General features: G+C 49.4%; 99 protein-coding genes and 3 pseudogenes (2 of these 102 cut by a window edge). 84 read left to right on the top strand and 18 right to left on the bottom strand.

The features are described 5' to 3' along the window. A protein-coding gene (locus ACQSGY_RS18120; protein WP_427179612.1) for a fibronectin type III domain-containing protein crosses the window boundary here: on the top strand, positions 1–2,119 show its end. 3,080 nt of this gene lie to the left of the window's left edge; 2,119 of the gene's 5,199 nt are visible here — the last part of the coding sequence; the start codon falls outside the window, past its left edge; it ends in the stop codon at positions 2,117–2,119. A 363-nt stretch (positions 2,120–2,482) separates the two neighbouring features. Then, entirely contained in the window at positions 2,483–2,659 is a 177-nt protein-coding gene (locus ACQSGY_RS18125) for an aspartyl-phosphate phosphatase Spo0E family protein (protein WP_184180850.1), read from the top strand. Positions 2,660–2,893: 234 nt separating this feature from the next. Here the strand turns inward: ACQSGY_RS18125 and ACQSGY_RS18130 are convergent, their stop codons facing one another. Beyond that, a complete protein-coding gene (locus ACQSGY_RS18130; protein WP_427179804.1) occupies positions 2,894–3,823 on the bottom strand; it encodes a response regulator in 930 nt (309 codons plus the stop codon). A 398-nt stretch (positions 3,824–4,221) separates the two neighbouring features. Between ACQSGY_RS18130 and ACQSGY_RS18135 the strand changes: the two genes are divergently transcribed. Then, complete coding sequence (locus ACQSGY_RS18135; protein WP_427179614.1) at positions 4,222–5,658, top strand: alanine/glycine:cation symporter family protein; 1,437 nt, start codon at positions 4,222–4,224, stop codon at positions 5,656–5,658. Between the two features lie 143 nt (positions 5,659–5,801). On the opposite strand, the gene ACQSGY_RS18140 is transcribed toward ACQSGY_RS18135, so the two are convergent. Next, positions 5,802–6,641, bottom strand: a complete 840-nt coding sequence (locus ACQSGY_RS18140) for a methyl-accepting chemotaxis protein (RefSeq protein ID WP_427179806.1) — start codon at positions 6,639–6,641, stop codon at positions 5,802–5,804. 290 nt (positions 6,642–6,931) lie between these two features. Here ACQSGY_RS18140 and ACQSGY_RS18145 point away from each other — a divergent pair, with 290 nt between their 5' ends. Together ACQSGY_RS18145 and ACQSGY_RS18150 are read left to right on the top strand one after the other, a co-directional pair. Beyond that, entirely contained in the window at positions 6,932–7,624 is a 693-nt protein-coding gene (locus ACQSGY_RS18145) for a Crp/Fnr family transcriptional regulator (protein WP_427179615.1), read from the top strand. 35 nt (positions 7,625–7,659) lie between these two features. Continuing rightward, the gene (locus ACQSGY_RS18150) at positions 7,660–7,821 is read left to right on the top strand and encodes a hypothetical protein (protein WP_427179617.1); all 162 of its coding nucleotides are present in this window, start codon (positions 7,660–7,662) and stop codon (positions 7,819–7,821) included. 275 nt (positions 7,822–8,096) lie between these two features. On the opposite strand, the gene pepT is transcribed toward ACQSGY_RS18150, so the two are convergent. Beyond that, positions 8,097–9,335, bottom strand: a complete 1,239-nt coding sequence (gene pepT, locus ACQSGY_RS18155) for a peptidase T (RefSeq protein ID WP_427179619.1) — start codon at positions 9,333–9,335, stop codon at positions 8,097–8,099. A gap of 282 nt (positions 9,336–9,617) precedes the next feature. Between pepT and ACQSGY_RS18160 the strand changes: the two genes are divergently transcribed. Both ACQSGY_RS18160 and ACQSGY_RS18165 read left to right on the top strand, forming a co-directional pair. Continuing rightward, complete coding sequence (locus ACQSGY_RS18160) at positions 9,618–9,812, top strand: 2-hydroxymuconate tautomerase (RefSeq protein ID WP_110899102.1); 195 nt, start codon at positions 9,618–9,620, stop codon at positions 9,810–9,812. Positions 9,813–10,253: 441 nt separating this feature from the next. After that, the gene (locus tag ACQSGY_RS18165) at positions 10,254–11,288 is read left to right on the top strand and encodes an NADH:flavin oxidoreductase/NADH oxidase (protein ID WP_427179621.1); all 1,035 of its coding nucleotides are present in this window, start codon (positions 10,254–10,256) and stop codon (positions 11,286–11,288) included. 1,255 nt (positions 11,289–12,543) lie between these two features. Here ACQSGY_RS18165 and ACQSGY_RS18170 read toward each other — a convergent pair. Further along, positions 12,544–13,311 (bottom strand): class I SAM-dependent methyltransferase, encoded by a 768-nt coding sequence (locus ACQSGY_RS18170; RefSeq protein ID WP_427179622.1) that lies wholly within the window; start codon positions 13,309–13,311, stop codon positions 12,544–12,546. 348 nt (positions 13,312–13,659) lie between these two features. Here ACQSGY_RS18170 and ACQSGY_RS18175 point away from each other — a divergent pair, with 348 nt between their 5' ends. From ACQSGY_RS18175 to ACQSGY_RS18225, 11 genes are all read left to right on the top strand, one after another. Beyond that, on the top strand, positions 13,660–14,076 hold the full coding sequence (locus tag ACQSGY_RS18175) for an SRPBCC family protein (RefSeq protein ID WP_111268476.1): 417 nt from the start codon (positions 13,660–13,662) through the stop codon (positions 14,074–14,076). A 575-nt stretch (positions 14,077–14,651) separates the two neighbouring features. Continuing rightward, complete coding sequence (locus ACQSGY_RS18180) at positions 14,652–17,768, top strand: ATP-binding protein (protein WP_427179624.1); 3,117 nt, start codon at positions 14,652–14,654, stop codon at positions 17,766–17,768. A 111-nt stretch (positions 17,769–17,879) separates the two neighbouring features. Next, positions 17,880–19,043, top strand: a complete 1,164-nt coding sequence (locus ACQSGY_RS18185; protein WP_216515220.1) for a response regulator — start codon at positions 17,880–17,882, stop codon at positions 19,041–19,043. A 25-nt stretch (positions 19,044–19,068) separates the two neighbouring features. After that, entirely contained in the window at positions 19,069–20,421 is a 1,353-nt protein-coding gene (locus tag ACQSGY_RS18190; protein ID WP_427179626.1) for a cryptochrome/photolyase family protein, read from the top strand. 270 nt (positions 20,422–20,691) lie between these two features. Then, positions 20,692–21,186, top strand: a complete 495-nt coding sequence (locus tag ACQSGY_RS18195; RefSeq protein WP_427179628.1) for a GyrI-like domain-containing protein — start codon at positions 20,692–20,694, stop codon at positions 21,184–21,186. Positions 21,187–21,401: 215 nt separating this feature from the next. Beyond that, on the top strand, positions 21,402–22,577 hold the full coding sequence (locus tag ACQSGY_RS18200; RefSeq protein WP_427179630.1) for an acyltransferase: 1,176 nt from the start codon (positions 21,402–21,404) through the stop codon (positions 22,575–22,577). A gap of 8 nt (positions 22,578–22,585) precedes the next feature. Beyond that, positions 22,586–22,762 carry a hypothetical protein gene (locus tag ACQSGY_RS18205; protein WP_427179632.1) on the top strand — a complete coding sequence of 59 codons (177 nt, stop codon included), beginning with the start codon at positions 22,586–22,588 and terminating at the stop codon, positions 22,760–22,762. A gap of 23 nt (positions 22,763–22,785) precedes the next feature. Next, the gene (locus ACQSGY_RS18210) at positions 22,786–22,935 is read left to right on the top strand and encodes a hypothetical protein (protein WP_216515215.1); all 150 of its coding nucleotides are present in this window, start codon (positions 22,786–22,788) and stop codon (positions 22,933–22,935) included. Positions 22,936–22,979: 44 nt separating this feature from the next. Beyond that, positions 22,980–24,140 carry an HNH endonuclease gene (locus ACQSGY_RS18215; RefSeq protein WP_427179634.1) on the top strand — a complete coding sequence of 387 codons (1,161 nt, stop codon included), beginning with the start codon at positions 22,980–22,982 and terminating at the stop codon, positions 24,138–24,140. A 357-nt stretch (positions 24,141–24,497) separates the two neighbouring features. Continuing rightward, positions 24,498–25,133, top strand: a complete 636-nt coding sequence (locus tag ACQSGY_RS18220; RefSeq protein WP_427179636.1) for a TVP38/TMEM64 family protein — start codon at positions 24,498–24,500, stop codon at positions 25,131–25,133. 62 nt (positions 25,134–25,195) lie between these two features. Next, entirely contained in the window at positions 25,196–26,269 is a 1,074-nt protein-coding gene (locus ACQSGY_RS18225) for a DUF1835 domain-containing protein (protein WP_427179638.1), read from the top strand. Between the two features lie 42 nt (positions 26,270–26,311). On the opposite strand, the gene ACQSGY_RS18230 is transcribed toward ACQSGY_RS18225, so the two are convergent. Further along, a complete protein-coding gene (locus tag ACQSGY_RS18230) occupies positions 26,312–26,845 on the bottom strand; it encodes a cupin domain-containing protein (RefSeq protein WP_427179639.1) in 534 nt (177 codons plus the stop codon). Between the two features lie 153 nt (positions 26,846–26,998). Between ACQSGY_RS18230 and ACQSGY_RS18235 the strand changes: the two genes are divergently transcribed. Next, positions 26,999–28,000: an NAD-dependent epimerase/dehydratase family protein gene (locus ACQSGY_RS18235; RefSeq protein ID WP_427179641.1), complete on the top strand. Its 1,002-nt coding sequence runs from the start codon at positions 26,999–27,001 to the stop codon at positions 27,998–28,000. A 193-nt stretch (positions 28,001–28,193) separates the two neighbouring features. Here ACQSGY_RS18235 and ACQSGY_RS18240 read toward each other — a convergent pair whose 3' ends face one another. Next, positions 28,194–28,370: a CsbD family protein gene (locus ACQSGY_RS18240; RefSeq protein WP_184180880.1), complete on the bottom strand. Its 177-nt coding sequence runs from the start codon at positions 28,368–28,370 to the stop codon at positions 28,194–28,196. Between the two features lie 207 nt (positions 28,371–28,577). On the opposite strand from ACQSGY_RS18240, the gene ACQSGY_RS18245 reads away from it, so the two are divergent. The 12 genes from ACQSGY_RS18245 (at position 28,578) to ACQSGY_RS18300 (ending at position 43,322) form a co-directional block, all read left to right on the top strand. Further along, complete coding sequence (locus ACQSGY_RS18245; RefSeq protein ID WP_427179643.1) at positions 28,578–29,519, top strand: hypothetical protein; 942 nt, start codon at positions 28,578–28,580, stop codon at positions 29,517–29,519. 52 nt (positions 29,520–29,571) lie between these two features. Next, positions 29,572–31,434 (top strand): RNA polymerase sigma factor, encoded by a 1,863-nt coding sequence (locus ACQSGY_RS18250; RefSeq protein ID WP_427179645.1) that lies wholly within the window; start codon positions 29,572–29,574, stop codon positions 31,432–31,434. Between the two features lie 655 nt (positions 31,435–32,089). Continuing rightward, complete coding sequence (locus ACQSGY_RS18255) at positions 32,090–32,536, top strand: DUF1641 domain-containing protein (RefSeq protein ID WP_216515210.1); 447 nt, start codon at positions 32,090–32,092, stop codon at positions 32,534–32,536. A gap of 23 nt (positions 32,537–32,559) precedes the next feature. Next, positions 32,560–33,741, top strand: a complete 1,182-nt coding sequence (locus ACQSGY_RS18260) for an NAD(P)/FAD-dependent oxidoreductase (RefSeq protein ID WP_111268467.1) — start codon at positions 32,560–32,562, stop codon at positions 33,739–33,741. Between the two features lie 257 nt (positions 33,742–33,998). Continuing rightward, positions 33,999–34,643, top strand: coding sequence for an SDR family oxidoreductase (locus tag ACQSGY_RS18265; RefSeq protein ID WP_427179647.1), 645 nt, complete (start codon positions 33,999–34,001; stop codon positions 34,641–34,643). A gap of 54 nt (positions 34,644–34,697) precedes the next feature. After that, the gene (locus ACQSGY_RS18270; protein ID WP_289377019.1) at positions 34,698–35,450 is read left to right on the top strand and encodes a response regulator transcription factor; all 753 of its coding nucleotides are present in this window, start codon (positions 34,698–34,700) and stop codon (positions 35,448–35,450) included. After that, complete coding sequence (locus ACQSGY_RS18275) at positions 35,447–36,838, top strand: sensor histidine kinase (protein ID WP_427179649.1); 1,392 nt, start codon at positions 35,447–35,449, stop codon at positions 36,836–36,838. Before ACQSGY_RS18270 ends, ACQSGY_RS18275 begins: the two co-directional genes overlap by 4 nt. An 81-nt stretch (positions 36,839–36,919) precedes the next feature. Continuing rightward, positions 36,920–37,756 (top strand): PepSY domain-containing protein, encoded by an 837-nt coding sequence (locus ACQSGY_RS18280; protein ID WP_427179650.1) that lies wholly within the window; start codon positions 36,920–36,922, stop codon positions 37,754–37,756. A 127-nt stretch (positions 37,757–37,883) separates the two neighbouring features. Next, positions 37,884–38,528 (top strand): PepSY domain-containing protein, encoded by a 645-nt coding sequence (locus ACQSGY_RS18285; protein WP_427179652.1) that lies wholly within the window; start codon positions 37,884–37,886, stop codon positions 38,526–38,528. A 463-nt stretch (positions 38,529–38,991) separates the two neighbouring features. Next, positions 38,992–40,497 (top strand): RICIN domain-containing protein, encoded by a 1,506-nt coding sequence (locus ACQSGY_RS18290; protein WP_427179654.1) that lies wholly within the window; start codon positions 38,992–38,994, stop codon positions 40,495–40,497. A 385-nt stretch (positions 40,498–40,882) separates the two neighbouring features. After that, the gene (locus ACQSGY_RS18295; protein ID WP_111268478.1) at positions 40,883–41,668 is read left to right on the top strand and encodes an ABC transporter ATP-binding protein; all 786 of its coding nucleotides are present in this window, start codon (positions 40,883–40,885) and stop codon (positions 41,666–41,668) included. 1 nt (position 41,669) lies between these two features. Further along, positions 41,670–43,322, top strand: coding sequence for a hypothetical protein (locus ACQSGY_RS18300; protein ID WP_427179657.1), 1,653 nt, complete (start codon positions 41,670–41,672; stop codon positions 43,320–43,322). A 1,250-nt stretch (positions 43,323–44,572) separates the two neighbouring features. Here ACQSGY_RS18300 and ACQSGY_RS18305 read toward each other — a convergent pair. Together ACQSGY_RS18305 and ACQSGY_RS18310 are read right to left on the bottom strand one after the other, a co-directional pair. Further along, complete coding sequence (locus ACQSGY_RS18305) at positions 44,573–45,781, bottom strand: Glu/Leu/Phe/Val dehydrogenase family protein (RefSeq protein ID WP_427179808.1); 1,209 nt, start codon at positions 45,779–45,781, stop codon at positions 44,573–44,575. Positions 45,782–45,808: 27 nt separating this feature from the next. Next, a pseudogene (locus ACQSGY_RS18310) lies at positions 45,809–46,039 on the bottom strand (Glu/Leu/Phe/Val dehydrogenase dimerization domain-containing protein); the annotation flags it as partial. A 487-nt stretch (positions 46,040–46,526) separates the two neighbouring features. Here ACQSGY_RS18310 and ACQSGY_RS18315 point away from each other — a divergent pair. Together ACQSGY_RS18315 and ACQSGY_RS18320 are read left to right on the top strand one after the other, a co-directional pair. Then, on the top strand, positions 46,527–47,042 hold the full coding sequence (locus ACQSGY_RS18315; protein ID WP_145404728.1) for a DUF2179 domain-containing protein: 516 nt from the start codon (positions 46,527–46,529) through the stop codon (positions 47,040–47,042). A gap of 306 nt (positions 47,043–47,348) precedes the next feature. Continuing rightward, positions 47,349–48,776: a hypothetical protein gene (locus ACQSGY_RS18320; RefSeq protein ID WP_427179659.1), complete on the top strand. Its 1,428-nt coding sequence runs from the start codon at positions 47,349–47,351 to the stop codon at positions 48,774–48,776. A 179-nt stretch (positions 48,777–48,955) separates the two neighbouring features. On the opposite strand, the gene ACQSGY_RS18325 is transcribed toward ACQSGY_RS18320, so the two are convergent. The 3 genes and pseudogenes from ACQSGY_RS18325 to ACQSGY_RS18335 all read right to left on the bottom strand — a co-directional run bounded on the left by ACQSGY_RS18325 (position 48,956) and on the right by ACQSGY_RS18335 (position 51,590). Then, complete coding sequence (locus tag ACQSGY_RS18325) at positions 48,956–49,969, bottom strand: LacI family DNA-binding transcriptional regulator (RefSeq protein ID WP_427179660.1); 1,014 nt, start codon at positions 49,967–49,969, stop codon at positions 48,956–48,958. Between the two features lie 206 nt (positions 49,970–50,175). Beyond that, positions 50,176–50,415: pseudogene (locus tag ACQSGY_RS18330) on the bottom strand (glycosidase); the annotation flags it as partial. 2 nt (positions 50,416–50,417) lie between these two features. Continuing rightward, positions 50,418–51,590 (bottom strand): AGE family epimerase/isomerase, encoded by a 1,173-nt coding sequence (locus ACQSGY_RS18335; protein ID WP_427179810.1) that lies wholly within the window; start codon positions 51,588–51,590, stop codon positions 50,418–50,420. Positions 51,591–51,837: 247 nt separating this feature from the next. Here ACQSGY_RS18335 and ACQSGY_RS18340 point away from each other — a divergent pair, with 247 nt between their 5' ends. From ACQSGY_RS18340 to nikE, 9 genes are all read left to right on the top strand, one after another. After that, the gene (locus ACQSGY_RS18340; protein ID WP_427179662.1) at positions 51,838–53,151 is read left to right on the top strand and encodes an ABC transporter substrate-binding protein; all 1,314 of its coding nucleotides are present in this window, start codon (positions 51,838–51,840) and stop codon (positions 53,149–53,151) included. Between the two features lie 258 nt (positions 53,152–53,409). After that, on the top strand, positions 53,410–54,297 hold the full coding sequence (locus ACQSGY_RS18345) for a carbohydrate ABC transporter permease (protein WP_248063295.1): 888 nt from the start codon (positions 53,410–53,412) through the stop codon (positions 54,295–54,297). Continuing rightward, entirely contained in the window at positions 54,294–55,133 is an 840-nt protein-coding gene (locus ACQSGY_RS18350; RefSeq protein WP_427179663.1) for a carbohydrate ABC transporter permease, read from the top strand. Before ACQSGY_RS18345 ends, ACQSGY_RS18350 begins: the two co-directional genes overlap by 4 nt. Before the next feature lie 65 nt (positions 55,134–55,198). Next, on the top strand, positions 55,199–56,236 hold the full coding sequence (locus ACQSGY_RS18355; protein WP_427179665.1) for a glycoside hydrolase family 130 protein: 1,038 nt from the start codon (positions 55,199–55,201) through the stop codon (positions 56,234–56,236). Positions 56,237–56,500: 264 nt separating this feature from the next. Continuing rightward, positions 56,501–58,138: a nickel ABC transporter substrate-binding protein gene (nikA, locus tag ACQSGY_RS18360; protein WP_427179667.1), complete on the top strand. Its 1,638-nt coding sequence runs from the start codon at positions 56,501–56,503 to the stop codon at positions 58,136–58,138. A gap of 84 nt (positions 58,139–58,222) precedes the next feature. Next, positions 58,223–59,167 carry a nickel ABC transporter permease subunit NikB gene (gene nikB, locus ACQSGY_RS18365; RefSeq protein ID WP_427179668.1) on the top strand — a complete coding sequence of 315 codons (945 nt, stop codon included), beginning with the start codon at positions 58,223–58,225 and terminating at the stop codon, positions 59,165–59,167. Then, a complete protein-coding gene (gene nikC / locus ACQSGY_RS18370) occupies positions 59,167–59,994 on the top strand; it encodes a nickel ABC transporter permease subunit NikC (RefSeq protein ID WP_427179812.1) in 828 nt (275 codons plus the stop codon). Before nikB ends, nikC begins: the two co-directional genes overlap by 1 nt. Before the next feature lie 100 nt (positions 59,995–60,094). After that, positions 60,095–60,901: an ABC transporter ATP-binding protein gene (locus ACQSGY_RS18375; RefSeq protein WP_427179670.1), complete on the top strand. Its 807-nt coding sequence runs from the start codon at positions 60,095–60,097 to the stop codon at positions 60,899–60,901. A 93-nt stretch (positions 60,902–60,994) separates the two neighbouring features. Further along, a complete protein-coding gene (gene nikE / locus ACQSGY_RS18380; protein WP_427179672.1) occupies positions 60,995–61,798 on the top strand; it encodes a nickel import ATP-binding protein NikE in 804 nt (267 codons plus the stop codon). Between the two features lie 165 nt (positions 61,799–61,963). Here nikE and ACQSGY_RS18385 read toward each other — a convergent pair whose 3' ends face one another. Continuing rightward, positions 61,964–62,446 carry a hypothetical protein gene (locus tag ACQSGY_RS18385; RefSeq protein WP_427179674.1) on the bottom strand — a complete coding sequence of 161 codons (483 nt, stop codon included), beginning with the start codon at positions 62,444–62,446 and terminating at the stop codon, positions 61,964–61,966. Between the two features lie 266 nt (positions 62,447–62,712). Here ACQSGY_RS18385 and ACQSGY_RS18390 point away from each other — a divergent pair, with 266 nt between their 5' ends. The 34 genes and pseudogenes from ACQSGY_RS18390 (at position 62,713) to ACQSGY_RS18555 (ending at position 97,141) form a co-directional block, all read left to right on the top strand. Beyond that, positions 62,713–63,684 carry a phosphotransferase family protein gene (locus ACQSGY_RS18390; RefSeq protein WP_427179675.1) on the top strand — a complete coding sequence of 324 codons (972 nt, stop codon included), beginning with the start codon at positions 62,713–62,715 and terminating at the stop codon, positions 63,682–63,684. Between the two features lie 45 nt (positions 63,685–63,729). Beyond that, positions 63,730–64,728 carry a glycosyltransferase gene (locus ACQSGY_RS18395; protein WP_427179677.1) on the top strand — a complete coding sequence of 333 codons (999 nt, stop codon included), beginning with the start codon at positions 63,730–63,732 and terminating at the stop codon, positions 64,726–64,728. A gap of 36 nt (positions 64,729–64,764) precedes the next feature. Then, the gene (locus tag ACQSGY_RS18400) at positions 64,765–65,049 is read left to right on the top strand and encodes a hypothetical protein (protein ID WP_427179679.1); all 285 of its coding nucleotides are present in this window, start codon (positions 64,765–64,767) and stop codon (positions 65,047–65,049) included. A gap of 92 nt (positions 65,050–65,141) precedes the next feature. Continuing rightward, positions 65,142–65,609 carry a hypothetical protein gene (locus tag ACQSGY_RS18405; RefSeq protein ID WP_427179680.1) on the top strand — a complete coding sequence of 156 codons (468 nt, stop codon included), beginning with the start codon at positions 65,142–65,144 and terminating at the stop codon, positions 65,607–65,609. A 176-nt stretch (positions 65,610–65,785) separates the two neighbouring features. Continuing rightward, positions 65,786–65,947 carry a hypothetical protein gene (locus tag ACQSGY_RS18410; protein ID WP_167433997.1) on the top strand — a complete coding sequence of 54 codons (162 nt, stop codon included), beginning with the start codon at positions 65,786–65,788 and terminating at the stop codon, positions 65,945–65,947. Between the two features lie 101 nt (positions 65,948–66,048). Then, on the top strand, positions 66,049–68,157 hold the full coding sequence (gene abc-f / locus ACQSGY_RS18415; RefSeq protein ID WP_427179682.1) for a ribosomal protection-like ABC-F family protein: 2,109 nt from the start codon (positions 66,049–66,051) through the stop codon (positions 68,155–68,157). 284 nt (positions 68,158–68,441) lie between these two features. Next, entirely contained in the window at positions 68,442–68,990 is a 549-nt protein-coding gene (locus ACQSGY_RS18420; protein ID WP_248085576.1) for a hypothetical protein, read from the top strand. Beyond that, positions 68,990–69,475: a hypothetical protein gene (locus tag ACQSGY_RS18425; RefSeq protein WP_427179684.1), complete on the top strand. Its 486-nt coding sequence runs from the start codon at positions 68,990–68,992 to the stop codon at positions 69,473–69,475. The genes ACQSGY_RS18420 and ACQSGY_RS18425 overlap by 1 nt, the downstream gene beginning before the upstream one ends. A gap of 60 nt (positions 69,476–69,535) precedes the next feature. Continuing rightward, on the top strand, positions 69,536–70,930 hold the full coding sequence (locus ACQSGY_RS18430) for a glutathionylspermidine synthase family protein (RefSeq protein ID WP_427179685.1): 1,395 nt from the start codon (positions 69,536–69,538) through the stop codon (positions 70,928–70,930). Next, entirely contained in the window at positions 70,912–71,316 is a 405-nt protein-coding gene (locus ACQSGY_RS18435) for a DUF350 domain-containing protein (RefSeq protein ID WP_145404677.1), read from the top strand. The genes ACQSGY_RS18430 and ACQSGY_RS18435 overlap by 19 nt, the downstream gene beginning before the upstream one ends. A 111-nt stretch (positions 71,317–71,427) precedes the next feature. Next, positions 71,428–72,375 (top strand): nucleoside hydrolase, encoded by a 948-nt coding sequence (locus ACQSGY_RS18440; protein ID WP_427179687.1) that lies wholly within the window; start codon positions 71,428–71,430, stop codon positions 72,373–72,375. A 225-nt stretch (positions 72,376–72,600) separates the two neighbouring features. Next, complete coding sequence (locus tag ACQSGY_RS18445) at positions 72,601–72,930, top strand: PadR family transcriptional regulator (RefSeq protein ID WP_188594065.1); 330 nt, start codon at positions 72,601–72,603, stop codon at positions 72,928–72,930. Positions 72,931–72,936: 6 nt separating this feature from the next. Then, entirely contained in the window at positions 72,937–73,914 is a 978-nt protein-coding gene (locus ACQSGY_RS18450) for a permease prefix domain 1-containing protein (protein WP_427179690.1), read from the top strand. A 383-nt stretch (positions 73,915–74,297) separates the two neighbouring features. Then, positions 74,298–74,780 (top strand): signal peptidase II, encoded by a 483-nt coding sequence (lspA, locus tag ACQSGY_RS18455; protein ID WP_427179692.1) that lies wholly within the window; start codon positions 74,298–74,300, stop codon positions 74,778–74,780. Between the two features lie 290 nt (positions 74,781–75,070). After that, a complete protein-coding gene (locus tag ACQSGY_RS18460; RefSeq protein ID WP_427179693.1) occupies positions 75,071–76,840 on the top strand; it encodes a cache domain-containing sensor histidine kinase in 1,770 nt (589 codons plus the stop codon). Then, a complete protein-coding gene (locus tag ACQSGY_RS18465) occupies positions 76,830–77,618 on the top strand; it encodes a response regulator (RefSeq protein WP_427179695.1) in 789 nt (262 codons plus the stop codon). Before ACQSGY_RS18460 ends, ACQSGY_RS18465 begins: the two co-directional genes overlap by 11 nt. 147 nt (positions 77,619–77,765) lie before the next feature. Further along, positions 77,766–79,103 carry an extracellular solute-binding protein gene (locus ACQSGY_RS18470; RefSeq protein ID WP_216515166.1) on the top strand — a complete coding sequence of 446 codons (1,338 nt, stop codon included), beginning with the start codon at positions 77,766–77,768 and terminating at the stop codon, positions 79,101–79,103. Positions 79,104–79,188: 85 nt separating this feature from the next. Continuing rightward, positions 79,189–80,070: a carbohydrate ABC transporter permease gene (locus ACQSGY_RS18475; protein ID WP_427179697.1), complete on the top strand. Its 882-nt coding sequence runs from the start codon at positions 79,189–79,191 to the stop codon at positions 80,068–80,070. A 31-nt stretch (positions 80,071–80,101) separates the two neighbouring features. Beyond that, positions 80,102–80,989 carry a carbohydrate ABC transporter permease gene (locus tag ACQSGY_RS18480; protein WP_188594071.1) on the top strand — a complete coding sequence of 296 codons (888 nt, stop codon included), beginning with the start codon at positions 80,102–80,104 and terminating at the stop codon, positions 80,987–80,989. Positions 80,990–81,264: 275 nt separating this feature from the next. Further along, positions 81,265–82,674 carry an MATE family efflux transporter gene (locus ACQSGY_RS18485; RefSeq protein ID WP_427179814.1) on the top strand — a complete coding sequence of 470 codons (1,410 nt, stop codon included), beginning with the start codon at positions 81,265–81,267 and terminating at the stop codon, positions 82,672–82,674. Positions 82,675–82,840: 166 nt separating this feature from the next. After that, a complete protein-coding gene (locus ACQSGY_RS18490) occupies positions 82,841–83,758 on the top strand; it encodes a helix-turn-helix transcriptional regulator (protein ID WP_427179816.1) in 918 nt (305 codons plus the stop codon). Between the two features lie 88 nt (positions 83,759–83,846). Further along, positions 83,847–84,704: an Rpn family recombination-promoting nuclease/putative transposase gene (locus tag ACQSGY_RS18495; protein WP_427179699.1), complete on the top strand. Its 858-nt coding sequence runs from the start codon at positions 83,847–83,849 to the stop codon at positions 84,702–84,704. Positions 84,705–84,714: 10 nt separating this feature from the next. After that, positions 84,715–85,020: pseudogene (locus tag ACQSGY_RS18500) on the top strand (Rpn family recombination-promoting nuclease/putative transposase); the annotation flags it as partial. A 210-nt stretch (positions 85,021–85,230) separates the two neighbouring features. Beyond that, complete coding sequence (locus tag ACQSGY_RS18505) at positions 85,231–85,944, top strand: response regulator transcription factor (protein WP_427179701.1); 714 nt, start codon at positions 85,231–85,233, stop codon at positions 85,942–85,944. Next, a complete protein-coding gene (locus ACQSGY_RS18510) occupies positions 85,941–87,416 on the top strand; it encodes a sensor histidine kinase (RefSeq protein WP_427179703.1) in 1,476 nt (491 codons plus the stop codon). The genes ACQSGY_RS18505 and ACQSGY_RS18510 overlap by 4 nt, the downstream gene beginning before the upstream one ends. A gap of 105 nt (positions 87,417–87,521) precedes the next feature. Then, the gene (locus ACQSGY_RS18515) at positions 87,522–88,631 is read left to right on the top strand and encodes a hypothetical protein (RefSeq protein ID WP_427179705.1); all 1,110 of its coding nucleotides are present in this window, start codon (positions 87,522–87,524) and stop codon (positions 88,629–88,631) included. A 254-nt stretch (positions 88,632–88,885) separates the two neighbouring features. Continuing rightward, positions 88,886–89,773 (top strand): rhodanese-related sulfurtransferase, encoded by an 888-nt coding sequence (locus ACQSGY_RS18520; protein WP_427179818.1) that lies wholly within the window; start codon positions 88,886–88,888, stop codon positions 89,771–89,773. 12 nt (positions 89,774–89,785) lie between these two features. Next, positions 89,786–90,433, top strand: coding sequence for a helix-turn-helix transcriptional regulator (locus tag ACQSGY_RS18525; RefSeq protein WP_427179707.1), 648 nt, complete (start codon positions 89,786–89,788; stop codon positions 90,431–90,433). Between the two features lie 409 nt (positions 90,434–90,842). Then, on the top strand, positions 90,843–91,139 hold the full coding sequence (locus ACQSGY_RS18530) for an Rpn family recombination-promoting nuclease/putative transposase (RefSeq protein WP_427179709.1): 297 nt from the start codon (positions 90,843–90,845) through the stop codon (positions 91,137–91,139). A 359-nt stretch (positions 91,140–91,498) separates the two neighbouring features. Then, positions 91,499–92,548, top strand: coding sequence for an ABC transporter substrate-binding protein (locus ACQSGY_RS18535; protein ID WP_188594077.1), 1,050 nt, complete (start codon positions 91,499–91,501; stop codon positions 92,546–92,548). A gap of 198 nt (positions 92,549–92,746) precedes the next feature. Further along, the gene (locus ACQSGY_RS18540) at positions 92,747–93,607 is read left to right on the top strand and encodes an ABC transporter permease (protein ID WP_229729998.1); all 861 of its coding nucleotides are present in this window, start codon (positions 92,747–92,749) and stop codon (positions 93,605–93,607) included. Between the two features lies 1 nt (position 93,608). Beyond that, complete coding sequence (locus ACQSGY_RS18545) at positions 93,609–94,403, top strand: ABC transporter ATP-binding protein (RefSeq protein WP_111270362.1); 795 nt, start codon at positions 93,609–93,611, stop codon at positions 94,401–94,403. A gap of 173 nt (positions 94,404–94,576) precedes the next feature. Then, positions 94,577–95,755, top strand: a complete 1,179-nt coding sequence (locus ACQSGY_RS18550) for a winged helix-turn-helix domain-containing protein (RefSeq protein ID WP_427179711.1) — start codon at positions 94,577–94,579, stop codon at positions 95,753–95,755. Between the two features lie 69 nt (positions 95,756–95,824). Continuing rightward, complete coding sequence (locus tag ACQSGY_RS18555) at positions 95,825–97,141, top strand: MFS transporter (protein ID WP_427179713.1); 1,317 nt, start codon at positions 95,825–95,827, stop codon at positions 97,139–97,141. A 100-nt stretch (positions 97,142–97,241) separates the two neighbouring features. Here ACQSGY_RS18555 and ACQSGY_RS18560 read toward each other — a convergent pair whose 3' ends face one another. Together ACQSGY_RS18560 and ACQSGY_RS18565 are read right to left on the bottom strand one after the other, a co-directional pair. Next, positions 97,242–97,823, bottom strand: coding sequence for a hypothetical protein (locus tag ACQSGY_RS18560; RefSeq protein WP_427179714.1), 582 nt, complete (start codon positions 97,821–97,823; stop codon positions 97,242–97,244). A 31-nt stretch (positions 97,824–97,854) separates the two neighbouring features. Next, positions 97,855–98,388: a hypothetical protein gene (locus tag ACQSGY_RS18565; protein ID WP_427179716.1), complete on the bottom strand. Its 534-nt coding sequence runs from the start codon at positions 98,386–98,388 to the stop codon at positions 97,855–97,857. 208 nt (positions 98,389–98,596) lie between these two features. On the opposite strand from ACQSGY_RS18565, the gene ACQSGY_RS18570 reads away from it, so the two are divergent. From ACQSGY_RS18570 to ACQSGY_RS18590, 5 genes are all read left to right on the top strand, one after another. Then, positions 98,597–99,094, top strand: coding sequence for a DUF6385 domain-containing protein (locus tag ACQSGY_RS18570; RefSeq protein ID WP_248063243.1), 498 nt, complete (start codon positions 98,597–98,599; stop codon positions 99,092–99,094). A 44-nt stretch (positions 99,095–99,138) separates the two neighbouring features. Further along, positions 99,139–100,491, top strand: a complete 1,353-nt coding sequence (locus tag ACQSGY_RS18575) for a DUF6385 domain-containing protein (protein WP_427179718.1) — start codon at positions 99,139–99,141, stop codon at positions 100,489–100,491. A gap of 79 nt (positions 100,492–100,570) precedes the next feature. Next, the gene (locus ACQSGY_RS18580) at positions 100,571–102,964 is read left to right on the top strand and encodes a glycosyltransferase (RefSeq protein ID WP_427179720.1); all 2,394 of its coding nucleotides are present in this window, start codon (positions 100,571–100,573) and stop codon (positions 102,962–102,964) included. Next, positions 102,891–105,062 (top strand): glycosyltransferase, encoded by a 2,172-nt coding sequence (locus ACQSGY_RS18585; RefSeq protein WP_427179721.1) that lies wholly within the window; start codon positions 102,891–102,893, stop codon positions 105,060–105,062. Before ACQSGY_RS18580 ends, ACQSGY_RS18585 begins: the two co-directional genes overlap by 74 nt. A 196-nt stretch (positions 105,063–105,258) precedes the next feature. Further along, positions 105,259–107,295, top strand: a complete 2,037-nt coding sequence (locus tag ACQSGY_RS18590) for a glycosyltransferase (RefSeq protein WP_427179723.1) — start codon at positions 105,259–105,261, stop codon at positions 107,293–107,295. Positions 107,296–107,463: 168 nt separating this feature from the next. Here the strand turns inward: ACQSGY_RS18590 and ACQSGY_RS18595 are convergent, their stop codons facing one another. The 4 genes from ACQSGY_RS18595 to ACQSGY_RS18610 are packed head-to-tail and all read right to left on the bottom strand — an operon-like array spanning position 107,464 to position 112,022. Beyond that, positions 107,464–108,144 carry a class I SAM-dependent methyltransferase gene (locus ACQSGY_RS18595; protein ID WP_427179725.1) on the bottom strand — a complete coding sequence of 227 codons (681 nt, stop codon included), beginning with the start codon at positions 108,142–108,144 and terminating at the stop codon, positions 107,464–107,466. Then, positions 108,141–109,559, bottom strand: a complete 1,419-nt coding sequence (locus tag ACQSGY_RS18600; RefSeq protein ID WP_427179727.1) for a glycosyltransferase family 4 protein — start codon at positions 109,557–109,559, stop codon at positions 108,141–108,143. The genes ACQSGY_RS18595 and ACQSGY_RS18600 overlap by 4 nt, the downstream gene beginning before the upstream one ends. Before the next feature lies 1 nt (position 109,560). Beyond that, positions 109,561–110,691 carry a glycosyltransferase gene (locus ACQSGY_RS18605; protein ID WP_427179729.1) on the bottom strand — a complete coding sequence of 377 codons (1,131 nt, stop codon included), beginning with the start codon at positions 110,689–110,691 and terminating at the stop codon, positions 109,561–109,563. Beyond that, positions 110,691–112,022: a hypothetical protein gene (locus tag ACQSGY_RS18610; protein ID WP_427179731.1), complete on the bottom strand. Its 1,332-nt coding sequence runs from the start codon at positions 112,020–112,022 to the stop codon at positions 110,691–110,693. Before ACQSGY_RS18610 ends, ACQSGY_RS18605 begins: the two co-directional genes overlap by 1 nt. A gap of 529 nt (positions 112,023–112,551) precedes the next feature. On the opposite strand from ACQSGY_RS18610, the gene ACQSGY_RS18615 reads away from it, so the two are divergent. The 3 genes in view from ACQSGY_RS18615 to ACQSGY_RS18625 are tightly spaced (at most 1 nt apart) and all read left to right on the top strand, a layout consistent with a single transcriptional unit that may run on beyond the window. Further along, positions 112,552–113,967: a cytochrome ubiquinol oxidase subunit I gene (locus ACQSGY_RS18615; protein WP_111270678.1), complete on the top strand. Its 1,416-nt coding sequence runs from the start codon at positions 112,552–112,554 to the stop codon at positions 113,965–113,967. After that, the gene (gene cydB, locus ACQSGY_RS18620; RefSeq protein WP_427179733.1) at positions 113,909–114,967 is read left to right on the top strand and encodes a cytochrome d ubiquinol oxidase subunit II; all 1,059 of its coding nucleotides are present in this window, start codon (positions 113,909–113,911) and stop codon (positions 114,965–114,967) included. Before ACQSGY_RS18615 ends, cydB begins: the two co-directional genes overlap by 59 nt. A gap of 1 nt (position 114,968) precedes the next feature. After that, positions 114,969–115,343, top strand: the beginning of a protein-coding gene (locus tag ACQSGY_RS18625) for an ABC transporter ATP-binding protein/permease (protein WP_427179735.1). It continues 1,686 nt past the right edge of the window; 375 of the gene's 2,061 nt are visible here — the first part of the coding sequence; it begins with the start codon at positions 114,969–114,971; the stop codon falls past the right edge of the window.

Consider the following 115,343-nt stretch of genomic DNA (forward strand, 5'->3'; position numbering starts at 1 on the left):
TTATTCACCATTTTTGGTCTATGATTTTGACGGAGACGGCCGGGCTGAGCTGATGATGCGAACGGCAGACGGCACGATCGACGGCGAAGGCAAGGTGATTGGAGATGCAAATGCAGATCACCGCAACAGCTCGGGGTATGTGCTACTGGGTGATGAATTCCTGACGGTATTTGATGGAGAGACAGGGGCGGCACTGGATACGGTGAACTATGATCCGCCGCGCGGTGACGTTGCTTCCTGGGGTGACGGATATGGCAACCGGGTAGACCGTTTCCTTGCGGCTGTAGCCTATCTGGACGGGGAGCATCCGAGTGCGATGTTCAGCCGTGGATACTATACACGCACCGTGCTTGCATCCTATAATTTCCGGGATGGCAAGCTCAGTCAGGTCTGGCGTTTTGATTCCAATGATGAGGGGTACGGATCATATGCAGGTCAAGGGAATCACAACCTGTCTGTTGGCGATGTAGACGGGGATGGCAAGGATGAAATTACGTTTGGAGCGATGGCCATCGACGATGATGGCAAACCGCTCTACAATACTAGGCTGGGACACGGAGACGCGATGCATCTTAGCAATCTTGACCCGACCCGTCCGGGATTGGAAGTATTCGGAGTTCATGAGGACAAAAGCTCGAAGTATGGCATGGAGATGCGTGATGCAGCTACAGGTGAGGTGCTGTGGGGTGTATTTACAGGGATGGATACTGGACGCGGCATGGCGGCAGATATTGATCCTGATTACCCTGGGGCAGAGGTGTGGGCTGCTACCATTACCAACGAACAGCACATCCCGATTACCGGGCTGTACAGTGCCAAGGGAGAGCTAATCACGACAAAGATTCCTTCCTCCACGAACTTTGGCATCTGGTGGGACGGTGATCTGCTGCGCGAATTGCAGGACGGTATTCGCATCGACAAGTGGGACTACGAGAATCAGACTACGATTAATCTGCTGACGGCAGCGGGTGCTGCTTCCAACAATGGCACCAAGGCCAATCCAAGCTTGCAAGCTGATTTGTTTGGCGATTGGCGCGAGGAAGTGATCTGGCGCAGTCAGGACAGCTCCGAGCTGCGTATCTATACCACAATCGATGAGACAGAGATGCGTCTGCGCACATTGATGCATGATCCGGTCTATCGTTTGGGTGTGGCTTGGCAAAATGTGGCCTACAACCAGCCGCCGCATACAAGCTTCTATCTTGGCGCTGGTATGGAGCAGCCAAAAGCACCGAGCATTCGTTATGTTGGCGGCCCGCAGGAGCCGGAAGACACGACACCTCCGGTCATTACAGGTATGCCTGCGGAGCAGATGAGTGAGGATGAGGTGCTTCAGGTCAAAGTAAAGGCCGAAGATCTGGAATCGGGCATTGCACGTCTGGAGCTGACTTGGGATGGTGAGACGGTGCAGCAAGGTGATGAGATCGCATTGACCGGGCTTGCGGGCAAGCATATGTTCACAGCTCGTGCAGTGAACGGTGTCGGTCTGGTCACCGAAGCTGCTGTAGAGGTGACTGTTACAGCAGGTGACCAGGCAGCGGGAGCACCCGGGACACCTGTTCTGTCCGACAATCACGGTCACGGGAACGGACTCCGTGACGGGAATTATACAATTACGATGAATATGTGGTGGGGCAACAATGCTACGGAGTATAAGCTTTATGAGAACGGAAAATTGCTTGATACTCAGAAGCTGTCCGCATCCACCCCTTCTGCACAGAAGGCCTCCACTTCCATTGAGGGGCGGGCCAATGGTACGTATGTGTATACGTGTGAGCTGACAAACGCTAAAGGCACAACGGCATGTCAGCCGCTCACGGTTATCGTTCGAGATGCTGCACCCTCAAAGCCTGAACTGTCCCATGACAATTGGGATGGAGATGGGAACTATACTATTACAATGAATATGTGGTGGGGTACCAATGCAGCATCGTATCGGTTGTACGAGAATGGTACAGAGGTGGATAGCCAGCCTCTCACGGTGTCTTCACCGAATGCACAGACAGCCCGGTTCGAAATCAAGGACCGTGCAATCGGAGAATACGAATATGTGGTGGAATGGATCAATACAAGTGGGAAAACAACAAGTGAACCGATGCGGGTGAGCGTTACCCGATAACGTTGACCAATTAATATTAGGGTAATGCATGGGCATCTTTCCATATCAAGAGCGTCGGTTTAAGTTATGGCGTCTGAGATTGGAAGGGTGCTTTTTTGTGTATTTCATAAAATACACAATTACGACACAAACTGCTTCGAGGCGATGTGTCTGCGGATTTTTGACGTACAGATGATTAGAGAGATGTGACAAGGCTATGTTACATCTGGTATTTTTCACCAATCTCTATTAAAATGAAATTAGCCCTCTCAAAATATGGAGAAGCATACAAAACATCCATGTCTCCTATGCCATATGTTAATCCAGTTGCAGATTGACAGGAAACACTACAATGTATCACAAATGAAGGAGGTATCAGGGGCCATGGTTATGAGTTTGGATTTGAAAAATAAAATAGAAAAGGCCAGGCATAACCTTCATAAGCTGGTAGAGCGCAATAAGGGCGGGCTTGGACATCCTGATGTCATTCGACAGTCAATGGCGCTGGATGAATTAATTAATGAATATAATCGGATATCCCGGACTCAGACGCGAACGTGAAAGCGAATTGGATGGGAAATAAATATAAATAACAATACAGTACTTATCGAAATGTATGGCTTGGGTCGTACAGGATGATTACACCAACAGAAGGGCATGACGACCACCGAAAGGGTTCACCTCGAAGCAAGCACGAGGTGAATCTTGTCGGCGGATCGATCATGCCCTTTTTGTCTATCAGAGAACCAGTTAACAGCGGCTGCCGCCGCCCTGAGATAAGCTGCTTTTTAATAATTAATGAAGCATGCGCTTGGCCTCCAGATATAACACCTGCACGAACTTTTTCGTATTGATGCGTGTTTGGGACAAGGAAGGCTCTACGTTGTTTTGCAGCTCCAGCATCTTTTTGCGAATCTCGGTAAAGTCAAAAAACTTGGATGCGTAGTTCTCGAATTTTGGATGCGTGTAGTCCGTTAACCCGAGTGATACGACGTGGCTGAGTGTTTGGAATATCGCCCTGCGGACCCGCTGCTCCGCAGCCTTCACTTCTTTTGTCACATCGGCCGCCGTTGCATCCTGCCCCAGCTTGCGCTGAGCCACGTTCTGAAAAATGTCTTTGAGCGACGGGAACGTGTACGGTGACAGCTTATGCTCGTCCGTCTCCAGCAGCTCCAGATATTCCAGCATATCGAGCAGATCGCGGCTCCCAGCTTCGCCGATCATGCCCATCTCGGACAGCAGGAAATGACCTGCGGTAGCAATCGTTTTGTCCGGCTCGTGCGCCTGCTTGCGCTCCCCAGACTGCAATCCCGACAGCCCCTGAAGCGTGCGCTGAATGTCAGCGATGGACTGCTGCATCCGCAAGCGTTCCTCCACCAGCCGCAGCACCGAAAGAATCTCCAGCCGGTTAATCGGCTTCGTAATATAATACTCAATGCCAAGAGAGTAGGCCTCCCCAATCATATGTTTAGACTCAATCTGTGAGATCATCACAATCTTGCCCTTGAATTTCCCTGCGAGCGCACGTACGGTTTCAATCCCGTCCTGCTGCGGCATCAGCAGATCAATAAGCAGCACGTCCACCTTATGCAGTTCCAGTAATTCTGCATGCACATGTGCCCCGTCCTCGGCTTCCCCGGCAATATCACCCAATGCTTCATCCTCGATGATGTCCGTCAGCATCGAACGAATCCCTGCATCATCGTCCACGATAAAATAACGCATAAGTTTCAAGTCCTTTCCTTCCATATGGTCTCGTTGATCCCGAGATAAGATGTTATATGGTCACGCGGTATATCCCGCTGTTTTCATCTCATGTTTGATGTTCCATTATGTCGGTTCACGGTTCATCCGATGTATCTCCAGCACGCACGTGAACGCTACTTCTATCATACTTCCTCCCCGCTTTTCTGCATAGAAGCTGACATGTTAGCTTAAATGACAATGACTGGATAAGAGAGGATCGTTTTTGAAAAAAATGTGCAGTAATCATGTAGGTATTTGTCGTTTTCAGTAGATGCAATTGTAGTATAAGTAACATGCATTAGTCTGTTTCCGAAATTGTGCAAAATGTTGCAAATGTTCGGTTATTTTTATCATACATCATCTAAAGGGGCGTACCGATGGAGCAAACAATACAAGATGTTGTCGTCTTTTTCAATGATTTTCTCTGGTCCAAGCTGTTAATTATTCTGTTGGTCGTCTGTGGTGTGTACTTCACGACCAAAACGAGATTTATGCAATTCCGCATGATTGGTGATATGGTCAAAGTGCTCAAAGAACCAAAGAGCAAGGAGCCGGGCAAAATCTCTCCGTTTCAAGCCTTCTGTATCAGTATGGCCGCACGTGTGGGTACGGGAAACATTACGGGCATTGCACTGGCTATAGCACTGGGCGGACCTGGGGCTGTGTTCTGGATGTGGATTATCGCCATGATCGGGTCGGCATCAAGCTTTGTGGAGAGCACGCTCGCTCAAATCTACAAAATCAAGGATAACGGCGGTTTCCGCGGAGGGCCTGCATATTACATGGAACGTGGGCTTGGTAAACGATGGATGGGGGTCATGTTTGCCATTCTGATCACCCTTTCCTTCGGTTTGGTCTTTAACGCTGTGCAGTCCAACACGATTACAGTAGCGTTCCAGAACTCGTTTGGCACAGATCGTCTAACCGTAGGTATCATTATGGCTGTGGTCTTTGCGGGCATTATTATGGGCGGCGTCAAACGGATCGCGAAGGCGTCGGAATATATCGTCGTTGTGCTTGCCGTATTGTACATTGGTGTGGCTGTGTTTATTGTGCTGGTGAATATTACTGAGGTTCCTGCCATCATTGCGCTTATTGTCAAAAATGCCTTCGGCATGGAACAGATGGCTGGCGGTACGCTGGGCGCCGCGCTGATGAACGGAGTCAAACGCGGACTCTTCTCGAATGAGGCCGGTATGGGTAGTGCACCTAATGCCGCGGCGACAGCCGATACCTCTCATCCAGTCAAGCAAGGATTGATTCAGGCTTTTGGTGTCCTGACAGATACCCTGGTTATTTGCACGAGTACAGCCATGATCATTCTGTTATCCGGGGTATATCAAGGCTCCGATCTGGGCGGAATCGAGTTGACTCAGGCTGCGCTCAGTGTTCATATCGGTTCATGGGCTTCCGGCTTCCTGGCTGTGATGGTCTTCCTGTTTGCCTTCAGCACGTTGATCGGCAATTATTACTATGGCGAGACGAATATTGAATTTATTAAATCGAGCAGAGTGTGGCTGTGGGTGTATCGTATTGCCGTTATCAGTATGGTGCTGTTCGGGGCTATTGCGAAGGTGCAGCTGGTTTGGGATCTCGCCGACCTGTTCATGGGACTGATGGTTGTGGTAAACCTGATTGCCATTCTGATGCTCTCCAAAGTAACCTTCGAGGCGCTCAAGGATTACAAGCGGCAGAAGTCCGAGGGACGTGATCCTGTCTTCACTCGTGATCGCATTCATATTCCGGGCGAGATTGAGTGCTGGGAGTCGGAAGAAGCGGTTATGGGGAATAAAAAGCTTGATACGACTGGGTAATTCAAAAATAGACTAATTGCTTCCCATGAGCAAGAATGAAATCGTTAATCATCATTTATTAATAAAACAGGACTTGGCGTACCATTAAACATGGCATTCCAAGTCCTTTTATTATAATGCGCACTATAACGCTCCGGGCTTGATTACTTTTGTACAGAATAGCTGATCAGCTGCTCGGACAGAGCTTTCATGCGTGCGCCTGTATCATTCAGCTTCTCAATGACATCTGTGAACGATGCAACGAGTGAAGCCTGTTCCTGGGAAGAAGCTGCAATCTGGGATACTTCAACGGACATCTGTTGGATGACCTGCTGCACATCCTTCAGGCTGGCATCGATATCTGTCGTTGCTTGTTTTGCATCAACAGAGAGCTTGCGAACTTCGGCTGCAACGACACCAAATCCGGCACCAGCTTCACCGACACGAGCTGCTTCTATTGCAGCATTCAGACCAAGCAGGTTGGTTTGTTCGGAGATTTCACGAATGAAGCCGGCAACCTTGTTAATCTGGGATGAATTCTGTACAGCGACCCGTGTGTTTTCCAGAATCTGCTCGCTGGTTGCCTGTAATTCCTCTGCGTGAGCAGCGACGTGCTGCACCATATTGACAAGATTGGCGTTAATATGCTGATTCTCTTGTATAATCTCCTCAAGATGATTCTGGTTGGACTGGTCATAGGATGCACAGAATACGGCAACCACGTTCTGCTGCTCATCGAAGATCGGAATGTTCAGTGTATCGAGCTCAAGACCAAACACTTCCTTCGGAATTGTGGAGAGCGTGGCTTCTCTTCCATTTTTCAGCACGGCAAAGTTCTGATACGAGTCAATCAGCTTCATTCCTCTTTCGAAGCCGAGATCGAATCGATCGGTTGCCAGAACGTCTAATACTTTTTCGTGATCGTATACGGAAAGGCTTGCCGGCTCCCGGAGAATTTGGCTAATATAAGGCAGAACTTTTAACAAGGCGTCAACAACGTTTATAGAACTCATGGAACGGAATCATCCTCTCAATATTTAAATTTTAAAATAGGAAAATTAAATAGAATCTCTATTGTTCATCGGACAAAAAACAAATATCCTGAATGCCTGATTACAAAATTTTGATATATTTTCAGAATCATTTTCAAACTATTTTCCAAAAGTATCTTGATATTGGATATTTGTTCTAATTGTAACTGTCTTTGTGTCAATTTAAGGATCGATTATGGTTGAATTTATGGGACATATGTCCATTTTTTCGTATCATTGAGATAATGATGGGGGGAGTCTGAATGAAGGAAGTTCTGGACTTTGAGCTAATGCACAAGCTTGCCAGGCAGTACGGATTGGATCAGGTGCTGGATGAGAGCGCAATGACCGAATTGCGTTTGCTGGAGGCAGATAAGGGTGAAACAATATGTGAAAAAGGGGAGCGTCCCGAGCGCCTGTACTTTCTCGTTCAAGGCAAGCTCAAAATTTTTACAACACTGTCGAATGGCAAATCTCTGCTGCTTCGGTTCAGCACCCCGCTTGCTCTTGTCGGTGATCTGGAGCTCGTTAACGGGAGAGAGGCTAACAATACGGTGCAGTCAGTCAATCGTAGTCTGCTGCTTGCCATCAGCTATCGCGTTATTCAGAACACGTACGTGGAGAACCCGAAATTCCTCTATTTTATGCTCAGTCAGGTGACGCATAAGCTGCACACGTTCTCGAATCTGTCGAGCCTGAACATGCTTTACCCTGTTGAGAGCAGGTTCGCCAGTTATTTGCTGTCGATCACGGAGCAGGATGCGGCAGCCTCTGAAGAGATTCAGACCTCCAAACTGACGGAGCTGGCTGATCTGCTGGGCACCAGCTACAGACATCTCAATCGGGTGATTCAGGACCTGTGCGGACGGGACATCATTCGCAAAGTGAGACGAAAGATTGTTATTGAGAACATTGAGGAGCTGCGCGAGATAGCGGGCGGCAATATTTACGAGTAAATGTCTGAGCACACGAAAGAAGGAAACACGGATGCATGAATAAAAGAAACAGCGGGCAAATGAATGAGAGAAGCAACCGGCGCATGAATGAAAGAAGCAACGTGCAAATGAATGAAATGACTGGACATATGAATGAAGGTAACAATGGTCACATAAATGAAGCGACCAAACACATGAACAAATTAGGGCGTGTCTGAAAACTCTGAAGGCGGCAGATTTTGCTGAATTTTTGTTCCAAGCCAGGAAATTTACCGCAGGCGTGCCGGGGCATGTCAAGGGAAAGTGACGCAGCAGGGGGCGAAACGAAAAGGCGGTAAAAGATGCACTTCAGTAGGTTTCAAGACAAGTCCTAAATAGCGCATGCAACAAAGAGCACCCTTTACTGTAAAGGATGCTCCTGTTCTTGTTTTGAGGTATTCTTCTGTAAAACGCTTGAGGATGCGATCGAATCAAAATTCCTTTGCTGTTCGAATCAAATATTTCCTTGCTGCTCGAATAATTGAGCAATCTCAACGATGACCTGTGTTGCTTTCACCATGTTATCTACCGATACGTACTCGAACTTGCCGTGGTAATTTTCACCGCCGGTGAAAATGTTCGGCGTGGGCATGCCCATGTAGGAAAGCTGGGAGCCATCTGTCCCGCCCCGAATCGGGCGAATCACCGGTTCGATATTCAGACGTGTCATCGCCTCATGAGCAATATCCACGATCTGGCGAACCGGTTCGATTTTCTCACGCATGTTGTAATACTGATCATTCAGCTCAACGGTAATACTTTTCTCTCCGTACTTGGCTTTTAGCTGATCTGCGATGTTTAACAGGTTGGTTTTACGCGCTTCAAACTTCTCTCGGTCAAAATCACGAATGATGTAGTGCATCTTGGTCAGTTCGACATCACCTTCCATGGAAAGCAAGTGGTAGAAGCCGTCATAACCGTCTGTGGATTCAGGAGCTTCCTCTACAGGCAGACATCCGTTCAGCTCCATCGCAATTTTAAGCGAGTTCACCATCTTTCCCTTGGCTGTTCCAGGATGCACGTTGGTACCTCGCACCGTAATTTTCGCTGCCGCGGCGTTGAAACTCTCATATTCCAGTTCTCCGAGCGGCCCGCCGTCCACTGTATAGGCATATTTGGCGCCAAAGGCAGCCACATCGAATTTGTGGGGGCCTCGTCCAATCTCTTCATCCGGGGTAAATGCAACACGAATCTTGCCATGTTTCAATTCCGGGTGCTCAATCAGATAAGCCATGGCGGTCATGATCTCGGCAATGCCTGCTTTGTTGTCTGCACCCAGTAGCGTCGTACCATCAGTGGTCATTAAGGTATGGCCCTTGTACTCCCGGAGCTCAGGAAAGTCTTTAGTGGACAAAATGACATCCAGTTCCCGGTTCAGTACGATATCTTCACCGTCATAGTTTTCGATCACCTGAGGCTTCACGTTTTTACCTGTAAAATCGGTGGCGGTGTCGAGATGGGCCAGAAAACCGATGACAGGTACCTCTTGATCTGTATTGGCTGGAAGTGTAGCCATCACATAACCGTTCTCATCCATCGTCACTTCCTGCAGTCCGATGGAGTTGCATTCCTCTACAAGCAGGCGGCCCAAGGCAAGTTGTCCAGGTGTGGACGGGCAGGTGTCACTATTTTCATCGGATTGGGTATCCATCTGCACGTAAGTGCTAAGTCTTTGAATTAATATGTCTTTCAAGAGTAATCGCTCCTCTATGGGTAATATATCTATTGTAACTACTGTAACCATATCATATCACGTTTGGGTCTGATATTTAGAATGGTGTTACGCCTGCGGAATCAGGTGTGCAAGTTTCCAGTGCATAATTGCCTGGTTAAGAGAGGCTCGGTGTGCAATCCATAATTGTATTGTCATGATGTGGCGAGACAAAGATATGAACGGGAGGGCACAAAAAAGTGCGTACTTGAATTTTCTCATCTCAGGTTCATAATAGCTATGAAGAAAGGATGTGTTGATCTGATGCCATTTATTACAGTGAAGGTGCTGGAAGGCAAAACCAAAGAGCAGAAGCGCCAGCTGATTGAACGAATGACCGAGGTTGCTTGTGAGACGCTGGGTGTGGAAGCGAGCAAGGTTTTTATTTTCATAGAGGATCTGGAGAAGGACAACTACGGCAAGAACGGCAAAATGTTCTCTGATCTGGATACAAACTGAGCCAAGGCAAGGTAAAGTGAAATAAAGAATGCATTAGTGAACGAACAGGATGTGCGCGCGTAAACGTTGTTTATACGGTGTGAATGGGAGAATGCGTGCGAGTGTGAATGATGCGAAGGTTGTGAAAGATACGGATGTTGTGAAAAGTGCGAATGATGCAGCGTGGCGAGCGCTAACGATCTGGAGAAGCCTTATTCAGGCGTTTTGTAGCCTTTCAAATTTCTAACGATTCACAGAGACGTTATATAGCTTATTTTGCTGTAATGAAGGCCGTTTTTTAGGTTTTTTGATGAAATAAGCTTTCTGGGAATCGTTAGAATTCGGACAGCCCTAAATGGGGGCAAGTAAGGCTTGTGGGAATCGTTAGAGCTGGAACCGGGTTGTTTAGTGACAAGATCACAAAGCTGAAAATACAGAACATGAACAGGAGTTGTAACTACGATGACAGAGAAGTTATTTTCACCATATCAATTCAAAAATCTGCAGCTGCATAACCGTGTCGTTATGGCGCCGATGTGCCAATATTCTGTTACGGCAAAGGATGGCATCCCGAATGACTGGCATCAGGTTCACTATGTGAGCCGTGCAGTTGGCGGAACAGGACTGATTATCATCGAGATGACGGATGTTGAACCGGATGGACGGATTACGGATCAGGATCTGGGCATATGGTCAGACGATCATATTCCGGCATTCGCCAAGCTGGTAGATGGAATGCACGCACATGGCTCCAAAGTGGCGATCCAGATTGCTCATGCAGGCCGCAAAGCCCAGGATGCTGCGCAGCCAGTTGCTCCATCTGTTGTTACGTTCCCGGGAGAAGCATATAAGGAACCGCGTGCGCTGACAACTGAGGAAGCGGAGGCAATGGTGCAGAAATTCGCAGCTGGTGTCCGCCGGGCTGTTCAGGCTGGCGTGGATGCTATCGAGCTTCATGGTGCACATGGTTATCTGATTCACCAATTTCATTCTCCGCTGATGAATCACCGTGAGGATGTGTACGGACAGGAGCTGTCGCGATTTGGCGTGGATGTCATTCGTGCTGTGAAAAAAGAAATGCCGGCTGACATGCCGCTGATCATGCGCATCTCTGCTGTAGAATATGCTGATGGCGGATATGACATCGATCATACGCTCCAACTCGCCCGTGCCTATCAAGAAGCAGGCGTGGACATGTTCCACATCAGTTCCGGCGGAGAAGGGCCATCCGGTCAGCGTAAACCTGGAAACTACCCGGGGTATCAGGTTCCGTTTGCCCGCCGTTTCCGTGAAGAGCTGCATGTGCCAGTCATTGCTGTCGGCATGCTGGAGGATGCGGCGTTGGCTCAGGCCGTTATCGGTAATGAAGATGCTGACCTGGTTGCTATCGGCCGTGGTATGCTGCGCGACCCGTACTGGGCGAACCATGCTGCGCTTGAACTGGGTGTCAGCAAGGAGCATGCGGCCATTGCCGAGCAGTATTCCCGCGGTTATTAAGTCTGAAAGTGAAAGATGAGGGAATGAGCTTAAATCGAAAGATGAAGGAATGAGCTTAAACCGAAAGGGCTTGAGTTTGGAAAGAAGTTGAATGTGGACTGATGCTGGAAGGACTGAGGCTGGAGAATGCGTCATTTTTCAATCCAGGTAAGGATCGTGTTTGAAGGTGGGGGCTGTTGAATGGTAGGGGCATGTTGGAAGGTGGCGCTTGTGTTCCAATGCGGAGGTTATCTTCGAGATGGAGATCGTGCTCTATTATGATCTCTATGTGAAGAGCATTGATGCATGAACGGATGTAGCCTGTATGGATGAGATGTATAGATGTATAGATTTCTGGATGGATGCATGTGCGGATGGATGTATGCAGGTATGCATGTATAGATAGATAATTGTATTTTTGGATGATGCCACTGATGGATGTGGTGTGAATGGTACAAAGATATGTATTATGTAAATGATATGAATGTTATGAATGATAAATACGGTTTGAATGGTGCGAATGATGGATACAGTGTGAATGATACGTATGATATGTATTATTGTGATTGATATGAGTGAGGGGGAACAGGTGGAGTTGATGTGGTGAGCGCTAACGATCTGGAGAAGCCTTATTTAGGCGTTTTGTAGCCTTTCACATTTCTAACGATTCACAGAGACGTTATTTAGCTTATTTTGCTGCAATGAGGGTCGTTTTTCAGTTTTTTTGACGAAATAAGCTTTCTGGGAATCGTTAGAATTCGGAAAGTCCGAATTGGTGGCAAATAAGGTTCGTGGGGAGCGTTAGAGCAGCAACTAGGCTAATGACTTCCTGCTAGCCAGCTACCTCACTCATTCGTCCCCCCCATCCAATCACCCGCCTACGCAACCAATCACTCATCCAATCAACCAACAAACCAAAACCCATCCAATCAAGCGACCAACCAACCATCAACTAACTAAGGTCTGCCTAACTCTTTTCAAGCTTCTAAAACTTTTTTGTCCCTGAGCCTTTAATTTGGCTGCAGAAGTGTTTTTCGGAAGCATTAGGTAGACTGAACGTTAGTGGTCGGGAGCTGCGATAAGTAGGGTATATGTATGGATTTTAAACGAATAGTTTAAGGGATTAAGGCAAACATAGCTATCTCTTGATTCAGGGTATTATCTATACTCTGTATCAATATTTCAAGCTGCATCTGCACCCTAACCAAACTATCCAATTTAAACCTCAACCAAGCTATCTGACTCTACATCGTATCCCAGCTGTATATCCCTTCATCTAAGTTTGTCGTGATGCCTCATATACCAGCTTCTGATCGGCTTGTGTGGGCAGCTTGCCGGGATTAAAATCAGCGTAGACCTGAATATCTACGAAACCTATTTTTTCGAGAACGAGACGAAGCTCCTCCAATCCATACCACCTTAATGTAAGCTGCTGCAGCTCGGTGTTGGCAAGATTGCCCTGATGCCACTGCTCGTAACGAATCAGTTTAGTCTGGTATTGATGGAGCAGATTAACTTCGGTTGTTTTCACTTCAACGGTTATCGTGTCACCATCGGTCAAAGGTACAGTTGACGTTTCAATAGAAGTGGACTGAGTTACGTCTGGCACAAACAGATCAAAGACTAGCTTGCCTCCCGGTTCTAGATGATCGTACAAGTTCTGAAGAACTTGTATGGAGGCTTCTCGGTCCTGAATAAGCATCAGTGAGCCGCTGGGAATAATGATCATTTCATAGCGATAAGGAAGTTGTAACGTCACCAGATCGGCTGCGAATAACTCAGGCACAGGCAGTCCGCGTTCAGCGCATCGATTACGGCAGGATTGGAGCATAGCTTCTGAATAATCAACACCGTCTACCTTCATACCTGCTTCCAGCAGCGAGATGAGCATACGTCCTGAACCTGACATCGCTTCAAGGATGCGCCCATGACAAGGCTGCAGCAGATTAAGGTAAAACTCAATGTCTCCTCCCAGGGAGTGTCCGACAGGTTTGGTTATGTCGTAAACTTTGGTGCATAGAGGGCCGTAATAACTGAATGACAATGTATAATTCCTCCTAAGATAAAGGTGTGTCTTGAAACCTGCTGAAGTGCATCTTTTACCGCCTTTTCGCCCATACTGTGTCACTTTTCCTTTGACGTGCTCCCGCACGCCTGCGGGAAATTTCTTGGCTTGGAACGAAAATTCGACAAAATCTTACACCTTCAGCGTTTTTGAACATGCCCGGATTGGTGGAACTGCAAATGGAAACGGAATTTACAATTTATTCCTTCAGAAATGGTAGTTGAAAAAGGATCTTTCGGAGCAGACTACCACAGGGATAAAATCCCTTATATGTAAGATAGATTCAGTATAGATTGGGTTTGAGAATAGTGTCAAGGAGGTTAACAAATGGAATCATCAACGGCATTGCCGGATATTAAGGAAGAGCTGTCACTGACAGCATCTGTGGAAAAGGTATGGCCTAAAGTTTCGACTGCCGAAGGGTTGGGGTCATGGTTCATGCCCAGCAATCTGGAGCCGGTCGAAGGTTATGAATTCACGCTGGAAGCGGGGCCGTTCGGGCAATCTCCTTGCGTGGTTGTTGAAGTGCAGCCGCTGCGGAAGCTGGCCTTTCGCTGGGGGAAGGATTGGACGTTAACGTTCGAGCTTGCCGAAAAAGATGGAGGCACCCATTTTACATTGATCCACAGCGGCTGGGATGCCGACAAACTGACTGAATTCGGACAGGCCCATGCCATCATTCGCGAACGGATGGCACAGGGCTGGGCGGGTCTTGTGCAGAAGCTTGCGCAAGTCGTCAGTTAATACGGAGTAGTTAAAAATAGCGTTTGAGGGGAAAATGGTAAGGCGAATGAAGAAGATTCGTAAACTATGAGTAATGAAGATTGGTAAAGTATGAGTGATGAAGGTTCGCGAAGTGTGGGTGAAGAAGATAGAGTTAGAAAGCGTGTATAAGACTCAGTAGGAAAGAGTGTAGAGATGGAGCAATAAACATTGGCGAAGTGCAGAGCGGTATAGATCAGATCTGTGCAATGCAGAAGTAGAGTGGCTTACCAGTTTGGCTCCTCCAATATAAAGCCAATAGGCATTCTGATTCTACGCTCAGGCTGTCTCATCCTGGCCTCAGGCTTCTCTCCGGTTACATCTGACGGGGAGGAGCCTGGAGCTTTTTTTTGGTTATATTGGCTGGTGGCATGTAATGCAGGGAGCAGATATTCGCTTTATTTTGCTAAAAATGGGCTGAAATGATTGGATGAACTATTTGCGTGGACACCAGAAACGTGTAACATGGATTATAGGAATAAATCGACAAAAAATGACTCTTTGTTTGAAGTCAGTCCTTTTCTCTTTCTTAGGATAAGTATGGAAGGAATACATAGATGAAAAAAAACTGGATCGTGCTGACATTAAGCTTCATATTCGTCGTTCTGCTTCCACTGGCCTGGATCGCCCAGACATGGATTAGTGAGCGAAATAAGCCGCAGGTGACTGATGGGCATATGGATCTGCGTCAATGGAATTTCAGCAAGCAAGGGGCTGCTTCGCTTAACGGGACCTGGGATTTCTACCCGAACCAGCTGCTTGGGCCGGAGGATTTTGAAGCGAGTACAGAGGGGGACAGGCCACTGCCTGCTGCAAGGCATGTTCATGTGCCTGCCAAATGGAATACGGCAATGGGACAAGCCCAAGGATATGCAACGTATCATCTGCAGGTACGGCTTCCACCACATCAGCTGAACAATCGCTATGGAATTCGTACACAGAACATACGGATGTCTCATCGCATTTTTATCAATGGTAATCTGATTGGCGGCATGGGTGCGCCCGGTGAAACCCCAAGCGTGGATATTCAGAAGAACTTGCCTTATACAGGCTTTACATCGATTGAGGGGAATACAGCTGACATTATCATACAGGTATCCAACTACAGCTATGCCTCGGGAGGCATTGTTGCATCCGTTCTGTTCGGGGATGAACGTTGTATTCTTGCCAGCCAGCAGAAGGGCTGGGTGAAGGATATGCTGACACTGCTCGGCTTTATATTGCCAGCCATGTTTTTCTTATTGCTGTTCAGGCTGCGGCGTAACGAGCAGGAACTGAAATTTCTGGGACTGTTCTGCCTCTCGGGAGCCGTGTATATCCTCACGCATGGAGAGAAGCTGCTTGCTATGCTTATTCCGCTGCTTACGCATGATGTGATGCTTCGAATTCAACTTCTTAGCGGGGCATTCTCGTACTACTTTTTGCTTCGGTATCTGGCCGCCTTGGTGCCGGGTGCTGTTCATGGGTGGTTTGTGCGTCTGGGCATGTTTCTGCTGATAGCTCAAACCCTTGTAGGTATCGTACTTCCACCTGCACTGTTCTCCACATTTGAACTGCCCATGCTGCTCATCTCATTCACTGTGATGATCTATGCGATTCGAACGATGATTCTCTGGGCGCGTAAACAGACAAACGACAGCCATTATGCACTGGTAGGTATGATGAGCATTATTATGGTGGTTGTGCTGCATACGATTGGAGCGTTTGTATCGTTGGATACCGCTTTTCTTGCATTGCTTGAGCTTTTGTTATTTGTATTGATTCAACTGGTAGTCACTGTGATTCGATTTGCGCAGTCTTTCCGTGAGGTGGAGGCTTTGTCAGAACGATTGCTTGTGATTGATAGCCTCAAGGATGAATTTATGGCCAACACGTCTCATGAGCTGAGGACACCGCTGCACGGCATCATTAATATTGCCGAGTCTATGCTGGAAGGCTCGACCGGAGCTGTGACACCTAGGCAGGCCAGAAATCTGTCGATGATTACTGCAACGGGCAAACGTTTATCACTGCTGGTGAACGATATTCTTGATTTTTCGAAATTGAAAAACAGTGAGATTGAACTAAAACGTGTGCCTGTCGATCTGGAATCCGTTGCGCGATCGGTAGTTGAGGTTTCCGGGTTTACGTTTGGAGACAAACCCATTGTGCTGCATCAGCACTGGCCCGATGCTTTGCCGCTGGTAGAGGCAGATGAGGATCGGCTTCGGCAGATCCTCTATAATCTGCTGGGCAATGCCTACAAGTTTACCGAGCAAGGCGAGATCAGGCTGTATGCTGCCGTTGAAGGCGACAAGGTGAAGATATCTGTTGCGGATACTGGCGTCGGTATTGCACCGGACAGATTGGAGGATATTTTTCAGTCGTATGAGCAGACCAATGGCACGATGGAACGGACCTATGAAGGAACAGGGCTCGGTCTCAGTATAACGAAAAAGCTGGTTGAGCTAAGTGAAGGGGAAATCTGGGTTGATTCGGAGCCAGGCGTTGGGTCAACCTTTCATTTTACTTTACCTATTGTGAAACTGCCGTTATTGCAGGAAGAGAAGAGCCCGGTGCCAGCACGTTACTTGCCAGCCCGGATGAAGAATGAAGCAAGCCCGACTTCAATAGATGTGATGGACAAGCTGGATGCGAACCTCTCCCAGGAACAGACGCAGGAGGGAGAACATACGATTCTCATTGTGGATGATGACCCTGTGAATCGGCATGTGCTGCTTAGTCTGCTGTCCACGGAACGTTACCGGGTACTTGCAGCAGACAGCGGCTTCAAGGCTCTGCAGTTATATGAACAGCATCCTTCCATAGACCTGGTTATCACGGACTGGATGATGCCCAAAATGTCCGGGCCGGAGCTCTGCCGGAAGCTGCGCGAGCACCGGTCTTTGTCCGAGCTGCCGATCCTGATGCTCACTGCTCGCGGATTGCCTGAAGATATCCGCCATGGTTTTCAGGCGGGAGCCAACGACTTTTTGAGCAAGCCGGTCGATGCGGGTGAACTGCGGGCGCGGGTTCGTACATTGATCGCGATGCGCAGCTCTGTGCAGGATGCCATACGAACGGAGATGGCTTTTCTTCAGGCACAGATCAAACCGCATTTTCTCTACAATGCGCTGAATGTCATTATTGCTACCTGTGCCGTTAACCCGGACAAGGCAACCGATCTTCTCATTGAATTGAGCCATTATCTGCGGGGAAGCTTTGACTTTCAGAACAGGGAGCAGCTGGTTCCGCTATACAAAGAGCTGGAACTGGTTCAGTCTTATGTACATCTGGAGCAGGCAAGATTTGAGGACAGGCTTGTCGTCAAATATGATGTGCAGCCCGACATCCGCTTGTTTCTTCCCCCGCTCACCATTCAACCGCTTGTGGAGAATGCAATCCGCCACGGGGTTATGGAAAGGGCGGCCGGAGGAACGGTAAGGCTGCACATTTTCCAAGAGTCCGATGATGTCATTATTCGGGTACAGGATGACGGTGTGGGCATTCCTCCGGAGCGTATGGCTCAGGTCAAGTCAGGTCGAACGGAAGGCCCGGGAGGGGTTGGGCTGCATAATATTAATCGCCGTCTCATGTCGCTCTATGGAACCGCGCTGGAGATTCAGAGCCATGTCGGAAGCGGAACACAAATCCAGTTCCGCGTGCCGTTGAAGCAGGTTCATCATTTTACATGACAACGAAAATTAGAATTTTGGGTAATTATGGTTAACATACGAATAAGCGGATACCGATATAGTCGGTATCCATATGAATTGAATCTCTCATGGCAGGAGGTTAGAGGAACGGTGAGAGCCATTGTTGTAGATGACGAGAAGCCGGCGCAGCTCCACCTGCAGCGTCTGCTTCAGTCGGACGGAAGGATCGATCCTGTGCAATGCTTTTCAACAGCCCGCGAGGCTTTGGATTTTCTGGCCCATCATCGTGTGGATGTGGTGTTTCTGGATATTGGCATGCCGGAGATGAATGGACTGGAAGCAGCTGAATACATCCAGCAGCTGGATCAGAGCATTCGGGTCATATTTGTAACCGCTTATGCAGATCATGCTGTGGAGGCATTTGAGCTGCAGGCTCTGGATTATATATTAAAGCCGGTCAGTCCAACCAGATTAACCAAGACAATTGACCGCATGGCAGGTGTCATGTCCTTTTACAATCAAGCTGCCGCCACGGCAGAAGTGCAGGAATCGGAGCCTGATGAGGAGGAGCTGGATTTGAAGGCGCCGGGGCTGTTAACCTTTAAACATCTGGATATTTTCAGAAGTCTGGAGCAGAGTGCGGAGAAACACAAGTGGCGTACAACCAAATCACAGGAACTGTTTGCTTTTCTGTTTCATCATCGCGGGGAGTGGGTAAGCAAGGAGATTCTGCTTGATAAGCTCTGGGCAGATTTATCTCAGGATAAAGGGCTCACGCTGCTGCACACGTCTGTATATCAGATTCGCAAATTATTGAAGGAATGGGGCATGACAGGCAAGCTGGAGTACAACATGAACCGTTATCGTCTAATAACAGGCAATCTGGTGAGCGATGTTGAACAGTTTGAGCAGGCGATGTCTTATGCTGCCATCACTTCGGCCAATGTGCAGGAACTGAGACAGATTGTCTTGCTCTATCGTGGTGATTATCTGGAAGAGCATGATTATGATTGGTCCAGGGCCAAGAGCAGGGAGCTCCGGCGAAAATATACGGGACTTGTCATGGATATTGCCCGATGGGATATGATGCAGGGACGTGGCGGGCAGGCGATTGAGCTGCTGATAGAATTGCAGGAACGTGAGCCATATTCGGAAGAAATCTGCAGACTGATGATGGAAGTGTATGCCTCTATGGATGACCAGCAAGGCATACTGCGTCTCTATCATTCATTTACGCTGGTCCTGAAGGAAGACCTGGGTCATCAGCCAGAGCCTGAAACAAGCAAGTTATATCAAAGTCTGACAAAGCGATAGTGTTCAGGCAGGAGGGGCGTGGCGCGTGAAAATATTTATACACCGTAAAGACCTGCGTACAGATGATCTGAGCGCATTTGATTATTTGCGAGAGCAGGAGGAAGAGAGCCTGCATATGTTGATCTATGATCCATTCCTGCTTCGGCAGGGCCGGGAGAAGGACCACAGCGGTGTGAATTTCCTGCGTCATGCAGCAGCATTGGGTAGAACGTATCAGGAGGCAGGGCGGCAGCTACATGCGGCTTATGGCAAGCCAGCCGAGGTGCTTGAATGGGTGCTGCGCCATATGAAAGGCAAGATCAGCGAGGTCGTGGTTCATCGGGATATGACGCCGTATGCGATAGATCGAGACAGAGAGCTGCGTAAAGTATGTGAATCCTGTGAAATTCCTTTTACTCAGCTGACGGATCATCTGTTAATCGATTTGAAAGCTTTCGCTGAATTTACGGGCAAGTCAGAGCCTTATAAAGTATTTGCTGCGTTTCACAGGCGCTGGCTGGAGTTTATGCATGAATATCCGAATCCGCCATCGTCCGTAACCATTCAAGATGTGAACGTCAGTGACTACCCGCTGGAATGGCCGGATGGAATGAAGGTACCCTCTAATTTGCACCAGGCAGCTTCTGGGGAGCAGGAGGTTCAAGGGGAAGACCCACATATGCTGCTGGATCGTTTTTTGTCCGAACGAGTGGCAGATTACGGGGAACATCGGGATGAATTCGAGGCATATGAGCCGAGTCATCTCAGCTCCTATATTGCAGTGGGGGCAGTATCCATCCGCAAGATGTTTGATGCCGCGCAGCGTGCTGGCGAAGCCGAAGAGTGGATCAGGCAGCTGTGCTTCCGCGATTTTTATTTGTACAGGGCGGTGTATGAGGAGCATTATTTTACGTATGAAAAAAAATACGACCTATCCGCTCTTCACGATACTCATTTTGAGCGCTGGTGCAAAGCGGAGACGGGCATCCCGATTATTGATGCGGCTATGACAGAGCTGAATGAAACCGGGCATATGCCTAATCGGCTTCGTATTCTAACGGCGATGTTTCTGACCAAAAATCTTCAATGCCCCTTCACGCTGGGTGAAGCATATTTCAGACGCAAGCTGAAGGATTATGATAACATTCAGAATCGGGGGAACTGGCTGTGGTGCGCCTCGCTGGGCGAGAATGCTGCGCCCTATTTCCGTGTCAATAATCCCGTCACACAGTCCGAGAAGTATGATGCTCAAGGAGATTACATTCGCAAGTGGCTGCCTGATTTAAAGCATGAGCACAGCAAAGATATTCATCAGCCGAGGAAAGATGCGATCGTTGACCTGAAAACCTCCAGACAAGCCGCTATCGATGTTTATAAACAAATTCTAGCGAGCCGGTAGATGATCTCCTGCTCAGATTTCCTTCCTATGAATTCAAACGATTTTAAACTGTGTGTTTCTTATCCCCCCCGTTTGTTTTTGGTGGGGGATTTTTTGCGATCAATCTAGTTCAACTCGGCTGATTAAATTGTGCATATAATACAGATTTTGTAACTGTTTTGGTATAGAATTAAATCAGCATCCAAGAGAAATAGAACCGACACATTCAACGATGGATATGAAATGGCAGGCTGGCTATGAATATCAAGAAGCAAAGGAAGGATGACGTGCATGGAAAACGTTCAGCAGGAGGAATTGGTCTATAAAAAAGCGGCGGTTGTGATTGGTTTGAAATGGGAGGGGACTTTTGCTGAAGCGGGAGCAGGGGGAATAAGAGCAATACAAACTGAATTCAAACGTCGGATTCATGAAATAAAAAATGTGCTTCACCCGGATGAGTTACTGGGTTTGTCTTATCATATGACAGAGAATGGTTTTATCCATTATGCGGCTGTTGAAGTTAGTGATGCATCCCTGCAGTCAATTCCAGATGGCATGGTTGCGATCGATGTTCCTTCCCAGGCTTATGTGAGGTACAACCATCTCAAAGGACAGTCGGTAGAATCTTCTTATCACCGGATATATTCATGGATTAAAGAGCAGGGATATGCTCTTTCCAACGGGGCGCTTACGCATTATGAAATGTATCCGATGGAACAGGACCCCTACGATCTCGAGCCGGAATTTATAATTTTGGTGCCGGTGAACGAAAAAAAATCGAACTGATTGCAGAAGATCACGGAATCAACCCCAGACCGCGTTACTGCGGTCTTTTTGGCATATACAAGCATGCAAATAATGTGAAATTCACTTGAAAATTTAAAAAATATTAAGAAATTGGACTACACATGTTAAGCAATATGGCTTTTAATAGATAGAGAGCTTAATGGACTACGTCATATTTAACATATTGACGAATACATGAAGGAGATCCTCTTAACATGAATCAAACACTGAAAAGAGAACGAATCCCGGAGTTGAATATTGTAAGGGCCATAGCCATTATCGGAGTACTGTCCGTGCATTCTACATCTTATGCGACGGTCGATATGACCAGTTCAAATTACTATTGGTTGTACAACTTTATTAATATTTTTATGAAATATGGTACGCCGACCTTTATTTTTCTGAGCAGCTTTGTGTTGTTTTATAATTATTACACCCGCCCGTTGGACAAAAAGCTTGTCAGCAATTTTTACAAAAAGCGCTTTGTTTATATTTTGCTGCCGTATTTTCTCTTCTCTATTATTTACTTTGTCGTTCTGCATAACATGTATTATCAGGGTCGACCCTTTAATGAATCGCTGATCAGTTTTATTGAGAAACTGTTTACAGGCAAAGCCTACACACATCTGTATTTTGTGTTTATTAACATGCAGTTTTATCTTATTTTTCCGTTGGTGCTCTGGTTTCTAAAGAAATATCCCTCTGTTGTAAAATGGTCCGTGCCGATCGGGCTGCTCATTCAATGGGCCTTCATCGTAAGTAATAAGTACGGGTTTCAAGTTCCCAACAAGGGCAGCTGGGCCTTCTCTTATTTTTCCTACTTTATGTTAGGAGCATTCATGGGGGTGTATTTCCCGCAGATCAAGCAGTGGTTTGTCGTAAGCAGGGCTAATGCAACCAAAGGTCGAGTTGCTTCATGGATTTTACTATGGGCTGTATGGATTACGGCCGGGCTGGCGCACGTCTATATCTATTATCTGCTCCGGCTGAAGATTGCCACATATAATACGTTATGGTACGAGCTATTATGGAATGTTCATACGTTTGCCTGTGCTCTGGTCATTATCCAGATTGCATACTGGCTCTATCATCATGGTCCTTCATTCATTGTTAAACCGTTGAACCGGCTGGGTACGCTGTCCTTCGGCATCTATCTGATTCATCCGTTTTTCCTGTTATTTTATCGTGAGCATCCACCGCAAACCGGGGTCTCCTGGTTGATTCATCTATGGTATGCCAGCGGATTCGGTATTGCCCTGATCGCTTCGTGGATTGTGGTGGGCCTTGCCGCAAGGTTTTTGCCTTATGCCTGGGTTATCTTTGGCAATCTGCCCAAACCGAAACCACGTCTTGTGCCCCAGCAGAATTCTGGACAAGTGGATATGCATTAGAGGTTACAATGATGCGTGAAGAACAGCCGTTTTTGGTCAGCCTGCGGGCGGCCAGGGATGGCTTTTCTTATATTTGCTGCTGCCTGAGATTGCTGGATATTCATGTCATTCTCGTGGGAACGAATGTTTCTTTTGCTGAATACCGGGGTAATCATAATGCGGAACATAATATACGGCAAACTTAAAAGATAGGATCAAGGTGATCAACATGACTAGATGTGAACAATGCGGGAAACCGATGCAGGATATATTGGAATATGTAGAGCACATTCTTCACGAATGCAGTGAGCAGACCCCCGAGTACAGCTTAGAGGAATACAAAGCTTATGGCTATGAGGGTGTTCGCGAGCAGATGTGATACAATAGAAAGAAACCGGATACATTCGGAACCGAGGTGACAACATGGAGACGGGACCAGCCCCTTCCCGCGAAGGTACGACAGCACAAGAAACGCAGCGAACCAAGACATGTATGTATTGCGGAGAGTCGCGGCCTGCTTCTGATTTTCGGCGCAGGACCGGGAAAAAGGCGGGTCCCGGGGCCAGACGCGGGGCCTGCCGCCGCTGTCGACAGCACGGTGTACGGGAACGCCATGCAGAAGATAGTCAAGCGGGACAGGCCATCGATGCTGCCAAGCTTGAGCGTCGTGAGACAGAAGCGACTAAGACTCTGCGTACTGCTGAAGGGAGCGAGCGGGGCGAGGGTCCAGGAGGCGAGTTGAACTCCCCTCCACTAGCAAGTTCGACAACTTCAGAGGTGCAGGCCTCACTCGCTGAGCAGACCTCACAGCAGTTAAAGGATGCGGCGGCGATGTCTTCCGGAGGCAGTCAGCGCAAGAAAAGACGAAGACGGCGGAAACGGAAGCCTGTAGAGGCTGTAAATGCTCATGCTTCTGCCGATGCTCCTGCGCCGGAGCTGGATCGTGTCCGCGGCGGTCGCAGCAGTGCTCGTGGTGGCGCCGGCAAGGGAACTGCACGCTCTGTAGCTGCGGCGAAGGCACAGCCACCAGCTGCACCGGGGCGCGAGACCACCCATCATTCCAGCCGAAATCATGCCGCTGGAATGGATGGCAGGCCGCGGCGTCATCATGTGCCGCCAGCAGCAATCGACCCGGAAGATCCGGCTTCGCTTCGGACTAACCGGCAGGGTATGGTGCGCATGCGCGGCAAAACCGACAAGGGCCGCCGCTGGCATCAGGAAGTGGATATGGAGCTGGCGGTCACCCTGGTGAAGGAAAAAGCCGCTGTTGTTGTCAATCGGTATACCATTCGCCGTCTGTTCAGCAACAAGGATTTCAAGCGTTTTATTCTGGATCGGGACAACTATACCTGTTATTTCTGCGGCTCCTACGGTGATACCATTGACCATCTCCTTCCGCGGGCGAAGGGTGGACATACGACACCGCTTAATTGTGTCTGTGCCTGCAACCTGTGTAATCAGTCCAAGGCGGCGATGGATGCGGATGAGTTCATGCGTTCTGGAATACCTGAATGGAATGCCGCGCATCAGGCAGAGCTGCTGGAGCTTGAGCTGCAGGAGAGTGGGCTAGAGGATACGCATTGAAATTAGGGCGTGTCAACTCTGGAGGAAGCAGATTTCAAGACACGCCCTAGACATGTGCCGCTGAAATGCAGCCATTTCAATGCCGTTTACAAACAAGCAAAGTACACCGAGATCATATGATCATGGTGTGCTTTTTTGGTATTGTCTGATTCTCATCTATTTACATGTAAATGTTTTTGGATCAACGTGCATATCATATTTCTTCAAATTGACAACGGTATGGCAGCCCAATCTACGTTATACTTGTGGGGTAACTATTAAAGGTTCACAAAAAGGATGACTTGAGGTAGTTCAAACAGCTGTAACAGATTGATATAGATTGGATGGATGCGGATGACAACGGTAGCACTTGATATTATGTCATATATCACAGAAGAAAATATTCGGTTCTGGCTGGAGAAGTTCCGTTCTCTTGGTCCATTGCCAGGCATTTTGCTTACGTTTATGAAGTCCTTTGTTCCGCCGCTGCCTACGCTGCTTATCGTGGGGGTCAATGGAGCCGTATACGGCTTATGGGCTGGTTTTTTGTACTCCTGGATTGGCATGGTGCTGGGCTGTACTGTCACATTTCTGATTGTACGGGAGATTGGCAAATCGGCTTTTGTGGAAAAATGGGCCCGCAAACCGCGCGTACAGCGCAGTATGGTATGGATTCGCAGAAACGCATTCAGCTATGTTTTTCTGCTGAGCATATTCCCGGTAGGGCCGTTTGTCATTATTAACACTGCCGCAGGCATTGCGCGAATGCGCTTGTTATCCTTCCTGCTCGCGGTGGGTCTTGGCAAAGCCATCATGATTTTCTCTGTCACTTATATCGGTTCCAACGTGGAGCAGTTCCTTGAACACCCGGTACGCTGGATTGGCGTAATTCTGTTCATTGCCGTTTCCCTTTGGGCAAGCCGCAAGCTCGAGCGTCACTTCACCCGCTTTAACCCCGATCAGGATGAGCTGCAATCCCTGCACCAGAGCTCAGGAAATTCCATCTCTTCATAGCCCAAAGACAGAACAAGGGGTGTACAGCCGGAAAGTGCGCTATCCAGTTAGGAGGCTTATACATGATTCGAAGTGTATTTGATTTTGATAATGAGCTGCATCAGATGAATGAGGAAGAGCTGAGGTCGCTGCTGCGCGAGCTTTATCTACGAACAGATATGGCAATGAGCAACAAAAACGAAGACGCGCAAATCAATTGGTTTGCAGAGAAACAGCAGCAGCTGTTCAGCCGTTTGTCCGAGGATCGAAGGCTTAGGGAAAGGGAGCGTCCACTCCCTGATCTGCGGCATGCAGATGAGCTTCACATTGCTATTGGTGAAGCTCCTTTGGGCAGTATTAAGGTCGCCATGGGAAATTTCCCAGGTCGGTCAGGCAGATGTTTTTTTTCGCTGAATGATTATTATGCCATGGGTCCACTGGGTGATCTGGAGGATGAAATTGTGCTGCAGCGAAGACATTTATGGCTCCTGGATCGGCTTTATCTGACGGAGCACGGAAGTTATCTACTGCAAGGTTTGAAGCAACTGAAGTGTTTAAAACCATTTATGACTTCAATTAGTAACAATACCAAGGTTATCATCTGGTACGCCAATAATGGGCATGAACGAACCGGCATGTTATATGCCCTTTATTTGCTGAGACACTGTAAAAGTCCGATTACACTGATGGATACCACGGTATTGTATCGAGCAATGTTCAATGCTTCTGAACAGCAAGTTCTCCCCTTGGGCGAGATGATGACGGATCAATTGAGCATGATGTGGGAGCAAGGCATGGTTGCAAAATGGCTATCTTTTGAGCAGCGCAGCCTTATGGAGCAGGAATGGCTTGAACTGGCTTCGCAGTCTGGTACGCTGAGGTTGATGAAAAATGATGCAGTCCACAGCGTTCCAGAGAACAGCCTTGATGAATTTATTTTGCAGCAGGTCAAGAGGCTTGCGGCTGAACGTGCTGTGGGTGAATTTATTAATGGAGCCCGCGTAGTCGGAGAGGTGATGGGGAATTTGACTCAGGCTGTCGGTGACTCCTTTATTGAATACCGGGTTCGTCAGCTTGTGCTAATGGGTAAGCTTGATCTGGAGGGCAGCCCTCGCGCCATGCGTTTTTACCGCGTTCGACTAACGGGAGAGGGCTAACTCCAAATCTCCAGATCAACTGTTTCTGTATTTTAGTAAGCATCAAGGCTTTGACCACAGCTTGGTTAAGGGTCCATCCATACCATAAACCGGGTCTGTATCGGGTATAGGAACCTCCTCAATTTCCTGCAGCACTTTTGGACGTTCTCCCCGCACCCCGGTTCGAGTGTTGTAGCTCATGCCACCCGGATAAGCACCCGCGATTCGAAAATCGGAGCTGGCCTCCAGTCGTTTATGGCCTGTTCCCGCAGGAAGTACAACGACATCCCCGCTCTCCAGATACACCTTCTGTCCCTTTTCCCCGCCAAGAGTTAATTTGACAAACCCGCTAATTACGGCAAGCGCTTCATGAGCATTGCTGTGATAATGATGATAATTGAACACACCGTTAACCCAGCTGTTTCCCCACCCATTTTGGTTCAGACGTGCTTCGGCCAGGTGCGAGTCAGCCAGCCAGATCCCTTTGTACAATAGCACGGGATAATGTGGATGGTTTGGAATGATACCGTCGTCTTGAAAATAAAAGCTCTGAATACCGCTGTACTCTTCATTTACATTGTGCATTTCACTCATCATCAATAACCTCCTTCTGTATAAACAAGCAGTTCAATACATATAATAAAACAAAATTGCTGTAAAATGATACAAATTGTATCATTTTAAGGTTATACTCAATACATAGACCTTCTTCCTTGTACTCGCAGCATTTTTTCGATAGGGGGAACATGAGTGAATATTGTAATTACGGGAGCTTCTGGGTTTGTTGGATTTAATCTGTCACACTATTTGATGCAGAAGGGACATCAAGTCACTTTACTGGATCAGGATGACTATTGTCAGAGACTTGTTCACGGTTCTCCGCTGCTTGACATGCCTTATATCAAGTGTAATCTCGCAGAGGATCGCCTTCATCTGCCGCCCGGAACAGATCACATTATTCATCTTGCCGCCATGCCTCACGTCGATTATTCGTATCATCAGCCCTCAGAGGTATTTCGTAACAACACCCTCAGCACGCAGGCTATCCTTCAATATGCTTTGACCCATGGCATCCCTCTTTTACTGGCATCATCCGTTGAGGTGTACGGCGGTGAATGGGGCAGAGTTTACCGTGAATCAGACCCATATAGCCCCGTTTCCCCTTACTCTGCTTCCAAAGTAGCCTGCGAAACACTGGCCATGTCTTATGCTCAATGTTATCAGCTTCCGGTCAACATATTCCGCCTCACCAATCTGTATGGGCCATGGCAGCTGCCTGATCGCATTATTCCGCGGAATTTTGGACGTATGCTGGATGGACTGCCACTGGATATTCAGGGATCGGCCGTACGCGATTTCCTGTATATCGATGATGCACTGCGCGCAATTGAACAGATTATGCTCAGTGGTCAGAATGGACAAACGTACAATATTTCTACCGGGATCGGGACGACGATGCAGGAGATCGGTATGCTGATGGAGCCGCTGGCTCGTTCCGCTGAAGCGATGGAAATTCGGCAGCAGGAGCCAACGCAATCCAGAGGATCTAGTTTGGTAGTTCACTCCGGCAAGCTGCGTGCAGCATTTGGATGGTATCCAGAGATTACCCTGGAACAGGGTCTGGAGAAAACATTCCAGTGGTATCAGGAACATGCCGATTGGGTAAGGCAATTCAGCCGGGAGTATCACACAACACGTGAAAACAGAAGTTTTATCATTGATATGGCGCGTTATGCAGTGCCAGCGGTATAGTACAAAAAAAGCCAGGGAAGGGTGGTTCAATCAACACCTTCCTTGGCTTTTTTGCGCCTCCGTCACCGGGCCCGGCAGTTCAGAACAGTTCCAAACGTATAGAACCGGGACGGTCAGGCCAGTTTAACACGCGGCACCTGTTCATTTACGCTATAGGCGTGAGATTGGACCGAGTGTGCAAAAATCTTGTACCTTATTCGTGATGTTTTTTCACATCGGCAACTTTATCCTGAACGGCCCCTTTGGCCTTATCCATTTTACCCTCAGCCTGAAGGGACTTGTTGTTCGTTGCGTTACCGATCTGATCCTTCACTTCGCCTTTGGCTTTGTTAACGCCTGCTTTGATTTTATCGCTAGTTGAATTACTCATATCGAACATCTCCTTCGTTGTCTGGTGTAGTGTTTATTAACCGGGCTGAAGATCCTTTAAACGCTATAGCTTTAAAAGGCACTCCTAAGACATTGCAAAAGACATTACAAAAAAATATCGTTGGATCTGTCAGAAATCATCCCTTTTCAGAGTCATCTAAGTATAAGCATCGCAAAGTGGTGCACTATCCATCCTAGAGGAGATGTTATGATGAAGAACAACTATATCGGTAATGCGGCTTACTGTTATGCCAATTCAGCTGCGATGCTGCTGGCCTCCATCGGGGAGAAAGTCGAACCAGGCTTGCTTGAAGTGGTTGGTGGATTTTCGTTGGGGGCATTTCTTGCGCCCAATAATATTTTATTTTTTGATAATTGCAGCCTGAGTCCAGATTTTGCTGTGACCAAAGCGCTGAATATTTTGGGGTTTACTGTGAAGGAGGTGGCTTATGACCGGGGCTCACGTATGCCGTTAGATGAACTCAAAGCATCTTTGAGTAAAGGGCCAGTCATGGTGGGACCGCTGAACATGGGCAAGCTCAATTACAATCCGAATTACAAAGCGCTTGAAGGTTCTGATCATTATGTCTTGTTACTGGACCTTGAAGGGGAAGAATTATTGTTGCATGACCCGGCAGGTTTCCCTAATGTGTATTTAGGATTAGAGCAGCTTGAAGAAGCCTGGAGAACCGAGTTCCCCTGGAGTGAAAAGGTATATCGCAGCTGGCATCAGCCTGAACGAGTGGAGCATCCTGACAGAACAGAGATCGATCACCGGGCTTGTGTCTGGTTCCGTTCCAGCTTGATCGAACAGAATAAGGATAAGGTGAATGGCGGGAGGACGGGGGCTGCTGCGATCATGCGGAAGTCTGAACAGATCAGGTTGGGCGAATTGAGTGATAACGAATGGGCGCATTATGTCTATTTTACACTGCCGGTTGGTGCACGCCGGGCGGAGGATTATCGTTTGTTTTTTGAAAAGATAAATCCTGCTCTGTCTGCTTTGAAGCATACCCAATCCCTTCAGATGGGGGCATGCCAGAGCCGCCTTGTGTCCCGAAACTGGGATGAGGCTGGACGATGGATGAGTGAGCTCGCAGAGACAGAAGCGAGATTAGAGGCAGAGATCATGAAGATGAAGTTTGATTGAGCAAGAAGTACAGCGCAGTATTTCATGTTTCAGAGCGAGAGAGGGGCATAGTATGCAAAAAGCGAAGAATGACAGACAGCAGGCAGAACCCTCGGCTGAAGGACATAACCATACCCCACACGCTCCGGGCAATTACTCCGGGATGCCGGACGAGCAGATCGTTCAGCATATCAAGCATGGAGACCAGCAGGCATTTGACGAGTTAGTGCTGCGATATCGTTCCAGACTTCACCGATACGTACGAAGCATCACACAGGATGAAAATCTTGCAGAAGACGTAGTACAAGAGGGATTTATTCGTGCTTATCATCATATGGATCAATTGCAGGATTCCAATCGCTTGCTCGCCTGGCTGCAGCGAATTGTGAGGAATCAGGCTTATTCATATATAGAGCGGCGAATTCGTCTGCAGGAGCAATATTTTTCCTCTTTTCCAGATCGAAGAGATTCCAGTTTCACAGATGAATCCGGGATTCGGCAGCATTCACCCGGGCATCTTCTCAATGACCAGCTTAGTTTGACTTTACTGAAAGCACAGGAAATAAGCGATGACCCCTATCACGCAGCCGCTGCAGCGGAAACAAATCAATACATCCGTCAACTGCTGGCAGGATTAAATGAGAAGGAACGCCTGATCTGTGTAAGTCATTGGATCGAACAACTGTCACCCAAAGATATTGCAGATCAAACCGGGTTGACGATTGCTAATATTTATCAAATTCTATCCCGCTGCCGAAAAAAACTGTCACGGCATCACATTCAGCAAGGTGTGGATGAGATGCTCAGAGACAACGTGTCATTGCTGCCACAGTGTGTGGTGCTGAATGAACCGCAGACATTTCATGCACCGCTGACATGGAGTTCTGCAGCCGCAGCCATATATGAGATGTTAAGTTATATAGAGAACTCACTTTCGCTTCCTATGGTTATGGGCTGTACCGGTCTTGCTTTTCGGATCACTATATTTCCAGCGAATCTGCATATTGCAGGGCCAACAGCTTTTAATTTCAAAGAAGTGCTTGGAAGAGGGCTGCGACATATGGGTTATCTTCCATCAGCTGTTGAGGCAACAGCCAGTGAGGTTGGATTGAATGCTAATCTGGTGGAGCCTGCTTTACTTCAGGATGCTGCCAAAAACAAGCGGATGTTACACCCGAGACTGATTCGGGCACTGTCGATGATCCGTTACTCTGTATCCAGGGGAATTCCAGCAGTCGTGTGGGATTTGAACATTCCTGAATTCGGGCTGGTCTATGGATACGATGATCAGAGTCGTACACTGCACGGTGTCGATTTCATTCAATCGGCTGTCATTCCCTATGACCATCTGGGGAGGGGGGTAAACGAGGAAATCTTCGTTCTGTCCGTAGAACCGGGCCGTATACGTGACGAGATCAACCTTAAAGCCGTGCTGCAGGATGCTCTGGCACACTATGAAGGCCGTGATGCAAATACGCTGCCCGGTACGGTAAGTGGTTTGGCTGCGTATGGTGTGTGGCGAGAGGCTCTGAGAACAGGTGACATTGAGCCCAATGGACATGCATATAATATTGCCGTTCTATGGGATGCGCGAGCTTATGCCAGGTCATTCTTTGCTGAGCTACGTCAATTATGGACCGTTTCAGCAGACAAGTACTCCATTGAACCGACCAGGGATGTTGGTGACAACCTTTCAAGCATCTGCCTGAATACAATGCATTTTATTCAGTTATGCCGGATGGCAGAGGAGAAATACTGTTTGATTGCGGAGAAGCTGCACCTTTTAGTGGAATGTTTTCCTTTCCCTGATGGTGGGGCTTTAGGCAAACAGGATGTGATGGATCAAGCGATCGCTGTGCTGCAGGAGGTGGAACAGCTGGAACGCGCTGTCATGGCCATTTTGCATTCAATGTATGTTCTGTTGGAGGACGTATAGCTGCATAAGTAACATAGGGGGAAAAACACATCGCATATGAGCCTGCTTTGTGTTTTTTTGCATTCTGATCAGAAGAGGTTCATACTTGAATGAGTAAGATGTTCTCACCTGAAGTATAAGGCCGGGACTGACGCCGCATAATAACCAAAGTGACCAAATTCGTTGCACGGACGGTATATTTTCGGAAAATTTTTCTGGAAAAACGTTCAATATGCACCTTTCATATGTGCTTTTCGTACATATGGTTTATTGTGATCATGTCTTAACACCATATGTGGTAGATCTGGACGTTAGAGAACGTTGCCTGACCGCTTGAGACATGTCTACACGCCTTGACAAAAAAATCGATTTTGTTACAATGTTCACAATATCTTCACAAGTGTAAAAAATTTCTTTTTCATGTTCATGTGTAAGAGGTGTAATATAAGGGTATAGAGTTCGGTTTCGGCCTGCTTGTCGTTTAGTGCGTCAACATGTGTTGTGCGCAACAGACCCAACATACCATGCATAGGTGAGGGTGGTCTCTGGCTACGCTTATCCTAATGTGTGAAATTTGGTACATTTAGTGTATTGATGTATTTGTGGTTCGGCTCAGCTTGACAGGCATCATGAAAGTCGCGGACTTCTATCCCAAAGTAAAGGAGGACTTTCTCTTATGTCACAATCGCCTACTCAACAAGAGGTGCCAGTAACAGAAGGCGCCAACGTATCCGAGCGCCAGTCCCTGGACGTGCTGGATCAACTGATGAAGCCCGAGGTACAGGAGTCTTTAACTGTATTGGTGGAGAACCTGCCTAAATTGGCTGAAATGGTTACTGCAATGACGAAAGCTTATGACTTTGCACAAGGCATCGCATCAGACAAAGTGCTGATCAGCGATACGATGAGTGCAATGGGTGAATTCGCTAAGCCAGTTGTAGAAAAAGCCAAAGGGGTAGCTTCTGCTGCCATCGAGGCCAATGACCGTGCGCAAACCGAGCAAGCTTCGGTTGGCTTGTTCGCTATGCTCAAAATGCTTAAAGATCCAAACGTACAACAAACGCTTCGTTTTGCTCAATCTTTCCTGAGCATTCTGAACGAGCGTCAACAACAGCAACGTTAAGATTAGAAGAACGGAGGATGGATATGTCGAAGCAAATTTTGATCTTGGGCGGAGGTTACGGCGGTCTTCTCACAGCGCTGACTGCACGTCAATACCTGACACCGGAAGAAGCAACAATTACAGTTGTGAACCGGTACCCGACGCACCAAATTATTACGGAACTGCACCGTCTTGCAGCAGGAAGCATTGCTGAGAAGGCAGTTGCTCTTCCACTGGAAAAATTGCTGCGCGGTAAAGATGTGAACCTGAAAATCGATACGGTGGATACAATCAAGCCTGACGAGAAAAAAGTTCTCATGACCAGTGGCTCCACATACTCTTATGATGCACTCGTCGTTGCTCTGGGCAGCGAAACAGCATTCTTCGGAATTCCGGGTCTGCAAGAGTACAGCTTCACCCTCAAATCGGTGAACGATGCTAATCGCATTCGTGCACACGTTGAGGCACGTCTTGATGCTTACAAACAATCCGGCAACAAAGCAGACGCAACGTTTGTTATTGGCGGCGGCGGTTTGACAGGCATCGAGCTTGTTGGTGAATTCGCGGACCTTCTGCCAGGCGTATGCCAACAGAAAGGTATCGATTTCAACGATATCTCCCTCTACACCGTAGAAGCAGGTCCTTCCATTCTGGCTGGTTTCCCGCCAGAGCTGGTTGATCGTGCGAAATCCAGTCTCGAAAAACGCGGCGTAAACTTCATCGTTGGCGTGGCGATTACCGAGATGAAAGAAAACGAAGTATTGCTGAAAGACGGCAGCTCGATCCCTACGAATACACTCGTATGGACGGGTGGCGTACAAGGTAATGCGGTTGTTGCAAACAGCGGAATTGAAGTGGATCGCGGCCGTGCGAAAGTAACGGAAGTTCTGCAATCCACATCCCACAAAGACGTGTTTGTTGCTGGTGACAGCGCAGTGGTCTTCCCTAGCGAAGGCGCTCGTCCATACCCTCCAACAGCACAGCTGGCTTGGCAAATGGGTGAAACCATTGGTCACAACCTTGGCGTAATGTTCAAAGGTGGAGCAATGGAATCCTTCACACCGGTATTCTCCGGTACACTGGGAAGCCTGGGTCGCAAGGACGCTGTCGGCATGATCGGTGGCAACCAGACTCGCCTGAAAGGTCTGCCTGCAACCATGATGAAGGAAGCAAGTAACATCCGTTACCTGTCCCACATCCATGGCTTGTTCGCACTGGCTTATTAATCTATAACACAACATCAAGGGGCGCCCGTCGGGCGTCCTTTTTTGGTATGCACATAAGAGTATGAACATGGGCTGTCATACAGATATTAAACAGAACTATAGAAACGTGGAACTAGCTTCTTGCGCTTAGAAGCCCCTGCTTTCGTTTAAAAGATAGAACGGGGCTTTGACGTCGAAGGCCAATCAATGGAAACTTTAAAATAACAGGCAGGGGAGCGATGTATCGTTCTCTTGTACACCCGAGAGGAGAATGAAAGATGAATGTACTGGTGATTGGAGCGAACGGACAGATCGGTAAACATCTCGTTGAACAGCTGGCACAGGAAGGCAAACATCAGGTCACGGCTATGATTCGCAAACCCGAGCAGGCAGACACATTAAAGAAACTGGGCGCCCAGGTAGTTGTGGGTGATCTGGAGGGTACAGTGGATGATCTTACCGAGGTCATGAAAGATCAGAGTGCCATTGTGTTTACAGCAGGCTCCGGGGGTTCGACTGGCCCGGACAAAACATTGCTCATCGACCTGGACGGTGCAGTAAAAACGATGGAGGCCGCAGAGAAACAACGTATTTCCAGATATATTCTGGTCAGTGCCTATGGGGCAGATCAGCGAAGCAAATGGCCGGAAGAGATCAAACCCTATTACGTGGCGAAGCATTTTGCAGACCGGGCGCTGTTTGCCAGTGAACTGAACTACACTATCATTCGTCCCGGGGGCTTGAAAAATGAACCAGGAACCGGCAAGGTGACTGTAGGTACCGATCTGAAGCCGGGTAGTATTGCTCGTGAAGATGTGGCACGTGTGATTGCTGCCTCTTTACAAGAAGAAAAGACTTATCGCATGGCCTTTGATCTGGTAGCAGGTGAGCAATCCATATCGGATGCTTTGGGCAATTTATAGATAGATGTTGTAAGATAACGGGAGAACGATATGACGGGGCAAAGGGGGAGCGGCATGAATGAGGCTGTGCTGATCATTGAGGATGAGCCCAAAATTGCAAGGCTGCTTGAACTGGAATTACAGTATGAAGGATATCAGGTCACAAAGGCAGGAAGTGGAACGGAAGGGCTGGAGAAGTACACAGAAGGACAGTGGGATCTGATTCTGCTCGACATTATGCTGCCCGGACTGAGCGGCATCGAGGTACTGCGACGGATTCGGTCCAGAGATGCAGCAGTCCCGATTATTATGCTGACAGCCAAGGATTCCGTCGAAGATAAAGTGTCCGGTCTGGACCTCGGGGCCAATGACTATATCACCAAGCCGTTTCAGATCGAAGAGCTGCTGGCGAGAGTGCGAGCTGCGCTGCGCCTTGCCGCAACCGTCTCTGCAAGGTTGACGGCTACTGCTTCCGGGCAGGAAGCAGAGCAGGGAATGGCGAGTCAGCTGCATGAAGCACAGGAGGAGTGGCTGACAGCTGCGAACTTGAAGCTGCATGAAGGCACACGCGAGGTATTTCGGGATGGACAAGCCATTGAGCTTACCCCCCGTGAGTTTGATCTGCTGGTCTATCTGCTGCGCAACCAGCGTCAGGTGCTGAGTCGTGAGCAGATTGTGCAGTCTGTGTGGGGATACGATTATTATGGGGACACCAATGTGGTGGACGTGTATATCCGTTATGTGCGCAAAAAGGTAGATAACGGATTCACGCCGCCCTTGATACATACGGTGAGGGGCGTAGGATACGTCCTGAAGGAGCAATCATGAGCCTGCGCAGTAAAATCTACGGATACTCGTCGGTTTTATTTGCCGTGCTGTTAATTGCAGTGAATCTGTCTGTATATCTTGTGTTTGAGCGGATATCCATAAATAACGAGATTCACCGTGTGGAAGCGGAGGCGGAGTCCATCGTGACAGGGGTACGTCAGTCTGCCGACTCGATTCCACCTGATGATCTGCTGCGGGCTTATGCTCCAGTCAACGGCATGCTTCGTATAGTACATGAAGACGGGAGCAGCTCGCCAGCAACGACAACCGGAACATCGGAGCGGCTCAGCAAGCTGCCGTATCAGTATGAAAACAAGACGAAATCGGAGTATGTGCAGGTTGACCAGGTCGGTTATGTACGGGTCTCGATGCCGCTAATCTGGCCGGATGGAGAAGTAGTCAATCTACAGGTGACGCAGAGCGTGGCTGAAACAGAAGATGGGCTTGCTACTTTGCGGACTGTTCTGGTTATCGTTACCATTGTTGCGTTAATTCCCGCTGTAGTGTCCAGTCGAATACTGGCGAACAGGATGGCAAGACCTATTCAGCAGATGACACGTACGATGAGTGATATTCAAGCCAGTGGGCAATTCAAACGGCTTCCGCTGGAGCAAAAGTCAAAGGATGAATTACATACGATGGGTCAGACGTTCAACCGTATGATCGAGCTGCTGGAATCGAACTTTGAACGGCAGGAGCGTTTCGTATCGGATGCTTCGCATGAACTAAAAACACCGCTGACCATTATCGAAAGCTACGCCAGTCTGCTCAAGCGACGGGGCAAGGAGCGGCCTGAAGTATTCGACGAGGCCGTGGAGGCGATTCTGTCTGAATCGGTACGCATGCGGGAGATGACGGAGCAGCTGCTAATGCTGGCAAAGCAGCCGGAGCAAATGAACGTGCAGCTGGAGCCCGTGGATATTGCCGAGCTGGCTACGGCGTCCACCCGTGCATTCCGTGAAGCGTACCATCGTGAAGTGCGGTGTTACTCCGACACTCCGGGTTCAATCTGGGCAATCAGCGATGAGAGCAAGCTGAAGCAGATGCTTTTTATTTTGCTGGACAATGCGCGGAAATATAGTGAGGATGCTATTGAAGTAAAGCTGGAGACTCGGGGTGAAAGCTGCCGGATACGGATCGTGGATAAAGGCATTGGTATCCGTGAGGAAGAACTGGCTAAGGTATTCGATCGTTTCTATCAGGTGGATGTGTCCAGAACACGCAGCCGCGGTGCTCGTGGGTCCGGGCTTGGGTTATCTCTTGCCAAAGAGCTGGCAGGCGCTGTGGGAGCACAGATTGAACTAACCAGTACCGAGGGTGTGGGTACGGAGGCCTGTATTATTTTGCCACGATCCGTATCAAACAGCCCTGACCGTCCGCTCTCATGAAATTCTAATTCTTCTCTTCTATAATCGGGGGAACGATATCATTAACTTGAGAGCAGCGGAAGAATGGGAGGGGGAGTATGGATGGCTGGACATGAACAGCGGCCTGAGATGACACGAAGTGAGCCGAAACAGGAGCAAGGGAAGAGAAATGATGCTCGTCATAGCCGCAACAAGGGAACAGGATTGCGAAGACTGCTGTGGTGGGGAGCCGGGGCATTGACAGTGGTGCTTCTTGTAGCGGTTGTGTGGTGGAAGCCGTGGGAGCCTGGTCGTGAGCAGTTGTCTGCTGAAGCGGCAGCACAAGCAGTATTGGCACAATACCCCGGAGAGATTCTTCATTCTACGTTGCAGGACGGCGCCTATATGATTCAGCTTCGTTCGGAGACGGGATTATATGATGTGCAGGTTGATGCTACGACAGCGGCAGTCCAATCCATCCAACGGCTGGAGACAAGTCCGCAGGTCGAAGAGAAGACGTTGTTGAGCCGCGAGCAGATGAAGTCCGAGCTATCGAAGCAAAGAACAGGTGAGCAGCTAGTATCTCTGGAGCTCATAGAACAGCAGGGCAGTCCTGTTTACTCCGCCGTAGTCAAAGCCAAGGATAACAGCCGTCAGGAGCTGACGATTGATCCATATACAGGTGAGGTTCTGTCCTCCAAAGCGATCAAGGCTGACCCCTCCTCCGAAGCGGGAGGTAAGACAAGTGAGCCGAAGTTTCTAAGTGAGAAGCAGGCCAGGCAGAAGGCGTTGTCGAGAGTGCCTGGCGAAGTAGACGATGTGGAGCTGCGTGGCACAAACAGCGGTAATCCCTATTATCTGGTTGAAATTGATCTGGAGGATGGGCGAGAAGCTACTGTTCAAGTCAATGCCATATCGGGTGCCATCAGATCTGTGACTTGGGACAAAGACGATGACTAACAGAAAAGATAAAGAACACCTGATTTTCTCATCTAATTCTAATCTTTCTCTCGCCAAGCTCTCATCTGGGCAGGGTACGATATACCTGTAGCCAAGAACGAGAACATAACCGAGGAGATGAATGATGATGAACAAACATAAACTATGGATCGGCAGCTTGTCCGCAGCGGTGCTGCTTGGTGGATCGGCCGTGGCAGCCAGCGGCAATATAAATGGACAGCCAGCTCCGAAGGTGCAATCTGTTACTACGCAGTCTGCAGCCTCAACGACACCGTCTGTTACTTCGAACCAGAGCAGCACAGGCAAACTGCTCACTATAGCACAAGCGAAAGAAATCGCTCTGAAAGCGGTGGAGGGCAAGGTTGACGATGTCGATCTGGAGCGCAGAAATGGACAGACCTTCTATGAAGTCGAGATTGATCGGAAAGGCAGTCCTGATGTGAATGTTCGACTGGATGCGTATACAGGCAAAATCCTGGCAATTGTGAATGACGATGATGATGATAAATATGATGACAATCGTGCGGCAGCAGGCAGTTCTTCAAGCACTGCAGTTTCCAATCAGGTTAAACTGACAGCAGCCCAGGCTTCCGATATCGCATTGAAACAGGTGAGCGGCGGCAAAGTGACAAAGGTTGAACTGGACCGTGAGCATGGACGCTATGTGTATGAGATCGAGCTGAGAACGGCTCAGGGTGAGGCAGATGTAGATATCGACGCGAACACGGGCAAAGTGCTCTCGGTAGATCAGGATTTTGATGATGAGGATTGATATCTTTCAGAGGAGAGCGAGCATGACATGTGGTTGACGGTATAATAACTGTATAATTACGTTAGTTGTGAAGCGTCTCCGGGCTGTTGTCCAATATGCCGAATGCACCTGGCAGCAGCTCTTGGGCTGAGAATTGTGAAAGGTATGGAGATAGGGCGAGCCTAGTAAAGGACAACGGGGAAACCATAGCGGGTATAGCAGGAAGCACTTCGATATGAAGTGCTTTTTTTCAGTGCGTCTATATTAAAAGGATGGATTGTACATCAATCGGCGAATTGTTCACTATGCACGCCAAGAGTGGGTGGATACAATTGGAACTATGGAGGTGATATTTGAAGAATACCACAGTACTATTGTGCACAGGCTGAATCGCATCATGATTGGAGGCAAAGGGGGCGTAAGTAGTTATGTGATCATTTTTCTTTTTTTGTAAGCGCTTTATAAATTGGGAGGTGTATCTTATATGGATGTTTACAGCCATCAACCCAAGAATAAAGATATACGTCGTTTGACACGGCTATGGTGTTATATCCTTGCATTGGTACTAGTGCTGCAATCATTAGGCATGTTATTTGCCCAGGTTTCTGATGTATCGGCAGCTCCAGTACAAGTAACCAATGGTGTGCAGTTCAAGGATACGAATGGAAATGTGATTCATGCCCATGGGGGAGGCATGATCAAGGCAAACGGATATTATTACTGGTTCGGTGAGAATCGCAATGGGAATGGTACATTCAAGGCTGTATCCGTCTATCGTTCATCAGACCTGAAAAACTGGGAGTATCGCAACGATGTGCTTACCAGCAGTTCCGCATCCGAGTTGAACCTTTCCAACATTGAACGTCCTAAAGTCATCTATAACAGTACAACAGGGAAGTATGTCCTTTGGATGCACAAAGAGAATGGTGTTGATTACGGGGAAGCTAAAGTGGCGGTCGCCACATCCAGCACGGTAGATGGCAATTATACTTACGTAGGCAGTTTTCGCCCGCTCGGATATGATTCGAGAGATATGACCGTGTATAACGACAATGGCACCGCTTATCTGATTTCGGCGACACGTGTGAATGCCGACCTCAACATCTACAAGCTGACACCAGATTTTCTGGGTGTGGAATCTCTTGTGACCACATTGTGGCCGGGACAGTATCGCGAAGCGCCGGCTCTGTTCAAGCGGAACGGAGTTTATTTCCTAATCACCTCAGGTGCAACCGGATGGAGCCCGAATCAGGCTAAATATGCGACAGCTTCAAGTATAACAGGAACCTGGAGCGGTCTAAGTAATTTTGGAGACAGTACAACGTATGGATCACAATCTGCTTATGTTATTCCAGTGGAGGGTTCGCAGACAACATCCTATCTTTATATGGGAGATCGCTGGGCGGGAGCATGGAGCGGCCCTGTACAAGATTCCAAATATGTGTGGCTTCCTCTCTCCTTCTCAAGTACAACAAGTCTTGCGATGAACTGGTCCAGCAGCATCACCATGGATACGGCAACCGGGGTCGTGACGGGTATGAACGGGCCGGATGTATGGGAGCCGAGCGTATCCTATCAGATGATCAGCCGAAAAAGCAATAAGCTGCTGAGCGTCATTGGAGGTTCCGCAGCCAACGGAGCTGACCTGGAGCAGCGGGCAGACGGCGGATTAACAAGTCAGCAGTGGCAGATTACGGATGCAGGCGGAGGTTACGTCAAAATAATTAACCGCTCCAGCGGCAAGCTGATCGGAGTAGAAAATGGCTCCACCGCGGATGGAGCTGTCATTGAGCAATGGAGCGATGGCGGCTGGGAAAGCCAGCACTGGCAGCTTGTGCATGTTGGCGGCGGTTATTACAAGCTGAAGAACCGAAGCACAGGCAAAGTACTCGACATCTCGGGTCAGTCTCTGGCAGATGGAGCAGCAGCTATTCAGTGGTCGGATAACGGAGGAACCAATCAGCAATTTCAGATCGTGAAGGTGCAGTAAGCGCACTTTATCATCCTCATGTGCATCATGAAACGATTTATGTATTCATTCATCAGTATGAAAAATGAGCTCTCTACTGCCATAAGGTCAGGGAGAGCTTTTTGTTTATTAATAGTATCCGTACATAAAAGGAGCAATCTTTGTTGTTTGAGGAGCAACAGTCGAATGATTTGCATAATTCCCATCCGTTTGACCCGAAAAGTGGTAAAATAGTTTTATTATTGAAATCAATATAAGCTAAGTTGAACTGTTTTTTTTAACATTAACGAAGCAGACAAAAACTGAAAAAGCGGAGCTTTCGTTTGAAAATTTTCTGCAAGAAAGCTACACCGGAAGCTTAGGCTTTACTATAACATGAAGAAAGAGATAGGGGTTGGAGGATAAAGTGACTGAACAGCATGTGTTGTCTATTGAAGGCTTACGTATGAGATATAACGGGCGTTACGTTTTGAATGGCATCGATCTGGAAGTCAAACGTGGAGAAATGATTGGTTATATCGGGCCGAATGGTGCAGGCAAAAGTACCACCGTCAAAATTTTGCTCGGGCTCGTTGAGGGATATATTGGTGACGTCCGTATTTTTGGGAGAAATATCGCAGACGGTGATGTGGAGTACAAGCGGAGAATCGGTTATGTGCCAGAGGTGGCAGAACTGTACGAACAATTAACGCCGGCGGAGTATTTGACGTTTATCGGAGAATTATATGGTTTGTCTTATGAGGATGCGGACTATAAAGCAAAGCGGTTGATGGATTGTTTTGGACTGGAAAAATCATATCATTCCCGCATTGCCAGCTTCTCCAAAGGTATGCGTCAGAAAGTGCTGCTGATCTCGGCGCTACTGCATGATCCTGATCTGCTGTTTCTGGATGAACCGCTAAGTGGACTGGATGCCAATAGTGTGATGGTGGTCAAAGAGATTTTGTCACAGCTGTCCGCCAAGGGTACAACCATCTTCTATTCGTCACACATTATGGATGTTGTGGAGAAGATCAGCAGCCGGATTGTGCTCATTGCCGAGGGGCGTGTGGTGGCGGACGGTACGTTCAAGCAGCTTCAGGAGCAGTCGATGGAAGGCTCGCTTGAGGAAGTGTTCAACCAATTGACAGGTTTTAATGAGCATAGAGCGATTGCGGAGCGCTTTGTGTCCATCGTACAGGAGGTGCAGTGATATGGCGGAACCCTCCGACTTCCGTACGTTGAAAATACTGGATCGCTTCCGGCCAATCATCGCCAGGACAGGAGCAGATTACGATGTACTCCGCCTTATTCTACGGGTGAAATTTCAGATGGATCAGCGCAGGGTTCCTACCATCATGTCGGCAAGGGCCAAGAGCAAGGATAATGCAGATAGCAATCACTATATCCGCTCCCTCTGGCTGTATGCACTGATGGGCATCATTATGGTTCCTTTTGTCATCTGGAACACAGGTCATTTCATGCTGCAGATGGGGCTTGTTTACGGCATCCTGATGTTTATGATTATGAGCTCTATGATTTCGGATTTCTCATCCGTGCTGCTGGATATCCGGGATCGCAATATTGTGATGACCAAACCGGTGAATGCACGGACCGTGGGAATAGCACGGGCTATTCATACAGGGGTGTATCTCCTGCTGCTCAGCGGTTCACTGACAGCTGCACCGCTGGTAGCAGGACTTGTTAAACACGGGTTCGGATTTTTCCTGGTCTTCCTTATTGAACTTATTCTGATCAATATGCTGATTCTGTTCTCCACTTCCCTGATCTACCTGTTAATGATGAAATTCATGGACGGGGAAAAGCTGAAGGATGCCATCAATATGATACAGATTCTGCTATCGGTAAGTATTGCGATCGGATATCAATTTGTTATTCGCTCGTTCGAAATTATTGATTTTAAAGCGGTCTTTACGCCTGAATGGTGGCAGCTGTTTTTACCTCCGATCTGGTACGCAGCTGCATATGAATGGTTATTCGCGGGTGGAGGCAGCGGGTGGATTTATACGTTCACTGTACTGGCTGTTGTTGTTCCGGTGATATGCCTGATCATCTATGTGAAGCTGATGCCATCCTTCGAATTATACTTGGAAAAGATGGCTCACGTCAGCCAGACCTCCAGCCGTCGCCGGGGAGGATGGGATCGCATCATGGCGAAGCTGGTCAGCCGCTCCAGAGAGGAGCAGGCTTGTTTTCGTCTGGCAGCCAGCCTGATGCGTAATGAACGTGAGTTCAAGCTGCAGGTGTATCCTGTGCTGGCTCTGGCCCTTGTGCTTCCTTATCTGTTCTGGTTAACTGCGCTGCAAACATCCACCTGGGCTGAATTTCGTCAAAGTGAGTTTGCATACACCTTGTATATTATGTTGTTTATGGTGGTAACTGCGGTAACCGTGCTGAGGTATTCGGGCCAGTACAAGGCAGCATGGGTGTTCCGCGCGGTGCCGATCGCCAGTGAGAATGTATTATATCAAGGCACTTTGAAGGCATTTTTGTATAACCTGTTTTTGCCGTTGTTTCTGCTCAATGCTGTCGTTTTCACTTGGGTATTCGGTGTTCGAATTCTGCCTGACCTTGCTATCATCCTGCTTGCTTCCTCGGCACTGGTTCCGTTATCCGGCAAGCTGCTGTTACGAACGCCGCCCTTCTCCGAATCCTTCAGTATGGCACAGAAATCAGGCGGCTGGTACGCGCTTATCGTTATACCGGTGTTAATTATGCTCTGGGGAATTCATGTGTGGTTTAAATCGCTGCCCGGGGGCATCTGGATTTACGGTGTCATTTTAATCTTGGCTAATGTGCTGCTATGGAGGTTGCTGTATCAGGTGAAGAAGCTAGGGAACGTCTGAGCGACTGATGGGTAAGAACACGGATAGTACTAACGAATAAAGATTGGGGGCTGAAGGATAAGGATTAATGAATGAAAGGATAAGGACTGAAGTTGCATGTTTGAAAACTATTCTTAGCTACCATGCCTGTTCTGGCAGCTCCTTGCGTGGGGCAGAACGGATAATGACAGAAGGTTGAGGAGGAAAGAGAAGGGCTAGAGACAAGGGAAGACTGAAGGCTATAGATCAAAGATTAAAGACAAAAGACCGGAGACTGATGATTAAAGACTAGAAATTAAAAATTGTAGATTAAAGATTAAGGATAAGGGATCAAGGATTAAAGATTAAAGATTGAAGATTGACGAGGAACCGCTTACTAAAGGTTGAAGATTGAAAACTAACGTCAAATAGCTATGGATAACCTAAATAACAGATTAGCGGTGGAGTAAACTCAGTACGGAAAAGCAGATCAAAGGTGAGACAAAGCAAAACAAAGTAAGAGCAGAGGAAAGCAAATTGGATCAAGGCAGGGTGCGGTAGAGTAAAAGCAGGGCAAAAGCAAAGCAAAAGTAGAGAAAGAGTATAGGAGAGGAGAGCAGAGCAGAAGCAGAGGGAGAGCATGAGAAAGTATATCAGAAGCAGAGAAAAGTGGATCAGAGCAGAGTGCGGTAGAGTAAAAGTGTGGTAAAAGCAGAGAAAAAGTAGAGGGAAAGTATAGCAAAAGAAGAGCGAAAACAGTGCAAAAGGAAAGCGAAATGCAAAGTCGTTAAGTAAGGTGAATAGTTAAGTAAGCGAGCGGATTGTAGTGGAGTGAAGTATATGAAGTCAAGTAATTAGAGTAAAGCGCCGTCGGGTAGGTGCATGATGAGCAGCCTGTCGCCCGTTGCGCTAACGATTCGGAGAGAGCTTATTTGTTTAGTTTTTTGGGTTTTTAAAATCTAACGATTCACAGCGACGCTATTTGACCCAAACTCGCCTGAAACAGGGCGAAAACGGGCTAGTTTACTGAAATAGCGCCTCCTCGAATCGTTAGAATTCCAAAGAGCCTATTTGGGGCGAAATAAGGTTTCTAGGATTCGTTAGAATGCCGATCAGCCTAATAATTCCCCCTGAGATTGTCATAGTGTATGAAGTGATGTAGTAACAAGTTGGGGAGTAAGCATTCCTCTTATTGCATGGCACAATAGCATTTTCACTAAACCTGGTTGATCCGTAGCTGGGGTGCTTCAACTGTGGTGAGATAGGATTTTGAGAATGCTTTGGCTGTGCTTTTACTGGCTGGCCTGGCCTGTGCTCAGAATGGCTTCAGCCAGACGGTCTGCTGCTTCCAGGGTGGAGATGCCAGAACGCGCAGCTTCTGCGTATACTTTGCCGAGCGTGCCTGCAATCCCCGCCACCTTCTGGCGGATCAGGTCAGGCCCGGCGCCCTGCAGTTCGCAGGCGGTGCTAATAATGCCGCCTGCGTTCAGCACATAGTCAGGCGCGTACAGGATGCCGCGCGCCTGCATGCGGCGAGCAACCAGCTGTCCACCATGCAGCTGGTTGTTCGCCGCCCCGGCGACAATGGAGCAGCGAAGCTCCTCCACTGTCGCCGGGGTTATGACGCCCCCCAGGGCACAGGGGGCGAACACCTTGCAGTCAGCGGCGTGAATACGGGCCGGATCGGCCGAAATGGCGCCGCTGAACTGCACAAGGGCAAGTTGTACGCGTTCCGGTACAACGTCTGCCACGATCAGCCGTGCCCCGGCTGCGTGCAGGTAACGGCACAGGGCATACCCGACCTTGCCCAGTCCCTGGACGGCAACGGAAATGCCCTGCAGAGCGGCTACGCCCTGATGGCGCAGTGAAGTGACAATGCCGATGTACACGCCATAGGCGGTCATGTCGGCGGTGAAGTCATCTTTTGCGCCAAGCGAGCCCGTAGTATCCGTCACATATGCCGTCTCCACCCGGATCTGGTCCATGTCTGACGCCGTGGTGCCCAGATCCAGACCTGTCACGAAGCGTCCGTTCAGCCGCTCCAGACAGCGACCCAGTGCGCGGAAGCGCAGCGCCCGCACATCCAACACCTCCCCCGCATGCCCGCCCACTCCCGATAGATTCGCCTCAACGCCCGTTTGAGTCCCCTGATCATGTTGCCCGAGCCTACCCACTCCTGATAGATTCGTCTCAACTTCTGGCTGAGGCACCTGATCATGCATCCCGAGCCCGCCCACTCCCGATAGATTCGCCTCAACGCCCGGCTGAGGCACCTGATCATGCATCCCGAGCCCGCCCACTCCCGATGGATTCGCCTCAACGCCCGGCTGAGCCTCCTGATCATGCATCCCGCGCCTGCCCTCACCCGTTAGATTCGTCCCAACGCCCGGTTGAGCCTCTTGATCATGCAGCCCGTTCCCGCCCTCACCCGGTAGATTCGTCTCAACACCCGCCTGAGTTACCTGATCATTCTGATCACTCGTTCCACTTCCAGCCTGCATCTTTCCCGAAGCTTCTGATGCGTCCCAGATGACTGCTTTGCCGCCGCCGTAGGGCAGACCTGCCATCGCATTTTTGTAGGTCATGCCCTTGGCTAGCTTTATTGCGTCACGAATAGCTTCCTCTTCGGATGTGTAGCTCCAGCAGCGGCATCCTCCCAAAGCCGGGCCAAGGGCTGTGTTGTGAATAGCGATAATTGCTTTGAGTCCACTGGAGGGATCATAGCAAAAGACAAGCTCCTCCATGCCCTCCCGCTCCATTTCCCGCCATATCTGCAAGGTAACCGCCTCCTTTAGGTGATCCTCCGTTCAACAACGCACCACACATACCGATCTTCTGCTTATCTCCTGCAAAGACGAGCATTGGCACGACATGTTCTCCTGAAACAACATAGCTCAACATTTTTTATTCTCATCGTTTTTCGCATATTGGATGTAGTTAAATACAGCATATTCAAGCTGCTTCTTATACGCCCCTGGGACCTGGGCCGGGTTGAACATCCGTACAAACAATTCTATAATGGCAGTTCCGGCTTCCGTCAGTTCGGACAGAGGTCTGAAAATTCAGATCAGACCGTTTAAAAAGACGACATAACGTCCAATGATGGTGATAGAGACCATGGCCTGAGCGATTAGTAACGTTTTCCATTGAACATCGTTCCATAACAGGTCTAAATAAAAGCTCGCCATGCAGCATGTAACAAAGGGCCTGATGTTCCCGTAAAAGGCCAGGAAAGAGGGATGTACCTTGCTTAAAATATTGTTATTTATTTTTCTGATTCAGATTGTATATGTATCGGCCTATACGCTTCGCATGATTCTGACGCTGAAAGGCCAAAAATATATCGCCGCCCTGATTAGCATGGGGGAGATTGTGATCTACGTGCTGGGCCTGAATCTCGTGCTTAACTATTTGAAACAACCGGAGGCGCTCATTGTTTACGCAGTAGGATATGGACTCGGGGTGCTGCTGGGCGCGTGGATTGAGGAGAAGATTGCACTCGGATATGTTACCGTCAAAGTAATCTGCAACCAGATGGATGGCAATGTCGCCAATTCGTTGCGGGACAAAGGATACGGCGTTACGGCATGGGTAGGCAGCGGAAGAGACGGGGATCGGCTGGTGATGGAAATTTTGGCGAAACGCAAAAACCAGAAGCTGCTCTACCAGACCATTCTCGCGCTTGATCCAAAGGCATTTGTCATTACTGTCGAGCCGAAGCAGTTCCATGGCGGCTTCTGGACACGGTCGATTAAAAAGTAAAATGGAGCAGGTCTGCATTATATGCGGTCCTGTTCTTTTCATTTCATTTTTCCGCACACGCCTTGAATCTTGTATTATTCCCTGATTCCTCCCGCAATCCTTGCATTACAAGTTAACTTCGGTCGATACCAGGTTGCTTAGGGCATAAAACCCTGCCTTTCCCGCGTTCATCCACAGATGTGATGTCAGGATTATTGTTGTAATCGCTTCCAACATTTACATTGTGAATATGTCATTTGCGACATGATATGCCGCAGAGGACAGGCAGTGAAATTCAACATTAACCTTTCAGGAGGAATGCATTCGATGAAAAGAACAGTACGAAGCTTATGCAGCACGGCTCTGGCCCTTACACTGGGATTCACCTTATTATCCGCACCTGCAGGTGTGCAGGCAGCGGGCAATGCAGATTACAATCTGACCGGCTTCTCTCAAGGCAATACGGGTGGAGGCGTAATCAGTGAGTCTAACACGGCTGTGTACAAAAAAGTGTATAATGCCACCGACCTGGCGCTGGCTTTAAAAAAGAACTCCGGTGTCAAAGTCGTCGAAATTATGAATGACCTCAACCTGGGATGGAACGAGATTCCAAGTGCGGCGCAGACCTCACCTTTTGCCAAGCATAACGATGCGCTGACACATCCTGTATTGAAGCAAACGGGTGTCAGCAAAATTACGGTGGACGGCTTCAATGGCCTGACCATTTTTTCCGCGAACGGGTCCAAAATCAAACACGCTGCCATTTCCGTAAAACGCAGCTCCAACGTCATCATTCGCAATCTGGAGTTCGATGAGCTGTGGGAGTGGGATGAGTCCACCAAAGGAGACTATGACAAAAACGATTGGGATTACATTACACTGGAGGAAAGCAGCGGCGTATGGATTGACCACTGCACCTTCAATAAAGCCTATGACGGACTTGTGGATTCGAAAAAAGGAACCAGCGGCGTGACCATTTCCTGGTCTACCTTCAAAGGGGATGACGGGAGTTCGAACAGCTGGGTTACCCGCCAGATTAATGAAATGGAAGCAAACAAGGCCTCCTACCCAATGTACAACTACCTGCGCAGCAGTGCGGTTGGCTTAAGCAAAGAAGATATTATTGCCATCGCTGGATCGCAGAAAAAAGGGCATCTCGTCGGTGCGACCAGTCTGGAATCGGCAAACGCCAATCTGTCGATCACACTGCATCACAACCTGTATAAAGACATTCAGGATCGCATGCCTCGTCTGCGGGGCGGTAATGCACATGCCTACAACATCATCATGGATGCCACAGATGCCCGTGCAGCTCAAGCACGTATTACAAGTGGTATGGCAGCAGCCATTGCTTCCAAAGGTTACAAATTCGGGATTACCAGCAACGGGGCTATTTCCACTGAAAGTGGTGCTGTGCTGGTTGAAAAATCGGTGATCAAGGATGTTCAGTACCCGGTGCGCAACAATCAGACGGATCCGACCAACGCTACGTACACAGGTAAAATTAGCGTAGCAGATACGATCTACTCGCTGGATGGAAGCTCCTTCCGTGGCAGCAGTGATACGGCGGGAAGCCCTCTGGCTCCTGTTCCGGCTGCGATCAAACCGTTTTCGTGGAACGGCTTCTCCACACTGCCTTACAGCTATCAGCTGGATGATCCATCTACGCTGAATGCACGCCTGACTGCTTCCAATGGTGCCGGGGCAGGAAAGCTGTCCTGGTCCAAGGATAACTGGCTGAAGACGAGCTATTAATTGGATCATACATTACAACAAAAGACAAAATAGACGAAAAAGCGAGCGACCCCGCAGCATGATCCGGGATCGCTCGCTTTTAATTGTACTTGCTCTATGCATGCTGCCTTGCCCGTAAGCCTAATTCCGGGCGGCTTCATGCTCCTCACCATCAAAATGTAAGTTCATTAGGGTTTCGTTTAAGTCATCACTTGAGATTTGGACCCGGGCGCCACACTCACCGAATCACGATAGATGATGTTGCCCTTCACATGGACACGGCCGAAGCTGCGGTTCGGGTTATCAATCTTTTTGAGCATGGATTGAACCGCTGTGCGAGCCATCTGTTCGATATCCACTTCAACCGTGGTGAGCTTGGGTTCGGACAGCATGGCATAAATATCGTTGTCGAATCCGACAACCGAGCACTGAGTCGGCACGTGAATCCCCATTGAAGTCAGCTTCTGCACAAGCAGATGAGCGACCTGGTCACAGTTGCAGACAAATGCCGTTGGCAGCTGCTCCGGCAGATCGATTTCGATGAATGTTCCCCTATCATCCCGATCATTAAGCACAAGGTCAGGATTCATCGTCATCCGGTGTTCCAGCAGGGATTTGTAATATCCGAGGAAACGGTCCTGGATGCTACTGGTGGAATACAGATTGCCCACGTAAGCGATGCTGCGGTGCCCCTGCTGAATCAGGTAGTTTGTCAGTTCATATGCAGCGTAGAAGTTGTCGGTCACGACAGAATCAATATCCGCATGCTCATCGTAGAAGTCGAGAAACATCTTCGGAACGTCCATGGATTGCACAAGTTCGATATAAGCCTTGCTAATCTGTCCAAGTACAATGAAACCATCCACTTTGCTGTCACTGTAGAGCTTGGGCAGGGCCAGCTCCTCTTCGTCCTCACTATTCAGAATATGCAGGATACCATAGTATCCTTGATCCTCGAGATGCTTGGTGATGCGCTGAAATACACGTACATAGAACGACTGCGTTGGACCCGTGAATCGTTCCGGGATAATTACGCCAACATTATGAGTTAAGCCTTCCTTCATTGAACGGGCTGTAGCGTTATAGCGATAACCCATCTGGACGGCAAGCTGTTTAATCTTTTCCTTTAATTCGCCACTGACGCCTTCTTTGTCATTCAATGCTTTCGAGACGGTCACACTGCTGACCCCGAGCCTGTCGGCGATATCCCGCATGGTGATATTATTTTTCAGCTTTGGTCGCCTCCTTCAAGCCGGTTTAAGTACAATGTGATGGCATTATGATGAGCGCTTTCTTTCAGCATAATAACAATCCATTTTAGTATACATCTTAACCCAATGGGAATAAAGCCATTCCGGGTTGCTTCGCTATTTTATAAGTGCCTGGAAGCAGAGCTCAGTTATTTGATGTCAGGTTCGCTGCCGTTAAAATAGATGGCTCCGGGGTTGAGTGCTGCGTTAATGCCCAGACGCTCCATGAAATGCGGATTCGTTGCTTCGTTTAGATCAAATCTCCAGTGCAGTGGCACATGATGGCGTGTAATGACCGGATACCGATATCGCTGATATACGCCGTTGTAGAAGGAAGATTGCACCTCGTTTTTCCGTGACAAAAGCTGCTCCTGCTGTTCCAGTAACGTTTTATATTTCGGGTGAATCATGCTTATCCCATCCTCTCCATGAGTTCAATGCAAAACCGGCTGTTATGGTACGGACATTTCCACGGACCGGCTATTTCGTGCTGATCAGGCATACCATTTTCATCGACAGCCCAGTGCCATTCGCCGCCTGCACGGGGATCAACGATGTGCTCAAGCGTGTATCTCCACAGTCGTTCAACCCTTTCCAAAAACACGGTATCACCCGTGCGCTGGTAGGCATTGTAGAAACCAACCATTGCTTCCGCTTGAACCCACCAGATGCGTGTGATATCCACATGCGTGCCTTCCTGTTCATTCATGAGTGAACCATCCGCCTGCACGGCTGTGTGCAGAATGTTGTAGGCGATATCCGTAACCATTTCGCTGTATTGTGGATGATGTTCAAGCCCGAGCACACGGAGTGCATCATCGATCAGCCAGCTGGCTTCAATGTCATGTCCAAACGATCGCAGATCAATAATGGACTCCCACCTTTTGTTGAAAAAAACCCCGAGGAACTTCGTGTTTTTGTCATATACCCGTTCATACAGAATCCCGAGCAGGCGTTCAAGCGCTGCCTTCACTTGTGGGTCCGGCCACACCCTGTACAGGGTGGTGTAGGCTTCGAGCACATGGATATGCGTATTCATTGTGTAATCCGCAATAACCCCGTTTTCGCTCAGCATTTCATTGGGCTGTTCAATCCAGTACCGATCAAATTGCTCTTTGTAAGCGGGCAGTGCCGCGTTAAGGCCTTTATCCTCGATTAGTACAAAAAGCGTTTTCGCAAGTTCGAGTGCGGAAGCATCACGGTTTGCGCGGTAGTACTCGCTGAGCGCATATACACCAAATGCCTGCGTATATACATGCTTGCTTGTATCCAGAGGTTTACCGTGGCTATCTACCATCCAGTACATCCCGCCATGTTCTCTGTCCATGACGTGATCGGCGAGGAAACGATAGGCATGTTCAGCATTGTCCCGCCAGACTTCTTCTCCGGTCACCCGGTAAGCCGCAGCAAAAGACCAGAGCTGCCTTGCTGTGGCGATCCCGCCTTTGGGTGCCTGACGATCGATCTGCAGATCCTGACCTACCCAGCCATAGAATCCGCCATGGTCTTCGTCCTTCAGACTGGACCAGAACGGCAAAATCTTTGTTTTCCAATGCTCCGCGATTTCCGATTGAAGCTGAACCATCCTTTGTGTCATTCAGAGCGCTCCTTCAGCCATGCAAAATAAAAATTGTTCTTGTAGGTTAAATTAGGTTATCGTTAACTTTACTAGTAAATAATAATTCTATCAAAATACCTTGTCAACGAAGGGTGTCTTCAACTGATTTTTAAAACTAAAAAATAATTCAATTGACAGGTAAGCGCTACCATAATAAAATCTAACTCGTAACCTTAACGATAACTTAAGATATTTACGGAAGGGGTCGAAACAAATGAAAAAAAATAAAGGTTGGATGCTGCTGCTGACAATGCTGCTCATCACTTCGCTGCTTGCCGCATGTTCATCGGGAGGCGGGTCTTCGCAGGCGGGCGAAGAGATTAGCACAGACCCGGCGGATATCAAGGGGGAAATCACCGTTTTGACGCAGCGTACAGATATTGTGGATACCGTATTTAAAGATTACGCGGCCGAATTCAACAAGGAGTACCCGGATGTTAAAGTGAATTTTCAGGCTTTGGCTGATTATGAGGGTCAAGTAAAAATTCGAATGAGCACCAAAGACTACGGCGACGTGCTTATGATTCCAACAAGTGTTCCGATTGCCGATATCCCGGACTTTTTCGAGCCGCTCGGCACGTACGATGAGCTGAAAGACAAATACACCGCCATTGAAGAGCGGATGGTGGATGGTCAGGTATACGGCATTCCAACCGTCATCACATTCTCAGGCATCATTTATAACAAACAAGTCTTCAAAGATGCAGGCATCACCGAGCTTCCCAAGACGCCAGAGCAATTCCAGGCAGCACTTCAGAAGATAAAAGACAACACCAAGGCAATTCCGCTATATACGAACTATGCTTCCGGCTGGGCGCTTACCCAATGGGAGGCAGACCTGCCAACGGTTGCGGGGAGTGTAGATTATGTCAACGTGGATCAACCGAATACGGATGAGAACTTTGTGCCAGGGAAGCCGCACTACGAGCTGTATAAAGTGCTCTATGATGCAGCCAAGAACGGCCTGATCGAGAAAGACCCAACAACAACAGACTGGGAAAGCTCCAAGGCGGATCTGGCCAATGGAAAAATTGCAACGATGGCGCTTGGATCATGGGCAATCACACAGATTCAAGGCATGACAGACACACCGGACAATATTGGTTTCTTACCATTCCCGACCAATGCCAGCGATGTCATCGTACCGCTGTCCGCGGATTATAACATCGGCATGAATGTGAACAGCGAGAACAAACCTGCAGCGAAAGCATGGATTGACTGGTTCCTGGAAAAATCCAACTATGCGACCCAGCAGGGTGGAGGCATGAGTGCAGCCAAGAGTGCAGAGCTGCCGCCGATTCTGGATCAGTACAAGGATGTAACCTTCTCTACCTTGACTCCGGCCAAAGAGGGGCAAGAGGGCTTGATGGACAAAATCGACAACGAAGGCGAGATTGGTCTCTGGCAGCCTGACTTCAAGAAACGCATTATTGAAGCTGCGATTGGTAATCGGAGTGAATCGTACGATGACATCATGAAAGACCTGAATGATAAATGGGTAAAAGCCCGCGCAGAGGTTACGAAATAATAGAGAAAACAAGCGTCCTTACAGCAGAGGTAAGCAGCAGATGTGAGCAGATGTAATGCGGGTGCCGGTAGTTGTCGGGTTTTAGGGCCGGGTTCGCAGCGTGTTAAGCCATTAGCAAATCAGTAAATTAACTGTGGCAAGGACACCTGTTACCTGTTAAACATGGGTATTCACTTGGCCCGCCCGCGATTACATCCGCGCATCCAATATGGAGCGTTTATACACAAGGCGGTTGAACCGCTTGGAGGTGTGGAGAGCATGAAATACTTGAGAATCTCAAACTGGAGTTACTCAGCACAACGCATATTTATTATCTGTGCCTTCTCAATGATTCCGCTGGCACTGCTATTTACGTTTGCATATTTGCCTGTGATCAACATGTTCAAATACAGCTTTACCGATTGGAATGGATACAGCAAAAGGTTCGATTATGTCGGATTTGAGAATTACACGCGGATTTTCAGTGATCCCGAATACTTCAAAGTGTTTATCGTCAGCTTGTATTATTTCGTTGCCACCTTTGTACAGATGGGCCTGGCCCTCTATTTTGCCACGATCCTTAGCTTCAAAATCCGGGGCAAAAATTTCTTCAAAGGCATCCTGTTCTTTCCTTACCTGCTGAATGGCGTGGCCATCGGGTTTATCTTCCTCTTTTTCTTCAAACCGGACGGTACGCTTGATACGCTGATGCAGGCTGTTGGACTTGGACAGTATACCCAGCTTTGGCTCGGAAACCCGAATATCATAAACGTATCCCTCGCGGGTGCATCCGTTTGGAGGTACATGGGCTTTAACTTCATTATCTTTCTGGGTGCGATTTCTTCCATTCCTAAGGATGTATACGAAGCTTCCGATATTGACGGCGCCAACCGCTGGCAGCAATTCCGGCATATTATTCTGCCAAGCATTACCCGCATTCTGCAGCTCAACCTGATCCTGGCTATAAGCGGCGCCATCAGTGCGTTCGATATTCCATATATTATGACGGACGGTTCCAATGGCAGTATGACCTTTGTCATTCAGACGGTTCACCTCGCATTTAAATACGGCAAATTGGGACTCGCATCAGCGATGGCTGTTGTGCTGCTCCTGATCGTTATTCTTGTGACGCTTGTGCAGCGTGTCAGCATGAAAGGAGAGGAATGAACGTGAAGCAATTCAAATATACCATCGCCAGCGTAATGAAGTACGCTTCTCTGATTCTGGCAGCGTTCCTTGCACTTTTGCCCATCGTGGTGATCCTGTTCGCTTCTCTGAAGACCAATGCCGAGTATGCCAATAGCAGTCCGCTTGCCCCACCAGCCAACTGGCTTAATTTTGCGAATTATGCCAAGGCGTTTGTGGATGGCAACATGCTCGTCGGTTTCAAAAACACCATTATTATTCTGATCATATCCATCGTGGGTGCAACGTTGACAGGTTCCATGATTGCTTATGTACTGGATCGCTTCAAGTTCAAGGGTAAAAAAATCATGGTTGCCGCTTTCCTGCTGGCGACCCTGATTCCGAGTGTAACCACACAAGTTGCGACCTTCCAGATTATTAACGCGCTCGACCTGTTCAATACACGATGGGCAGCCATCGTCATGTATCTGGGAACCGATATTATCGCGGTGTACATCTTCCTGCAATTCCTCGGTTCGATCTCCAGTGCACTTGATGAATCGGCCATGCTGGACGGTGCTTCGTATTTAACGATCTACTGGAAAATTATATTGCCTTTGCTGAAACCGGCGATTGTTACGGTCATTATCGTCAAAGGTGTAAACATCTACAACGACTTCTACACGCCTTTCCTTTATATGCCCAAGACTGATCTACAGGTAATATCCACTGCCCTGTTCAAATTCAAGGGTCCCTTCGGATCACAGTGGGAGGTTATCAGTGCCGGGATTATGATCGCCATTATTCCAACGATGATTATCTTCCTGCTGCTTCAGAAATACATCTATAACGGCTTCGCACAAGGCTCCGTGAAATAAACTCTTGAAATCATTCAATAAATAAAGAAGTGAAGTGAACATCACTGTTAAAGGGGAAATGAGATATGACTGTTGCAGAAACGAAAAAGGTACACATCGTTGGGGAGGCCTTGCCCAATATGCCTTGGGAGGATAAGCCGAAAGGAACGGAAGGTCCGGTGTGGAGACACTCAGCTAACCCGGTTGTGCCGCGCAACCCGGTGAAGGGCGTTGCTCGCATTTTTAACAGTGCAGTCGTTCCTTACGAGGGGAAATTCATTGGCGTTTTCCGCGCCGAGACAATTAATGGCCGTCCGCACCTGCACATGGGCTCTAGTGAAGATGGATTGTCATGGACGATAGAAGAGAAACGCATCGCTTTTTTGGACGAGCAAGGCAAGCCATTTATGCCAAACTATGCGTATGATCCACGTCTCGTGAAAGTTGAAGACACCTATTATATTATCTGGTGTACCGATTTTTACGGTGCCGCACTGGGGCTTGCCAAGACTGAGGATTTCAAAACGTTTGTCCGTCTTGAGAATCCGATGCTGCCATTCAACCGCAATGGCGTATTGTTTCCACGTAAAATTAACGATAACTATGTGATGCTGTCCAGACCAAGCGATAGCGGACATACCCCGTTCGGAGACATTTTCCTGAGTGAAAGCCCGGATCTGGTGTATTGGGGCAAGCATCGTCATGTGATGAGCAAAGGCGGTCAAGGCTGGTGGCAATCCGTGAAAATTGGCGGTGGACCCGCTCCGATCGAGACATCCGAGGGCTGGCTGATGTTCTACCATGGTGTCACCGGGACGTGCAACGGTTTTGTCTACAGCATGGGTGCGGTGATTCTGGATCTCGATGAGCCTTCCAAAGTAAAATACCGTTCATCCAATTTTGTGCTGACGCCGGAGAAATGGTATGAGGAACAGGGCTTTGTGGATAATGTTGTTTTCCCTTGCGCAACTCTGCATGATGCCGATACGGGACGAATTGCTATCTACTATGGAGCAGCCGATACCTACGTCGGTGTAGCCTACACAACAGTTGAAGAGATCGTCAATTATGTTAAAGAGACGGATGAAGTGATCGCCGGAGACCGCGAGAACGACAAACGATAATGAGCTTCTGCAATAGGGAAGTTAGGTAGCGTATGAATTTGAAATGCAGAGGCTATATGCAGGAAATATGCTTATATTCTCATGGAAAGCCCGCCTCTCAGGAGAATCCTCGAGGACGGGCTTTTTTTGCTATTTAATGGGCATACATATGATGTCGATTTTTGTTGACAAAAGGGAAGCAGATTCATATTCTTAATGAATATGAGAATCATTATCACGGTTGTTATAGCCAAGTGAAGAATGAGAGAAAAGGGGTTTATGTCCATGTCAGTCCATCAACGCAAACGTACTACCCTGATGATGGTGGCAGCACTGCTGCTGCTTTTATTTATCGTGGGTTGCAGTAATAAAGAGAGCGGTTCGGCATCATCCTCCGCATCTGGAGATCAGGCGGCTTCGGCGAAGTCGATTACGATGTCATGGCCGCGGGATATCGGTACGATGAATCCGCATACGTACAATCCGTCCCAATTGTTTGCTCAATCCATGATCTACGAGCCGCTGGTCAGTTATCAGAAGGATGGTAAGCTGGAGCCGGCACTGGCTGAGTCTTGGACCATCTCTGATGACGGCAAAGTATATACATTCAAGCTGCGCCAAGGGGTGAAATTTTCCGACGGCACACCGTTTAATGCTGAAATTGTGAAAAAGAATTTTGATGCCGTGATGAAAAATAAAAAAACACATAGCTGGCTTGGGATCGTTGGCGTGCTGGACAAAACCGAGGTGGTGGATGATCATACGTTCCGCATGACACTTACGGAGCCGTATTATCCTGTACTTCAGGACTTGTCCGTTGTTCGTCCGTTCCGTTTCCTGGGTGCGGCCGGATTCCCGGATGATGGGGATACGTCCAAAGGCATCAAAGAGCCGGTAGGTACGGGCCCGTGGATGCTGGCTGATTATAAGCATGATGAGTATGCTGTTTTCAAACGCAACCCGAATTACTGGGGAACGGCACCAGCATTTGATCAGATTACCGTGAAAATCATTCCTGATGCAGAGACACGTGTGCTTGCTTTTGAAAAGGGCGATCTGGATTTGATCTACGGTGAAGGTGTGATCAGTCTGGATGCCTTCCAACAGCTTCGTGAGAATGATAAATATGTAAGCGAGCTGTCTGATCCTGTAGGTACACGTGATCTGCTGCTTAACTCTTCGAACCCGAAGCTGTCTGATGTAAGAGTACGGAAGGCACTTCAACAGGGCTTCAACAAAAAAGCGATGGTGGAAGGCGTCACGCTGGGTCTGGAGGAACCGGCCGATACAGCGTTGTCCAAAAACTATCCATATACCAATGTGGATCTGAAACCGATTGAATACAACGTGGAGCAATCCAAAGCGTTGCTGGATGAAGCAGGCTGGAAGCTGCCGGCAGGCGGAACCGTGCGTGAGAAAGACGGACAGAAGCTGGAATTTGAATTAATTTTTGATAAAACCGATCCGATTCAAAAAGCGATGGGCGAAACCATTCAGGCTGAATGGAGCGAGCTGGGCGTTAAAGTAAACCTTACCGGACTTGAATTGACAGTGCAGATCAAACGTCTGAAGGCCAATGATTTCGACCTGTACTTCTGGTACAATTACGGGGCTCCATATGACCCGCATTCCTTCATTAACGTTGTGGCAAGCCCCGGGTTCGGGATTTCCGAGACACTTAGCGCTTTACCGATGAAAAAGGAACTGGACGCCGAAGTGCATGCAGCACTGTCCTCTACAGACGAGAAGAAACGTCAGGAACTGTATACATCCATTCTGACGACATTACAGGAGCAATCGGCGATTGTACCGATCTCTTATGTGAAGAAAACAGCGGTCTACCAGAAGAAAATTGCCAAATTTGTCTTCCCGGCGAATCGCGATGAGAATCCATTTGTAGGCATGCAGTTAAGCAATCCGTAAAATCATAATTTTGAAGAACGTAATGAATACGTAACACATCAGGCAGCAAGAGCTTGTGTGGCAGGGGAAAAGGGAGGAAGTTTGGTGATCGGTTATATTGGTAAACGAATGATCGCGATCATTCCTATCGTTTTTATTGCTACACTTGTCACTTTCGGACTGATTCATATTTCACCGGTTGATCCAGCCGAGGCATATCTGACAGCAGCTCATATCTATCCAACGCCAGAGCTGCTGGCAGAGAAGCGGCATGAATTTGGTCTGGATCAGCCCTTGTTCAAACAATATCTTCATACTTTGCAGAGAATCGCTCAGCTGGATTTTGGCACTTCGTATCTTACCAACAAACCGGTGATTGATGAGGTGAAGGATAAATTTCCGGCCACGGCAGAGCTGGCCTTGTGGAGCATTCTGTTCTCTACACTGGTGAGTATCCCTTTGGGGATTCTGGCGGCGGTATATAAAAATAGCTGGATTGACATGGTCAGTCGCATCATCTCCTATGTTGGAGCGTCCATTCCGCAGTTCTGGCTCGGATATCTGCTTATTTTCTTTTTTTCAGTCAAATTGGACTGGCTGCCCGTCGAAGGGCGAGGCTCTTGGGAGAATCTGGTGCTGCCTACGCTAACGCTCTCCATGGTCATGATTGCCCTGTATACCCGGATGCTGCGGACCAGTGTTTTGGAACAATTACAGGAAGCATACGTGCAGTACGCAAGAACACGTGGTGTACGTGAACGGGTCATCATGCTGAAGCATGTGCTCAAAATTGCAATCACTCCATTTATTACAGGAATGGGCATGACCATGGGCAGGCTGTTAACGGGAACGATTATCGTGGAACAGGTTTTTTCGTGGCCGGGCTTCGGACGTTATTTTGTGGAAGCGATCTTTAACCGGGATATTCCCGTAATCCAATGTTATGTCTTTATTTCGGCATGTCTGTTCATCGTATGTAATCTGATCGTTGATCTGGTACAGCTGTATATGGACCCGCGGATTTCAGCGAAAGGACGGGCAGAGCATTGATGAACCGATGGCGTACAATGTTTCGAGGGCAAAAAATGATTTGGATTTGCTCTGCGATTATCATTCTTTTCTTCCTCCTTGCATTACTGGCTCCATGGATTGCGCCGCATGATCCTGTGAAGGTCAATTTGCTGCAGAAGCTGAAGGCTCCATCAGCAGAGCACTGGCTCGGCACAGATCATCTGGGAAGGGACAATCTCTCCAGACTTCTCTATGGAGCGCGGATTTCCCTTGGATTTGCAACGATGATCTTCCTGTCGTCTTTGGTTATCGGGCTGATCGTTGGATCGATCTCCGGTTATCTGGGCGGCTGGATTGACAATGTGCTGATGCGCCTGTGTGAAGGCATACTGGCATTTCCGCAGCTGGTACTGGTGCTGGGCATCGTGGGGATTTTCGGCCCGGGTCTGATGCAGGTGCTGCTTGCGCTTATGATGGTGCAGTGGGTGCATTATGCACGCATATGCCGCAACATGGTCGTCAGCCTGAAGGAACGAAATTTTATTGCAGCAGCCCGAATCAGCGGGTCCTCTACCTGGACCATTATTCGCAAACATATCATTCCAAATGTGCAGCGTCCCATCGTGGTCATGGGTACACTGGAGATGGGCTGGGCGATTATGGATATCTCCGCATTATCCTTCCTGGGACTTGGCATTCAGCCGCCAAATGCGGAGTGGGGAGCCATGATACACGAAGGTACAAGCTATATTCGCAGTCATCCGGAACTGATGATCTATCCGGGTGCGGCCATCCTGCTCGTTGTAATGGCGTTTAACCTTTTGGGAGAGGCATTATCCGACCGTTACGGTGTTTCCAAAAAGTAAGGGTTCGGCTAGTCCAAGATAAAAAAGAAGGCACAAGTCCTGATACAAGCAAGGGTATGGCAGCAAGGTGAAGATAAGCTGAACAAGGAGGAACGTGACGATGGACGAGGCGGAGGTTGTACTTGAAGTTCGTGATCTGCAGGTGAAGCTCAAGACAGCAAAGGGATCGGTCCCGTTACTGGACCCTGTTCAGTTGACTTTAAAAAAGGGTCAGGTCTTCGGCCTTGTTGGCGAGAGCGGCTGCGGCAAAACGGTGACATGCAACGCGCTGCTGCGTTTGCTTCATCCGCGCAGGATGCAAGTATCCGGCAGTGTTCGTCTGAACGGACGGGAGCTTGGCATGTTGTCCGATGAGCAGATGCGGCACATCCGGGGCAAGGATATCGGATTTATTATGCAGAATCCGATGAATGCTTTTACCCCTGTGTATACGATCGGCTCGCAGTTTATTGAAACGCTGCGAACCCATACAAAGCTGTCCAAAGCGGAGGCGCGGGAACAAGCTATTGCTGCGCTGGCCGATATGAATCTGCCTGATCCGGCGAAGCTGATGAAACGTTATCCGTTCCAGCTCAGCGGCGGTCAGCTGCAGCGGGTGATGATTGCCGTATCGATGTGTCTGCGACCTGCTTTGGTCATTGCCGACGAGCCCACGACAGCACTGGATGTCGTGAATCAATTGAATGTGCTGAAGGAACTGGATCGGCTTCGCAAGGAGCACGGCACGTCTATTCTGCTCATCTCGCACGATCTGGGCGTCATCTCCCAGATGGCAGACGAAGTGGCGGTCATGCAGAAGGGACGGATCATCGAGCAGGCAGACGTGTATCAATTGTTTGATCATCCGCAGCATGAGTATACTCGAATGCTGCTCAATGCTAGGCCAAGTATGACTCTTAGGCATTGAGAAGCTACGGACGGGAAGGATTAGATCTGGTTATTTTGCAAAAGGGAACTGGATGAGTGCCATAAAAATGAAGGAAGGAGGGTGACCAACCGAATGTTACAAGTACATGAAGTAAGTCATCGCTATGGCAAGCGGAGCTGGTTGGAGCGTTCGGGATCACGCCCTCCTGTTCTGGCAGATGTGTCACTTACGATTGAACAAGGCGTATGTCTTGGACTGCTCGGAACAAGCGGGGCAGGCAAGAGCACCTTGGGCAAGATTATTTTGGGGCTGGAACGACCAAGCCAGGGTCAGGTGTTATTCCAAGGTCAGGACATCTACCGAGCCGACAAAAAGGTGCTGCAGCGATTGCGTCGTGATCTGCAGGTCGTCTTTCAGGATTGTTACTCAGCTGTGAATCCAATGATGACAGCAGCGCAGATCATTGGCGAGCCGCTGGATAATTATGAGCGCCTGTCTGCGAAGGAACAGCAGCGCACCATTGAACAGCTACTCACCCAGGTCGGGCTCACTCCGCAGGACGCAAGCAAGCTTCCCCATCAGTTCAGCGGCGGTCAGCTGCAGCGGGTCAACATCGCCAGAGCTATCGCGCTCAAGCCGAAGTTAATTGTGCTGGATGAGTCGATCAGCAGCCTGGATATGGTGCACCAGACACAAATTCTGTCCCTGCTGGCAGAGCTGCGAGCATCGTATGGGCTATCCTACCTGTTTATCACCCATGACATCCGTGCCGCACTGACAATCTGCGACAGCATCGCCGTGATGGATCAGGGAAGGCTGGTCTATTCCGGCGATGCCACGGATTCCATCTTGGAGTCGGATCAGCCTGCTGTACAGCAGCTGGTATCCTCCATTTTGCCAGAGCATCCGTCAGGACGGATTGTGTTTAACGGATAGAGAGAAATGCAGTAAACCTGCGAGTTGGAAACAAGGTTGCACCAACGATCAAAAGTAGCAGAATTCAAGATCAGGCCAAGGCGGGAAATACCAGCTTGGCCTTTTTGATATATGATCTTTGTGGTATGAGATGATTTGATATGTTATAAGTTGTTCGTGATTCTGTTAATTAACAGGAGTATCATTCATCATTGTGGTCGTTTGTGTTGTCAGATGTGCATGCTGATAGGATGATGCAATCACTTCTACATAACTATCATACCCAACGACAAGGTAATGCTTCAGATCAAGCCGATTCCGGGGATCAAATAGCTTTCCTTTTTGGTCTAAAATGGGTGAATTCATCACCTGATAAAAGCCAGGGTCGGGAGGATAGCCGTTTGTCTCCCAAAAGTGAAGTATATCCTCAGTGTAAGGAATCGTTTCAACCTGACCTGCATGTAGCTCGAAGAAATTAACCGTGATGCAGCGCAGTTCAGCAACGGTGCCGAAAGTGAGTTCGACTTCCCGGTATTGATCTAGAGGCACATCCCCACGCGTTTGCACATCTATACGTAAAGTAACACCACCCGATTCGGTATAGATGGCTTTAAGATCGGTTGTGGAGATGCGGAAATCTACTTTTTCAGGCATTAGTATAATGCTCATGGTCGTTCCTCCTGTAGATATTCAGGTTGATAGATTTTATCAAGTATTAAGAAGCCGCAGACTTTATTCGTCAATTATACCATGATCTTTAAAAGGGAACGAAAAGAGATGAATGCATTTGTATGAGGAGTCTTGTCATTGCAAGAGCATGTTTGGAACGAGGCTTTGCCCCACGGTAAGAAACACTACTTGCAGCCCACCTACCCACAACGTATGATGAATAGAAATCCTGTACGGAACGGTTAGATAGAAGGGAGGGTAAGGTTATGAAGAACAGCGGGAAAACAGAGAGCTGGGTGACCTCCGAAGGCATACTGGATGAACAGCAGATCATAGGGAGGCAGAAGCTATACCAAGGGTTGAACGGAAGGCATGTGGAGCGGTTTACTGCTCAATCCGGTCAGACGTATATTTTCAAACCATTGACGAATCCTGCCCAGTATGGACGGGAACGATGGATGTACGAACATGTGATGCCGCAATTACCTCCGGTGTATCCGCAGCTCATCGCGGCTTCGGATCAGGAAGCTGCTCCAGAGCAGAGCTGGATGATCTACGAGGATATGGGACAGCTGGAGCACTTCTTATGCGAATCGACCCTGATGCTTGCTGCTGCCCACATGGCGGAGTGGCATGCGCTGCCCATTACAGCATGGCAACAACTGCCGCGGGTGGGTCATAAGCCAGCCATTCGAGATATGCTGCATGAACTGGAGAGGCACAGGTCAGCGACAGCTGAGCTGTTAACCAAGCTACATGTGACCTGGTCTGCATCGGACTGGGACAGGCTCATCACGCTGCTTCTCACAGCAGAGGAAGAGCTGCCGCTGGTGCTGTGCCATGGTGATCTGCACCCCGGCAACGTGGCAGAAGTGGAGGGCAGGCTGGTTATTCTCGACTGGGAGCATGCTCACCTGAATACGCCATTGTGGGATGTATACCATCTGCTCGACCTGTCGCATCCGCTCTTCCCTCGTACGATGACGCCCGAGCTGCGGGCACGGGTCATGAAGGTGTATCTGGACAAGCTGGAGAGCCTTGGCGTGCAGGTTGAACGGGTTTCTTTTGCAAAATGGTACGATGCTTATACGATTGTATTCTCACTCTGGATGCTGCGTCTGATCGACGGTGATCTGAGGAATCCAGACTGTATATGGCCGCAGGAGCAGCTGCGCAATCAATGGCATGAGACGGCTGCGACGCTGGAGCGGTGCATTGAGCATATGAACGGGTATTAGAAATGAAAAGGTGCAAATGAAGAATGGAAATAAGGGGTGACAGGTTTGCATAAAGTTGGACTGGTGATGCGTAAAATTCAATTCACAGAGGCTCAGGGACCGCGGGTGTTTGCGGATCGACTGAAGCAGATCGGTCTGGAGCTGGGCGTAGACATCGTGTTCATTTCGCCGGAGCGGCATGTCAGCGGTTACGATTGGCTGCCGGGGTACGAGCATGAGAAGGGTGATCTGGTGAACTATGATATCGTGCTGGATCAGATCCATAGTCAACATATCGAGCATGTGATCTATACGGTGTCGGGATTTACGTTTTTGAAAATGTTTCTGCCAAAGAGTGTGCTGTTTCCGCACAGCTTCCCCGACCCGGCATTGACGGGGTATGAGATGATGAAGCCCTTCTATACGATGGTGGATAAAGCGATTGTGCAGACGGAGTTTTTGAAAAGAGAGCTGGGGCGCAATTTCGGTGTGCATGACGTCAACGTCATTCCGATTGGTTTCAATGAAGAGCTGGCGCATCGCCATTATGACCCGAGTCAGGTCGTGCATAATCGCGTGCTCTGGATCGGGCGGGATGAAGAGAACCGCCGTCCCGACCTGGTGCTGGAATATGCCCGTCAGAACCCGGACAAGGAAGTGTATATGGTGTTTGGCGGTGTGCGTTATAAGGAGAGCATGAAAAAGTATGACATCCCGCATAACGTCAAGCTGAAGTTTGCACTGACCCAGGATGAGATATTTGCGCTGATGAATTCAGCCAAGGTGTACTGGAGCTGCTCGACGTTTGATACGTTTGCGATGCCGCTGACGGAAGCGATGGCGATGGGGAAAATGGTCGTGAAGCCCGAGCACGCGTGCTACGGCCACATAAAGTCCACGCATGCCTTTGCTGGCAACGAGCATAACTGGTTTGAACTGGTGAACATGGCTGCGGCTGCGCCCCGCAGTGTATCGGAAGACAACCGTGATTATGCGTTTGGGGCCTTTTCGCGAACCGTGATGAAGGAAGGGTATCGGAACTTTTTTGCAGAATGGTTGAAGTAAGCAGTTGAACTTTCCATTTGTGAGGAGGAGAACGTTATGGAAGTACTCATTTTGTGGACGCTAGGGATGTGGGGAGTTCAGCTGCTGCTCGAATGGGTCGTATATCGGTTGCAGGGACGCCGAATGACGTGGCTTCAGTCGATCCTGCCATGTCTGACGCTGCTTGGCGGGGCTGTTGTTATTATGATCAGTATGGATATGGATAGCTGGAACGGAATTGGCTATGCACTTCTTGGTTTTACCCTGGGTACATCCGGGCTTCTGACGTTGGTTACGGTAGCGATTACAGCTCTGGTGCTGCGGCGGCGTGGAAGGAATTAGACTTCATGCCGAGGTGTAGCCAAGCACTGCACGCGCGTGGATCTGCGCGGCAACGGGTCGCGGCTGCTTGACACAAGGGAAAGGGGCATGTGATGAACAGCATAGTGTTGGAACATTGGTCTGCTGAGCAGCGTGAGCTGCCTGGCATGAATTGCATTGCTTTTGCAGATGGAACGGTCATTATTTTAGATATCCGTAAATACGATGATCCGAACAGCGGTGAGCGAACCATGTGCTGTTCTCCCTTATGTGATACAACGATGAAGAGCGTGGAGAAGTACAACCCCGATTGCTGGACGATGGTGGATACATGGACGAGTGTTGATTATCAAGGCGGGAAAATCGTTGGCGGGGACGGGGCTATGGGGAATGAAGGTTTCATTGCCTGTACTGATGCAGAAGACCGTTTAGTGTGGGGCGTGTTTTTCGAGGATACGAATCCGATTAAAAAAATAAGTGTGAACGGCACTACATTAATTGCAATTAATGAACATGAAGAGCTGTGTATTGAGATTAACCTGCATAATATGGTCGATATCAAGATAACCTGTCTGCGGTAATTCGAGCATATGCTTATCCCCGGATTTTCTCTTTTGGAAAAGGAAAACAAAAAAATCTGGGGATGCTGATGAAGGATTTCCATGATAGACGTGGGCATGGGTACATGGGGTGGTTGCAGAAAAACAGTCCGCTGTGCTATATTAACAGTACTTATGACAAAGGGAGGTGAAGACAGGTGAATCACAACATGCTTAACAACCGTATTAGCCAGCTGCCGATTGCTATGGCTGGCATTGTTCACACTTTTCCGAACAACGGGAGAAGTCTGTCCAATTTTGAATATACGGAAATTAACATGTGTGAGAAGATGCCTGCCTTGACCTCATTCGGACGATAAGCATATTTGCTTTATTGCTTTCTGAAGGGCCGCGGAGCTAACCTCCTGCGGCTCTTTTTGTGTTGCGGTCAGGCTCTTCCAACTATAGGAGGAACCTTATTATGATGATCATTAGCGCGCAACAGCTGAAACAATATCACGGAGCACATCTGGTGCTGGACGGCATTACATTTGAAATTATGGAAGGGGATAAGGTTGCCCTCATCGGCCGCAACGGAAGCGGCAAAACAACCTTGATGCGTCTCATGGCCCGGTTAAGCCAGCCGGATGAGGGACAGCTAATGCTGAAAAAAGACACAAGAGTCGGATATGTAGCTCAAGTTCCCGAAGGGCTGGATGACCGTACTGTACTGGATGTACTGGGACTTGGATTTCAGGAGCTAATCGCCTGTCGTACACAGATGAAGGAACTGGAGCAGCAGATGTCTGATCCAACCTGTGCGGCCGATCCGGAGCAGCTGGAGCGTCTGCTCAAACGGTATGCCGCGCTGCAGGAGCGATTCGAGCGCGAAGGCGGTTATGAGATGGATGCACGCATTGACCAGGTCGCGGACGGACTGGATATTGCGAAGACCCATTATAGCTGGCGCTTCGGCTCTCTATCCGGTGGTGAGCAGACTCGGGTGGTGCTGGCTTCACAGCTCATTGTGAGTCCAGATCTGCTGCTGCTGGATGAGCCAACCAACCATCTGGATCTGGAGCGGGTGGAGTGGCTGGAAGGTTTTTTACGTGAATACAACGGCACGGTTGTTCTTATCTCGCATGACCGTTATTTCCTGGATCGGGTGGTGACACGCACGCTGGAGCTGGAGGATGGCGAGGCCGAAACCGCAGCAGGTGGATATACCGAATATATGAAGGTGAAGGAGCAGCGGCTGCTGAAGCAGTTTGAGGAATTCAAGGAGCAGCAGAAGGTTATCAAAAAAATGAAGGAAACGATTCGCCAGCTGGAGGAATGGGGCCGTGTTGGCGGCAATGAAAAGTTTTTCCGGCGTGCGGCCTCCATGCGTAAAGCGCTGGAGCGGATGGAGCAGGTGAAGCGTCCTGTGCTGGAGCGTCGTCATGCGGATTTTGATGTGCGTCCTACAGATCGCACGGGTAAGCGTGTGGCGGTGCTGGAGGATGTGGAGAAACGATATGGCGACCGGGATATTTTACGAGGCGTATCTGCTCTGCTGGAATATGGCGATAAAACGGCCTTGATCGGCCGCAACGGTTCGGGTAAAACAACGCTTTTCAAACTGCTACTCGGTGAGGAGCAGCCTGATGCAGGCAAGCTGGAGTGGGGTGCACGTGTAGATGTCGGTTATCTTGCCCAACAGGAGGAGCCGTTGAACCCCAAGCTCAGCGTGCTGGAGCACTTCCGTCTGGAAGCAGGTGTGGAGGAAGGAGAAGCGCGTGGCATATTGGCTCGATATCTGTTCTATGGTGCAGATGTTTTTCGCTCGGTCGGACAGCTGTCCGGGGGAGAGTGGACCCGTCTGAGGCTGGCGTTGCTGGTGCAGCGCAAACCGAATGTACTTTTACTGGATGAGCCGACCAACCATCTTGATATTGCTTCAAGAGAGGCGCTTGAGGATTCGCTTGCTGATTTTGAAGGCACTGTGCTTGCGATCTCGCATGATCGTTACTTTGTGAATCGCCTTGCTTCCCGAGTATGGGAGCTGGAGGAGGGTCAGCTGACAACGTACCTTGGGGATTACGAGGCGTATCGGGAGAAGAAGCTTGAATTGCAGAACCGAGTAGCGAAAGATATATCACGGGATCGGGGAACAAGCGAAGTCGGAAATGGATCGAAAACCGGGAGAAGGACTGAGGGGACAGACGGGAGCAGAACGGCGCAGGAGTCTGGACCGAAAGCAGGGGGCCGCGGACGGGGGACCGTATATGCAGGCGGAGAGACTGCCCCTGGGCAATTTCAAGTTCATGCTGAGCATGATGCTGGACAGGTAAAAACGGATCAAGGGAACGACAACGGAAGTAGCAGTAGGAGTGGCAGTCGTAACCGAAACAGCAGCAGAAATGGGCAACAAGGATCTGTACAAAAGTTGGAGCAGGCAATGGCTCGAATAGAAGTTCAGATTCAGGAGCTTGATCGGCAGCTTGAGACGTTAGCCAATGATTCGGCAGCTCTGGAGCAAACGTGGAACGAGCGAGAGCAGTTATCCGCAGCGTACGATGAGCTGTTAGCTCAATGGGCCGAGATGTGAGAATAACTACAAGCGCAGCACAACGGTTGCACGTCAAAAGCATGAATGATTTAGGGTAACTAGAGGAAAAGAACTTAAAAGAACGCATAAGACTGTCTCACCGTTGACATGCATTTGGTATGCATAGATGGATGTGAGGCAGTCTTTTTTTGTGGCGTTTCGGTAGATAGCTTCAAATGCCGAATAAGGTCTGTGGCAATCGTGAATGCGGCTGGAGCATGCAATAGAAAATTCCATGTTTCTTTTTACATGTCATAGCGAATAGTGTAACTTTTTTCCTCCTCATGCGTTTAATACGTTTGTGTGTATTGAAACGGCTCACCTACGAGCTCGCAGAGAGGGAGGAGACAGCAATCTATTATTCATTGACGTATCGCAGCTGGTCGGAGGATAAGCAGGCAGAGACGGGTGTACTGGAACAGACCTCGGTTACACGGGATGAATTGTTCATGCGCAAGCTGGTGGACGCAACTCTGATGAAAAACAAATTATGGGCCCATCTGTCCAATGAATGTCAGGATCGGCGGGAGCACGCCATCTATGTGACAGCTTATGATCAGCAGATGCCGGAAGGGCACGGTGCTGCTATTGCGGATGCGGCGCTGGGCATGTGTAAAATGTCCTCCATGTACAGCCCGGAGTATATGCTGTGGAATGGGCGATCCTTTGAGGAACTGGAGCTGATGGAGTCCGCTGGCTACACGATGGAGCTGGCTGAGCAGCTCCTGGACCATTACATGGTTCGGGCGGGCAGGACGTATGAGATTCTGTATTCCGTGCTGGATACGGATCGCAAGAAAGTGCTGTTTTTCGTGAAAGAGGTGGATCTGTAATGAAGGAAGAAGAGGTGCAAAAGTCTTTATCTATACAGGAGGCTGGAGTGGCTGAAAACATCAACGAGAATAAATCCTCCTCCCATTCAGGAGTTGAATCCATGCGGGGATTCGAGCCTGTACCGGCATTGAAGCATGAAACGGGGACTGATTTTACGCCGAGCTCTGAGCCAGCGGCGGTATCTGTTTCCCCAGAAGGTTCGAAATCAGCATCAGGTTCTAAACCGGGTTCCAAGGCCAAGCTGGTGGCCTTCTCGCTTATGCTTGCTGTGCCTGCGGTGCTTGCAGGATGTGGCAGTAATGACGAATGTGATCCTCAGTATGATGAAGGATGCGAGTACGATTCCAGCAGTGGTCATTACTATTATGGCGGATACGGCGGATCATCCTATCGCAGCAGCAAGGACGGCAGCAGTTCATATAAAAGCTCTTCCAAATCTAAATCGAGCGGTTTCGGCAGCTTTTTCCGCAGCTCGGGAGGTTAATTGCATGGGGCAAGGGGAAATCAGCACCAGTCTACAATGGGGCAGAAGGAGGATGGCTGCATGAGAACCGTTTTCCCGCTTCCATTCAGTCACGATGAGGTTTTCTCAGGGGAAGCCGGAGAGAAGATTCCATATCATCGCATGTATGGCAAGCAGTATTGTGTGCCATCACTGACGGTTTATACACCGGAGGAGCTGAATGAACTGCGTGCTGCGGCCGAGGCAGTGGACGCTATTTACAGTAAAGTCATGCGTTTTATCCAGCGATATATGCCGGATTCGTTTCTGGAGGGACCGCTTGGCATTCATCCGGGGCTGATTGCGGCAGCTCGGTTGGAGAGCGTTGCAGGCGGGATTACTCGTCAGGACTGGATCATAAGTGAAGCTGGTTTGAAGTGTATTGAAAATAATACCGATACGCCTACGGGCATACCCGAATCAGCGGCACTTGAAAGCCTTCTGATCGGACTCGCGGCCGACCAGACATGGACTGCACCCTCGGCTCATATGGATGAGCGTATTCGGGAATGCTTCCGCTCCTGGCTAACGTTCTATGCCGAGCAGGGTCTGGAGGGGCCGGTTACATTTACTTCATATGGCGAGCATGTTGAGGATCGAACCAATACCATCTACTTGATGGAGCGTTGTCGTGAAGCCGGATATGATGTGCTGTATGCACCGCTTGAGGAGCTTGAGATTGTACCGAGAGAAGGACTGTATCATCAGGGACGCGAAATCCGTCTTTTATATCGTCTGTATCCGCTGGAATATCTGATTGGGGATCGGGACGAGACGACGGGTGTGGACATTGGTGCTGCATTGATTGAGCTGGTACATGAAGGAAAGCTGGGGCTGATGAATCCGGTGCAGCATGTTCTGATGCAGAGCAAAGGCTTTATGGCCGCGATCTGGTCGCTGTATGAGCGGAATGAGCAGACGCCCGAGTACTGCGGGTTTACGCTTTTTGATGAGACTGAGATGCAGGTGATCTCGCGCTATCTGCTGCCAACGTACTTTACTGCGGCGCCGTTTGAGCAGAGCGCTGTGCCTTATGCAGCCAAGAGCTATTGGGGACGCGAGGGGCGCGGAACTCTTTTGCTGGATCAGGAAGAAGTTCTGGGAACGATGGAGATGAACACGGAAATTCAGTTGCAGTCTGCAACGCAGGATAAAGATGAAAAAGACGATGCAGATGAAGAGATTGAAGCGTATTATGCGAATCAACCCAAGGTATATCAGCAGCTGGTGCCGATGGAGCAGGCGTCAATTCAGACGGAGGATGGTCCATACAGCGGTTATCTGTTGACTGGTGTATTTGTGATTGGAGGACGATTTGCCGGCATGCTGCCGCGGGTTGGAGAGAAGGTTACCGGTGATATGGCCTATTATTGCGCAGCATCGGTACGTGAACGGATGAATGATGAGGAGGAGAAGGAATGGAGAAGCTGGGATTAAACCTGTTAAATGTGGCACTAGGTATGGGGATTTTGCTGTTGGTGCTGGTGTGTGGATACTTTGCTTTCAGCAAATTGACCCGGTATAACGATAGTGAGGAAATTGCAAAAGGCAATGAAGCGGCGGGTATGTATATGGGCAGCAAGCTGCTGGGGCTGTGTATTATTGTGGGTATGGTATCCTTCTCGACGCATGCGTGGCTGGATATGCTGCTGTGGTCAGCACTGGGTATTATTATTCTGTGCCTGGTCTATATTATATTTGATTTCCTGACACCGAAGATGCGGGTGTGTGAGGAAATTGCGCGTGGTAATATGGCGGTGGCACAGCTGCTTCGATCCATTATCATCGGTGTCTCCATCGTCATCGGTACGTTTTTGATGTAAAATAAACCCTGACGTTGTACATGGATATATCCGATGAATGAACTTGCGATGTACACGATAATCGTTCAACGGATGTAGAACGAATTTTATATGGAAGAAGGAGCGCGCAGCATGAGAAGAGTCATCATTGATACGGATACGGCAGGAGACGATACGATTGCGATCCTGACGGCATTGCATCATTTTCAGGTGGAGGGCATTACGATTACTGGCGGCAACGTGCAGTTTGACCAGGAGGTTGAAAATGCACTGTATACCGTACAGGTTGCCGGACACGGCGGCAAGGTCCCGGTATACAAAGGCTGCGAGCGGCCGCTCATGGCCTATGGTCAGGCCCAGCACCGCACGGTGGAAGATGTGCACGGCGATGACGGCATGGGCGGTGCACATTTCCCGAAAGCCGATCAGCGTCCCGAGAGCGGGCATGCGGTTGATTTTATTATTGATAAGGTGCATGCAAACCCGGGGGAGATTGAACTGCTTGCGATTGCACCGCTAACGAATATTGCGATGGCCATTCAGAAAGATCCAACGATTATCCCTGAGATTGCTCATCTGTACATCATGGGTGGAACGAACAATGCACTGGGCAATATCACACCGGCAGCGGAGTATAACTTCTATGTGGACCCGGAGGCGGCCAAAATTGTTCTGCATGCAGGCATCCCGACTACGATGGTTGGCTGGGAGATGTGTACCCAATACTCGGTGATGGATGATGATGATCATGCCGAGATTGCAGCGCTGGGTACATCGGGTGCGGACTTTTTCACGGCAATCAACAAGGTGGTTATGCAGTTCAACAAATCCGTACATAAACTGAACGGAACAACCCACCCGGATACACTGCTGATGGCCGTGGCGGCTGATGAGTCGCTCATGACCAAGTCCGGTCATTATTATGTCGATGTGGAAGCGGCTGGAGAACTGACTCGTGGATACAGTGTGGTTGATATCAACGGACGTTTCGGCAAAGCGCCGAATGTACGGGTGTGCGAGGCAATTGATCGACCGAAGTTCAAGTCCATGCTGCTGGATGTGCTATCTACGATTAAGTAATCCAGGTTGCGTAAATGATGAGTGTGACAGTAGCTCGGCAGAGCTACTCGGTGAAATTTAAATAAACATCCATTATGCAAAAGGATGTACTGTTCTAATCCGTACCTTTAACCAGGTGCGGATTTTTATTTTGCCTATTCTCATACAAACTACTTCATCTGTCGTAGTAATTGTGCTATACTCGAACTACTACGACAGATGGAGTAATGAGGAGGAATACCTTTTGTGATCAGCAGTGATGTCATACGTGGTTATAATGATACGCTTATTCTTTACATGCTGCTTGAAGGTGAATCGTATGGATACGAGATTTCCAAGAACATCCGGCAGCTAACAGACGAAAAGTATGTCATGAAGGAGACTACACTTTATTCAGCCTTCACCCGTTTGGAGAAAAACGGTTATATCGAATCCTTTTATCAGGATGAAAGTAGTCTGGGCAAACGCCGTACCTATTACCGGATCACGCCAGCTGGCCTGGGCTATTACAGGGAGAAGTGTGAGGAATGGAAGGTTACGCAAGAGGTTGTTAATCTGTTTATCAGGGAGCTGTGACGGGATATGGAGACAATTATGGTGTATCTGGACAATATGTTTGCGGGTTTGCCAAGAACTTCTGAGGTGGAGCGTATGAAGCAGGAGCTTCTTTCAGGTATGGAGGATAAGTATCTGGAGTTAAAGCAGGAGGGCAGATCGGAGAACGAAGCGGTTGGCATTGTTATCTCCGAATTTGGCAACATTGAGGAACTGATGGCAGAACTGGGTATTCAGCCTGAGGATCCTGAGGAAACATTTCCAGTGCTGGCGGAAGAAGAGGTTCATGCCTACATCGAGGCCAAGCGAAGCGCGGGCTTCTGGACAGGGCTGGGTGTGTGGCTTTCTTCAACAGGTATAGCTTTTCTCATTCTGATGGATAAGTTGTTCGAAAGCAGGGGTACATCATCAGGTCAAGGCACGGTAGACATTGGCACTGTGCTGGGCATGAGTGGTATGTTTGTGTTGGTGGCTGTTGCCGTGGGTATGTTCATTTATAGCGGTATGAAGCTGGCACGGTTTGAGTATATGGATAAAGGGTTTCAGCTTCCCCGTTACCTTCTCATGACTCTTCAGCGGAGCAAGGCTGACTTTGCACTGACGTATCGGGTTGCCCTCATTACGGGCGTATGTCTCTGCATCCTGTCTCCTGTTTTCATTTTTGCAGGAGCCTATGTGAATGATACCTATGCAGTTTACGGTGTGTCAGCACTTTTGGCTACGGCAGGTATTGGTGTGTTTTTGTTTGTCTATTACGGCAATATTCAGGGTTCCTATACGACGTTGCTGGAGGATCAGCACCTGAATGCAGCCAAGAGGGAGGAGGCACGAGTAGTTCGAGCCGTAGGGGCTGTTGTGTGGCCGCTGGCGACAGCGTTCTTTCTGTTTACTGGTTTCGTGTATCAACGCTGGGATATCAACTGGGCCATCTTCCCGATTGTCGGCATTCTCTCCGGCAGCTTCAGCAATGTGTATCACCTTGTGAAGGATAAAAAGCCATCCTGATTTTTGTATCACACTACGTCTTCGGAAACGATTGAAGCATGCTGACCCGCCTTATGAAATACGATAAGGCGGGTATTATGCATTTTTATGCATAATACGTCCAAAAAAACGTAGTTGTGAGTATGCGTTACGCCCCCAAAAACGAGCGAATGCCTGTAGTAACGAGGTCATGGTCCTCCTCATCAGGCAGACCGGATATCGTGATGGCACCGACCTGTCCTGCCCACGGCAAATGGTGGATTTTATCGGATGTTATAAGAGATGCGCGCCTGTCTCATTTGGAGGCGCCATAATTGCTGTGGTAAAGTAAGAGGAAAATGATACAGGGTGCGCTTCGCTTGAACTTATAAGTGCAGCTTAAAGCAGGCAGGAGGGAATGGGCGATGCTGTTTTATTTTGTCGCACTGCTGGTTACGCTGGTGGACCAGGGGACTAAAATTGCAGTCCGAATGTATATGGAGGTTGGCGAGGTGATGCGGCTTGGTGATTCGGGGATGCAGCTGCAGCATTATGAAAATAGCGGTATGGCGGGAAGCATGTTTCAGGGTAATGCACGTCTATTTGGAATAATCGCCGTGTTGTTTATCGCAGGTATGCTCTATTATCGGCGCAAAGGCGAGATACGGGGATTCTGGATGCAGGCCGGGGCAGGCTTTATGGTCGGTGGTGCTCTCGGCAACGCTATAGATCGGTTTGTTTATGCGCGGGTTACAGATTTTCTGGTGTTTCCGTCGGGACGAGGCATATTGAATCTGGCAGATGTGGCCATTAACATCGGTGTGGTGATGTTGATCATCGGCATGTTGATTCGTGTATACCAGGGATATCGGAAGAAGCGTCTGCGTAATGCGTTACCGAAAGCATAATTGTTTTATAAAGAACCATGAGTGTGGGAGTTCTGCTATGGCACAGGATGAGTTCGTTATTGATTAACAACTCAAACTGTGCTATTTTGAATTCGGTTAGTTTAATCAGTAAACTAAGTTGAGTCTTGCTTAAAGAAAAAAATAGTAAATTCAAAGGGAAAGCTTTGCAAGCGCTTCAATGAGTAGAACAGCATACACAGACGAATCCGGCATCGAGTGTATCCCGTCATCCAGAATACGGGCGTGAGATGGTGGTTTCTTTACCATGCAGAAAGAGGGGATTTCGGAAGGTGCAGCGGCAAACCAGACCTTTTAATTCACTTCGTAATCAGATCTTTGTCGGTTTTGTGATGGTGATGCTCGTAGTTCTGCTCATCGCAGGTATTACGGCATATGACCGTGTAGCGTCTTTGCTGAAAAGCAACGCCGAGAAGCACATCCAGCAGACAGCCGTACAAGCCAGTGGCAGGCTGGACGCACTTATCGCACAGGTCAATTCCTTAACGTCTCAGGTTGCAGATGATACCTATCTACAGCGTTTGTTATATGAGGAGAAGCAGGGGAAGAAGGCTACCTTTAATCAGCGGCAGGCACTCCTGCAGATCGCGGGCAGTTATCAATCCTTCATTAATGGTGCGCAGAGCATGGAAATTTACACGACGAATTACAGTCGGATATTTCCGATGGATGACCGTTCATTAAGTCACAGGCTGGATCGAGGGTGGATTGTTCAAGCCGATGAGGGTAAGGGGCGGCTGGTATGGGCCGGCTCTGATCCCGATGATCCAAGCATTCTTCTGGCCATTCGGCGAATCAACTTGCTGGATCGTTCTTTTGAGCATGGCGGTTATGTAGTTGTGCGTATGCAGCGCAGTTTTTTTCAACTCAATGATTCAGAGCGTTCGGACGGCTCTCAGGATTCAATCATGCTGCTGGACGGCGGCGGAGAGGTCGTGACCTCCAATCTGGATGTACACCTTGACCCTCAAGCAGTGATGGATAGTGAATCTGTCGTTCAGAATGGCAAGGAGTCGTATATCGTGGTGAAGCAGCGATCCGAGCTAACGGGCTGGACGCTTGCGGTATTAACCCCGCTGCGGGAAACGACTGAAGGGGTGTCCATTCTGAGAACGGCTTTATTTGTATCGGGCGTTATAGGCGTTTTGCTTTTTCTGGTGATGTCCTTTTTTCTGTCTACGATGATTACTCGTCCGTTGATTCGCCTGATGCGGGCAATGCGGGGAGCCCAGCCTGGGGCGATGAGGCCCAATCTCATGGTTAGCTCCACTTCGGAGATCAATGAGCTGAATGAGGTGTATAACCAGATGGTCTACAGGCAGAATGAGCTGGCACAGGTAGTGCATGACAAGGAAGTCATGCAATCCCGGGCAGAGCTGAAGGCGCTGCAATCGCAGATTAACCCTCATTTTCTGTTCAATACACTGGAAGCCTTCTATTGGTCACTGGAGGACAAGGGGGAGGAGGAAATGGCTCGAATGGTTATCGCGATGTCCCGATTGTTTCGTTATATCATCTCCAGCCCGCATCAGGATGAATGGGTGACAATTGCGGACGAGCTTGAGCATGTAGAGCGGTATCTGAACATTATGCAGATGCGGCTTGGCGACAGGATGCGGTGGGAGATCCAGCTGAGTGAAGAGCTGCGCACGGTACCGATGCCCAAGCTGCTGATTCAGCCGCTAGTGGAGAATGCCGTATTGTACGGTGTGGAGAGCACTCTGAAGCCAGGAAAGATAGAGATCAACGTGTATCCGTCATCCATCCCAGGTTTGGTATGTGTGGAGGTGCGTGATGATGGGCCAGGTATAGAGGAGGAGCGTCTTCAGACGATCCGGCAAGCATTAAAGGGTGGTGATCCGCTGTCCCCTGGCAGAGGGACCGGTGTAGGGCTGGTCAACGTCCATCAGCGTCTTCAATTGTACTTTGGCGGCAGCCCGCTTGGTGATTATGCAAGACTTGCGGTAGACAGTGAAGCGGGAGCCGGAACGGTAATTCGTTTTTATATTCCAAGGGGAACGGAGGCTTCATATGATTCATGAAAAAACGATTCTGATTGTGGACGACGAACCTCGCACAAGAGAAGGCATCCGTAAAACACTGGAGGCATGGTATGCCGGTAAGAACCGAATACAGACAGCGGCTAGCGGTGTTGAGGCCAGAGAATGGCTCGCGAGCCAGCCTGCCGACCTGCTGATCACGGATGTGCGTATGCCGGAATTTTCCGGCTTGTCGCTGGTGGAAGCGATTCAGCATTTTCCTAGTAAACCTGCGGTTCTCATTATGTCAGGGTATGCGGACTTCACGTATGCACAGCAGGCGATCAAACTGGGCGTGGTGGATTATTTGTTGAAACCCATTGAGAAGGAGCAGCTGCTCCAGACGGTGGAAAAAGCACTTCATATTCATGAGCAGCAGCGGCGCATCCAGGCCATGCAGGAAATCGTTGATCCCAAGCTGGTGGATATCCGGGAGCGGAGGGATCAGCAGGGCGACACCCCGATTGGAGAAGCCTTGTCCTATATTGAGGCACATCTGGGGGAGCCCGTAACGATGCGGGAGCTTGCCGACTCCGTGCACCTGAACTCCAGTTATTTCAGCGTATTGTTCAAAGAGCAGGTTGGTTTGAATTTCAGTGAATATCTGATGCGCAAACGTGTCCAGCGGGCGAAGGAATTACTGGTGCAGACTGCCTTGCCTATATCGGAGATTGCCGGGAGAGTGGGCTACCAGACGGATAAGTATTTTATCAAAGTGTTCAAAAGCCTGGAGGGCATCAGTCCAAGCAAATACCGCCATACCGTAAATGAGAAGAGTTAATAAGTGTATATGCGTGATATAGAAAAAACCTCTTAAAATAGTGGAGTTTTACCAAATCATCCTATCCTTATGAGGTGGGAGGGCCCATGCTACAATTTCATTAAAGCGGTTACAACAACCGTAATTCCACTATTGGGGGTTGGAAATATGAATAAAAAGACACTGGCCATGCTGCTGTCATGGACACTGATTCTGGCTGTCATTTTGTCTGGATGTAACAGTGCAGGTTCTGGTACAGGCAGTGAATCCGGCAGTAATGCAAGTGGTGGTGACCAAGGCGCAGATGGCAAGGTTACGTTGAAATTCATGCATCTCTGGCCTGCTGGCAGTTCAGCACAACAGAACAAGCTGGTCAATGATATTATCCAGCAGTATCAGACCGATAACCCAAATGTGACGATCAAGCAGGAAGTGCTGGAGAACGAACAATATAAGAACAAGCTGAAGATTCTGTCTGCCTCTAATGAACTTCCTGATGTCGGTGTAACCTGGGCTGCGGGCTTCCTGGAGCCTTACGTAAAGGGTAATCTGTTTGCACCGCTGGATGAGTTGCTGAATGGTTCGCTGGGCGAGAAGTTCATTGCGGGCACAACGGAGGCTTATGCAGTTGACGGGAAAACGTATGCGCTCCCAATCGAGCTGAACATCTCTCCGATCTATTATAACAAGGCGATTTTTGCAAAATACAATTTGCAGCCGCCAGCCACCTACGATGAATTCCTGAATGTGGTGAAGACGCTGACTGACAATGGTGAAGTGCCGATTGCACTGGGCAACAAAGACCGCTGGACCGGCTCACTCTGGTATATGTATCTGGCAAATCGTGTAGGCGGGGATGCTCTGGAGAAAGCCATTAACGGCTCTGGCAAGTTTGATGATCCGGCTCTGACGCAGGCTGCGGCGGAAGTGCAGAAGCTGGTGGATATGAATGCATTTAACAAAGGTTTTAACGGCTTGTCCAATGATGAGGGTAAATCTGAATTTATGAACGAAAAGGCTGCTATGTACCTGATGGGAACATGGGAACTGCCGAACTTTACAACGAATCCCGACATTCCGCAGGAGTTCAAGGATAAGGTTGGATTTTTCAAATTCCCGACCATTGACGGCGGCAAGGGTGATATCAACAGCTGGGTCGGTGGACCGGGTGTAGGCCTGTTTGCGGCTCAGAACTCGAAAGTGAAGGACGAAGCTCAGAAATTTATTCAATACTTTGTGGAAAAATGGGGCGAAAGCTCGGTGACCGAGGCAGGGGTCATTCCTGCGACTAAAGTGGATACCGCTACAGTACAGCTGCCACAGCTTTACATCGATCTGTTGAACGAGTTAAATCAGGCAAGCAGCCTGACGCTCTTTGCAGATGTACAGATGAAACCGGCTGCTGCTCAGGCGCATCTCGATATGATTCAGGCGTTGTTTGGCAAAGCAGTCACACCGGAGGACTTTGTGAAGAATCATCAGGCGGCCATCGACAAGGGTAACTAATGTGCCCTGCTGCTTATACTGATGGCTAATACACACCTCACCTGCACCATCTGAATGCTTGAACGCTCGAAGGGAGGACCCAGTCTTGGACAAAGTCATGTCGAACCGTCTGGTGGCTGCGCTGTATGTGCTTCCTGCACTGCTTTTGCTGCTGGTTCTGGTCTACATCCCGATTGTGCTTACCGGATATTACGGTTTGATGCAGTGGGACGGGATCGGAGCAATGACGTTTATCGGTCTGGACAATTACACCGCACTGCTGCAGGACGGCACGTTCTGGCAGAGTGCAAATCATACCTTTTTGTTAGCCTTATTCTCTGCGCTGAGTCTCATCGGATATTTGATGATTGCGCTGGTGCTGTCAGGCAAGATCAAGGGAGCCAACTTTTTTCGCAAAATATATCTCATTCCGATGCTTTTATCTTCCGTTGCTATCGCTCAGTTATGGCTCAAAATCTACCATCCCAGTAACGGTGTACTGAACACGTTTCTGGAAGCGATCGGTTTCAGCAATCCGCCAGCCTGGCTGGCGGAGCCATCACTGGTGCTGTATGCCCTGTTCGTACCGATTCTGTGGCAGTATGCAGGCTTTTATATTTTGATTTATTATGCTGCACTCAAAAATATCCCGGAATCACTCATTGAGGCCGCTCGCATTGACGGTGCGAATCCGTGGCAGATTGCGTTCCGCATCAAGCTGCCGCTGATTACGGAAGTGATCAAGGTTACCGTGGTGCTGGCTGTGGTCGGCTCACTGAAATATTTTGATCTGATCTATGTCATGACAGATGGCGGCCCTAACGGTGCGAGTGAAGTAATGGCCTCCTACATGTATCGTCAGGCGTTTCGCAGTTTTGACTTTGGATACGGCAGTGCAGTAGGGTTCTTCCTGTTGCTCATCTGCCTGGTCGTGACCTGGCTGCTTCGCAAGGCCACAGCCTCCAAAGATACAATTCAATATTCCTGACGCATACGCAAAATGAAAGGAGGTTATCCCGTTGAAGACGGAACCAGCTGTTCGGCTGCCAGTGGGCCCGCAGGCAGGTCATAGCCCTGTATGGACGAAAAGACTAGGATATGTCCTGCTCTATGTGCTGCTGTCCCTGGTAGCTTTGCTTCAAATCCTGCCATTAGTGTGGCTGATGTTATTTTCACTCAAAAATAATCAGGAAGTATTCGACATGGCTCCTTTTGCCCTCCCGGCTACGCCGCGTTGGGAGAATTATGTCAAAGTATGGACGGAAGGCAATATCAGCTTGTATTTTTTTAACAGTGTGTGGATTACAGTGGTTTCTGTCGTATTTACAGTACTGTTTGCCAGTCTCGTAACGTTTGCCATTACACGGATGCGCTGGAAGGGACGTTCGCTGGTGCTGGGGTTATTCATGGTGGGGCTGATGATTCCAGTTCATTCCACCCTCATTCCGCTGTTCAGCCTATTTTTGAAGCTGCATCTCACAGACCATCCGTTATCGGTCATTCTCTCTTACATTGCATTTAATATGCCGATCACGATTATGATCCTGCTCGGGTTCTATTATGCACTTCCGAGAGAGGTGGAAGAGGCAGCGGTGATGGATGGATGCTCTGTCAATCGGATATTCTTCCGGATCGTGCTGCCGATGACCGCTTCCGTGCTTGCTACGACAGCGATCATTAATATGATCTATGACTGGAATGAATTTATTTTCGTTAACACCTTCATTAGCTCAGATACGTATAAAACGCTGACGGTCGGGGTGCAAAACTTTATTGGACAGTATACAACCGATTGGGGTGCGATTGGTGCTACGCTGATGATCAGCATCCTGCCTATTCTGATCGCGTTTCTGGTATTGAGTGAACGAATTGTCGAAGGCATCGCGGCCGGTTCGGTTAAAGGATGATTGCCTGCCAGTGCTTTTGTTATTTTAAAATGTAACAGATTTAATGCCCTTCCATTAATCACGTAGTATGCGTGGTGGAAGGGCTTTGTTATGTCTTGGAGTCGTCACAGAGCACTATGCGGAACTGGTAGACGGACAGGTTTTATGAAAACGGTAAAATACCTATTTCTGGAATTTCAAAAAACTTTCAATTATTTTCGTAAAACTACTGCATTTTCAAACCACCTGTGCTAACATACCCTATGAAATCAAGCCCACGTTGGAAAGGTGAGAAAATGACAGCAATATCCTCCACCAAAGAGTCCCTCCGTTCAGATGCCAAGGATTTGAAATTAATTCGGCTGACCTGGCCTATATTCCTGGAACTCTTCTTGTTTATGTTGATGGGGAGCGTAGATACGCTCATGCTTAGTTCTGTATCAGATAATGCCGTCTCCGGGGTGGGTGCGGCCAACCAGATTATCTCGATTGCAATTTTAGTATTGGAAGTCATCGGGCATGGTGCCGCGATTGTTGTGGCTCAATACATTGGATCGAAAAAGCTAATGGAAGCAGCACAGGTTACAGGTAATGCGATTACGCTCAACCTTGCAGTTGGCTTGATTCTGAGTGTGATTTTCCTGGTGTTTGGCGGACATTTGCTGACACTTCTGAATATTCAAGGCGAAATCTATGATTACGCCCGTTCGTATATAAGTATTGTCGGGGGTGGGATTTTCCTCCAGGCCCTTATTAATGCGCTGGCTGCAATTATACGGACACACGGTTATACCAAGGAAACGATGTATGTGTCCGTGTTTATGAATGTGATTCACGTTGTTGGTAACTATGCTCTGATCTTTGGACATTTCGGCCTGCCGAAGCTGGGTGTGGAAGGGGCAGCGATCTCGACGGTGGGAAGCCGTTTCATCTGCCTGCTGATCTTCTTCTGGCTGCTGTATCGGGTAAGTGAGGTTCGTGTAGATTTCGAATATTATATCAAGCTGTCCAAACATTTTATTGGCAAAATACTGCGAATCGGTATTCCGTCTGCGATGGAATCGATGGTTTATCACTCCTGCCAGCTCGTATTTACGCTGTACGTGACTTATCTGGGTGCAGAAGCGATGGCAACGAAGCAGTATGCAGGTAACATTTCAAGCTACATTTATCTGTTCAGTATGGCCATTGGCATGGGAACGTCTATCATTGTTGGGCGGCTTGTAGGTGCGCGTCGTAAGGATGATGCGTATAAACGTGTCTTTGACAGTGTAAAATGGGCCCTTTTGGCCACGATTGTGATTGACGTGATCATTATTATTTTCCGTGTGCCGTTGATGGGCATTTTCACAGATAATCCGGAGATTATCCGTCTGGGCGCCCAGGTCCTGCTGCTTAGTCTGTTGCTTGAAACCGGGCGTACCTGCAACATTGTCATTATCGGTTCGCTGCGTGCGGCAGGGGATGCGAAGTTCCCGGTATACATGGGGCTGATCTCTATGGTGTGCATGAGTCTGCCTCTTGGATATCTGCTGGTATTCCAGTTGAATCTGGGACTCGCAGGTGTATGGCTTGCCATTGCGGCAGATGAATGGACACGTGCGGTCATTATGTACTTCCGCTGGAAGAGCCGCGCATGGGAGAAGCATGAACTGGTGGAGCACGATGAGGATGAGACGGGTGCACAGCCGGTCCCGGCGGTCTGATGGGCTGTCACGTACTCGTGAAGCCAGTTCACAGTAGATTAGTAAAATGAGTCTTAGAGTTAAGCAGAACCAGTCATGGACAGTTATTGTCCCTGATCTGGTTCTGTTTTTTTATTTTCGCAAAAATGATCAAAACGGCTCGTTTGTGAACACGTATAGTAAGGATATGGGAGGGGGACATCCTCAATTGAGTCGATATCAGGAGATGATTCACAACAGCTTGATCTACATCGAGAACCATCTGCATGAAGAGATTGGACTGGAAGACGTGGCATCGCAGGCCTTGTTATCCCCTTATCATTATCACCGGGTATTCCGGGAAGAGGTGGGTATGACCGTGGTTGATTACATTCGACATCGGCGAATGAGTCTGGCGTCTATCGCACTGCGCTCCACAGACGCAGGTATTTTGGACATTTCACTTGCCTGCGGATTTGAAAGTCAGGAAGCGTTCACTCGTGCCTTTCGCAAAATGTATGGCATGCCGCCTGGGCGTTTTCGTAAATTATTTGATCTGAAACTATTCACCGGAAAAACCAGAGGAGGAGAAATAGAGATGAATGCTGCAACAGCAATCAAAGGTTGGATGTTAACGGGGAGTCACCCGCAAAACTATGAGATGGGCATTGATCCTGCCGAGGTACATCAAGGGAAGGCCTCGGGGTATTTGAAGGCCGTTACACCGATGGAGCCGAATGAGTTTGCGACGATGATGCAGCAGTTCCGGGCAGATAAATATGTAGGTAAACGGATGAAGCTGTCCGGGTTTGTCAAAACCGATCGTGTGGATGCATTCTGCGGACTATGGATGCGTGTGGATAACCACGTACATGATGTGCTGCAGTTTGATAATATGCACGACAGGCCGATCACGGGTACACAGCCATGGAATCAGTACAGCATTGTGCTGGATGTACCGGCAGAGAGTGCGGTGATCTCGTTTGGGGTGATCCTGAATGGCAAAGGAAAAGTATGGGTGGACAGTTTCCGCTTCGAGGAAGTGGATCTGAACACACCTGTGACCCATATGGAGACGGAATATGAGATGTCGGACGAGCCGTTAAATCTATCGTTTGAGGAATAGGAAATCAAATGGTGCGCGGGTTATTTTTAAACGGAAGAAGGGATGGGAATTATGGTATAATGCTGGTGAAGAATGGAGCTGATGATGTGTGACGGAACTGCTTGATCCACGGGTAGATTTTGTGTTCAAACGCATTTTTGGAAGTGAGCAAAATAAAGATGTTTTGTTGGCTTTTCTGAACAGCACGTTTATTGAAACTGGCGAGGCTCCCTTGACGGAGATTACGGTTATTAACACGTACACGGATAAAGATAGTCCAGAGGATAAACAGTCCATTCTGGATATTAAGGCGAAGACGGTGGAGGGCAAGCTCATTAATATTGAGATGCAGTTGTTCAACCCGTACCATATGGAGAAGCGAACGCTGTTCTATTGGAGTGAGATGTACTTCCACCAGATTAAAAAGGGTGAAAACTACAACCTGCTTAAAAAGTGTGTAACTATTAACATTTTGAATTATTCCTGTTTGGATAATGAACGTTACCACAATGTATTTCATTTGCGGGAAGACCATACAGGGATTAGCCTGACGGACGACATCGAAATCCATGTGATGGAGTTAACGAAGCTGGAGCAGCATGCTGTTCCGCTGGAACAAGGCGGGCTTGTGAATTGGCTGTTATTCCTGAAAGGGATCGACACATCAAACTGGGAGGTGCTGGCGATGAATGAACCGATGTTAAAGAAAGCGATGGATACGCTGGAGTTTCTGAGTCATGATGCTGCCACCCGCATGGCGTATGACGCCCGGATGAAGGCGTTGAGCGATGAAAAGTCGATGACTGAGGGCGCGCGGGCAGAAGGCTTACGGGAAGGTAAAAAGGAAGGCTTACGGGAAGGCAAAGAAGAAATGGCTCGTGAGTTGCTAGCCCTTGGTGTGGACATGTCGGCCATTGTGAAGGCCTCGGGCCTTTCCGAAGAGGAAATTCGGAAGTTGCTTCCATAAGTAGCATTCGGAGGTGCTGGCGATGAATGAACCGATGTTGAAGAAAGCGATGGATACGCTGGAGTTTCTGAGTCATGATGCTGCCACCCGCATGGCGTATGATGCCCGGATGAAGGCGTTGAGCGATGAAAAGTCGATGATTGAGGGCGCGCGGGCAGAAGGCTTACGGGAAGGTAAAATGGAAGGTAAAAAGGAAGGCTTAAGGGAAGGCAAACAAGAAATGGCTCGTGAGTTGCTAGCCCTTGGTGTGGACGTGTCTGCCATTGTGAAGGCCTCGGGCCTTTCCGAAGAGGAAATTCGGAAGCTGCTTCCATAGTTTAATTTCTTGAGGATCAGAATAACATGGGCCAATCCATCTGTGGAATGGCTCTTTTTGCTGTCTTTGGGGTATAAAAAGAAAAAGAGCAGCGTACCTGCTGCGAGATATCCAGAGGCTAATGAAACGACTAAAGTTTCATGGCGTAATATTCGCGATCTTGTTAACATAAACCCATAACTTATGACAGAGATAAAAAGGATGAATCCGATGAATAGAAAAGTGCTCGTTGTGGATGACGAATCCAGCATTGTCAGTGCCATTGCATATGCCCTTCGGCGTGAAGGGTATGAAGTGGAGACGGCAAACGATGGCGAAGAAGCTTTAGTCAAGGTAGCCTCGTTTCATCCTCAGGTTATAATTCTGGATGTTATGATGCCCAAACTGGATGGATATGGCGTCTGCCGCAGGCTGGAGGATCGGGAGGATATCGGCATTATTTTGCTGACCGTCAAAAATGAACTCGTTGATAAAATTGTCGGCCTTGAAATGGGTGCGGATGACTATATGACCAAGCCATTTGAAATCCGCGAGCTTCTGGCCCGCGTAAAGGCGCTAATGCGTCGTGTGGAAAAAAAGAGCCAGCCGCCGCAGGATAATACTCAAAGTCAGGCTATTGTGAACGGGGCACTGCGTATTCATGTCGCACACCGTACGGTGATGGTGGGTGAAGAGAAGCTGGATTTAACCCCGAAGGAATTCGACCTGCTGACCATTCTGATGTCCAATCCGGAACGGGTGTACACACGAGATGATCTTCTTGATCGGGTATGGGGCATGGAGTACGCGGGCGGCACACGGACGGTAGATATTCATATCCAGCGATTGCGCAAAAAAATCGGGGATACCGACCAGCAAATGCTGCAAACGGTATACGGCATTGGGTACAAGGCTGCCGCCACTGAAACAGGCGGGTATCTATGAGAGTCAGCATCAAGCTGAAATTCAGTGTATTTCTGGCAGCACTGCTTATTCTCACCGTAGTGGTACTGAGCTCCCTCGTGCTGCGAGGGATTGAACTTAATCAGCAATCACAGGTTGAAGGGATTCTGGCGCAGCAGACGCGGCTGGTTAATCTGAATGTTCGCCAAGCGTACTATACAGAGGCGGTGCGTCTGGAGCCGGAATTGTTCCTGCAGCAGAATGGGCGCAGATTGGCGAAGGCTCTTGCTGACTCGACGGGGCTGCCTATTGCGTTGTATGACATGAGCGGCAAACAGGTAGGAGCATCCTTTGCTCCGGGTGAAAGCGAACTTCTACAGGAAACACTGAATTATGCATTACAAAATAAAATAGCCTACCATGAGCAAGGGGATACCCTGCTTTATGCCGCGCCGCTGGATGGTCCAGAAGGACAGATTGGTGCGGTGTGGATTCAGTATTCTGTGCAGAGTTATCAGGATTTCTACGCACGTATCCTTCAGCTGTTTATATGGGCAGGCATTGCAGTTGTTGCACTCAGCTTCATTCTGGGTTATCTGTTCTTCAACCGTTTTGCTGTAGCGATTACCCGGTTGAAAAAATCAGCTGCTTCGATTCAAGAAGGGAACTATATTACCGAATCCCCGGTCAAACGTAAGGATGAATTGGGAGAGCTGGGCCAAGGCATTTATTATATGAGCACGTCCATTCGGCAGAATATTACGGCGATGCATGCCGAGCAGCAGAAGCTGGAACTTGCGATTGAGAAGCTGCAGGCACTGGAGCAGCAGCAGAAACAATATATCGGCAATATCAGCCATGAGTTCAAGACACCACTGACATCCATTAAGGCATATGTGGAGCTGCTGAATATGTACAAGGATGATCCCCAACTGCTGGACGATGCCACGAATAACATCGGGAAAGAAACCGAGCGGTTATATGAAATGGTGGAGAAGGTGCTGCATCTGTCTGCACTTGAAAAGTATGATTTCGAGAATCAGGCAGAGGACGTGGAGATCGGCGCATTGCTGGAGGATGCTTGCGGGCGAATGCGAGGCAAATTGGAGAAGTTTGCACTAAATATGGAGCTGCATCTGGAGCCTGCCGTCATTCACAGTGACCGGGAGAGTCTGATGCATATTTTCATTAACCTTCTGGACAATGCAATCAAATATAACGTACCGGGAGGCATCATTCGGGTCGAAAACGAATTGCGGATGAACGAGCGACAGGTGGTCATTCACATCTATAACTCAGGTACGCCAATTCCCGAAGAGGCACAGGAGAAGATTTTCGAACCCTTTTACACCGTCAACAAGGATCGAGCTCGCAAAACAGGCGGAACCGGACTCGGTCTGTCCCTCGTCAAGCAGTTTGTTGAGAAGCAGGGTGGAACAATTACACTGTTGCCCACTGACCCACAGCATCAAGAAGGCGTAACATTCCAACTCATATTTCCACTTGTAAATTAAGATAGAGATACAAGTTTACAAGTTGGAAACAAGTCTGAATAACTTTGGAAGTATGCCAGCCTTATGATTGGTCTATACACATTAGAAATCAAGGGGGACCATAACATGATAAATTGGAGGAAAGCGGCATTTGGTGCACTGGGAGCAGCCGTCCTGCTGACAACCGTTGCTTGTGGAAACACAACAGAGCCATCTGGCAATACACAAGGTGCGAAACCAGCTACGGATATTACCGTGAAAGACAACACCAATACGTCTGTATACCAGAATTTCAAGCTTGAGAAAATAGATAAACTGTCCAATATGCGGGGAATTGCTTGGTTAAACGGGGACTCCATCGTTACTGATAAAGAAAATACGTCCATGAAACCCGTCAGTGTCGAAGGGGAGGAACGGTATCCACATAACCTGTACATGTATGATCTGACGAAAGGCACAGATACACTGCTCAAAGAGAGTGAGGTCAATCTGGGAGCGCCGCAGATTTCGCCGGATGGGCAGCACCTTTTCTACTGGGAGACAGAGGAAACGACAGGCTGGCCTTTCATTCTGAACTTGCAAAGTGGAGAAGCGATAGCGGCTGGCAAACAGGATGGATTCATTCAGGAGGGGGCATGGCTGGACAATGAACATGTTGTTTTTTCGAATATGAAAGGAGAGCTGGTCTCGGCTGCACTGGACGGCACAACAAAAGTATTGGTAGAGACGGGCAACTTTAATGTGCGCAGCATCAAGGTGTCAAACAACGTGATCTATTACATCACAGGAGAAGACGGACAGCTGAATGCCTATGACGCCAAGACAGGTGAAGTTAGACAGGTGCTCAAAAGCGTAGAGTGGGTCATTCCTTCAAACGACGGAACAAGGCTTGCGATTGTAAAAAGAACAGCGGATACCAAACGGGCGCTGGTGCTCACCGATCTGGAAGGGAATGAAAAGGCCACACTTGCCAGAGGCACGCAAATTTTTGGCACAAGCTGGTCAGGCGACGACTCCAAGATTGCTTATACGATTCAATCCGATAACAACAACGAAAAGGGATTATTCGTATCCAACACGGAATCTGCAGAGCAATTCCAGCTCTCCGCAGATATGGATGAAGTGGCTGATGCATTAGCCTGGAGCCCGCAGGGGAACAAAATTTTGCTATCCCAATCCGTGATGGAAAATGAAAAGGTGCACTTTGTAACCTCAATCATTACTATTTCTGAATAGGGACCGAATATAGGGATAGTGGCGGCATAGAAGGTGTGTTCCATATCTTTCATGCCTTTCTATACATTTATATTGACTAAGTCCTTGCGCTTCCGATAAACTAGTATGCAGGAATATATAGTCGAATGGTGGACAGCAGTTCGAGACGGTGTTTCGAGCGGCTGTTTCTTTTCTTTTTTTGCAAGCCAGGGCGCAACGTAGGAGGCTCGCCGGAGGAACCGGCCAACAACATGGAAGAGGAACAGGTGATATACATGTGTAACAGCGCGTATCGCGTGCTTTTATATTATAAGTTCGTGAAGATTGAAGACCCTGAGACTTTTACGCAGGAGCATCTGCAATACTGTAAGGACCTGGGGGTGAAGGGCCGAATTCTGATCGCTTCAGAGGGCATCAACGGTACGGTTTCAGGAACACCAGAACAGACGGAGCAGTATATGAAGGACATGCATGCCAATCCGCTGTTTAAGGACATGGTGTTCAAGATTGATGATGTGGAAGAGCATGCGTTCAAAAAAATCTTTGTACGCCACAAAGCAGAGCTCGTGACGTTCCGCGTAGACGAAGAGCTTGATCCGAACGAGGTCAGCGGCAAGCGCCTTTCGCCGAAGGAGTTCCACGAGCATCTACAGCGTGATGATGTCATCGTTATTGATGGTCGCAACGACTATGAGTACGAGATTGGTCATTTCCGTGGAGCCGTTCGTCCAGATGTAGAATCATTCCGTGAGTTTCCAGAATGGATTCGGGAGAACCTCGGCGATATGAAGGACAAGAAGATCATTACGTACTGCACGGGCGGTATTCGTTGCGAGAAGCTGACCGGCTTTATGATCAAGGAAGGTTTCCAGGATGTTGCCCAACTGGAAGGCGGAATTGTAACTTACGGGAAGGACCCTGAGGTGCAGGGACGTCTGTTTGATGGCAAATGTTACGTATTTGACGAGCGCATTTCGGTGCCGATCAATCGTACGGATGAGGATATTGTCATCGCCAGCTGTTATCACTGTGGCACGACACATGACCGATATATTAACTGTCCGACCTGCAACCTGCAGCATGTCTGCTGTGAGGCTTGTGAAGAGACGCATAACCGCTTTTGCTCGGATGCTTGCCGGGAGGCAGCGCCCGTACACGCATAAGCAGGAGAGCAGGTGCTGAATGTGAAGCGTGAAGAAGAACGTACAACGCGTGAACGGATTTTGTTTATGCTGAAGCAGCAAGGAACGATGACGGCCCGCGAGATCACGGCGGAGCTGGGGCTGACGGGTATGGCGATTCGTCGCCATCTGACAGCGCTGGAGCAGGATGGTTGGATTGAGGTGCGAGAAGCCCGGGCAACCGCAGGGCGCCCATCCTCGGTATATCATCTGACCGATCGCGGGGACGGTTATTTTCCGAAGTCGTACTCCTCTCTGACACTGGAGCTACTGGAAGAATTGTCTGATACGGCAGGCAGTGGTGTCGTGGATGCTCTCTTCGAGGGTCGCCGTGACAAGCTGCTTCGCAGCGGCTTGCCGCAGATGGAAGGCCATGACCTTGCCGGACGTGTGGAGGAACTGGCACGTATCCAGAATGCCAATGGTTATATGGCAGATGCGTCCCTAGAAGAGGATGGCACCTATGTCATCACTGAGCTGAACTGCCCGATCGTACAAGTTGCGAGTGTATATAAACAGGCCTGCCGCTGTGAGCTGGAGCTGTTTCGCACGCTGCTACAGGCAGATGTAGAGCGGACCGAATGCTACGCCGATGGCGGCAAGAAGTGCAAGTATCAGATTCGCGAAGCTTCGGGGAACTGAATGAGACAGGTAGACGTTTGATATATAACATAAAGAGATGGTCTCTGTTTGTGGAGGCTGTCTTTTTTTGTTACGGAATTACGTTTTTGCGAGTGAATAAATCGGAATTGCGTATTTAAATTGGACTATACGTGTTATAATAGTGCTCACATCCAAGTGCAATTCGTTCGCTGGTAGTTCTTTTTGAAATGAATAACCTAATCTAAATCAGTTGAACTATACATTTACACAGAAACGGAGAGGACAGAAAAAACTGGAAAAGCGAAGCGTTCGCCTTTATCACAAGATTTTTCCCTTTATAATGGGAATCAAAAAAATCTGGGGATAACAGCGATTGAAAGTTGTTCTGTCATCGGAGTGCTCCGTGTAAACATCTTTCTTTTTTAACTGATCTAGGTGGGAGGCTTTTATGATGCATGAGTTGGAACCTGCTTTGAAAAAAGCCATGAGTGTGCTCGAGTTTCTAAGTCAGGATGAACAGGCGCGTCAGGAATACGAGGCACGGCAAAAGTTTCTACGAGATGAGGCCTCGATGATTGAAGGGGCTCGAGAAGAAGGGCTTAAAGAAGGTATTAAAGAAGGTGAGGCTGAGAGCAAACGCAAAATTGCACTAAATATGCTGGCTCTGGGCCTTGATGAGGAGATTATTATGAAAGCGACAGGTCTGAGCTCTTCTGAACTGAAAAACATCCAACAAAATAAATAATCTCAGTAGGTATGTTCTCCTACATGATTCAATGGAACGGCAATTCGTACATTCTACGAGTTGCCTTTTTTGATGCTATGTAAAGTAATCTATCATATTATTCCTTTCGATTGAAATTGGAAGCGTTCCAACCATTGACGGAAGCCAGGATGCACTTTAATATTAGGAAAACAATAGAACAGCAACACGGCATGGACTTCAGTCGCATGCCCAAAGTCTAGATTTGTCTGCTTTTGTCGATCAAAGCAACAATGCGTTGAAGCGTTCGTTTTTGTCGGGCTCTGTCGTACCTGAGGGGACGTGTATTAGAGCGCATGGGGAAGGTCAAATTTTAAAAGATGGAGAGGGGTTTTTTACAGATGAAAAAGAAGTTTTGGATGTCACTGATGATGGCTGCTTCGATGATCGTAGCGGCAGGTTGCGGAAATAACAGCGGTTCAGGCTCGGAGTCAAAAGGGGCAGACAGTACAACAGGCGGAGGCAGTGCAGAAAAATCCTATCAGATCGCCATCTCCCAGATTGTTGAACATCCATCGCTGGATGCTACACGTGAAGGTTTCATCGCAGCCCTGAAGGATGCGGGCATTGAAGAGAATAAAAACCTCAAGATTGACTACAACAATGCCCAGGGGGATTCTACGAACAACCTGTCCATTGCCCAGAAAATCGCGGGTGATTCCAAAAATGACCTCGTACTCGGCATTGCGACTCCATCTGCACTCGCTCTTGCACAGCAAGTCAAGGACAAGCCACTTCTATTTGCAGCTGTAACGGACCCTCTCGGAGCCAAACTGGTGAGTGACATGGACAAGCCAGGTGGCAACGTTACGGGTGCATCGGATACCAATCCAGAGGCTATCGTGCAGTTGGCTGATTTTATCGCCAAATATATGCCGGATGTGAAGACGGTAGGACTGGTCATTAACGAAGGTGAACCGAATGCAGTTGTTATGGCTAACAATGCCGAGAATGCTCTGGCAACACACAACATCAAGCTGGTCAAAGCACCAGTGACCAATACATCGGAAGTTAAACAAGCAACCGACTCGCTGGTTGGCAAAGTTGATGCGTTCTACATTACACTCGACAACTCCGTTGTAAGTGCGGTCGATACGATCATTCAGACGGCGAACAGCAACAAGATTCCATTCTTCTCCAGTGACCGTGATACGGTAGAGAAGGGCGCTTTTGCAACAGTAGGCTTCAAATATTATGATCATGGCTACCAAGTAGGAGAGATGGCTGCGGACATCCTGAAAAATGGAACAAAACCAGGCGACATGAAGGTTACCGTTCCGGACAAGCTGGATCTGATCCTGAACCTGAAAGCAGCTGAAGCTCAAGGCATTACGGTAACAGATGAAATGAAGGCTGAAGTAAAGGATCAAGCTAACAACATTATTCAATAATAGAGATGGGTAACTTGATTCAATAATGAGATTGGTAACCTGACGAGATGATAATATTCCGATAGATGGATGCGAGGCGAACGTGCAGGCGGGTTCGCCTCATTCTTTTCGGATAGAGAAAGACAGGGAGGAAGCAGTGTGAGTATAAGTTGGAATTCCATTGAAGGGGCAATCGAGCTGGGACTGTTGTATGCACTGATGGCACTGGGTGTGTATATTACATTCCGCATTCTTGATTTTCCCGATCTTACCGTAGACGGAAGTTTTACCACAGGGGGCGCTATTGCGGCGGTCATGATCTCCAATGATTACTCTCCTTGGCTGGCCTGCTTGGCAGCAATGGCTGGCGGCATGATCGCTGGAGCCCTCACGGGTCTGCTGCATACCAAGGGCAAAATTAACGGACTATTGTCCGGTATTCTGATGATGATTGCCTTGTATTCGATCAACATGCGTATTCTTGGCGCACCGAATAAATCGATTATGGGTGCAGAAACACCTTTCTCGGGTGAGCATGTCATGATCATTATTATTATTGTGGTACTGGTATTTAAAATCATGCTGGATCTGTTTATGAAAACAGATATCGGACTTGCGCTTCGCGCTACAGGAGATAACAAACGCATGATTCGCAGCTTTGGTGCGAATACGGATGTGACGACCATTATCGGTGTCAGCTTGTCCAACGGACTGGTGGCCTTGTCAGGTGCATTTATTGCCCAGCAATCCGGGTTTGCTGATATTACGATGGGCATTGGTATGATCGTTATCGGTCTGGCTTCAGTTATTATCGGTGAAGCGATTCTTGGCGCCAGAACGGTATTCTGGGCGACGCTGGCAGCCGTTGTCGGATCAATTATTTACCGGATTGTGGTCGCACTGGCCTTGCAGGTGGAATGGTTTGATACATCCGATCTGAAGCTGATCACCGCCGTAATCGTTATTATCGCACTTGTATTCCCGACAATGCAGCGTTCCATGAAACAGCGCAGTCTCGCTCGCAAACGAACTGAAGAGCTGATGCGCTCGGGTGGTCAACAGGCGAAGGGGGGCATGTAGTATGCTGGAGATTACGCAAGTCACCAAACTGTTCAATCCGGGCACGACCGATGAGAAGACGGCGCTGGTTGGTGTGAATCTGACCATGAATCCGGGTGATTTTGTAACGGTCATTGGCAGTAACGGAGCAGGGAAATCGACCTTGATGAACATTATTTCAGGTGTGATGAAACCGGATATGGGCGATGTGCTGATTAACGACCGTTCGATTAAAAACTTGCCAGAGCATAAACGAAGCAGCTGGATCGGTCGTGTCTTTCAGGACCCGATGGCCGGAACCGCGCCGCATATGTCGATTGAAGAGAACATGGCGATGGCGTACAAACGCGGTAAGGGACGCGGACTTGGCTTTGGTGTGACACGCGCCAGACGTGAAATCTTCAACGCACAGCTGGAGAAGCTGGGCATTGGACTGGAGAAACGTCCAAATGCCAAGGTGGGTCTCTTGTCTGGTGGAGAGCGTCAAGCGCTCAGCCTGCTGATGTCAACCTTTACGCAGCCACAGATTCTGCTGCTGGATGAGCATACGGCGGCACTTGATCCAGCCCGTGCAGAGCTGATCACCGAGCTGACGGAGACACTTGTCCGTGAGATGAGACTTACAACACTCATGGTTACGCACAATATGGAGCAGGCCATCCGTCTCGGCAATCGTCTGATCATGATGGATAAGGGACGCATCATTCTCGATGTCAGTGAGGAACGCAAACGCACACTCACGGTACCTGAACTGCTTGGGGAATTTGAGCGGATTAGCGGTAAGAAGATGGCAGATGACCGCGTTGTGCTTGGATAAGCACCAAGGCGCAGAGATTTTTCGGAAAAATAAAATTCACTTGCTTACCCCAAAACGGGTGGAATCCATATTAGGTCAGATCGATGCATATTGTTGAAAACCAGGGCTCTTTGCTTTATTGCAAAGGGCTTTTTTATGGTATGTTGAAAGAGGTCCACAAGGGAGGAACGAGCATGTCTCTGCAATTTGATGAGGGGAGCTATACGGTATCTCAGCGATTGGATTCCATCCGCCTGCTGGCGAAGGAGTTTGCGCTTTTGCATTTTCTGTACGAAAACAAAGATAAGGCCTTTACGCGCAGTCAGCTGCTGGATCGGGTATGGCCATTGGAATATCCGGTGGAGCGCACCGTAGATGATCACATCTATCGTTTGCGCAAGAAGCTGAAGCGCTGGGAAGAAATCAGTCTGGATACGGTCCGTGGTTATGGTTATCGGCTTGCTCTAAGGGAAAACAGGGCCGTGTTGCCCCCAAATCCATCTATCCATGATCCCGAGATGCAGGAGGTTGTGCATGGATTGCTTCGCAAATATCATCTGTTCGGCCAGGGAAATTCAATCCAGACGCTGGTTCGTCAACAGGAGGCGCTTGGCGTACGAATAGAACCGTACTACCAGCTGTATCTTCATTTTATACAGGGAGATCTGGAGTGGCTGATGAACACAGCGCAGTTTCCTTTAGAGGAGCGTCTGTACTGGCTGCTGATTTATGTACATGCTCTCGTTGAACCTGCGGAAAGTCTGGCGTTATACAAACAAGCGATTCATTCATCTGTTCTGCCTGCAGAGCATCGCCAGGAACTGAGGATTCTGAATATCATCGATATCTATGCCGAAACGGGTCAGTATCAGGAAGCCAGAAAGCAGCTGGAAGAAACGTATCGGGTGATGGAAACAAAACAGTTAATCTATTTCAAGTTACCGGTGAGTATTGCCGCATTGTCTGTTGAACTGTGGGGTGGGAGCGGTGAGGCTGTTGAGGAACAGATTGCCGTTCTGCGTACACAATTAAAAGACGCACCATATCTGCGAGAAATCGGCCGTTTTCAGGTGCTGGAGGGCTGCTGGCTGCTGCGGCAGGGACGGGTGCGAGAAGCGGAGCTGCGAATGGATGACGGTCTGGAAGTATTGAAAATGTCACTCAATGCACCGCTTTATCTGAATTCAGCCTATCAAATTCTTCTGTTTATGGATCACCATCGAGTTGAAGGCAGACTCCGCAGTAAATATCAACAAATCTATGAGGGGATTCGTAAATCATACGGCGCTTCCATCTATGGGCAGCAGATCGTGGATACGGTTCAACGTTTTTTATCTGCTGAATCTACATCCTCTGATCTTCCTCTGACATAAGCCTCCTAAGATTACAGTCAAGGACATAAGGTTCGCAAAACCGCTGTAATCAAGGGAGGAAGTAAATGTATGACAGGTAATTCATCTGGTGAATCTGCTGCAAAAACCCCCAAAAGCCTCTGGGCTAATCTACGGTTTGTACGTCTGTTTATCGCTTACGCGCTCGCTACCTTTGGCGATTGGTTCGATACGTTGGCCGTGCAGGTCATGGTGGCTTACCGCTGGGGTGCTGATCCGTTGATCATCGCACTAATCCCGGTCTTCATGGCAGTGCCGGGTATTCTTTTGGGCTCAGTGGCCGGTGCTCTGGCAGACAGGCTGCATAAGGTGAAAATTATGCTGCTTTGTGATGGAATCACCGTAGCACTAACAGTTGGTATTTTATTGGCACCAAGCCCGGCATGGCTGCTTCCACTTCTGGCGTTACGTGCGATGATGAGTGTATTTCATGTTCCTGCCCAGCAGGCGTTGACGCGCCAGATCGTAACCGAGGATCAGCTGTTTCAGGCCTCGTCGCTGAACGGGTTTGTGAATCAGTGTGCCAAGATAGCAGGACCTCTTCTGGGTGCGGTTGTATTGGCCTTTTTTTCTCCGCAAATCTGCATTCTGATCAATGCGTTTGCTCGCTTGCTGTCAGGTGCATTCCTTTGGCCTTTACGACGCTTTTCAGAGAAAAAAGAAGTTGGTGTAGCCGTTGAGCATGATGAGCAAAATCAGAAGGGAGCGGAGACCTTCTTCACGCAGTGGCAGCAGGGCTGGAAGTATTTACGCCACAACCGTACGGTGAGGAATACCATCGTGTTTGGTTGTTTAGGCCTGATGTCTATTCTGATGATCGAATATCAATTTGCGACCTTATTTCGGGAGATCAAGCCAGGGAATGAATCCATGCTTGGCTGGCTCGGTTCATCGGTTGGGGCAGGAGCTGTTGTTATCATTCTGCTGTTAAACCGATTGCCAAGAATAGGATACGGATGGGGCCTTGGCGGGGGATATTTCCTCATTGGCGCCGGAATTGCATCACTGGGCTTGATCGGTCCGGATACATCGACAGGATGGGTCATTGTCGTGGGCCTGTGTACCGGTCTCGGGAATGGACTTTTTATGGTCACGATGAATTATTTGCTGCAAAAAGAGACCTCTCCTGACTATGTAGGACGTGTATTTGGTATTCAAAACTCGTTATTCAGCGTTGTGCTGGTTGCTGCGCCGCTGACAGGAGGTGCAATCATTCGTTTTGCCGGGCCCAGCTCGACCTTTCAAATGATCGGTTTGGCCACGCTTGCGATCGGTCTTGGCGGAATGATGCTGCAGCGCATGCTGTGGAATGTGGGGAGATCAACCGCGTCTACAGACAAGGCATCAGCCGTTTCACAGCGCATGTGATGTATGCCTGAAACAATTATAAAAGCCACTTTCGGTGCTCAGCCGAAGGTGGCTTTTAGTTTGGGTATATCTCCAGCTGTATAACCTTGATGATAAGAATTCAATTTTCCCACCAGGTGAAATAGGTTGTGCAGGCTAACAGTCCAGCTACAGACAGCGATCCGGTAACGGACAGATTAATCGCCTGGCCTGGAGAGATCACATATCTGCCCGACTCATCGGATTGAAAAGGACCTGCCTGAAGCGGCATGGCAATCAGCGTTGCGGCACCCGACGGAGCAGAGGTTGAGAAGCGAACTACTGCAATACTTGTGTTGCTGCTGGATAGATTACTGTTGACTGCAGTGAGTGTGCTGGGGGAGGAAAGGGTACCGTTTGCACTCAGGGTCATGGTGCCGCTGAATGAGGATAACAGGTTGAGCGCCACTGTAATGCCGCCAGACAATCGGGAAACATAAATGGTCTTTCCGCTGCCTGCTGGATTGGCGAGCTGCAGCGTTGCTGTCACACTCCCTCCAAGTATCCCGAGGGTGGTGGAGTTGGTGGAACCTGCAGTGTACAGATTACCTGTACTGCCGGCACTATTTTCAGGCGGGGCCACGATGCCGGGAGAAGTATACGAGTTGGTGCTCGACGTATAGACGGGTTGATTCAATGGGTTAAATACATTATTGTTTGGCACGATATGTACCCCCTTTTCAACAAATTTGGCTTTAAAACTCCCACCATAGCAGATTAATCGAGCCGACCTGACTTCCCGTACCCAAGCTGATGGACAAGGACTGGCCTGGAGGAACAACGATGGAGCCGTTTAAATCCAGTGAGTATATGCCTGCAGTTAGCGGAATGCTGATGAGGCTGGTAAAGGTTCCGCCAAGCGTGCCTGTATTTTGTCTTGTTGTGACGATGCTGGCATTCGAGCTGCCAAGCAATGTATTGCTTGGTGTTGGCGTTGTGCCAACGGTAACGGTACCGCCGGAGTAGATGACAAGGGTAGCCGCTGCTGTAGTGCCCCCCATCAGACTGGATAGACGTATCGTTCTGCCGCTTCCTGCAGCATTAACAATCTGCAGCAGCAAGTTCTGGCTGGAAGGAATAGAGATATTATTCGTGGTAAGGGCAAAAAAACTACCCGCCGCTGCAGCCCCTGTGTCGGGCGGAGCTTCAATCCCGGGGGCCGCAAACGTATTGGTTAATTGCGTGAATAAAGGTCCATTGGATTGGTTGAATACATTTGCATTAGTCATTGTGCAGCACCTCCTCTGGACAGAATGAACCCAATAACATCAAACGCAGCCTTGGTTTGTTTCGCATGTCCCTATTACTGCATTGTATGTGAAAGAAAGAGTCGACGTTTGGGATTCATTGTATATTTCCGAATAACGGCATATGCCGTGCCCGTAGTCCTGGGCCGGGCATACGATGCCTAAGCACATTGTTTAAGGGGAAATCGAGATGAGTCGAACAGCAAAGCAAAGCAAGAAAAAAACAAAGCAGACAACCAAATATGTCAGCCGCCGCCCATCCCGTTGTTCTCGCCGCGCGAAACTGCTGAAGCCCCCCTGCTCCCGAGTTATCCGTCCCCGGTTCAAGCAGGGTGCTTTCTCACGCACGAAACTCCCTGGTGCTGCTTCCTGTTTTACAGAGCATACCTATCCTGGAGCGGAGACGGCCCGAGGCGAGGTTGCACTTCCGCCGCAGGATACCTCAACACTAAGCATGTACAGCTATGGTGTGGTGAATCGGGGGAAACATCCGGCGCTTGTACAGATTCAGATCAGCCCGAATGCTGTAGATTACGCAGTGGATAGTCAAGAGGTGGTCGAGGGAGGTCAGACCAAAGCGCTTGTCCCATTGCGTTTTTTGCATTATACCAGGCTTGTGATTCTGCCGGTGAAGCCCGGTGAGCCAACCCGGCTAGATGTTTATTTTCAGGCCCAGCGTATGCCGTAAGGTAGCTTTATTACCCAGATTGTCCAGGGAGGAGGACGAGGCTCATGCCTAACTTTACAACGTTTAATACGAATCCGGATAACTTGAGAACACTTATTTTTGGTCAGGATAGTACGGGCACTGCCCAACCCGTCAGAACGGATACAAGCGGAAATGTTGTAGGCATCATTCTGGACGGGACGATCAGCAACATATCTGGTCTGACTACAGTCACCATTAATGCGGGCACAATTACCAACATTTTGAACGGTACAATTACCAGCGTACTTGGAGCCACGATTACAGCTGGAACTATCACAAGTGTGTTAGGTGCCACGGTGACAGCCGGTACATTAACGAACCTGTTAGACGGTACAATTACCAATGTGCTCGGAGCGACCATTACAGCGGGAACATTAACGAACTTGCTGAACGGAACCATCACAAGTGTACTTGGAGCGACGATTACAGCTGGTACGATTACAAGTGTGCTAGGAGCCACGGTGACAGCCGGTACATTAACGAACCTGTTGAATGGTACGATTACCAATGTGCTCGGAGCAACCATTACGGCGGGGACAATCACAAGCGTCCTAGGTGCAACCGTAACAGCAGGAACATTAACGAATTTACTGAATGGAACCATTACCAGCGTACTTGGAGCCACGGTAACGGCCGGGACACTGACAAACCTGTTAAATGGTACGATCACGAATGTGTTAGGAGCAACCATCACGGCAGGAACATTAACAAACTTGCTGAACGGAACGATCACGAGTGTGCTGGGCGCAACCGTTACGGCCGGTACACTGACGAACCTGTTGAATGGTACGATCACGAATGTGCTCGGAGCGACCATCACAGCGGGAACATTAACGAATTTACTGAATGGAACGATCACCAGCGTCCTGGGTGCCACGGTGACCGCTGGAACGCTGACCAATCTGTTGAACGGAACCATTACAAGTGTACTTGGGGCCACAATCACAGCCGGGACATTGACCAATCTATTAAACGGAACGATCACAAGTGTGCTCGGAGCGACCATTACCGCCGGAACACTCAGCAGCGTAACATCCATTTCGCAGAAAAGCTTTCAGGAAAACCAGCTCATTGCTACGCCGACAGCTAACACGTTCACACCGCTCCCTGCTGTGACAACCAGCGTCTTCGGTACTTACTCCTTCTTTGTATATAACAGGGGACCAGGCATAAACAGGGTAGATGCTCAGGTGGAGATCAGTGCTAACGGAACCAACTGGTATACGGATGTGGCTACGGTAACCGGTATCCTGTCCGGTTCGGTAGACGTTCTGGTTCCGCAGCGATTTTTGAAATATACCCGTCTCTCTTATCGTTCAAGCCTCATTGGAGCACCTAGCACAATTGACGTGTTCTTCAATGGACAAGGCACATAACCAGCTTTGCTGTCATATAGGTACATGGAGCCCGCTTGAGGGGACACATGTACCTTTTTTGTATTGGAGGTGACTATGGATGCAGAACCGTTTACTTGGCATTCATATGATTGTGCAAAATGAAGAGAAACACCTGCCGCGCTGTCTGAACAGCTTGAGGCATAAAAATCTGGAATGCTTCATTACGGATACAGGCTCGTCCGATCGGACAGCAGCTCTGGCCAGAGCTTACGGTGCAATGGTGCTGCACGCTCGCTGGGAGGATCATTTTGCCCAAGCCAGAAATATCAGCCTTCCCTTGGCAACGACAGAATGGATTCTCTGTCTGGATGCTGACGAGTATGTAATTGAAGGTTTGGAAGAATTAATGAAGTTTTTACCTGACGTCCATAAGAGCATAACCAGATTACGTATAACGATAGAAAATCAGTTCGGTGAAGGGCCGGGGGACAAGATCATGTCCTATCCAGTAAGACTTTTCCGTGCACATCATGGGTATCGATTCACGGGACGTATCCATGAACAGTTGATTCGTGCAAAGGATCATGAGCAGAACTGTAATGTAATGCCGAAGAGCAGTACAAGTGATGTTTGCAAAGCTGTAGATTCACCGAATGCAAACGAAGAAGAGACATTCGTTGATACAGAGCCGCTTGCACCTCTGCGTCTGGGGCATGATGGTTATCTGGCATCCGTGATTGCCTCCGGAGAGAAAGCGAAACGGAACTTACGCCTTATTCAGAAGGAACTGGAAGATCACCCGGATCAACCGTTTCATCTGTACAATCTGGGTGTAGCCCGATGCCAGCTGGGTGATTTGGTACAGGCGGTCAATGCATTCCGTGAATCACTAAGGCTTGCTCATTTGCAGGCTCCTTATCGCCCGACACTTGTGAAGGATCTGGCTAAAGTGCTTGGTTCGCTGGAGCGTTATGAAGAAGCACATACACTGCTCGCCCTTGAACGTCAGCATTATCCTGAATATCCGGACTTGCATCTGTTATATGGCGAGATTCTGGAACGGCAAGGTCTGGAGGAGCGAGCCTATCAATCCTATGCACGGGCAAGCACCTGCAGTGTCAAACCATTTGATCAGATGAAAGATCACAACGGTGAGTTTGAGCCCGTCTACGTTAGCGAAGCGGGATCTGGCAGTTACCGGGCCTATGCATCCATGGCAAGGCTTGCCGAAAAGCGGGGGTTTGGGGAAGAGGCGATTCGTCTGTACATGTTGGCACTGGAGCATCTGTTCACTTATCAACCAGCATGGACGGGGCTGGCGGAAACGCTGCAGCAGCAGGGGCATTCAGATGAACAAATTGCAGAAAGACTGCTGGAGCAGTTCAAACGTTTAAGCCAGAAGCAGGAGTCTAATCGATCTGGAGATATCAGCAGTTCTTCGAATGCCCGCGATGAGGAAGCGAGTCCCCTTCCGATTGTCTATGCTCTCGCCGCTTGTGGAGCATACAAGCAGGCACTACTCTTGGTCGAGGATCAGGCATGCCATATTCGTATTCCTGCAGGTGATCTTATTCAATGGTTGCTGTGCGCTGACCGTATCACAGATGCATGGCATCTTGCTGAGAAGAGCTGGGGGGTGCGAAATCAGCGGGACAGCGAACAGATGCCGGATTTATCGGTCAACGGATCAGAAATTCATAAGGATCGTCAGATAACACTGCGACCTGATGAAAGAAGTGACTGGGCGCTGGCTTGTTGGGCGAGCGGACAGCGTTTATCGGCTTCCTTTCTCGCACGAACATCTCCACTGGAAAGAGATATGTGGAGGGTAGCAGATCGTTTGTTGCTGGAGTACAGGCCTAGTCCATCTGCCTGTAATTCTGAATCGGAAACAGCAGATGAGCAGCTGCTGCATTGGAGTGAAGCTACGGAATTGGCAGCAAATCAGGTTGTAAACCGTGCCGTGCAAAACGGTCAACTGGTTATTGCCCGGCAGCTGCATGAACGGCTGGCAGGTATGATGTCCACCAAAGAGCGAACAGAGATGACTACTCTTAGGGATTATGCTGGTTTGCTGGTGCGGCACGGATATACGATGCTGGCTGCCGATATGCTGATTCAATGTATGACGGAAGGGGAGCTGGATGCAGAGGGGCTTTTTTGGCTGGGGGAAACGCTGTATGCCAAGGGATATATTGAGCAGGCTTTATCGCTGTTCGAACAGGCATTGGAGGGTGATTCGGCCTTCACTCAGGCACGGGCCGGGGCGGCAGTCTGTTATTTGAAGCTTGCTCTTGAATTAATCGGTCAGGAACGGGAACGTTCCCCGGAAGCTGCGATGCTCGAGACCCGGCAGAGGAACCTGGTTCAGCAGCTGCGAACAGCGGAGGGTATGCCTTGGCGGACGATATATCGTGCCAGGGAAAGGAGGAACCACCATGCAGGGAGAGCGGCGGAACCAGACACAGCAGCATCAGAAGGCGCAGCGGATATCGCTGTGTATGATCGTTAAGGATGAGGAGGAGCTGCTGCCGCGCTGTCTTGAGAGTGTGCGCGGAGCGGTTGACGAGATCATTGTAGTAGACACTGGCTCGTCGGACCGCAGCGTGGCAATAGCGCGCAAGCATGGCGCGATGGTGGTTGAATTTGCGTGGTGCGATGATTTTGCTGCAGCACGAAATGCTGGCCTGGAGCTGGCCACTGGCGACTGGATTCTGTTTCTTGATGCGGACGAGGCGCTGGATACAGCAGCACGGGAGCAGATCAGAAGCTGGACGGCAGTCAGCGGATGCGACGGATTGTTTTTAAACATTCACAATTATACGGGTTCGGGCCAGCAGGGAGCGACGGTTAATCCGGTGCTGCGTCTGTTTCGCAACGCCCCTGAGCATCGGTTCACGGGCCGGATTCATGAGCAGATTGCGGCGGCGATCTGTGAGCGGAATCCGGAGGCTGCGTTTCATGTTACGGACATGGTGATTCACCATTACGGGTATCAGACGGTGATTGTAGAGCGTAAAGACAAGGTGAACCGTAATGTTCGTTTGCTGCAGCAGGCGGTCATGGAGGAGCCCAATCAACCGTTTCATCACTATAATCTCGGTGTGGAGTATTTGCGTACAGGTCAAGCGGAGCAGGCGCTCGAATCGTTTGGCAAAGCCCGGGAGATGATTGATCCGGCAGTAACCAGCTATGCACATCTGCTGTTCAAATATGAGGTTCGTTGTCTGGAGCATCTTCACCGTTGGCCGGAAGCGATGGAGCGGGTGGATGAGGCGTTGCAGCTATTTCCGGAATACACGGACCTGATGCATCATCGTGCGATCTGTGCGGACGCTTTGGGGGATACAGATACGGCTGAGCTTTCGCTTCGTGAAGCAGTCCGGCAGGGACCGCCGCCAGCCATTTTTCATACAGAAGAAGGCATGGGCACCTATCAGACATGGTACACGTTGGGCCGTTTACTGGAAGGAAAGGCCGATCTTGAGGGAGCCGTGGATGCTTATGTAGAAGCAGTGCGTGCAAAAGCCAGTCTGCTGCCGCCGCTGTATCGCATATTTCGAATCATGCGGGTATCCGGACAGGAGGAACAGATTCCGGCGCTGATTGCATCACGTTTTGCGATGAACTCGGAGGAGGCTTTGACAAAGGTGCTGGGCATTCTTGAGCAAAGCGGCTGTTACGCTGCGGCACTCGAGCTGCTTGGAGAGATGCCTCATGTATCTTCTGGAGAGCCACGTGAGAGGCGGTCTGTAGCCGAGGCTTTCCTGCATGTGCAGCGAGGAGACTGGAGAAAAGCGCGTTTGAAGCTCGAAACGGTGAAACGAAAAAAAGGTTTATTTGCCTCCCTGGCTTCCCGCTGGCTCGAACGGTTGCAGTGGATAGAAGGAGAAGGAAATGACGGGAGAGAGGATAAGGAAGGTAAGAGAGATCGGAAAGAGAGGCAAGGAAGGGAGGGGCAGGAACATAAGAAGGGGCAGCAGAATGAGGGACAGGATTCCTTTACGCTTTGGCTAAGGCAAGGCTCGCAGGCAGGCGGGGGTAAAGACGTTTTAACCGAAGAAGAGTCAGGGCTGTCAGGCTGGTGGAAGTCAGCAGCAAAAGGAAACGAGGGACTTGAAGAGAATGCAGGTGAACATACCACGTCCGAGAAAGAGCATACCGGGTTGTACGAGGGCTGGCAAGCGTTTGGACTTTTGCTGGAAGGATGCGCAAGGTCTGGAAGACGGCAGGAGCTGCATGAACTGATTCAACGGGGGCAGCAGGTGCTGAATGAAGCAGATTCTACCATGATAACTGGATCGGGAGAATCCTTGGCTAAGGAACGGGATGCCGGGACTGAAGAAGAGTGCCGAGGGAATGGTGAGGTGGATGAGAAAGCAGATGTGAAGAATGCCGGGGCACGGTTGCCTTTTCCGGGAGCATCAGACACCTTGCTTGGCACGAATTGTATCGTGAAAGGACTGATCAGTGCAGCGGATTATCATCTGGCGCAGCTCATGTCTGACACACCACAGGCGGGTGCAGGTAAAAGGCAGCGTCATCCGTACTGGCCTGTCGTTCAGCATATTCGGCTGGAGCTGCCGGGAGCGGACGGGTTCGAGGGATAAGAAAAGGAAAGAAGTGCTGAGCAGACGGAGGGTGAGGACTGAGTTGGTCTGGGCGGTTTGGATGGATAAAAAAGCATGATGCAAGGTGTGTACTCTAAGGGGCATGGCAAGAAAAGAAGTAAATAGAACGATGCCAAATACAATGCCAGTCTGAATGCAGCAGGGGGATTTTGGCTGGAAGGAGGGCAGAGTGCGGGTGAAGAACGGCATCAGCTTGTGCATGATTGTAAAGGATGAGGGCAAGTGTCTGGACCGTTGTCTGCGCTCGATAAGTGATAAGGTAGATGAAATTGTTGTCGTAGATACAGGCTCGACAGATGATTCGCAGGCCATTGCCAGATTATATCGTGCTGAAATCATAGACATGGAATGGAACGGCGATTTCAGCGAAGCACGCAATCTCTCACTTGCTGCTGCGAGTTATTCGTGGATTCTGGTGCTGGATGCGGATGAGGTGTGGACACAGATGGAGTGCACGAAATCTGAACTGCTCGAATGGCTGGAGGCCGGGAGTCAGGAGGTCTGGGGCTACTGGATCAAGGTAACCAGTTTGCTGGGTACGATGGGTGAAGAGCGTGTGACGGATGAGGTATGTCGTTTATTCCGCAACGATCCCCGGATTGCTTTTCGCGGACGCATACATGAGGAAGTGGCATCTTCGATTCAGGCAATTATACCGGGAGGGATAGGTCACTCGGACATAGAGGTTGTTCATTATGGTTATCTGGATGATGTTATCGCTGCCAAGGGCAAAAACGAGCGCAATATGCAGCTGATCCGACAGGCTTTACAGCAGGCACCGGATCGGGAGGAGCTGCTTTATGCTCTGGCTGCAGAATGGTTTCAGCAGGCCAGGTATGAGGAAGCGATTCGTCTTTTGCTGCCGCTGCTGGCACAGCTTCTGCCGGAGTGTGGATATCATTCGGATGTGGTGTTGAAAACGGCATACACCTGGAGAGAGCTGGGGCACTATGGCAGAGCGCTGGCTGTCGTGGAGACATGGGCACCCTTATACGGAGATTTCCCTGATCTGCTTGAGCTTGGCGCTGTGCTGGAACTGGATCATGCGCGGGCTGACAACGCTCTGGGCTGGTTAAAGCAAGCGAAATCGGCTGCATCGACAGCGGGGCGATATACCTCGGTGTCGGGTGCGGGAACCTACCGTGCGTTAACGCTGGAGGGCATGGCCTATGAGCAGACCGGTCGCTGGCATGAAGCGGAAGCAGCTTATACATCAGCGCTAGGCCTGCAGCCTGACAACGTGGCTGCATGGCAGCGGCTGCTGCTGCTCGGTGCAGCGACGGGACGGCCGCAGGCCATTGCCCGCGCAGCCGAGGGGGTGTGCTTGCCGCCGGCAGCATGGCTAGCGTTGGTTGCGGCCGCGCTGGCAGCGCATCGGCCGGAGTGGCTGCTGCGCCATGCAGCGGCGCTTGCCCCGGTGCTGCAGGCTCAGCCGCTTGCCCGCGGGCTTGCGCTGGCGCAACTGGGCGAGGACGCTGCTGCGTGCGCGGCCCTGCGTCCTTGGGCCGCGCATGCGCAGCACGGGCCAGAGGCAGCGCTGGCGCTGTGGGCGCTCGGCCACAAGCGGCCGGGCAGGGCGATGCGCGCTGCGGGGGCGAGCCAGGGGGCAGCGGTGCCCGAGGCGGCCCTGGCGGCGGATGCGCTGCTGCAGGGCGCGAGGCTGGTCGCGGGGCAGCGTGCGGGCACCGCTGGCTGCGCTATGCGCGGCCCAGCGGCCTCGGCGCGCGGGCAGGAGCCGCCGCAGCTGCTCGCGCCTGCGCAGGCGCTCGCCGCCGTAGGCGCCTGGCCCGCCTGGCTGCGCCTGCTGCAGGCCCAGCCGCCGGGCGGCGCGCTGGCGCTGCTCGCAGCGCTGCCGCCTGCGGCCCGCTGCGGGCTGCTGCGCGCGCCCGCGCACGTCCGCGAAGGGCTGCTTGCGCTATGCGGCCCGCCGGGCAGCGCGCAGCAGCCCCTCGCGGACGAAGTGCCCGCCCTCGCGCCCGCGGCGCATGCGCTTCTGGCGGGCACGCTCGCGCTGCTCGCCGGGCGGCAAAGCCTGGCCCGTGATTGGGCCGAGTACGCGGCCCAAATCACAGCGCGGCCTGCTGCCGCCCAAGGCCGCCCGGTGAAGTTCCTTCCACCGGGCCTGCAAACCCTGCTGCGCCTGACGGCTCCCGGCGCAGCCCAAGCCCCGACCTATCAGCAGCAGTGCAACTTGCTGCTGGTATACCTGTAGTCCGGTGCATCCATCTCGCCGGACACCTCCCTCCATACAGCAGAAAAAACTGCCGGGAGCATCCCGGCAGCCACTGTATCGCTCCTGATTTTCCCTCTGCCGATTCAACCTGCTTCTGAAATAAGACGCTATCTGTCCTGCCCCCTTTTTCATGTTTATCCCGACCAGCTATATGTTGTTCGTTTTGCAGATCACAGCCCGGAAGCAGCGGATAGGCGCACCGTACATATCGGAGGAGATGGCATCGTCCGGTTCCTCCACATTCAGCTTATCCTCAATGGTCAGTCCGGTGACAGCCATAATGGTCTCCAGCAGATCGGGACGCATCTCAGGCACATCGAAGGTCGCAATTAATTGCCCGTCTCGCTTGAGCACCCGTGCGAATTCACGAAAAGCCCGCAGCATCGTGCCCGTATCCAGATGCTCCAGCACAGAGATGCAGAATACACGGTCGAACTGCCCCGCAGCATACGGAAGCTGAGCCAGATTGGCCTGAGCGCGATGAAGCCTGGAGAGATAGGTATCCGGCAGGCTCCGGGCCGCCTCTTCTCCAAAATCAGCCGTAATATCCAGCAGAATCGCCTCTTCTGACATAATGCGCTCATCCCAGTCACACGCGTGAACCTCACGGCAGTGGTCGGTGAGCCAGAATTTGAACGGGTGGGATATGCCGCAGGCTGCATCCAGCACCACATCGTTTGTCCGTGCAAACTGTCGTGCCCATTCATATTCGTAAGGACGGCTCCACCATGCCGGATGAAGCGGGAAAATCAGCGTATCCGTCTTCGGGTCATTTTGCCGAATGTACCTTGATTCCATCATTTCCGTTGTGAGCGGTATGTCCATCATGTCCGAATCTCCTCCTTGATTCCTGTTTCCGTTAAAAAAGCTTTCAGCACCCTGCTCCATCTGCTCCGCCATATGGACAGATCATAGGAGAGCGCCGTTTCACGTGCATAGATGCCGAGCCGTTCTCGCTCAGCGCGATCCTGAACGAGCCGAACGAGCGCAGCGGTCAGTGCCTGTTCCCCTGGAGGTACGAGCAGTCCGTTGAAGCCGTCCTGAATCAGATCATTGAGCCCGCCTACGTTGGAAGCGATTACCGGCAGCCCGCAGCTCATTGCTTCCAGACAAGCGTAGGAGGTTCCCTCCGAGAATAACGTAGGAATCACAGCAATATCTGCCTGATGATACGCTTCACGAATGTCTCTGAAATCATACGTATGCTGACGGATTCGCGCTGTATGCGGATGTGTACGTTGCCAGTAGCGGAAAGCTCTGCCCACGGTGCTGCCCTCCACCAGCTCTCCGGCAAATTCAATCTCCACATGGGGAAAAGCCCCCAGCAGCTTATCCGCCGCCAGCATCATCGGAATGATACCGCGCTCGCTGCTGATGCGGCGTGGATACAGAACGCGGATGGGACGAGACGCAGCAGGCTCATCATCAGTGCATTCAACTTCCGGGTGGACGGTTAACCTGGCAGCTTCTTCTTTATCGGAAAAGTGAGCATTGGAATCGCCGATCCGAATCGCATGCTGATCATCATTAACAGGCCCGTTCTCCTGCAAATTACTGCTCTCAGTTTCAGCATGACTGTCTCCAGCTGCATCTTCGGATGCCGGAATGATCAGGTCTGCACTTTCGGTTTGCATAGCGGTGTCTTGCTTCCAGGCCTCCAGCCATGCTTGCTCATGCTGCTGTGCAAGCGTCCTTCTGGGTGGAGCGGGGATGAAGTAAGAGGTATCAACCGCATTGGGAATCAGCACAATTTGCTCTGAATCCGCGTAAGTGCAGGCTGCCCGGCAGAAGGTTTGAAAATGGGAATCTACGGATACAATGCGTACCAGTCCATCCAGTGCCAGCTGAATATGCTCGGCAACCTGACGTTTCGTATCCAGTGGCAGCCCGGGACGATCCCAGTTAATGCCGTGACATATCCCGAGGCTACCTGGCTTGTAGTGGATGGGCTGCCAAAGACAGCTTGCGTAGATAATCGGCCCGCGAGCTGCAGCGGCCATCCTGTCAAAGGCTTCAGGCACATTGTTCATGTCATAATCGTAGCCATAGACATCAATCTGCTCGGTTCTCGTCTGGAACGCTTCGAAATAGGACAGCTGATGCACCTCGGGAATGTGACCCAGTCCCCGGATGACACTGCACAGATCAAGAATGTAACGCTCCAGCCCGCCGCCGAATACCCGGCTGAACTCCCGGTTATAACCATCGGTGAAGCTGTGGGTGAGTATGCTGACTATGCCCATATTACGGTTCCTCCTTCCATGGGAGAAGCCTTGGTTCAGGGTCCAGGATGGACTCGTACTGTGCCAGATTTCCCCACTCCCCGTGTGGATCAATACGTTTGTAGCGCAAATATTTGCGAACCCTGTCCTCCAGACTTCCAGCCCAGCCGAGATGCTGTACCTTCAGCTCGGTGTGAACGCCAGGGAGCACCGTACAGGATAAGGGCAGTCTGGGGACGTGGTGGTTCTGCTGCGGGTAAAAGTAGGAATAACCAGGCATATAACGGACAAGAGTAGCTGTATGGCGTTTGTGTACGGACCATAGCTCATCCTCGCGATAGTGGGTTCGACCGCCCCACATATCGTAAAAGCGGAAGGCAAACCAGTCTGCGTAGTCCTGATTAATAAGCTTTCGTATAGCTCTTTTGGCTTCACTGCTGTATAGTTCATCGGCGTCAACCGAGAGCAGCCAGTCCGGGTCTGTACTGACGGCTGCTTGCCACAGCGCATTGCGCAGACGCCATTCCTCCGCAAAGAGCGGCTTCTCCAGCACCTCCAGTCTTACCACCTTGGGAAAGGCACTGCATATATCCGGCGTTCCGTCTGTGCTGGCATCATCAACAATGACAATCTCATCCACAAATTCACTCAGGTCATGCAGCACTTCCTCCAGATAACGACCCTGTTCGTTGCGGACCTGCAGCATAGCTGTCAGCTTGTTGTTTTGACTCTTACGCACCCTTCGAACAGCATACGATTGTGTAAAAGCATCCGTCTTCCTGTCCTGTAATGACAGAGAATACGGTTCTTCTTCAATCCGCGAATTCACAACGCGATGAACCTGATGGGTGACCTGACTCGACGAGCCCTGGACTTCTGAATCAGAAGGCTCGACCTGCGCCCGGGTATCCGGGCCATGTATCGTTTTGTCGCCCTGTTCATTGATCGTGGTACTGACCCGTTCCTGCTCCGTGTTGATAACCAACTCGTTCATCACATTTGTGCCTGGTCCTTCCATCGGTTTGATCTCTATATGATCTGTATGAAAGTTACTTAACTCTCGGTCTTTATGCACAGCAGGTGTTTGCTGCTGAAATGTATTATTCAAGATAGGCCTGTTCCCAAGGGTTCTGCGTTTTTTCGGATCCATCATTAAGGTACCTCCCCAAGCAGCTGCTGCACGGCTTGATCCAGCAGCTCCAGTTCCAGGATTCGAGCCAATGCATCTTCATTTTCTACAGCTGTTTCCAGGAACAGCCTCACCGCCCCGTGACGTTCTCCCCGAAGGGCCAGTGCTGTCCCAGATAATTGCTGATATTCGCGAAGACTGGCTCCGTCCTGGATGTCGCTGGCATGAACCAATGCCAGGGCGTGCTCCACACGCTCAGTTTCCTGGTAGATGCGAAACTTCCAGTGTCTCGCTGTCTCCCCGCCAAGCTCATCCAGAATACGCATGGCACTGCCGTAGTCGTCGTTGATGCGGAGCAGCTCCGCTTGAACCAGCTGCTCTTCTCCCGCTTCAAGCCAGCGGCATAACTGCTCGTAATGGTGGCGTTCCTGCTCGTTCCCGGCACTGATGCCATACACCTGCAAAGCCTGCTCGGTTTGACCCGATTTTGAATAGATCGCCGAGAGGAAACGGTAGTGGGACTGAACGCAGTCCTGACGCCCATTGATCACTGCATGAGAGAAGGCTTCTTTCAGTGAATCGGCTGCATGATTGTCCTCCAGTAAATATTCGTAAGCCGCCAGGAGGAAGGAGATCGTCTCATGTGCACCTGTCTTGGCCCGAAGCTCTCTGTAGTAGTCGACTCGCACCCGGCATTGTAGCGACGTGATGCTGTCTGGTATGCCAGCAAGAACCTGCCTCAGTGCATGTAAAAAAAACAGCTCATAATCACGCAGCGGAATGCTCTGGCTGTCTTGATTGACGTAACCTGCAGGTGAAGGGTCTTCTCCTCCAAGCCAGACGGTCCGAATGCCTTGAAAGAGCAGCTTCATATACCGGGTTTCCGAAGAGGTGCCAACCAGATCGGCTATACCGACCAATCTTGAAATGCTGCTCTCCCAGAGCGGAGATGCAGCTTCATCTCCAACGGGCTCTGGCAAGAGTGCAATACATACTTCTGGCCGCATGGCTGCGACAGCCATCAGCCAATAAGGATGGGCAACAACTGCAACTGTCCTTGGCTCCAACAAGCGCTTCTTGGCTTCTGACAGGGGAATGGCATGAATGGATGCCGGAAGCTGCTCTTGCTCAGCACTGCGGCTGCTGACGTAGGCGAGCGTTCCCTGCTCGGCTGCAAATAAAGCAGCAATGTCGGGGTAAGGGAATGATGACCAGCCCCCTTTGCGCGGAAAAAGCACATATTGGACCGGCCGGGCCGTGTCTGCTGCCAGTTCCTGTTCAGCCTGCTTCCGTGCAGCAGCAGAGCCGGGTTTTGACAAGCAATCTGTAGTTGTTAACGGTTCTGAACGTTCCAACTTTCATTCACCTCACTTTATTTATAAGGCTTACTTTCTATGTAAAGTGCTTTAGCATACCGCATGTGTGTGAACTGCCTGACACTAACATATGGGGATTCTGCTCCAAACATGAACATTTCCAATAATACTCGCGTTGTACAGCCCTTAATGTGGGATACACAAACTAACAAAGTGGCGGCATACAACGATTAAAGTGGCGATATATAACGATTGAATTGGCAACATACAACGATTAAAGTGACGATTTACAACCATTAATGCATGTGATAGACAAATCAATGATGCAGCAGACACAGCCGAACAAGCGACAGGAACCGCCAAACAATAGGCTTAATTTTATCTATTGTGTGACCAAGGTCACTTTTTTTCGCAGGGGAGGTAGGTATTGTGATAATTCTCACATGTGAGTTATGCGTAATCTGGCACAATACGTTCATCAACGTATTTGGAGAACAGACAGCGAAGATGAACGCTTCAACGCCACTTACGTATCTTGCTAAAGCGAACAGAAAGAAGGGGTAAAGGTATGGATCCGATTATGCTATCGCGTATCCAGTACGCACTTACAACGATTTTCCACTTTTTCTTCGTACCGCTGTCCATCGGCCTTGTGCTGCTGGTTGCGATTATGGAGACGTTGTATGTTGCCAAGGGGAAGGAAATCTACAAAACGATGGCCAAGTTCTGGGGCAAGCTGTTCCTGATCAACTTTGCCGTCGGCGTAGTCACCGGTATTTTACAAGAATTTCAGTTTGGCATGAACTGGTCGGAGTATTCCCGGTTTGTCGGTGACGTGTTCGGTGCGCCACTGGCGATTGAAGCGCTGCTTGCGTTTTTTATGGAATCTACATTTATCGGTTTATGGATATTCGGCTGGGACCGTTTGTCCAAAAAAGTCCATCTGGCTTGTATCTGGCTTGTATTCACCGGTACATTCCTGTCTGCGCTGTGGATTCTCGCAGCCAACTCGTTTATGCAGCATCCCGTCGGCTTCACGCTGAATAATGGCCGGGCCGAGATGAATGACTTCTTTGCATTAATTACGAATGGTCAGCTTCTCGTTGAATTCCCGCACACGATTTTCGGTGCTCTCATGACAGGAGCCTTTGTGGTAACGGGTATTAGCGCCTACAAGCTGATGAAAAAACAAGATGTGGAAGTGTTCCGCAGATCCTTCAATATTGCAATTATTATCGGTCTCGTTTCCTCGCTGGGTGTGGCTTTCTCAGGGCACTTCCAGGCACAGTATCTGGTGGAAACACAGCCAATGAAGATGGCTGCAAGTGAAGGCACATGGACAACAACGGAGGACCCTGCACCATGGACGGTTATTGCCTCCATTGATACGAAGAATCAAGAAAATTCAGGGGAGATCAAAATCCCTGGACTGCTCAGCTACCTGTCCTACAGCAAATTCTCGGGCAGTGTCAAAGGCATGAAAGAACTGAATGCCGAGTATCAGCAGACGTATGGACCGGGAGATTATATTCCACCTGTACGTACAACGTTCTGGAGCTTCCGTGTCATGATTGCTGCGGGTGGATTGATGATTCTGCTGGCGATGTATGGAACGTATCTGGCTTGGCGCAAAAAGTTGGAAGCAGCTAAACCATGGTTTATGCGTTTAATGGTATTTGCTATCTCATTGCCGTTTATCGCCAATACAGCAGGCTGGATTATGACGGAGGTCGGCAGACAGCCATGGACGGTATTTGGATTTATGACGACCGAAGCTGGCGTATCACCTAACGTATCCGCAGGTATGATCTTGTTCTCTACGATTGCCTTCACAGCGGCGTATAGCGTTCTTGGGGCCGTGATGGTGTATCTGTTTGTACGCAAAATCAAAGCAGGACCGTATGCCGTCGATAAGTCGGAAGAGCATGATGAGTCGGCCGATCCGTTTGGCATGGATGGGGGGTATTCCGTTGTTACTAAGTGAGCTGTGGTTTGTACTGATTGCCGTGTTGTTTATCGGGTTTTTCTTTCTTGAAGGTTTTGACTTCGGCGTAGGCATGTCTACCGGACTGATTGCCCGAACTGATCGTGAACGCCGTACGCTGATCAACTCCATTGGTCCATTCTGGGACGGCAATGAGGTTTGGCTGCTGACCGCGGGTGGGGCGATGTTTGCGGCTTTCCCGCATTGGTATGCAACACTGTTCAGCGGGTTCTATTTGCCGCTTGTTGTTGTGCTGCTGCTGCTCATCGGGCGCGGGGTTGCCTTCGAATTCCGCAGTAAAATGAAACAGCAGCGCTGGCGCAAAACATGGGACATCATCATTCTGGTGGCCAGCGCGCTGCTGCCATTCCTGTTCGGAGTGGTTTTTGCAACCATGATGAAAGGTCTGCCAATTGACGAGCAGATGCAGATGCATGCCGGATTCCTGGATATTGTCAATCCTTACAGCGTCGTAGGCGGCTTGAGTGTGACGCTGCTGTGCCTGGTTCACGGGCTGTTATTTGCTTCCCTGCGTACTGTGGGCGAGCTTAGAGAGCGGGCACTGCATCTCGCACAGAAGTTAATGATTCCGCTGACTGTAGTTCTGGTCCTGTATGCGGTATTAACCTATGTGATGACCGATGTGTTCGCTGTTCGCGGCTGGGCACTCTGGATTATGGTGGTGCTTGGTGCGGTTGCATTCGCACTTGCTGCGTACTTTATTCGCCAGAAGCGTGAAGGCCTGGCTTTCGGTATGACCGGTGCAGTCATTGCAATCGCCTTTGCATCCGTATTTATCGGACTGTTCCCGAGAGTCATCGTAAGCTCTCTCGGTTCGGCTTTTGATCTGACCGTATATAATGCGGCATCCGGTGCCTATTCGTTAAAAGTAATGACCATTGTTGCCTGCACACTGCTGCCATTTGTGCTTGGGTATCAGATCTGGAGTTATTATATTTTCCGCAAACGTCTGAACGAACAGCACCACCTGGAGTACTGACATGGGACGCGGGCTGATGAAGCTGCCGGGCATCCGGCCGGTACTCGCGCTGGCCTCTGCACTGGTGCTGCTGCAGGCGATGACCATTATTATGCAGGCCAAATGGCTGGCACAGGCCATTACGGCATTGTTTGAAGGTTCTCCTGTATCATCGCAGGTTCCTGTGCTGCTGCTGTTCCTGGCTGCTTTTGCCGCCCGCTACGCCATGTCATTCTGGCTGCAGCTTGTCACCACACGATATGCGGAGAGAACGGGAACGGACCTGCGCAGACAGATGATGGAACAGTGGTTTCGGCTCGGTCCGCGTTACGCCAAAACCGAAGGCACAGGACATCTGGTAACGCTGGCGCGTGAGGGGATTGCTCAGTACAAAACG

Origin of the sequence: Paenibacillus sp. TC-CSREp1 (assembly GCF_050171015.1) — a bacterium.
Lineage (GTDB): Bacteria > Bacillota > Bacilli > Paenibacillales > Paenibacillaceae > Paenibacillus > Paenibacillus silvae.

Bases quoted from the DNA above. Each gene is read 5' to 3' on its own strand.
- ACQSGY_RS18265 (WP_427179647.1), top strand. From the start codon at position 33,999: ATGAATGTACTGGTGATTGGAGCGAACGGACAGATCGGTAAACATCTC.
- nikA (WP_427179667.1), top strand. From the start codon at position 56,501: ATGTCAGTCCATCAACGCAAACGTACTACCCTGATGATGGTGGCAGCA.
- ACQSGY_RS18320 (WP_427179659.1), top strand. From the start codon at position 47,349: ATGAAAAGAACAGTACGAAGCTTATGCAGCACGGCTCTGGCCCTTACA.
- ACQSGY_RS18545 (WP_111270362.1), top strand. From the start codon at position 93,609: ATGCTGGAGATTACGCAAGTCACCAAACTGTTCAATCCGGGCACGACC.
- ACQSGY_RS18420 (WP_248085576.1), top strand. From the start codon at position 68,442: ATGCGTTTAATACGTTTGTGTGTATTGAAACGGCTCACCTACGAGCTC.
- ACQSGY_RS18180 (WP_427179624.1), top strand. From the start codon at position 14,652: ATGAAAAAAAACTGGATCGTGCTGACATTAAGCTTCATATTCGTCGTT.
- ACQSGY_RS18375 (WP_427179670.1), top strand. From the start codon at position 60,095: ATGGACGAGGCGGAGGTTGTACTTGAAGTTCGTGATCTGCAGGTGAAG.
- ACQSGY_RS18285 (WP_427179652.1), top strand. From the start codon at position 37,884: ATGAACAAACATAAACTATGGATCGGCAGCTTGTCCGCAGCGGTGCTG.
- ACQSGY_RS18260 (WP_111268467.1), top strand. From the start codon at position 32,560: ATGTCGAAGCAAATTTTGATCTTGGGCGGAGGTTACGGCGGTCTTCTC.
- ACQSGY_RS18520 (WP_427179818.1), top strand. From the start codon at position 88,886: ATGTGTAACAGCGCGTATCGCGTGCTTTTATATTATAAGTTCGTGAAG.
- ACQSGY_RS18290 (WP_427179654.1), top strand. From the start codon at position 38,992: ATGGATGTTTACAGCCATCAACCCAAGAATAAAGATATACGTCGTTTG.
- ACQSGY_RS18160 (WP_110899102.1), top strand. From the start codon at position 9,618: ATGCCATTTATTACAGTGAAGGTGCTGGAAGGCAAAACCAAAGAGCAG.
- ACQSGY_RS18230 (WP_427179639.1), bottom strand. From the start codon at position 26,845: ATGATGAGTGAAATGCACAATGTAAATGAAGAGTACAGCGGTATTCAG.
- ACQSGY_RS18490 (WP_427179816.1), top strand. From the start codon at position 82,841: ATGGGAGGGGGACATCCTCAATTGAGTCGATATCAGGAGATGATTCAC.
- ACQSGY_RS18300 (WP_427179657.1), top strand. From the start codon at position 41,670: ATGGCGGAACCCTCCGACTTCCGTACGTTGAAAATACTGGATCGCTTC.
- ACQSGY_RS18615 (WP_111270678.1), top strand. From the start codon at position 112,552: ATGGATCCGATTATGCTATCGCGTATCCAGTACGCACTTACAACGATT.
- ACQSGY_RS18325 (WP_427179660.1), bottom strand. From the start codon at position 49,969: ATGCGGGATATCGCCGACAGGCTCGGGGTCAGCAGTGTGACCGTCTCG.
- ACQSGY_RS18150 (WP_427179617.1), top strand. From the start codon at position 7,660: ATGAATAAAAGAAACAGCGGGCAAATGAATGAGAGAAGCAACCGGCGC.
- ACQSGY_RS18550 (WP_427179711.1), top strand. From the start codon at position 94,577: ATGTCTCTGCAATTTGATGAGGGGAGCTATACGGTATCTCAGCGATTG.
- ACQSGY_RS18210 (WP_216515215.1), top strand. From the start codon at position 22,786: ATGACTAGATGTGAACAATGCGGGAAACCGATGCAGGATATATTGGAA.
- ACQSGY_RS18570 (WP_248063243.1), top strand. From the start codon at position 98,597: ATGAGTCGAACAGCAAAGCAAAGCAAGAAAAAAACAAAGCAGACAACC.
- ACQSGY_RS18280 (WP_427179650.1), top strand. From the start codon at position 36,920: ATGGCTGGACATGAACAGCGGCCTGAGATGACACGAAGTGAGCCGAAA.
- ACQSGY_RS18435 (WP_145404677.1), top strand. From the start codon at position 70,912: ATGGAGAAGCTGGGATTAAACCTGTTAAATGTGGCACTAGGTATGGGG.
- ACQSGY_RS18130 (WP_427179804.1), bottom strand. From the start codon at position 3,823: ATGCGTTATTTTATCGTGGACGATGATGCAGGGATTCGTTCGATGCTG.
- ACQSGY_RS18145 (WP_427179615.1), top strand. From the start codon at position 6,932: ATGAAGGAAGTTCTGGACTTTGAGCTAATGCACAAGCTTGCCAGGCAG.
- ACQSGY_RS18405 (WP_427179680.1), top strand. From the start codon at position 65,142: ATGAACAGCATAGTGTTGGAACATTGGTCTGCTGAGCAGCGTGAGCTG.
- ACQSGY_RS18510 (WP_427179703.1), top strand. From the start codon at position 85,941: ATGAGAGTCAGCATCAAGCTGAAATTCAGTGTATTTCTGGCAGCACTG.
- ACQSGY_RS18245 (WP_427179643.1), top strand. From the start codon at position 28,578: ATGATGAAGAACAACTATATCGGTAATGCGGCTTACTGTTATGCCAAT.
- ACQSGY_RS18505 (WP_427179701.1), top strand. From the start codon at position 85,231: ATGAATAGAAAAGTGCTCGTTGTGGATGACGAATCCAGCATTGTCAGT.
- ACQSGY_RS18555 (WP_427179713.1), top strand. From the start codon at position 95,825: ATGACAGGTAATTCATCTGGTGAATCTGCTGCAAAAACCCCCAAAAGC.
- lspA (WP_427179692.1), top strand. From the start codon at position 74,298: ATGCTGTTTTATTTTGTCGCACTGCTGGTTACGCTGGTGGACCAGGGG.
- ACQSGY_RS18270 (WP_289377019.1), top strand. From the start codon at position 34,698: ATGAATGAGGCTGTGCTGATCATTGAGGATGAGCCCAAAATTGCAAGG.
- ACQSGY_RS18440 (WP_427179687.1), top strand. From the start codon at position 71,428: ATGAGAAGAGTCATCATTGATACGGATACGGCAGGAGACGATACGATT.
- ACQSGY_RS18595 (WP_427179725.1), bottom strand. From the start codon at position 108,144: ATGATGGACATACCGCTCACAACGGAAATGATGGAATCAAGGTACATT.
- ACQSGY_RS18215 (WP_427179634.1), top strand. From the start codon at position 22,980: ATGGAGACGGGACCAGCCCCTTCCCGCGAAGGTACGACAGCACAAGAA.
- ACQSGY_RS18220 (WP_427179636.1), top strand. From the start codon at position 24,498: ATGTCATATATCACAGAAGAAAATATTCGGTTCTGGCTGGAGAAGTTC.
- ACQSGY_RS18515 (WP_427179705.1), top strand. From the start codon at position 87,522: ATGATAAATTGGAGGAAAGCGGCATTTGGTGCACTGGGAGCAGCCGTC.
- ACQSGY_RS18605 (WP_427179729.1), bottom strand. From the start codon at position 110,691: ATGATGGATCCGAAAAAACGCAGAACCCTTGGGAACAGGCCTATCTTG.
- ACQSGY_RS18200 (WP_427179630.1), top strand. From the start codon at position 21,402: ATGAATCAAACACTGAAAAGAGAACGAATCCCGGAGTTGAATATTGTA.
- ACQSGY_RS18530 (WP_427179709.1), top strand. From the start codon at position 90,843: ATGATGCATGAGTTGGAACCTGCTTTGAAAAAAGCCATGAGTGTGCTC.
- ACQSGY_RS18450 (WP_427179690.1), top strand. From the start codon at position 72,937: ATGGAGACAATTATGGTGTATCTGGACAATATGTTTGCGGGTTTGCCA.
- ACQSGY_RS18165 (WP_427179621.1), top strand. From the start codon at position 10,254: ATGACAGAGAAGTTATTTTCACCATATCAATTCAAAAATCTGCAGCTG.
- ACQSGY_RS18575 (WP_427179718.1), top strand. From the start codon at position 99,139: ATGCCTAACTTTACAACGTTTAATACGAATCCGGATAACTTGAGAACA.
- nikE (WP_427179672.1), top strand. From the start codon at position 60,995: ATGTTACAAGTACATGAAGTAAGTCATCGCTATGGCAAGCGGAGCTGG.
- ACQSGY_RS18175 (WP_111268476.1), top strand. From the start codon at position 13,660: ATGGAATCATCAACGGCATTGCCGGATATTAAGGAAGAGCTGTCACTG.
- ACQSGY_RS18425 (WP_427179684.1), top strand. From the start codon at position 68,990: ATGAAGGAAGAAGAGGTGCAAAAGTCTTTATCTATACAGGAGGCTGGA.
- ACQSGY_RS18240 (WP_184180880.1), bottom strand. From the start codon at position 28,370: ATGAGTAATTCAACTAGCGATAAAATCAAAGCAGGCGTTAACAAAGCC.
- ACQSGY_RS18600 (WP_427179727.1), bottom strand. From the start codon at position 109,559: ATGGGCATAGTCAGCATACTCACCCACAGCTTCACCGATGGTTATAAC.
- ACQSGY_RS18580 (WP_427179720.1), top strand. From the start codon at position 100,571: ATGCAGAACCGTTTACTTGGCATTCATATGATTGTGCAAAATGAAGAG.
- ACQSGY_RS18390 (WP_427179675.1), top strand. From the start codon at position 62,713: ATGAAGAACAGCGGGAAAACAGAGAGCTGGGTGACCTCCGAAGGCATA.
- cydB (WP_427179733.1), top strand. From the start codon at position 113,909: ATGATGAGTCGGCCGATCCGTTTGGCATGGATGGGGGGTATTCCGTTG.
- ACQSGY_RS18485 (WP_427179814.1), top strand. From the start codon at position 81,265: ATGACAGCAATATCCTCCACCAAAGAGTCCCTCCGTTCAGATGCCAAG.
- abc-f (WP_427179682.1), top strand. From the start codon at position 66,049: ATGATGATCATTAGCGCGCAACAGCTGAAACAATATCACGGAGCACAT.
- ACQSGY_RS18250 (WP_427179645.1), top strand. From the start codon at position 29,572: ATGCAAAAAGCGAAGAATGACAGACAGCAGGCAGAACCCTCGGCTGAA.
- ACQSGY_RS18470 (WP_216515166.1), top strand. From the start codon at position 77,766: ATGAATAAAAAGACACTGGCCATGCTGCTGTCATGGACACTGATTCTG.
- ACQSGY_RS18275 (WP_427179649.1), top strand. From the start codon at position 35,447: ATGAGCCTGCGCAGTAAAATCTACGGATACTCGTCGGTTTTATTTGCC.
- ACQSGY_RS18585 (WP_427179721.1), top strand. From the start codon at position 102,891: ATGCAGGGAGAGCGGCGGAACCAGACACAGCAGCATCAGAAGGCGCAG.
- ACQSGY_RS18305 (WP_427179808.1), bottom strand. From the start codon at position 45,781: ATGCAGGCTGGAAGTGGAACGAGTGATCAGAATGATCAGGTAACTCAG.
- ACQSGY_RS18535 (WP_188594077.1), top strand. From the start codon at position 91,499: ATGAAAAAGAAGTTTTGGATGTCACTGATGATGGCTGCTTCGATGATC.
- ACQSGY_RS18465 (WP_427179695.1), top strand. From the start codon at position 76,830: ATGATTCATGAAAAAACGATTCTGATTGTGGACGACGAACCTCGCACA.
- ACQSGY_RS18225 (WP_427179638.1), top strand. From the start codon at position 25,196: ATGATTCGAAGTGTATTTGATTTTGATAATGAGCTGCATCAGATGAAT.
- ACQSGY_RS18385 (WP_427179674.1), bottom strand. From the start codon at position 62,446: ATGAGCATTATACTAATGCCTGAAAAAGTAGATTTCCGCATCTCCACA.
- ACQSGY_RS18205 (WP_427179632.1), top strand. From the start codon at position 22,586: ATGATGCGTGAAGAACAGCCGTTTTTGGTCAGCCTGCGGGCGGCCAGG.
- ACQSGY_RS18350 (WP_427179663.1), top strand. From the start codon at position 54,294: ATGAACGTGAAGCAATTCAAATATACCATCGCCAGCGTAATGAAGTAC.
- nikC (WP_427179812.1), top strand. From the start codon at position 59,167: ATGAACCGATGGCGTACAATGTTTCGAGGGCAAAAAATGATTTGGATT.
- ACQSGY_RS18540 (WP_229729998.1), top strand. From the start codon at position 92,747: ATGGCACTGGGTGTGTATATTACATTCCGCATTCTTGATTTTCCCGAT.
- ACQSGY_RS18565 (WP_427179716.1), bottom strand. From the start codon at position 98,388: ATGACTAATGCAAATGTATTCAACCAATCCAATGGACCTTTATTCACG.
- ACQSGY_RS18125 (WP_184180850.1), top strand. From the start codon at position 2,483: ATGGTTATGAGTTTGGATTTGAAAAATAAAATAGAAAAGGCCAGGCAT.
- ACQSGY_RS18355 (WP_427179665.1), top strand. From the start codon at position 55,199: ATGACTGTTGCAGAAACGAAAAAGGTACACATCGTTGGGGAGGCCTTG.
- ACQSGY_RS18340 (WP_427179662.1), top strand. From the start codon at position 51,838: ATGAAAAAAAATAAAGGTTGGATGCTGCTGCTGACAATGCTGCTCATC.
- ACQSGY_RS18345 (WP_248063295.1), top strand. From the start codon at position 53,410: ATGAAATACTTGAGAATCTCAAACTGGAGTTACTCAGCACAACGCATA.
- ACQSGY_RS18195 (WP_427179628.1), top strand. From the start codon at position 20,692: ATGGAAAACGTTCAGCAGGAGGAATTGGTCTATAAAAAAGCGGCGGTT.
- ACQSGY_RS18400 (WP_427179679.1), top strand. From the start codon at position 64,765: ATGGAAGTACTCATTTTGTGGACGCTAGGGATGTGGGGAGTTCAGCTG.
- ACQSGY_RS18135 (WP_427179614.1), top strand. From the start codon at position 4,222: ATGGAGCAAACAATACAAGATGTTGTCGTCTTTTTCAATGATTTTCTC.
- ACQSGY_RS18255 (WP_216515210.1), top strand. From the start codon at position 32,090: ATGTCACAATCGCCTACTCAACAAGAGGTGCCAGTAACAGAAGGCGCC.
- ACQSGY_RS18335 (WP_427179810.1), bottom strand. From the start codon at position 51,590: ATGGTTCAGCTTCAATCGGAAATCGCGGAGCATTGGAAAACAAAGATT.
- ACQSGY_RS18430 (WP_427179685.1), top strand. From the start codon at position 69,536: ATGAGAACCGTTTTCCCGCTTCCATTCAGTCACGATGAGGTTTTCTCA.